This window comes from Eleftheria terrae (assembly GCF_030419005.1).
Taxonomy (GTDB): Bacteria; Pseudomonadota; Gammaproteobacteria; order Burkholderiales; family Burkholderiaceae_C; genus Caldimonas; species Caldimonas terrae.
This window is the reverse complement of sequence record NZ_CP106951.1, coordinates 2,108,650-2,220,972: the sequence shown is the minus strand read 5'-3', so window position 1 is coordinate 2,220,972 and position 112,323 is coordinate 2,108,650. Positions and strand designations below refer to the sequence as shown.

At 70.0% G+C, this 112,323-nt stretch carries 101 protein-coding genes and 1 tRNA gene (2 of these 102 cut by a window edge); 55 read left to right on the top strand and 47 right to left on the bottom strand.

The annotated features are described in order from the left end of the window. The 10 genes from N7L95_RS09685 to N7L95_RS09640 form a co-directional block, all read right to left on the bottom strand. Positions 1 to 476, bottom strand: the start of a protein-coding gene (locus tag N7L95_RS09685; RefSeq protein WP_301259611.1) for a penicillin acylase family protein. 1,990 nt of this gene lie to the left of the window's left edge; the window shows 476 of its 2,466 coding nt (coding positions 1-476); its start codon is at positions 474 to 476; its stop codon lies off the left edge, out of view. 159 nt (positions 477 to 635) lie between these two features. Next, the gene (locus N7L95_RS09680; RefSeq protein ID WP_301259610.1) at positions 636 to 1,388 is read right to left on the bottom strand and encodes a thioesterase II family protein; all 753 of its coding nucleotides are present in this window, start codon (positions 1,386 to 1,388) and stop codon (positions 636 to 638) included. Positions 1,389 to 1,485: 97 nt separating this feature from the next. Then, complete coding sequence (locus N7L95_RS09675; RefSeq protein WP_301259609.1) at positions 1,486 to 2,625, bottom strand: 3'-5' exonuclease family protein; 1,140 nt, start codon at positions 2,623 to 2,625, stop codon at positions 1,486 to 1,488. Positions 2,626 to 2,674: 49 nt separating this feature from the next. Next, positions 2,675 to 3,607, bottom strand: coding sequence for an aldo/keto reductase (locus N7L95_RS09670; RefSeq protein WP_301259608.1), 933 nt, complete (start codon positions 3,605 to 3,607; stop codon positions 2,675 to 2,677). A 138-nt stretch (positions 3,608 to 3,745) separates the two neighbouring features. Then, on the bottom strand, positions 3,746 to 5,287 hold the full coding sequence (locus N7L95_RS09665) for a hypothetical protein (RefSeq protein ID WP_301259607.1): 1,542 nt from the start codon (positions 5,285 to 5,287) through the stop codon (positions 3,746 to 3,748). Positions 5,288 to 5,307: 20 nt separating this feature from the next. Then, positions 5,308 to 6,639: a class I SAM-dependent methyltransferase gene (locus N7L95_RS09660; RefSeq protein ID WP_301259606.1), complete on the bottom strand. Its 1,332-nt coding sequence runs from the start codon at positions 6,637 to 6,639 to the stop codon at positions 5,308 to 5,310. 15 nt (positions 6,640 to 6,654) lie between these two features. Continuing rightward, complete coding sequence (locus tag N7L95_RS09655; protein ID WP_301259605.1) at positions 6,655 to 8,181, bottom strand: polysaccharide deacetylase family protein; 1,527 nt, start codon at positions 8,179 to 8,181, stop codon at positions 6,655 to 6,657. Positions 8,182 to 8,694: 513 nt separating this feature from the next. Further along, positions 8,695 to 9,789: a redox-regulated ATPase YchF gene (ychF, locus tag N7L95_RS09650; RefSeq protein ID WP_301259604.1), complete on the bottom strand. Its 1,095-nt coding sequence runs from the start codon at positions 9,787 to 9,789 to the stop codon at positions 8,695 to 8,697. Between the two features lie 142 nt (positions 9,790 to 9,931). Further along, positions 9,932 to 10,786, bottom strand: a complete 855-nt coding sequence (locus N7L95_RS09645; RefSeq protein WP_301259603.1) for an MOSC domain-containing protein — start codon at positions 10,784 to 10,786, stop codon at positions 9,932 to 9,934. Then, positions 10,783 to 13,230: an AsmA family protein gene (locus tag N7L95_RS09640; RefSeq protein WP_301259602.1), complete on the bottom strand. Its 2,448-nt coding sequence runs from the start codon at positions 13,228 to 13,230 to the stop codon at positions 10,783 to 10,785. The genes N7L95_RS09645 and N7L95_RS09640 overlap by 4 nt, the downstream gene beginning before the upstream one ends. An 83-nt stretch (positions 13,231 to 13,313) precedes the next feature. Between N7L95_RS09640 and N7L95_RS09635 the strand changes: the two genes are divergently transcribed. The 5 genes from N7L95_RS09635 (at position 13,314) to N7L95_RS09615 (ending at position 18,845) form a co-directional block, all read left to right on the top strand. After that, positions 13,314 to 14,423, top strand: a complete 1,110-nt coding sequence (locus N7L95_RS09635) for an FAD-dependent monooxygenase (protein WP_301259601.1) — start codon at positions 13,314 to 13,316, stop codon at positions 14,421 to 14,423. Positions 14,424 to 14,443: 20 nt separating this feature from the next. Continuing rightward, positions 14,444 to 15,160: a DsbC family protein gene (locus N7L95_RS09630; RefSeq protein WP_301259600.1), complete on the top strand. Its 717-nt coding sequence runs from the start codon at positions 14,444 to 14,446 to the stop codon at positions 15,158 to 15,160. A 256-nt stretch (positions 15,161 to 15,416) separates the two neighbouring features. Then, entirely contained in the window at positions 15,417 to 15,872 is a 456-nt protein-coding gene (locus N7L95_RS09625; RefSeq protein ID WP_301259599.1) for a DUF3429 domain-containing protein, read from the top strand. Between the two features lie 31 nt (positions 15,873 to 15,903). After that, a complete protein-coding gene (locus tag N7L95_RS09620) occupies positions 15,904 to 17,643 on the top strand; it encodes a M61 family metallopeptidase (protein WP_301259598.1) in 1,740 nt (579 codons plus the stop codon). Then, the gene (locus tag N7L95_RS09615; protein ID WP_301259597.1) at positions 17,640 to 18,845 is read left to right on the top strand and encodes a DUF3108 domain-containing protein; all 1,206 of its coding nucleotides are present in this window, start codon (positions 17,640 to 17,642) and stop codon (positions 18,843 to 18,845) included. The genes N7L95_RS09620 and N7L95_RS09615 overlap by 4 nt, the downstream gene beginning before the upstream one ends. On the opposite strand, the gene N7L95_RS09610 is transcribed toward N7L95_RS09615, so the two are convergent. After that, complete coding sequence (locus N7L95_RS09610; RefSeq protein WP_301259596.1) at positions 18,814 to 19,320, bottom strand: hypothetical protein; 507 nt, start codon at positions 19,318 to 19,320, stop codon at positions 18,814 to 18,816. The two genes, N7L95_RS09615 and N7L95_RS09610, sit on opposite strands and share 32 nt — an antisense overlap. Positions 19,321 to 19,475: 155 nt before the next feature. Here N7L95_RS09610 and N7L95_RS09605 point away from each other — a divergent pair, with 155 nt between their 5' ends. Then, positions 19,476 to 20,264 (top strand): enoyl-CoA hydratase, encoded by a 789-nt coding sequence (locus tag N7L95_RS09605; protein ID WP_301259595.1) that lies wholly within the window; start codon positions 19,476 to 19,478, stop codon positions 20,262 to 20,264. Positions 20,265 to 20,271: 7 nt separating this feature from the next. Here N7L95_RS09605 and N7L95_RS09600 read toward each other — a convergent pair whose 3' ends face one another. Further along, positions 20,272 to 20,829: a PNPOx family protein gene (locus N7L95_RS09600; protein WP_301259594.1), complete on the bottom strand. Its 558-nt coding sequence runs from the start codon at positions 20,827 to 20,829 to the stop codon at positions 20,272 to 20,274. Beyond that, positions 20,826 to 22,349: a lysine--tRNA ligase gene (lysS, locus tag N7L95_RS09595; RefSeq protein ID WP_301259593.1), complete on the bottom strand. Its 1,524-nt coding sequence runs from the start codon at positions 22,347 to 22,349 to the stop codon at positions 20,826 to 20,828. Before lysS ends, N7L95_RS09600 begins: the two co-directional genes overlap by 4 nt. Positions 22,350 to 22,457: 108 nt before the next feature. Between lysS and N7L95_RS09590 the strand changes: the two genes are divergently transcribed. From N7L95_RS09590 to N7L95_RS09550, 9 genes are all read left to right on the top strand, one after another. Next, positions 22,458 to 23,750, top strand: coding sequence for a lipopolysaccharide biosynthesis protein (locus N7L95_RS09590; RefSeq protein WP_301259592.1), 1,293 nt, complete (start codon positions 22,458 to 22,460; stop codon positions 23,748 to 23,750). Between the two features lie 42 nt (positions 23,751 to 23,792). Beyond that, on the top strand, positions 23,793 to 24,380 hold the full coding sequence (locus tag N7L95_RS09585; RefSeq protein ID WP_301259591.1) for an acyltransferase: 588 nt from the start codon (positions 23,793 to 23,795) through the stop codon (positions 24,378 to 24,380). Then, entirely contained in the window at positions 24,377 to 25,447 is a 1,071-nt protein-coding gene (locus N7L95_RS09580; RefSeq protein WP_301259590.1) for a glycosyltransferase, read from the top strand. The genes N7L95_RS09585 and N7L95_RS09580 overlap by 4 nt, the downstream gene beginning before the upstream one ends. Beyond that, the gene (locus N7L95_RS09575) at positions 25,444 to 26,523 is read left to right on the top strand and encodes a glycosyltransferase family 2 protein (RefSeq protein WP_301259589.1); all 1,080 of its coding nucleotides are present in this window, start codon (positions 25,444 to 25,446) and stop codon (positions 26,521 to 26,523) included. Before N7L95_RS09580 ends, N7L95_RS09575 begins: the two co-directional genes overlap by 4 nt. A 66-nt stretch (positions 26,524 to 26,589) precedes the next feature. Then, positions 26,590 to 27,315: a class I SAM-dependent methyltransferase gene (locus tag N7L95_RS09570; RefSeq protein ID WP_301260113.1), complete on the top strand. Its 726-nt coding sequence runs from the start codon at positions 26,590 to 26,592 to the stop codon at positions 27,313 to 27,315. Further along, a complete protein-coding gene (locus N7L95_RS09565; protein ID WP_301259588.1) occupies positions 27,312 to 28,490 on the top strand; it encodes a DegT/DnrJ/EryC1/StrS family aminotransferase in 1,179 nt (392 codons plus the stop codon). The genes N7L95_RS09570 and N7L95_RS09565 overlap by 4 nt, the downstream gene beginning before the upstream one ends. Before the next feature lie 11 nt (positions 28,491 to 28,501). Next, positions 28,502 to 29,098 carry a sugar transferase gene (locus N7L95_RS09560; RefSeq protein ID WP_301259587.1) on the top strand — a complete coding sequence of 199 codons (597 nt, stop codon included), beginning with the start codon at positions 28,502 to 28,504 and terminating at the stop codon, positions 29,096 to 29,098. Between the two features lie 5 nt (positions 29,099 to 29,103). Continuing rightward, positions 29,104 to 30,984 (top strand): polysaccharide biosynthesis protein, encoded by a 1,881-nt coding sequence (locus N7L95_RS09555; protein ID WP_301259586.1) that lies wholly within the window; start codon positions 29,104 to 29,106, stop codon positions 30,982 to 30,984. Between the two features lie 49 nt (positions 30,985 to 31,033). Beyond that, the gene (locus N7L95_RS09550; protein WP_301259585.1) at positions 31,034 to 32,482 is read left to right on the top strand and encodes a DEAD/DEAH box helicase; all 1,449 of its coding nucleotides are present in this window, start codon (positions 31,034 to 31,036) and stop codon (positions 32,480 to 32,482) included. Positions 32,483 to 32,579: 97 nt separating this feature from the next. On the opposite strand, the gene N7L95_RS09545 is transcribed toward N7L95_RS09550, so the two are convergent. Next, positions 32,580 to 33,365 carry an SAM-dependent methyltransferase gene (locus tag N7L95_RS09545; RefSeq protein WP_301259584.1) on the bottom strand — a complete coding sequence of 262 codons (786 nt, stop codon included), beginning with the start codon at positions 33,363 to 33,365 and terminating at the stop codon, positions 32,580 to 32,582. Beyond that, positions 33,362 to 33,997, bottom strand: a complete 636-nt coding sequence (locus N7L95_RS09540) for a Maf family nucleotide pyrophosphatase (RefSeq protein ID WP_301259583.1) — start codon at positions 33,995 to 33,997, stop codon at positions 33,362 to 33,364. Before N7L95_RS09540 ends, N7L95_RS09545 begins: the two co-directional genes overlap by 4 nt. Positions 33,998 to 34,054: 57 nt before the next feature. Between N7L95_RS09540 and N7L95_RS09535 the strand changes: the two genes are divergently transcribed. The 22 genes from N7L95_RS09535 to nagZ all read left to right on the top strand — a co-directional run bounded on the left by N7L95_RS09535 (position 34,055) and on the right by nagZ (position 53,793). Further along, positions 34,055 to 34,621 (top strand): YceD family protein, encoded by a 567-nt coding sequence (locus N7L95_RS09535; protein ID WP_301259582.1) that lies wholly within the window; start codon positions 34,055 to 34,057, stop codon positions 34,619 to 34,621. Between the two features lie 175 nt (positions 34,622 to 34,796). Then, positions 34,797 to 34,979 (top strand): 50S ribosomal protein L32, encoded by a 183-nt coding sequence (gene rpmF / locus N7L95_RS09530; protein ID WP_301259581.1) that lies wholly within the window; start codon positions 34,797 to 34,799, stop codon positions 34,977 to 34,979. 173 nt (positions 34,980 to 35,152) lie between these two features. Beyond that, a complete protein-coding gene (gene plsX / locus N7L95_RS09525) occupies positions 35,153 to 36,262 on the top strand; it encodes a phosphate acyltransferase PlsX (protein WP_301259580.1) in 1,110 nt (369 codons plus the stop codon). Continuing rightward, on the top strand, positions 36,259 to 37,251 hold the full coding sequence (locus tag N7L95_RS09520) for a beta-ketoacyl-ACP synthase III (RefSeq protein ID WP_301259579.1): 993 nt from the start codon (positions 36,259 to 36,261) through the stop codon (positions 37,249 to 37,251). Before plsX ends, N7L95_RS09520 begins: the two co-directional genes overlap by 4 nt. 53 nt (positions 37,252 to 37,304) lie before the next feature. After that, positions 37,305 to 38,243, top strand: coding sequence for an ACP S-malonyltransferase (gene fabD, locus N7L95_RS09515; protein ID WP_301259578.1), 939 nt, complete (start codon positions 37,305 to 37,307; stop codon positions 38,241 to 38,243). After that, on the top strand, positions 38,240 to 38,989 hold the full coding sequence (gene fabG, locus N7L95_RS09510; RefSeq protein WP_301259577.1) for a 3-oxoacyl-ACP reductase FabG: 750 nt from the start codon (positions 38,240 to 38,242) through the stop codon (positions 38,987 to 38,989). Before fabD ends, fabG begins: the two co-directional genes overlap by 4 nt. A 125-nt stretch (positions 38,990 to 39,114) precedes the next feature. Beyond that, a complete protein-coding gene (acpP, locus tag N7L95_RS09505) occupies positions 39,115 to 39,354 on the top strand; it encodes an acyl carrier protein (protein ID WP_301259576.1) in 240 nt (79 codons plus the stop codon). 40 nt (positions 39,355 to 39,394) lie between these two features. Continuing rightward, on the top strand, positions 39,395 to 40,639 hold the full coding sequence (gene fabF, locus N7L95_RS09500; RefSeq protein ID WP_301259575.1) for a beta-ketoacyl-ACP synthase II: 1,245 nt from the start codon (positions 39,395 to 39,397) through the stop codon (positions 40,637 to 40,639). Between the two features lie 27 nt (positions 40,640 to 40,666). After that, entirely contained in the window at positions 40,667 to 41,167 is a 501-nt protein-coding gene (locus tag N7L95_RS09495) for a hypothetical protein (protein ID WP_301259574.1), read from the top strand. After that, a complete protein-coding gene (rpoE, locus tag N7L95_RS09490; protein WP_301259573.1) occupies positions 41,157 to 41,762 on the top strand; it encodes an RNA polymerase sigma factor RpoE in 606 nt (201 codons plus the stop codon). The genes N7L95_RS09495 and rpoE overlap by 11 nt, the downstream gene beginning before the upstream one ends. A gap of 15 nt (positions 41,763 to 41,777) precedes the next feature. After that, complete coding sequence (locus tag N7L95_RS09485; protein ID WP_301259571.1) at positions 41,778 to 42,479, top strand: sigma-E factor negative regulatory protein; 702 nt, start codon at positions 41,778 to 41,780, stop codon at positions 42,477 to 42,479. A 24-nt stretch (positions 42,480 to 42,503) separates the two neighbouring features. Further along, positions 42,504 to 43,526, top strand: coding sequence for a MucB/RseB C-terminal domain-containing protein (locus N7L95_RS09480; RefSeq protein WP_301259570.1), 1,023 nt, complete (start codon positions 42,504 to 42,506; stop codon positions 43,524 to 43,526). 57 nt (positions 43,527 to 43,583) lie between these two features. Beyond that, the gene (locus N7L95_RS09475; protein WP_301259569.1) at positions 43,584 to 45,077 is read left to right on the top strand and encodes a DegQ family serine endoprotease; all 1,494 of its coding nucleotides are present in this window, start codon (positions 43,584 to 43,586) and stop codon (positions 45,075 to 45,077) included. 581 nt (positions 45,078 to 45,658) lie between these two features. Continuing rightward, complete coding sequence (gene lepA, locus N7L95_RS09470; RefSeq protein ID WP_301259568.1) at positions 45,659 to 47,467, top strand: translation elongation factor 4; 1,809 nt, start codon at positions 45,659 to 45,661, stop codon at positions 47,465 to 47,467. Between the two features lie 140 nt (positions 47,468 to 47,607). Next, positions 47,608 to 48,579 carry a signal peptidase I gene (lepB, locus tag N7L95_RS09465; RefSeq protein ID WP_301259567.1) on the top strand — a complete coding sequence of 324 codons (972 nt, stop codon included), beginning with the start codon at positions 47,608 to 47,610 and terminating at the stop codon, positions 48,577 to 48,579. Positions 48,580 to 48,624: 45 nt separating this feature from the next. Then, positions 48,625 to 48,996, top strand: a complete 372-nt coding sequence (locus N7L95_RS09460) for a DUF4845 domain-containing protein (protein ID WP_301259566.1) — start codon at positions 48,625 to 48,627, stop codon at positions 48,994 to 48,996. A 55-nt stretch (positions 48,997 to 49,051) separates the two neighbouring features. Next, positions 49,052 to 49,738, top strand: coding sequence for a ribonuclease III (gene rnc, locus N7L95_RS09455; RefSeq protein ID WP_301259565.1), 687 nt, complete (start codon positions 49,052 to 49,054; stop codon positions 49,736 to 49,738). Positions 49,739 to 49,857: 119 nt separating this feature from the next. After that, positions 49,858 to 50,721, top strand: coding sequence for a GTPase Era (gene era / locus N7L95_RS09450; protein ID WP_301260112.1), 864 nt, complete (start codon positions 49,858 to 49,860; stop codon positions 50,719 to 50,721). Positions 50,722 to 50,749: 28 nt separating this feature from the next. Beyond that, a complete protein-coding gene (gene recO / locus N7L95_RS09445; protein WP_301259564.1) occupies positions 50,750 to 51,541 on the top strand; it encodes a DNA repair protein RecO in 792 nt (263 codons plus the stop codon). Then, positions 51,538 to 52,335 (top strand): pyridoxine 5'-phosphate synthase, encoded by a 798-nt coding sequence (locus tag N7L95_RS09440; RefSeq protein WP_301259563.1) that lies wholly within the window; start codon positions 51,538 to 51,540, stop codon positions 52,333 to 52,335. The genes recO and N7L95_RS09440 overlap by 4 nt, the downstream gene beginning before the upstream one ends. Further along, on the top strand, positions 52,332 to 52,727 hold the full coding sequence (gene acpS, locus N7L95_RS09435; protein ID WP_301259562.1) for a holo-ACP synthase: 396 nt from the start codon (positions 52,332 to 52,334) through the stop codon (positions 52,725 to 52,727). Before N7L95_RS09440 ends, acpS begins: the two co-directional genes overlap by 4 nt. A 4-nt stretch (positions 52,728 to 52,731) precedes the next feature. Next, positions 52,732 to 53,793: a beta-N-acetylhexosaminidase gene (nagZ, locus tag N7L95_RS09430; protein WP_301259561.1), complete on the top strand. Its 1,062-nt coding sequence runs from the start codon at positions 52,732 to 52,734 to the stop codon at positions 53,791 to 53,793. Between the two features lie 126 nt (positions 53,794 to 53,919). Here nagZ and N7L95_RS09425 read toward each other — a convergent pair whose 3' ends face one another. Then, a complete protein-coding gene (locus N7L95_RS09425) occupies positions 53,920 to 56,976 on the bottom strand; it encodes an Rne/Rng family ribonuclease (RefSeq protein ID WP_301259560.1) in 3,057 nt (1,018 codons plus the stop codon). An 845-nt stretch (positions 56,977 to 57,821) separates the two neighbouring features. On the opposite strand from N7L95_RS09425, the gene N7L95_RS09420 reads away from it, so the two are divergent. The 4 genes from N7L95_RS09420 (at position 57,822) to sppA (ending at position 60,927) form a co-directional block, all read left to right on the top strand. Next, entirely contained in the window at positions 57,822 to 58,781 is a 960-nt protein-coding gene (locus tag N7L95_RS09420; RefSeq protein WP_435870095.1) for an RluA family pseudouridine synthase, read from the top strand. Next, positions 58,778 to 59,446 carry an HAD family hydrolase gene (locus N7L95_RS09415; protein WP_301259559.1) on the top strand — a complete coding sequence of 223 codons (669 nt, stop codon included), beginning with the start codon at positions 58,778 to 58,780 and terminating at the stop codon, positions 59,444 to 59,446. The genes N7L95_RS09420 and N7L95_RS09415 overlap by 4 nt, the downstream gene beginning before the upstream one ends. Beyond that, complete coding sequence (locus N7L95_RS09410) at positions 59,443 to 59,844, top strand: Rieske (2Fe-2S) protein (RefSeq protein ID WP_301259558.1); 402 nt, start codon at positions 59,443 to 59,445, stop codon at positions 59,842 to 59,844. Before N7L95_RS09415 ends, N7L95_RS09410 begins: the two co-directional genes overlap by 4 nt. Before the next feature lie 81 nt (positions 59,845 to 59,925). Then, on the top strand, positions 59,926 to 60,927 hold the full coding sequence (gene sppA, locus N7L95_RS09405) for a signal peptide peptidase SppA (protein ID WP_301259557.1): 1,002 nt from the start codon (positions 59,926 to 59,928) through the stop codon (positions 60,925 to 60,927). A gap of 95 nt (positions 60,928 to 61,022) precedes the next feature. Here sppA and N7L95_RS09400 read toward each other — a convergent pair whose 3' ends face one another. From N7L95_RS09400 to N7L95_RS09315, 18 genes are all read right to left on the bottom strand, one after another. Beyond that, positions 61,023 to 61,313 (bottom strand): hypothetical protein, encoded by a 291-nt coding sequence (locus N7L95_RS09400; protein WP_301259556.1) that lies wholly within the window; start codon positions 61,311 to 61,313, stop codon positions 61,023 to 61,025. A 105-nt stretch (positions 61,314 to 61,418) separates the two neighbouring features. Beyond that, positions 61,419 to 62,066: an urease accessory protein UreG gene (ureG, locus tag N7L95_RS09395; protein WP_301259555.1), complete on the bottom strand. Its 648-nt coding sequence runs from the start codon at positions 62,064 to 62,066 to the stop codon at positions 61,419 to 61,421. Beyond that, positions 62,063 to 62,779: an urease accessory protein UreF gene (locus N7L95_RS09390; RefSeq protein ID WP_301259554.1), complete on the bottom strand. Its 717-nt coding sequence runs from the start codon at positions 62,777 to 62,779 to the stop codon at positions 62,063 to 62,065. The genes ureG and N7L95_RS09390 overlap by 4 nt, the downstream gene beginning before the upstream one ends. Before the next feature lie 9 nt (positions 62,780 to 62,788). Then, entirely contained in the window at positions 62,789 to 63,454 is a 666-nt protein-coding gene (gene ureE, locus N7L95_RS09385; RefSeq protein WP_301259553.1) for an urease accessory protein UreE, read from the bottom strand. A 55-nt stretch (positions 63,455 to 63,509) separates the two neighbouring features. Then, positions 63,510 to 64,163, bottom strand: coding sequence for a LysE family translocator (locus N7L95_RS09380; RefSeq protein ID WP_301259552.1), 654 nt, complete (start codon positions 64,161 to 64,163; stop codon positions 63,510 to 63,512). 17 nt (positions 64,164 to 64,180) lie between these two features. Next, positions 64,181 to 65,908 carry an urease subunit alpha gene (ureC, locus tag N7L95_RS09375; RefSeq protein WP_301259551.1) on the bottom strand — a complete coding sequence of 576 codons (1,728 nt, stop codon included), beginning with the start codon at positions 65,906 to 65,908 and terminating at the stop codon, positions 64,181 to 64,183. Between the two features lie 61 nt (positions 65,909 to 65,969). Next, positions 65,970 to 66,275 (bottom strand): urease subunit beta, encoded by a 306-nt coding sequence (locus N7L95_RS09370; RefSeq protein ID WP_301259550.1) that lies wholly within the window; start codon positions 66,273 to 66,275, stop codon positions 65,970 to 65,972. 12 nt (positions 66,276 to 66,287) lie between these two features. Next, positions 66,288 to 66,905 carry a HupE/UreJ family protein gene (locus N7L95_RS09365; protein WP_301259549.1) on the bottom strand — a complete coding sequence of 206 codons (618 nt, stop codon included), beginning with the start codon at positions 66,903 to 66,905 and terminating at the stop codon, positions 66,288 to 66,290. Positions 66,906 to 66,975: 70 nt separating this feature from the next. Next, positions 66,976 to 67,278, bottom strand: a complete 303-nt coding sequence (locus N7L95_RS09360) for an urease subunit gamma (protein ID WP_301259548.1) — start codon at positions 67,276 to 67,278, stop codon at positions 66,976 to 66,978. A 379-nt stretch (positions 67,279 to 67,657) separates the two neighbouring features. After that, a complete protein-coding gene (locus N7L95_RS09355) occupies positions 67,658 to 69,493 on the bottom strand; it encodes a methyl-accepting chemotaxis protein (RefSeq protein WP_363324866.1) in 1,836 nt (611 codons plus the stop codon). Between the two features lie 232 nt (positions 69,494 to 69,725). Beyond that, complete coding sequence (locus N7L95_RS09350) at positions 69,726 to 70,562, bottom strand: urease accessory protein UreD (RefSeq protein WP_301259547.1); 837 nt, start codon at positions 70,560 to 70,562, stop codon at positions 69,726 to 69,728. A gap of 117 nt (positions 70,563 to 70,679) precedes the next feature. Further along, complete coding sequence (locus N7L95_RS09345) at positions 70,680 to 71,360, bottom strand: Crp/Fnr family transcriptional regulator (protein ID WP_301259546.1); 681 nt, start codon at positions 71,358 to 71,360, stop codon at positions 70,680 to 70,682. A 164-nt stretch (positions 71,361 to 71,524) separates the two neighbouring features. Further along, positions 71,525 to 72,517 (bottom strand): NAD(+) synthase, encoded by a 993-nt coding sequence (nadE, locus tag N7L95_RS09340; protein ID WP_301259545.1) that lies wholly within the window; start codon positions 72,515 to 72,517, stop codon positions 71,525 to 71,527. Positions 72,518 to 72,529: 12 nt separating this feature from the next. After that, positions 72,530 to 72,784, bottom strand: a complete 255-nt coding sequence (locus N7L95_RS09335) for an acyl carrier protein (protein WP_301259544.1) — start codon at positions 72,782 to 72,784, stop codon at positions 72,530 to 72,532. 54 nt (positions 72,785 to 72,838) lie between these two features. Beyond that, positions 72,839 to 74,359 (bottom strand): class I adenylate-forming enzyme family protein, encoded by a 1,521-nt coding sequence (locus N7L95_RS09330; RefSeq protein ID WP_301259543.1) that lies wholly within the window; start codon positions 74,357 to 74,359, stop codon positions 72,839 to 72,841. 5 nt (positions 74,360 to 74,364) lie between these two features. Beyond that, a complete protein-coding gene (asnB, locus tag N7L95_RS09325) occupies positions 74,365 to 76,287 on the bottom strand; it encodes an asparagine synthase (glutamine-hydrolyzing) (RefSeq protein ID WP_301259542.1) in 1,923 nt (640 codons plus the stop codon). Between the two features lie 9 nt (positions 76,288 to 76,296). After that, positions 76,297 to 77,343 carry a hypothetical protein gene (locus N7L95_RS09320; protein WP_301259541.1) on the bottom strand — a complete coding sequence of 349 codons (1,047 nt, stop codon included), beginning with the start codon at positions 77,341 to 77,343 and terminating at the stop codon, positions 76,297 to 76,299. A 246-nt stretch (positions 77,344 to 77,589) separates the two neighbouring features. After that, on the bottom strand, positions 77,590 to 78,156 hold the full coding sequence (locus N7L95_RS09315) for an XRE family transcriptional regulator (protein WP_301259540.1): 567 nt from the start codon (positions 78,154 to 78,156) through the stop codon (positions 77,590 to 77,592). 81 nt (positions 78,157 to 78,237) lie between these two features. Between N7L95_RS09315 and N7L95_RS09310 the strand changes: the two genes are divergently transcribed. After that, on the top strand, positions 78,238 to 79,161 hold the full coding sequence (locus N7L95_RS09310) for a DMT family transporter (protein WP_301259539.1): 924 nt from the start codon (positions 78,238 to 78,240) through the stop codon (positions 79,159 to 79,161). On the opposite strand, the gene N7L95_RS09305 is transcribed toward N7L95_RS09310, so the two are convergent. From N7L95_RS09305 to N7L95_RS09285, 5 genes are all read right to left on the bottom strand, one after another. Then, positions 79,112 to 80,026, bottom strand: a complete 915-nt coding sequence (locus N7L95_RS09305) for a substrate-binding periplasmic protein (RefSeq protein ID WP_301259538.1) — start codon at positions 80,024 to 80,026, stop codon at positions 79,112 to 79,114. The genes N7L95_RS09310 and N7L95_RS09305 overlap by 50 nt on opposite strands. Positions 80,027 to 80,123: 97 nt before the next feature. After that, positions 80,124 to 81,347, bottom strand: coding sequence for a M20 family metallopeptidase (locus N7L95_RS09300; protein WP_301259537.1), 1,224 nt, complete (start codon positions 81,345 to 81,347; stop codon positions 80,124 to 80,126). After that, positions 81,334 to 83,115 (bottom strand): 2-oxo-4-hydroxy-4-carboxy-5-ureidoimidazoline decarboxylase, encoded by a 1,782-nt coding sequence (gene uraD, locus N7L95_RS09295; RefSeq protein WP_301259535.1) that lies wholly within the window; start codon positions 83,113 to 83,115, stop codon positions 81,334 to 81,336. The genes N7L95_RS09300 and uraD overlap by 14 nt, the downstream gene beginning before the upstream one ends. Positions 83,116 to 83,119: 4 nt before the next feature. After that, positions 83,120 to 84,073 carry an allantoinase PuuE gene (gene puuE, locus N7L95_RS09290; RefSeq protein ID WP_301259534.1) on the bottom strand — a complete coding sequence of 318 codons (954 nt, stop codon included), beginning with the start codon at positions 84,071 to 84,073 and terminating at the stop codon, positions 83,120 to 83,122. Between the two features lie 5 nt (positions 84,074 to 84,078). After that, positions 84,079 to 84,855 carry a GntR family transcriptional regulator gene (locus tag N7L95_RS09285; protein WP_301259533.1) on the bottom strand — a complete coding sequence of 259 codons (777 nt, stop codon included), beginning with the start codon at positions 84,853 to 84,855 and terminating at the stop codon, positions 84,079 to 84,081. A 105-nt stretch (positions 84,856 to 84,960) separates the two neighbouring features. On the opposite strand from N7L95_RS09285, the gene uraH reads away from it, so the two are divergent. Beyond that, on the top strand, positions 84,961 to 85,314 hold the full coding sequence (gene uraH, locus N7L95_RS09280) for a hydroxyisourate hydrolase (protein WP_301259532.1): 354 nt from the start codon (positions 84,961 to 84,963) through the stop codon (positions 85,312 to 85,314). A 168-nt stretch (positions 85,315 to 85,482) separates the two neighbouring features. Beyond that, complete coding sequence (locus N7L95_RS09275; RefSeq protein WP_301259531.1) at positions 85,483 to 86,688, top strand: urate hydroxylase PuuD; 1,206 nt, start codon at positions 85,483 to 85,485, stop codon at positions 86,686 to 86,688. A gap of 27 nt (positions 86,689 to 86,715) precedes the next feature. Here N7L95_RS09275 and N7L95_RS09270 read toward each other — a convergent pair whose 3' ends face one another. The 4 genes from N7L95_RS09270 to ppc form a co-directional block, all read right to left on the bottom strand. Next, positions 86,716 to 88,137 (bottom strand): efflux transporter outer membrane subunit, encoded by a 1,422-nt coding sequence (locus tag N7L95_RS09270; protein ID WP_301260109.1) that lies wholly within the window; start codon positions 88,135 to 88,137, stop codon positions 86,716 to 86,718. Positions 88,138 to 88,142: 5 nt separating this feature from the next. Next, entirely contained in the window at positions 88,143 to 90,083 is a 1,941-nt protein-coding gene (locus tag N7L95_RS09265) for a MacB family efflux pump subunit (RefSeq protein ID WP_301259530.1), read from the bottom strand. A gap of 2 nt (positions 90,084 to 90,085) precedes the next feature. Beyond that, positions 90,086 to 91,306: an efflux RND transporter periplasmic adaptor subunit gene (locus tag N7L95_RS09260; protein WP_301259529.1), complete on the bottom strand. Its 1,221-nt coding sequence runs from the start codon at positions 91,304 to 91,306 to the stop codon at positions 90,086 to 90,088. 159 nt (positions 91,307 to 91,465) lie between these two features. Then, on the bottom strand, positions 91,466 to 94,309 hold the full coding sequence (gene ppc, locus N7L95_RS09255) for a phosphoenolpyruvate carboxylase (RefSeq protein WP_435870072.1): 2,844 nt from the start codon (positions 94,307 to 94,309) through the stop codon (positions 91,466 to 91,468). A 114-nt stretch (positions 94,310 to 94,423) separates the two neighbouring features. Here ppc and hemC point away from each other — a divergent pair, with 114 nt between their 5' ends. From hemC to N7L95_RS09230, 5 genes are all read left to right on the top strand, one after another. Next, on the top strand, positions 94,424 to 95,371 hold the full coding sequence (gene hemC, locus N7L95_RS09250; RefSeq protein ID WP_301259528.1) for a hydroxymethylbilane synthase: 948 nt from the start codon (positions 94,424 to 94,426) through the stop codon (positions 95,369 to 95,371). Between the two features lie 14 nt (positions 95,372 to 95,385). Beyond that, positions 95,386 to 96,156 carry a uroporphyrinogen-III synthase gene (locus N7L95_RS09245; protein ID WP_435870071.1) on the top strand — a complete coding sequence of 257 codons (771 nt, stop codon included), beginning with the start codon at positions 95,386 to 95,388 and terminating at the stop codon, positions 96,154 to 96,156. Beyond that, a complete protein-coding gene (locus tag N7L95_RS09240) occupies positions 96,153 to 97,316 on the top strand; it encodes a uroporphyrinogen-III C-methyltransferase (RefSeq protein WP_301259526.1) in 1,164 nt (387 codons plus the stop codon). The genes N7L95_RS09245 and N7L95_RS09240 overlap by 4 nt, the downstream gene beginning before the upstream one ends. A 13-nt stretch (positions 97,317 to 97,329) precedes the next feature. After that, positions 97,330 to 98,577: a heme biosynthesis HemY N-terminal domain-containing protein gene (locus N7L95_RS09235; protein ID WP_301259525.1), complete on the top strand. Its 1,248-nt coding sequence runs from the start codon at positions 97,330 to 97,332 to the stop codon at positions 98,575 to 98,577. Positions 98,578 to 98,613: 36 nt separating this feature from the next. Next, positions 98,614 to 98,690: transfer RNA gene (locus N7L95_RS09230), tRNA-Arg, on the top strand. 571 nt (positions 98,691 to 99,261) lie between these two features. Here N7L95_RS09230 and N7L95_RS09225 read toward each other — a convergent pair. The 3 genes from N7L95_RS09225 to N7L95_RS09215 all read right to left on the bottom strand — a co-directional run bounded on the left by N7L95_RS09225 (position 99,262) and on the right by N7L95_RS09215 (position 103,322). Beyond that, positions 99,262 to 99,531 (bottom strand): PAAR domain-containing protein, encoded by a 270-nt coding sequence (locus N7L95_RS09225; RefSeq protein WP_301259524.1) that lies wholly within the window; start codon positions 99,529 to 99,531, stop codon positions 99,262 to 99,264. A gap of 441 nt (positions 99,532 to 99,972) precedes the next feature. Beyond that, positions 99,973 to 102,105: an acyltransferase family protein gene (locus tag N7L95_RS09220; RefSeq protein WP_301259523.1), complete on the bottom strand. Its 2,133-nt coding sequence runs from the start codon at positions 102,103 to 102,105 to the stop codon at positions 99,973 to 99,975. 782 nt (positions 102,106 to 102,887) lie between these two features. Beyond that, positions 102,888 to 103,322, bottom strand: coding sequence for a hypothetical protein (locus N7L95_RS09215; protein WP_301259522.1), 435 nt, complete (start codon positions 103,320 to 103,322; stop codon positions 102,888 to 102,890). A 176-nt stretch (positions 103,323 to 103,498) separates the two neighbouring features. Here N7L95_RS09215 and N7L95_RS09210 point away from each other — a divergent pair, with 176 nt between their 5' ends. From N7L95_RS09210 to N7L95_RS09185, 6 genes are all read left to right on the top strand, one after another. Next, complete coding sequence (locus tag N7L95_RS09210) at positions 103,499 to 103,957, top strand: GNAT family N-acetyltransferase (RefSeq protein WP_301259521.1); 459 nt, start codon at positions 103,499 to 103,501, stop codon at positions 103,955 to 103,957. After that, entirely contained in the window at positions 103,929 to 104,573 is a 645-nt protein-coding gene (locus N7L95_RS09205; protein WP_301259520.1) for a L,D-transpeptidase family protein, read from the top strand. Before N7L95_RS09210 ends, N7L95_RS09205 begins: the two co-directional genes overlap by 29 nt. A gap of 261 nt (positions 104,574 to 104,834) precedes the next feature. Further along, positions 104,835 to 105,554: a CerR family C-terminal domain-containing protein gene (locus tag N7L95_RS09200; RefSeq protein WP_301259519.1), complete on the top strand. Its 720-nt coding sequence runs from the start codon at positions 104,835 to 104,837 to the stop codon at positions 105,552 to 105,554. Positions 105,555 to 105,562: 8 nt separating this feature from the next. Further along, the gene (locus N7L95_RS09195) at positions 105,563 to 107,026 is read left to right on the top strand and encodes an efflux transporter outer membrane subunit (protein ID WP_301259517.1); all 1,464 of its coding nucleotides are present in this window, start codon (positions 105,563 to 105,565) and stop codon (positions 107,024 to 107,026) included. A 5-nt stretch (positions 107,027 to 107,031) separates the two neighbouring features. Beyond that, positions 107,032 to 108,207 (top strand): efflux RND transporter periplasmic adaptor subunit, encoded by a 1,176-nt coding sequence (locus N7L95_RS09190; protein ID WP_301259516.1) that lies wholly within the window; start codon positions 107,032 to 107,034, stop codon positions 108,205 to 108,207. Between the two features lie 32 nt (positions 108,208 to 108,239). Next, positions 108,240 to 111,368 carry an efflux RND transporter permease subunit gene (locus N7L95_RS09185; RefSeq protein ID WP_301259515.1) on the top strand — a complete coding sequence of 1,043 codons (3,129 nt, stop codon included), beginning with the start codon at positions 108,240 to 108,242 and terminating at the stop codon, positions 111,366 to 111,368. Positions 111,369 to 111,878: 510 nt separating this feature from the next. On the opposite strand, the gene N7L95_RS09180 is transcribed toward N7L95_RS09185, so the two are convergent. Continuing rightward, positions 111,879 to 112,323, bottom strand: partial view of a CaiB/BaiF CoA transferase family protein gene (locus N7L95_RS09180; RefSeq protein WP_301259514.1) — the final stretch only. It continues 842 nt past the right edge of the window; the window shows 445 of its 1,287 coding nt (coding positions 843-1,287); the start codon falls outside the window, past its right edge; it ends in the stop codon at positions 111,879 to 111,881.

Below are 112,323 nucleotides of genomic sequence, written 5' to 3'. Positions count from 1 at the left end.
CCCTGTCGCCAGTCCCGCACCAGCCGGTTGTACCCGGCGGTCCAGCCGTGCACCAGTTGCTGCAGCAGGGGCGAGACCTGGCGGCGGTACTGCTCCACGGTGGGCTCGTCGGCCACATGCCGGAAGAAGAAGTCGAGTTCCAGGTTGGCCGGCTGGCCGAAGGTGGATTCGGTGGCGGGCCGCGCCTGTGCACCGAAGTGCAGGGAACGCTCGCCGCGCAGGGTGAGGAAAAGCTCGGCCAGGGTGCACAGGTTGTCCTGCGCCTGCACATAGCCCTGGCCGTAGCCGAGGCTGGGCGCGTCCTGCGCGCGCAGGTGCGGAATGCCGTCGGCCGTACGCCGCACCAGCACCCGGTAGGTCGGCTGGCCCGTGTTGAAGGCCGCCGGGGGCGCCGCCTTCGGTGGCGTGGCGATGGGCGCGCCGATGGCGGCGCCGGAGAACAGGAGCAACAGCAAGGGGCGTGACAGGGCTGGCATGGGCGTCCTCCCGAATGGAAACGGACGTCGCCGCAGCCCGGCAACAGAGCGGTCCGCCGCGGCGACACCTTGCCGGTGCTTCCCGATGCGGGCCGGGCCCGTCAGGAAGTGCGGCGCTGGGGCCGGGCAAGAAGCGCACCGCCCTGCGGCGGCTGGCGGTCAGGCGGGCACCGCCGCCAGGCCCAGCTGCTGTTGCACCCGGGCGAGCACTGCCTGTTGGTGGGGGAACAGGAAAAAGTGGCCGCCTTCGTAGAGCTCGGTGCTGCAGCCGGCGCTCGTTTCCTGGCTCCAGCCTGCCAGCAGCTCGACGGGCGCGCTGCCATCGTTGGTTCCACCAAAGACGGCAATGGGGCAGGGCAGCGGCGGGCCCGGCTGGTGGCGGTGCTGGTCGACCCAGAAGAAATCAGCCCGGATGATGGGCAGGAAAAACGCGACGGCCTCCTCATGCGCGAGCAACTCGTCGGGGAAGCCGCCCATGGCACGGACATGGGCCAGGAAGCCGTCGTCATCGAGCTGCAGCACCTTGCTCAGGCTGCCTGGCGCGGTGGGGGCGCGGCGGCCCGAGACGAACAGGGCCTCCGGCGCTAGGCCGTGGCGCTGCACCAGGCGGCGTGCCACCTCGAAGGCGGTGAGCGCGCCCATGCTGTGGCCAAACAAGGCAAAGCGGTGCGGCCCCTGGGACGCGATGGCGTCGGCAATCTGGTCGGCAAGTTCGGCAATGCTGGCCGGGCGGGGGTCTTTGTAGCGGTCGCCACGGCCTGGCAACTTTGCCAGGGCCAGTTCCAGTTGATCGGACAGCAGCGGCCGCCAGTGGCGGTAGGCCGTGTGGCCGGCGCCGGCATAAGGCAGGCAGTAGAGGCGGCAGAGCGGCGCCCGCGATCCAGGCAGCACGGAAAACCAGTGTTGGCTCATCGGTGTCGGGCGGGGCCCGGGGGAGGGTCGGAGGTGGCGCCATGCTAGCAGCCCTGCCGGGCCGCCTGGATGCCGGAACCGCCCCGGAACGGTGGCCTCAGGCGGCCGGGGCGTTGAAGTCGAGCTGGCTGCCCAACAGCATGAGGGACCGCTTGGGCAGGCGCGGCAGCCGCTTGAGCAGCAGCAGGTGGATGTCGTGGTCGAACCGGCGGGGCAGCGCCAGCAGCGGCCAGATCTCGGCGTCGCCGCGGGCGGTGCCGAGGTAGCACCAGTCGTCCAGCACGTGCAGGCTGTGCTGGCCCTCGCGCACGCCGATGGGGCCGGGATAGGGCCAGGCTGCCGGCGCCGGCAGATCGCGGTGCTGCGGCAAGCGGTGGTGGCGGGGCTGGCGCGCCTTGACGAGGACGATCTCCTGCAGCTGGGCGCCCAGGGCCCCTTCGGTGGCCAGCCAGTCGATGCGTCGGACCTGCGCCGACAAGCGGGTGCCGGGCGTCAGCCCCTGGTCGGTGCGCAGCAGCGTCATCAGCTGCTGGCGCAGCCGGGTCGCGCGGCCGACCTGCAGCAGCGTGTCGTCTTCACCATGCAGCAGCCAGACGCCGTGGCCGTCGGGCAGGGTGGCATCAAGCTGCAGCGGCGCCACAGCGGGTGGGCGGGGCCGTGGCGCGGGCAGCGCGGCGGCCAGTTGCACCGGGCTGAAGTCCCGACAGACGATCTGCCAGAACTGCCAGATCAACCGCGTGTCGTCCAGCGCACGGTGGCGGCCGGACACCCGCAGGCCATGGCGGGCGATCAGGCTGTCGAGGTTGTGCCGGTCCTGCTCGGGATAGAGGCGGCGCGAGAGCTGGACGGTGCAGGCCGCCGCCGGGCGGAAATCGAAGCCGGCCTCCTGCAGTTGTTGTTGCAGGAAGCCGCGGTCGAAGCCGACGTTGTGGGCGATGAACACCCGGTCCTGCAGCCGGGCATGGATGTCGGCGGCGAGGCGGTCGAAGGTGGGCGCCTCGGCCACCATCTGGTCGTCGATGCCGGTGAGCGACTGGATAAAGGGCGGGATCGGGATGCCCGGCTGCACCAGGCTGCTCCACTCGCGCACGCCGTCTTCATCGACCTGGATGATGGCCACCTCGGTGATGCGGTCGGTGCCGCAGCGGCTGCCGGTGGTCTCCAGGTCGACGAAGGCCAGCCGGGGATAGACCGAGAGGCAGGCGCGCAGCAGCTCGGGGCTCAGCGTCGTGGTCATCTTGCGGTGGTCGGCAGCGCGGGTGGGGGCGGTGGGGGAAGTTGCCGGCTCAGGGCACTTCGTGGCCGGTGCTGGCGGTCCAGATTTCATGCCAGGTGGGCGCGTCCATCGACAGGCCGAGGGCCGCGACGGCTTCGCGCAGCGCCTCGACGCGGCTGGAGCCGACGATGGGCAGCGGCTGGGAGGGATGGCGCAGCAGCCAGGCATAGGCGGCGGTGGCCGCGCTGCACTGCAGGCGCTGGCCGACAGCCTCCAGGCAGGCGCGCACACGGCGGCTGCGCTCGTCGTCGGCGGTGAACAGGCGGCCGCCGGCCAGCGGCGACCAGATCATTGGCTTGAAGCGCAGTTGCTGCGCCTGGTCGAGGGTGCCGTCGTGCAGCACGCCGAGCTGCAGGGGGGAGCATTCCACCTGGTGGGTGACCAGCTCGGTGCGGCTGGCCAGCAGGCTGAACTGCGCGGGCGTGAAGTTGGAGACGCCGAAATGCCGCACCTTGCCGGCCTGGCGCAGGTCGTCGAAGGCGCGGGCCACTTCGTCGGCGTCCATCAGCGGGTCGGGGCGGTGGATGAGCAGCAGGTCGAGGTGGTCGGTGCGCAGTTCCTGCAGCGAGCGTTCGGCCGAGGCGACGATGTGGGCCCGGCTGGTGTCATAGGCCTTGAGCCGGTGCTCGGGCCGCATGGGGGCCACCAGCTGGATGCCGCACTTGCTGACCAGCTGCATCTGCTGGCGCAGCGCGGGGGCCAGGGCCAGGGCTTCGCCGAACAGGCCTTCGACGGTGTAGCCGCCGTAGATGTCGGCATGGTCGAAGCTGGTGACGCCCAGCTCCAGGTTCTGCTCGATCCAGCGCAGCCGCTGCTGCGGCGTCCAGCCCCAGGCATCCATGCGCCAGGCGCCGGCGACGATGCGGGAAAGGTGGCCGCCGGTGGGGGAGAGGGGGGTGAGGGGCGCCTTGGTGGCGGAAGGCGAAGGAGAGAAGGCGCTCATGGTCGGTGATGGAGGGCAAAGCAGCGCCGGCTGTCTCAAAACCGGACTAGATAACAGTCGAGTCTAGCCGGATCCAGCCTGTGCGGCGCCGCGACGCCCGCTCACTGCCCGAGGGCGTGGGCGTTAATGTGGCAGAAGTCAGCCTCCCTGGCCGGCCACGCCGGCCGGTGCAGGCATCGGGCAGCGTTGCGGCTGCGCCTGCACCTCCAGCTCGAACCGCGCATGGCCGGCGGACAGTGTGGCGACATGCGGGAGCGACTGCGGGAACGACACCTCGTACCCCGCTGCGGTCCAGCGTGCGACGCTCTCATAGCGGCTGACCCGGTGCCATTGGATGACCTCCGCGGTTGTGGCCCGCCACACACCACGCCATCGAATCCGCGACAACAGCGTGCACAGCTGGTCGTGATGTACATCGGGATGGTTCATGATGATGGTGTGGTTACCGCGCTCGAGGCTGCGCGGCACCGAAACGAGCAGGGTGTCGAGACGGTGGTCGTCAGGGGCGGTCGAGCCGTCCAGGCTCAGGTGGCCCGGGGTGGCGATCATCCGGGAGCAGTCCGGCACGTCGTCATAGAGCCGGCACACCGGCACCGGAATGGTGTCCCGGATGCCGAACGTCTCGCAGTACCCGAGGCCGTTGTCGTCGAACCACTCGAAGTGCGTCTGGCCACGAAACCCGATACCCTGCGGGCCCCCGTGGATCGTGACGCCGAGCACGGGCCCGCGAGACTCGTTGCGCAGCCGCCGCAGGTCTTCCCGCAGATCGATCCGTGTCGGCGATGCAACGTGCCCCTGGATCTCATGACCGCGGGCCTCGAATGCTGCGATGGTGTCTTGCTCCAGGAAGTAGGGCAGGAAACCGATGCTGGCGCGCACGCCCAGGTCGTCGTAGTGCTGAAGCAGGTGTTGGATGAGCGAAGGATCGGCCTGCCGGTCATAGTCGTGGCGAACAGTCAATGCCGAGGAATGGCCCCGTGGCCAGCGATCAATGACGAGTGCCGGCGTGCCGCCGGTACTGCCCGCATGCTCGAGCACGAGCGATACGAAACGCTCGCTCAAGAGATCGTGGCGCATCATGCGCGAGAAGCCGCCGTAGCGGGCTGCCAGCGGCGGCACCGCGAGCCAGCGAGCCAACAGGTCGAAAGCCGACACGCCGATGACGAGATCCCGGCCGCGCCGCACGGCGATGGCGCCTTCCAGGCCACGGGTCGGCTCGGTCGCGTACAGCACCGGCGTCCAGCCGGCACCGCTCAGGAACTGGACCTGGAAAGGCGAGTTCCGCCACTTTGCGGCGCTGTCGTCGAAATCGAGCGCAGCTGTCGTCTTGTCCGCCCTGCGGACCAGGATCTCGGGCAGGTGGAGGGCAAGCGAGCTGTTGTGGTCGACCATCAAGGTCTGAGCCTCACAGCAGGTCGGCTGCAGCCCCAGGGTGTCCAGCGTGTCTGCCGGCAAGGGGCCTTCGAAGACCCGCGGCTGCTTGCCACTGTCGGACGGCGCTGCCGTGTCACGGCAGATGAGCAGGGTGGATGTGTCGGCAGACGGCCTGCACGTGCGGCGCACCGAGATGACGCCCTCCCTGCGAAACAGCAACTCCGCCGCGCGACTCCAGTAGTAGCGCCCTTGCGTCTCCTGAAGTTGCCGGGTGGCTGGCAGATCGGGGATGATGATTTCGATCAATCTGGAGGACTCCCTGCCAGTCAACCATCCGATGGCGGCTTGGCGACGACGCGAAACACCGAGTTCTCCTTCGCCTCCTCGGCGGAGATGGTGCAAATCTCCGTGGCCCCCACTCTGTGCACTTCACCGAAGCGGCCCAGAACGTCGTCGAGTTCGGCGGCGGTGAATTGCACGCCGTAGTCCTTGTTCTTGGGATTCGCCTTCGGTGCCTCGAAGATCACCATCACTCCGCCTGGCGCCAGATGTTCCCAGCATCGCTCGAGGGTCGGGATGCGTTGATCCCTCGGCACATACAGCAGCGTCGAGAAGGACGAAATGACCGAATAGGATTGGTCGAACCGGAAGTCCTGCATCTTGCTGCCGCTGACGAAAAAGCGGTTGTACAGCTTGTCGCGCAGCCCGCGGTAGATCCGGTAGGCACTCGCGATGTAAAGATTGTTGAAGTCGCAGCAGACACCTTTCTGCAGCCGGGTCCGCGGGTCGAGCAGCAGCTCGATGACCAGCTGGCCGAATGCGCCGCCGAAGTCCACATACGACAGCGGGCCCTTGGCACGGCAATATGTGCGGATGATGTACTCCATCACCGCAGCCTTGTAGCTGAGCCCGGAGATGAGGTAGCTGGCCACCTTCAGGCTGGCCGACAGTTCGGACCCGAGGGTCTTGGACGGATTTTTCTCGTTGGCTTCGGCGCTGTCGAACCAGCGGGTGTCTTTCAGCACCTCGCCCTGCGTCACCCAGCGTCGAGGGGCATCGACCAGTGTGGCCGCACCGTCCAGGGCCAGTTCCAGAAACAGGTCGTCGAAACGCTGCACATGTGCCGCCTGGCCGATGAGGCGATTCACCATGTCGCCGCAGATCAGCTGCGCATAGTTGTCGAAATACCAGTCCAGCAGGGAATCGCTGGGCGCCATGTCCGGGCACTTTGGGAAGGTGATGAAGGCGCCTGACTCGGAGACCTGCCCTTCGTTGCGGAACAGCTCTCGCAGTTCCTCCATCGTCCAGTAGCCCCGCTCGCTCGCCCTTGGCGTCAAAGGCAACACGAGGCGCCCACCGGGGGACAGCATCGTGTTCAACCGGCGGTAGAAGGCATGTCCCCACGGCCCCCGGAATATGCGGTTGTTGGTGCCCAGGGCGAGCAGGTCGAAGCCGGCGGCGCCGTCGGGGTAGTAGAAGGAACCGACGACCGCCTGGTCGGGCGGGTACATCGCGATGCCCATGTTCTGCGCGAAGATGCGTGTCGAGCGTCGGGTCAGCTCGGGAGCCACTTCTTTCAGCTTCTTGATCTCCAGGTCCCGGTGAGAACTGTCGGAAAGCACGAGGCCGATGGGGCCGTGGATCGGGTCTGTGGTCATCGTCTTCACCTCAGGTCAAATCACCTTGATACGGGTAGCGCCCGCTGCGACGGGCACGACCCGCCGACCGGCACCGCTTTCTGATTCGATACTGAAATCGAAACCGACCGGCTCGGCAAACACCGCATGCACTCCATCGGCGGCTACTTGCAGTTCGATGTCGTACTTGCTGCTGCCGGCCCAGCGGGCGACCTCATCGAAAGTCGCCGACCAGGGCTGGGGCAGGCCGGTCAAGTGCAGGGCCTCGACCACTTGGGCTTCATGCAGGTCGGGGTGGTTCATGAACACGAAATGGCCGCCCTCGGCAACGGCGGATTTCCGTGCCCGGATCACTCGGTCAAGGTAATGCTGGTCGGGCTTCGTGCCGGCATCGAGGCTGGAGTGGGTCGGCATCAGCATCAGGCGGCTGGTGCGCGGAATGCCGTCCACGATGTGCACGACCCGGTTCGGCCATCGGCTGACCCGGCCGATGGACTCGCTCCAGCGCATGCCGGCCTGCTCGGCCCACTGGTACTGCATGTCGCCGAGGAAGCCGACATAGTCCCCGCCATGCGATGTGACGCCTGCGAGGGAGAGCCCGGTTTCCAACTCGATGGATGCGATTTCCGCGTCGAAGTCCTGCTGCGTTCTGGCACCGGTGTGCAGGGCCGCTTCATGGCCGGCGCGCGCCAGCAGCTGGGTTTGATGTGCCGGGCAGTTCCACTCGAGAAAGCACCAGCTTGCCCGGATATGGTGGCGTTCATATACGGCCAGTAGCCGCCTCAGTTGAGTGTCGGTGATCGGCCTGTCGTAGTCAGCCCGCACGGTGCATGCCCACTTGCTGCCGCCGGGCCAGGGAGCAACCCGGATCCAGGGCACGCGGTTGTCCGTCGCAAGACGGTGCAGGGCATCGACGAGCCACAGCTCGAGGCTGGTGCTGGGCAATTCGCTGGCCATCCGGAAGTAGCCGTCCGGAAGGGGTGGCCAGGCCATCATCGAGCATAGAAGATCGATCAGCGGAATGCCGAGCGCCAATCGACGGCCGTCGGTGACCGCCACCGCAAGTAGCCGCTCGTCCGCCTCGCCTTGCGAGGCGAACAGCACCGGCTTCCAACCGTTTGCGGGTTCGAATGACTGGAATTGGAACGACACCCGGTGGTGCCGGCGCTCGGCTGGCACATGCAGATATGGCTCACCCCGGGCGCCGGTGACCGGATGCTTGGCGAGCAACATCGCCCGTGGATATTCGAACGGCGAAAGTTTGCGTCCCGCGGCCGCATGCAGTTGCAGCGACGATGCCTCGTGGTTCTGTGCGACCAGCCCCCATTGCCTCAGCGCGGATGCAGACAAGGGTCCTTCGAGCAAGACAGGGTCGGTGCAGTCGCCCGGCTCTCCGCCGCGGGTGAAGATGCGCAAGCTCGCTGTGCCGGGTGATGTGGCAGGCGGCCAGGGAATGACGCCATGCTTGCGCAGCAGGTTGTCGCAGCAGGCGCTCCAGTAGAACCCTTGTTCCTGCGACTGCAGGGACCGAATCTCGTCATCTGCCGGCAAGCAAATTTGCATCTGTCACTCCGGAGCTTCGCGTCAAAGTCCGCTCACGATCGGGCTCATGTCCTGATGGCCGTGCGACGTCGCGCCGTGTGTGCAGCATCCCAGCGGACGCCGAGAGAGCAGGGAGAGGCCTGGCTCCTCATGGCCGACACCGGCGAGAGGCGGCGCTCAACAAGGCGCACGCGGGGAGTGCATGCGGTTGCGCCTGGGGGAGCAGGCACAGAAAGAAAGCGATTCAGATTCCGAAATCGCGGGGGGCAGGCCATTTCCGGCGGGTGCCGGGCGAGCAAGCAGCGGGCAATCGCTCGAAGTCTTGTTGTGGCCTGCCATAAATTCCTGGGCGGATGGTGCAGAACAGAGTAGCAGACGCATCATCGTCGAGCTTCGAAAAGCCCGGCGATGCGTATGGTAGGTCTGCGACACCGCGGTGGCGGAACGGTGCCTTGCGCCGCATGCCCGCTCGCCCGCTTCGGTGGCCCTGGGAGCGGCGGCGCAGGCTGCCACCGCGCTCCAGGTCCATGGTCCTCAGACGTTGAACAAGAAATGCAGCACGTCCCCGTCCTTCACGACGTACTCCTTGCCTTCCGCCCGCATCTTGCCCGCGTCCTTCGCGCCCTGCTCGCCCTTGTAGGCGATGTAGTCGTCGTAGGCGATGGTCTGGGCGCGGATGAAGCCGCGCTCGAAGTCGGTGTGGATGACGCCGGCGGCCTGCGGGGCGGTGGCGCCGATGGGCACCGTCCAGGCGCGCACTTCCTTCACGCCGGCCGTGAAGTAGGTCTGCAGCCCCAGCAGCTTGAAGGCGGCGCGGATCAGGCGGTTCAGGCCCGGCTCGTCCTGACCCATCTCCTGCAGGAACATCAGCCGGTCTTCTTCTTCCATGTCGGCCAGCTCGGCTTCGGTCTTGGCGCAGATGGCCACCACCGGCGCGTTCTGCTGCGCGGCGTACTCGCGCAGCCGGTCGAGGAAGGGGTTGTTCTCGAAGCCGCTTTCATCCACGTTGCCGACGAACATCGCCGGCTTGGCGGTGATCAGGCACAAGGGCTTGAGCACGGCCTGCTCTTCCTTGCTGAAGCTGATGGAGCGCACCGGCTTGCCTTCGTTCAGCGAGACCTCGCACTGCTTCAGCACGTCCACCAGACGCTGCGCTTCCTTGTCGCCACCGGCCCGCGCCACCTTGGTGTAGCGTTGCAGGCTCTTCTCGACGGTGGCCAGGTCGGCCAGGCACAGCTCCGTCTGGATGACTTCGATGTCGGAGATGGGGTCGACCTTGCCGGCCACGTGGATCACGTTCGGGTCGTCGAAGCAGCGCACCACGTTGACGATGGCGTCGGTCTCGCGGATGTGGGCCAGGAACTGGTTGCCCAGGCCCTCGCCCTTGGAGGCGCCGGCCACCAGGCCGGCGATGTCGACAAACTCGACGATGGCCGGCACCACCCGCTCCGGCTTGACGATGGCCGACAGCGCCGCCAGGCGCGGGTCGGGCAGCTCCACCACGCCGACATTGGGCTCGATCGTGCAGAACGGGTAGTTCTCGGCGGCGATGCCGGCTTTGGTAAGGGCGTTGAACAGCGTGGACTTGCCGACGTTGGGCAAGCCGACAATGCCGCATTTGAGGCTCATGGCGGGCGTTCCGGGGTAGGAGGGAAAGCGCCGATTTTACGGGGGCGGGCCGCCGTGGCGGCAGCGCCGCCCTTCTTGACCTCGCCGCCAGCGCGCCCGGACGCTGCCGTGCGGGCCTGGGCGCGCGGCCTCCCGGCGGCTTTCAGAAGTCGAGCGTCGCGCGGCCGCGGGCGCCGATGCCCAGCAGGTGCTCCAGCCCCTGCAGCAGCATCGCGTTCATGCCGAAGGTGATGGCACCGTTGAGGCGCATGTCCTGCCGGTAGAGCGACAGCGTGTCGCCCGGTTCATGGCCGGTGGCGCCGGTTTGAGGATCCACGTTGGGAATGTTGCAGCGCGTGCAGGGCTTGCACATCTGCAGCCGCACCAGGCCCTGCGGCGTCTCGATCTGCAGTTCGTCGAAATAGTCCTCGGCATTGGGGTCGAGGTCGCCGGAGATCACGATGTTGGGCCGGAAGCGCTCCACCGACACCGGCGCCTGCCCGCGAGCCTGCAGCCGGCGGTTGAGTTCGTCCACCGAGGACTGCGACACCACCAGATAGGGAAAGCCATCGCTGAACTGGTTCTCGGCCTCGCGTCCGTCGGTCCAGGCCGCGTCCGACAGGCGCTTGTGCTCCGGGTCGTAGCGCACCAGCCGGAGCGGACGGCCCAGGAAGTCGCTGAACCACTGCGCCGCCAGGTCGCCCATGTCATAGGCACGCACCATCTCGTTCCACAGCCGCACCGTGCAGGCGGCCTCCACGCTGTCGTAGGCAACGTGCAGCGCCAGCATGCCGGGCGCCCGCAGCACCATGTCGGCGTGCCGCAGGGTGGGGCGGATCAGTGCCATGCGGGGCAGCTCGCGCTGGCTGACGAAGTGCCCGCGGTCGTCCACCACCATCCAGGCCCGGTCGAATTCCAGGCCGGTCTCGACGATGAGGGACTCGGGCAGCGACACGCCCGCGCATGACTTGATCGGGTAGACGTACAGGCCCGAGACGACGAAGTTCGGTTCGCTCACTTGAGTAGCCCCTTGAGGAGTTGTTCCTTCAGCTGTTCACGAGCCGCCTTCCTGGCGTCCTGCTTGCCGCCTGGCGACGACGCGGCCGCCGGCGGCGGTGGTGCGGCCTCCAGGCCCAGCTTGTCCCTGAGCTTGTCCTCCAGCTTGTTCTTCACTGCGGCTTCCGCGGCCGCGGCGGCCACCGCCGACCACTGCACCTGCCACGCCGGTGCCTGCAGCGGGCCGCTGAGGGCCACCGGCACGGTCAGGCCGCGCAGCGCCGCCAGATCGTCGCCGCCCTGACCCTTGCTGGTGTTGGCGACGCTGGCGCGCAGCAGGTAGTCGATGCTGCTGCGGCCGATGTCGATCGCGCCCTCGCCGCCCAGGCGCAGGAAGGGGCTCTTGACGTCCAGGTCGCGGTTGCGCGCCACGCCTTCGGCCACCTGGAAGCTGGCGCTCAGTTCGGAGAAGTCGGTCTTCTCGGTCTGGCGGGCCTGCTGTTGGCGGTCCTGGCGGGCGCCAAGGGCCGCCTTGGCCTCGCGCAGCGTGCGGGCCAGGTTGATGCCCTTGATGGCGCCGTCACGCAGCTGCACCGCCGCCTGGCCGGCCAGGCGCGACTTCATCTCGTTGACGCTCTTGCCGGCGGCCTCCAGGTCCAGCGTGATGCGGCCGCGGCCTTCCATCAGGTCCTTGCGGGCGACGTCGCGCAAGGCGGCATCGATGTCGATGTTCTCGCCGCTGCCCTTGAGCATCACCCGCTGCGCCCGTGCATCGGCAAATGCGCTGGCGGCGATGCTGCCGCCCCAGATGCGCCCGGCCAGCGTGCTGACGCGCAACATGCCGCCTTCGAGCGTGGCCTCGATGCGGGCGTCCTTCAACTCGTAGGGCCGCCACACCAGGCTGCCCGCCTTGAGCGACAGGCTGCCCTGCAGCTGGCGCAGCGGCGACAGGTCCACTGGCGTATCGGCCACAGCGGCCGGCGCCTTGGGGGCCGGCTGCGCGGCGGGGGCCGGCGCCGGCTCGGGCAGCAGGGTGTTGAGGTCGAGGCTGGTGAAGTCGCCGCTGGCCTTCAGCGTCGGCACGGTGCCGGCGAAGAGGGCCTGGCCTTCGGTGTGGAAGCGGTTGTCGTTCAAAGCGCCGGCCAGTCGCCATTGCGCCGACTGCGTCGAGCCGGCCAGGCGGCCCTCCAGCGTGACCGCCAGGGGCTTGAGCGACGGGTCCTGCAGCCGTGCCTGCACCTTCAGCGCTTCAAGCGCAAGCGCCGCCTTGGCCGGCTGGATGCCCACTTCGGCGTGCACCGTGCCGGAGAGCTGCCGGCTGCCGCTGCTGGCCAGCGTGGCTTCGAAGCCCGGCAGGCGCAGCTCATCGAAGTTGCCGCTCGGGGCGGCCGAGCGGAAGCTGGCCTTCCAAGGCTGGGCGCCGCCCAGCGCCAGCTCGCCCGACAATGCGCTGCCGCTGAGCGACTGGCCCTGCACCTGCAGCCGCGGCCATTGCAGGCTGGCGTCGATGGGCTGCTTGTCGCGCACCGCCTTGAGCTTGAGGGCCAGCTGCTCGATGGTCAGCACCTTGGCCTGGGGCTCGTAGCCGAAGCGCGCCAGCGTGAGCGTGGCGGGTTCCAGCCGCAGCCCGCCCAGCAGCGCGCGGCTCTCCAGCTGCAGGTTTTCGGCGCGCACGGCGCCTTGCTGGCCCTGGTAGGACAGGGTGCCGCTCAGGCGGGTGTCGAGGTCGCGCACGCCGAACGCATGCCCTTGCCAGTTCAACTCGGTGCCGCGCAGGTCGATGGATCCGGTGGCCAGGTCCAGCCACAGGCGGGTGTCGAGCTTCAGCCGTCCCTCCACCGCGGGCTCCTGCAGGCCCAGCTGGGCGTCGAGCTGCAGCGGCGATTCGGTGCGGTCGGCCAGGCGGCCGAGCGAAAGCGAGTGCAGGCCCACTTCGCCGCGCAGCTTGGCCGGCACGTCGCCGATGCGCAGGCGCACATCGTCGAGCTGGACCGACTTGATGTCGAACTGCGGCGGTGGGCGGTCGCGCGGCTCATCGGGCGAGTCGGGTTGCTCCGGGCGCAACAGGTCGTCGATATTGCGCCGGCCCTCGGCATCGCGGGTGTAGCTCAGGCGCAGGCCGCGTGCCGCGATGCGCTCGACCACCAGCTGCTGGCGCAGCAGCGGCAGCACCTCCACCGCCAGTGCCGCCTCCTCCACCCGCAGGAATTCGTCGGCCCGGCGGTGCTCGCTCAGGGAGACCTGGCGCAGCGTGACTTCCAGGCGCGGAAAGACGCTCAGCGCCACCGGGCCGTCAATGGCCAGCGTGCGCTGCTTGTGTTCGCGCACCCATTCGACGAGGGTGCCCTTGTACCGGTTCGCGTCGAAGGTCGCCACCAGCCAGGCCGCCACCGCCAGCAGCACCAGCAGCAGCGCACCGAGGGCCAGCAGGGCCCGTTTGATCCACGTTCTTTGTTTTCCTTGCATGCGGCTTATTGTGCCGAGAGCCGGGTGCAAGGCGCCACGCGCTCCGTCGGCAGACAGCGACCGCCCGCCTACAATGCCTCGCAATGAACGCATATGACGTTTCGATACAGGGCAGCGGCATCGTCGGCAAGACGCTGGCGCTCAGCCTTGCCCGGCTCGGGCTGCATGTGGCGCTGAGCCGTCCGTCGGCACCGCCGGCCGAGCCGGACGTGCGGGCCTACGCGCTGAGTGCGAAGTCGGTCGCGTTGCTGCGGGCGCTCAAGGTCTGGGACGGGCTGCCGGCCCATGCCGCCACGCCGGTCTACGAGATGCGCGTCGCGGGCGATGCGTCGCCGGGCGGGCTGCTCGAGTTCACCGCCTGGGAGCAGGGTGTCGGTGAGCTGGCCTGGATTGCCGATGCGGCGGCGCTGGAGGCCGCGCTGTCGCAGGCGGTCCGCTTCCAGGCCCATGTCACCGAGGTCGAGGCCGCGCCGCGCGCCGCCTTGACCGCCATCTGCGAAGGCAAGGCCTCGGCCGAGCGCGAGGCGCGCGGCGTGCAGTGGCAGCGCCATGGCTATGGCCAGACCGCGATTGCTGCCCGCCTGGTCTCGGACCAACCGCACCGCGGCGTCGCGAGGCAGTGGTTCCGCTCGCCCGACATCCTCGCCTTGCTGCCCTTCGGCCTGCCGGAGCCGGAGCGCAGCTACGGCCTGGTGTGGTCGCTGCCGGAGCAGCGCGCCGCGGACCTCATGGCCCTCGACGACGATGCCTTCACCGAGGCACTGCAGGCGGCCTGCGGCGACGGCGCCGGCCGGCTGCGCCTGCAGTCGCCGCGGGCGGCCTGGCCCCTGGCGCTGGCACAGGCCGATCGCTGGAGCGGCCCGGGCTGGGTGCTGCTGGGCGATGCGGCGCATGTGGTGCACCCGCTCGCCGGGCAGGGCCTCAACCTGGGTCTGGCCGATGTCGAAGTGCTGACGCGCGTGCTGCGCGAGCGCGAGTCCTGGCGCTCCTGTGGCGACGAGAAGCTGCTGCGGCGCTACGAGCGTGCGCGCACCGTGCCGACCTGGGCGATGGGCCGTGTCACCGACGGCTTGTTGCACCTCTTCGCCGCGGAGGCGGCACCATGGCGGGAACTCCGCAACCGCGGCCTGACTCTAGTCAATCACCTCACCCCCCTGAAGCGCTGGCTGACCGGCCGCGCGCTCGACTCCTGACGAAAGCTCCAGCAATGCCCATGACGCTGCGCCGTGCGGTCGCCACCGCCTCCCTGCTTCTTCTTGCGACCACTGCCATTGCGCAGGAGGCCACCATCCGCAAGAACCTGGCCGAGCGCCTGCCCAACCTGCCGAAGATCGACGAAGTCAGCAAGACCGCGGTCAACGGGCTGTACGAGGTGCGGCTCGGCAACGAGGTGGTCTACACCGACGCCGAGGGCAACTACCTGATCCAGGGCGAGATCGTCGACACCCGCGCGAAGAAGAACCTGACCCAGGAGCGCGTCAACAAGCTCACCGCGATCGACTTCGCCAGCCTGCCGCTGCAGGACGCCATCGTCTGGAAGAACGGCTCCGGCAAGCGCAAGATCGCCGTCTTCGCGGACCCCAACTGCGGCTACTGCAAACGCTTCGAGCGGGACCTGCAGAACGTCAAGGACGTCACCGTCTACACCTTCCTGTTCCCCATCCTCGCGCCCGACTCCACCACCAAGTCCAACGCGATCTGGTGTGCCAAGGACCGCACCAAGGCCTGGCAGGACTGGATGATCCGCGGCGTTGCGCCGGCCGCCGCGCCGGCTGGCTGCAACACGCCGGTGGCGCGCAACACCGAGCTGGGCCGCAAGCACCGTGTCAACGGCACGCCGGCGCTGGTGTTCGAGGACGGCACCCGTGTGCCCGGCGCGATGAGCACCGAGCAGATCGAGGCCCAGCTGGCCCAGGTCGCCAATCCCTGATCCCGAGGTCCTGCCGGCACGACCGCGCCCTGGGGCGCGGTTTTGTTTTGTGCTCCTGCCTGGCTCCCGCAGCCCATCGCCGGCATCGCTGACCCATGGGCTGGCCGGCGGCTTCGGCCCCTCGGCTGCCCGACCGGCGGCCACGGCCAGGCAGCCGGGCGTCGCGCCGGCGCGTCGCCGCCATCGCGGCGTCGGTGGCAGGGCCCAAGCGCAGCGGCGACAATCGGCTCCACCTTGTCATCCATGGAGAAGCGCATTGAGTGGTGCAGCGAACCGGGCGGCCGCCCCGCAGGGGCCCAACCCCGTCGCCCTGAAGCTGGGCTACGCCGGCCTGCTTCCGTTTGTGCTGGGGGCCGCGCTGGTGTGGCTGGTGCACCGGCAGGTGGTGCCACATGTCGCGGGACCGCTGGCGGTCTATGCCGGCATGGTGCTGGCCAGCCTGGGCGGCGTGCACTGGGGCCTGGGCATGCGCCAGGCGGTGCCTTCGCCCGCCTTGTATGCCTGGGGCGTGGTGCCGGCGCTGGTGGGCTGGGTGGCAGTGGTCATGCCGCCCCATGCCGGGCTGGTGGTGCTGGGTGTCATGCTGGTCGCCTGCTACGCGGTGGACCGCCGCGTCTATCCGCGCCATGGCGCGGCTTCCTGGCTTGTGCTGCGTTTTCGCCAGACGGCGGTCGGCAGCCTGAGCTGTTTCCTGGCTGCCGCGGGCACTTGAGCCCGCGGGTCGTGAAGCGAGTGCCAAGACGATGATCGCCTACCGCATCGAACCCCTGGACCTGAACGCGCACCTGTTCCGCGTCAGCCTGCGCATCGAGCAACCGGCTGCCGAGCAGCGCGTGTCGCTGCCGGTGTGGATTCCCGGCAGCTACCTGGTGCGGGAGTTCGGCCGCCACCTGCAGCAGCTGAGCGCCCGCCAGGGCCGCCAGGAGCTGGTGCCCGAGCAGCTCGACAAGACCAGCTGGCTGCTGCGCTGCCAAGGCCGCGCGGCGCTCGACATCAGCTACCAGGTCTACGCCTTCGACACCTCGGTGCGGGCGGCCTTCCTCGACGCGAGCCGCGGCTTCTTCAACGGCACCAGCGTCTTCCTGAGAGTGGAGGGCCGCGAGCAAGAGCCCCAGCGCGTCGAGATCCGCGGCCTGCCGCGTGGCTGGCAAGTGGCCACCGCGCTGCCGGCACTGCAGGTGGACGGCCGCGGCCAGGGCAGCTACGAGGCGGCCGACTACGACGAGCTGGTCGACCACCCGGTGGAACTGGGCAGCTTCTGGCGGGGTGAATTCAAGGCCGGCGGCGTGCCGCACGAGTTCGTGGTCGCGGGGGCGCTGCCCGGTTTTGACGGCAGCCGGCTGCTGCAGGACGCGCGCCGCATCTGCGAAGCGCAGATCGCCTTCTGGCATGGCCGCAAGCGCCCGCCGTTCAAGCGCTACGTCTTCCTGCTCAACGCGGTGGACGACAGCTATGGCGGCCTGGAGCACCGCGCCAGTACCGCGCTGATCTGCGGGCGGCGCGACCTGCCGCGGCTGGGCGACAGCAGCCAGAGCGAAGGCTATGTGACCCTGCTGGGCCTGATCAGCCACGAGTACTTCCACACCTGGAACGTCAAGCGCCTGCGGCCCGCCGAGTTCGCGCGCTACGACTACACGCGCGAGAACTACACCGAGCTGCTGTGGTTCTTCGAAGGCTTCACCTCCTACTACGACGACCTGTTCCTGGTGCGCGCCGGGCTGATCGACGAGGCGCGCTACCTGAAGTTGCTGGCCAAGACGGTGAGCGGCGTGCTCGCCACGCCCGGGCGCGAGGTGCAGAGCGTCGCGCAGGCCAGCTTCGACGCCTGGGTGAAGTACTACCGGCAGGACGAGAACAGCGTCAATGCCACCGTCAGCTACTACACCAAGGGCTCGCTGGTGGCGCTCGCGCTGGACCTGAGCCTGCGCAGCGAAGGCCGCGGCTCGCTCGACCAGGTGATGGCCGAGCTGTGGCAGCGCTCGGCCGGGGGGCCGGTGTCGGAAGCCGACATCGCCGCAGCGCTGAAGCAGGTGGCGGGCCGCTCGTATGCCCGCGAGCTGTCGCGCTGGGTGCATGGCACGCAGGACCTGCCGCTGGAGCCGCTGCTGAAGGCGGTGGCCGTCGGCTGGAGCCTGCAGCCGGCGCCGCTGGCGCAACGCCTGGGCCTGCGGTCGGCCGATACGGCGGGTGGCGTGCAGGTCAAGGCGGTGATGCGGGGCGGTGCGGCCGAGCAGGCCGGACTGGCGGCGGGCGACGAAGTGCTCGGCGTGGGCGACTGGCGCCTGCGCAAGCTCGATGACCTGCCGCTGCTGGCGCGCGAAGGCCAGCCCATGGAGCTGCTGGTGGCCCGCGACCAGCGCCTGTTGCGCCTGCGCCTGCAGCTGCCTGAGGCACGGCAGACCGGTCCGGTGGTGCTGGCGCCGGCATCCTCGGCCGGGGCCGACGCACAGGCCTTGCGAGAGGCATGGCTGAAGGGCCGTTGAGCCCCCCGGCCTCGGCGCCGCTGCGGCGGGCCCGCCGCCGCTGGGGCCTGTTGCCCTTGGTGCTGGTGGTGGCCTTGCTGCACCTGTGGCTCACCCGCGAGCTGGCGCAACGCCTGCCGGCGCCGGGCCAGTCGAACGGGCCGGATCGCTTGCAGGCGATGTACACCCGCCAGTTGACGCCCACTGCCCCGCCACCCCCGCCCGCGGCACCCGCGGCGCTACCGCCGGCCCCGCGGCCACCGGCCGCTGTCAAGACGCCGGCGGCTGCCCCGGCGGCCGTGGCCAGCGCCGCGGACGCTGAACCCGCCGACAGGCCGGAACCGCCGGCCAGCGAAGCCGAACCGGTGCCGACCGAGCCGGCCGCCAGCGACGGCACAGCGGTGGCGCAGGCGCCGCCCGCTGCGTCACAGCCGGAGGCCTCGGCCTCCATGGCCGAGGAGGCTGCCAGCGAGCCGGCCGCCGTGCCCGCGGTCGCCGATGCGGCCAGTGCCAGCGGCCCGGCCTTCGAATGGCCGCCCTCCACCCGCATGAGCTACAAGCTGTTCGGCTATTACCGGGGTGACGTGCATGGCAGCGCCCAGGTCGAATGGGTCAAGCAGGACGAGCACTACCAGGTGCATGTGGAGGTGATGATCGGCCCCAGCTTCGCGCCCTTGATGAGCCGGCGCATGAGCAGCGACGGCCTCATCACACCGGACGGCCTGGCGCCGATGCGCTACGACGAGGTGACCCGCTTCGGCTTCAGCCGGCGGCAGACCCAGGTGCGCTTCGACGGCGACACCGTCACCTTGCACAATGGCCGGCAGTTTCCGGCCTTGCCCGGGGTGCAGGACAGCGCCAGCCAGTTCGTGCAGCTGACCCAGCGCTTCATGCGCCAGCCGGGGCTGCTGCGGCAGGGCCAGGTGCTGGAGGTGCCGCTGGCCCTGCCACGGCGGCAGGACCGCTGGTACTACGATGTGCTCGGCGAGGAGACGCTCGACACGCCCTTTGGCCGGCTGCCGGCCTTCCACCTGAAGCCGCGGCGCGAGCTGCCGCTGCGCAACGAGCTGTCCGCCGAGATCTGGTTTGCCCCCAGCCTGATGTACCTGCCGGTGCGCATCCGCATCCGCCAGGACGCCGAGACCTATGTCGACCTGATGATCTCGCGCCTGCCGGAGCAGGCCGTGCCGCTCACGTCCCGGACTCCAGGAACGCCGCCTTGAAGGCCTCGGCGGTGGCGCCGCCGCGGTTATCGGCCACGATGCGGTGGGCCGTGACGAGCAGGGGCTGCAGCTCCTCCCACGAGCGCGACTTCTCCATGCGCATGGCCAGGCTGTCGCCCAGCGGGCCGAGCTGCTCGCTCATGAAACGCACCGCCTGCACCCTCAGCAGCTCCAGGGAACGCCCACCGGGGGGCTGCGAGACACGGAAGGGCTGCGACGGCGGGCCGCTGTCTTCCTCGCGCGGCCGGTTGGCGGCCGGGCGGTGGGCGGCCAGGCCGATGATCTCGATGTAGCCCTCGGCCAGCAGCGTCTGCAGCACCTCCTCGGGATGGTTGGGGATCAGGCGCATCAGCTCGTGTTCATTGCGCTTGCCGTCCACCACGATCAAGCCCGAGCGGAACTTGGGTGCCAGGCGATTCTGGCGCGTGGCGATCTCGGACTGTCCCTTCTCCGTCTTTCGGTATACCGTACCCATCGCTGCTTCCATTGTTCTGACATGAAGCTTACTGCCCGTGCGGCGACGGCGCCATCGGCAAGACCTGATGAAGACGACAGGGGTGCAGTGACCTGGCGCGGCTTATTTCACACTTGCAAGGTCCGTATAGTGCGGGACTTCTCAAGGAGATCGATGTGAGCTACGAACTGATACTGACCGAGACCCGCGGCGAAGCGGCCTTGAAGGCCGGCCTCATCACCCTGAACCGGCCCAAGCAGCTCAACGCGCTGAACGACCAGCTGATGGACGAGCTCGGGGCGGCGGTGAAGGCCTTCGATGCCGACGAGGGCATCGGCTGCATCATCATCACCGGCAACGAGAAGGCCTTCGCGGCCGGCGCCGACATCTCGGCGATGGCCAGCTGGACCTACATGGAGGTCTACAAGTCCGACTTCATCACCCGCAACTGGGAAGCGCTGAAGAGCGTGCGCAAGCCGGTGATCGCGGCGGTGTCCGGCTATGCCCTGGGCGGCGGCTGCGAGCTGGCGATGATGTGCGACTTCATCATTGCGGCCGACACCGCCAAGTTTGGCCAGCCCGAGATCAAGCTGGGCGTCATCCCCGGCGCCGGCGGCACGCAGCGGCTGCCGCGCGCGGTGTCCAAGGCCAAGGCGATGGACCTGGTGCTGACGGCCCGCATGATGGACGCCGCCGAAGCCGAGCGCGCCGGCCTGGTCTCGCGCGTGGTGCCGGCCGAGCAGTTGCTGAAGGAGGCCTTCGCCGCGGCCGAGGCGATCTGCGCGATGTCGCTGCCGGTGCTGATGGCAGCCAAGGAATGCGTCAACCGCGCCTACGAGGCACCGCTCAACGAGGGCATGCTGTTCGAGCGGCGGGTGTTCCACTCGCTGTTCGCCTCGGAAGACCAGAAGGAAGGCATGGACGCCTTCCTGAACAAGCGCCCCGCCAGCTTCAAGCACCGCTGAAGGCGGCTCAGGGTTGCAGCCAGCGTGCGCCGGCCGCGTCGAAGCGGGCCCGGCGCTGCCGGCCGGTGCCCAGCTCCAGCCAGTCGAGCGAGGTCACCTCGGCCCGGATCACGCCGAAATGCTCGCGGGTGGCGCGTGCAGCCTGCATGCCGAGGTCCAGCGGCGTGCCAGGCGGCAGGGCCGACAGGTAGTCGTGCGCAGCCGGCGACAGCTTGATGCGGGCCCAGCGGGAGGACACGTCGAGCCCGCTGTGCTGCACCTGCAGGCCCAGCTTGCAGCGCAGCTGCCAGCCCAGCCCGGGCGACCAGAACACCAGCATGCCGTGCGGGCAGTGGCCGATCTCGGCCACCTTGGCTGCGCGCGTGTCGGTGTAGACGAGCAGCTGCCGCTGCGGCTGCTGCACCTCGCGCAGCACCACCGTGCGGGCATTGGGCCCGTCGGCGCCAGCGGTGGCCAGCACCGGGGTGCGCCAGGCATGGGCCTTGTCGTGAACCGATAGGGCCAGCTCCTGCCAGATCGCGTGTTCGACCTGCTCCAGCGTGGCCATCGGTTCAGCGTCGCTCATTGCTCTTTGCGCAAGGCCGGGAAGAGGATCACGTCGCGGATGTTGGGCGAATCGGTGAGCAGCATGATCAGCCGGTCGATGCCGATGCCGCAGCCGCCGGTGGGCGGCATGCCGTACTCGAGCGCGCGGATGAAGTCGGCGTCGAAGTACATCGCCTCCTCGTCGCCGGCGTCCTTGTTGGCCACCTGGGCCTGGAAGCGGGCGGCCTGGTCCTCGGCGTCGTTCAGCTCGCTGAAGCCGTTGGCGATCTCGCGGCCGGTCATGTAGAGCTCGAAGCGCTCGGTGATCTCGGGATTGCGGTCGGAGGCGCGGGCCAGGGGCGACACCGCCACCGGATGGTCGACGATGAAGGTCGGCTCCCAGAGCTGCTCTTCCACCAGTTCCTCGAACACCGCGAACTGCAGCTGCGACAGCGCCCAGTGCGCCGGCGCTTCCTTGCCGAGGTGCTTGAGCACGCCACGCAGGTGCTCGGCGTCGTCGATGTGGGCTGCGCCCACGCTGGCCGCGTATTTCACGATGGCGTCGCGGATGCTCAGTCGCGCGAACGGCTGCTCCAGGTCCACCGGGCGGCCCTGGTAGCTCAACGTGGCGGAGCCGGTGGCTTCGCGCGCGGCATGGCGCAGGATGGCCTCGGTGTAGTCCATCAGGTCGTGGTAGTTCCAGTAGGCGGCATAGAACTCCATCATCGTGAACTCGGGGTTGTGGCGCACCGAGATGCCTTCGTTGCGGAAGTTCCGGTTGATCTCGAAGACCCGCTCGAACCCGCCCACCACCAGCCGCTTCAGGTACAGCTCGGGCGCGATGCGCAGGAACATCTCCTGGTCCAGGGCATTGTGGTGCGTCACGAAGGGCTTGGCATTGGCGCCGCCCGGGATGGGGTGCAGCATCGGCGTCTCGACTTCGAGAAAGCCGTTGTCCGCCATGAAGTTGCGGATCGACGACACGGCCTTGCTGCGGGCCACGAAGCGCTTGCGGGCCTCTTCGTCCGTCATCAGGTCGACATAGCGCTGGCGGTACTTCTGCTCCTGGTCGGTCATGCCGTGGAACTTGTCCGGCAGCGGCCGCAGGCTCTTGGTCAGCAGGCGCAGCGAAGTGACGCGCACCGACAGCTCGCCGGTGCGGGTCTTGAAGAGGGTGCCCTCGCAACCAATGATGTCGCCCAGGTCCCAGTGCTTGAAGGCAGCATGCGCGGCTTCGCCGGCACCGTCGTTGGTGACGAACAGCTGGATGCGGCCGGCCGCGTCCTGCAGCGTGCAGAAGCTGGCCTTGCCCATCAGGCGCTTGAGCATCATGCGGCCGGCCACGCTGACCTTGATCTGCTGCGGCTCCAGCTCCTCGTTGCTGAGTGAGCCGTATTCGGCATGCAGCGCGCCGGCCCGGTGGCTGGGTTTGAAGTCGTTCGGGAAGGCGACGCCTTGCTGGCGGATGTGGGCCAGCTTCTCGCGGCGTTCGGCGATCAGCTGGTTCTGGTCGGGGGCAGGCGGCTCCGTGGCGGAGGGCGGCGTCGCGCGATCGGTCATGACGGGCTCAGGGCGTGAAAAGCCTGCGATTTTACCGGCCCGCGCCGCCCGCGCCGTATGATCTGCGGCCCTGCGCCGTGCCCCGGTCGCCGATTCCTGCTGCCTTCCATGTCCACCTCCCCGCTTTCGCGCAGTGCGCTCGGCCACTTTGCCGCCCGGCTCGTCTCGGTGGCGCTGGGCCTGGCCATCGTCGTGGTGGTGGCGCGCCAGGGGCCGCAGCAGCAGGGCGCCTTCTCGCTGCTGGTGGCCACCGAGGCGGTTTTCGTCGCGCTGTTCTCGGGCCTGGGGCTGGTGATCGCCCGGCAGGTCTCGCACCACCGTGAGGCGGCCGCGGCCTGGCTGCCAGGCGCGCTCGCCCTCGCGGTGGCGGGCGGTCTGGCGGGCAGTGCGGCCTTTGCTGCCGCGGCCTGGGGCCTGCGCGGCGACCCGGCCTACCGTTTCCTGCCGCTGCTGGCGCTCGCGGCGCCGCTGCTGCTGCTCACCTCCACCGTGTCCGGCCTGTACCTGGGGCAGGGTCGCATGGGTCCCATCAACGGACTCAGCATCGCGCCACCTGCCCTGGCGCTGCTGTTGCTCGGTGGTCTCGCGCTCGGCGGGCAGGGTCTGGGGCTGCTGGCGGTGGCCGGCGTCTGGCTGGCCGCCCGCGCCGTGGTGGGGGTGGCCGCGGCCCTGCTGGCGTTGCGCGCCGGCGGTCCGGCGCCACAGGGGCGCGCGGCCTGGCGGGCACAGGCCGGCTTCTGCGTGGTGGTGGGCCTGACCAACCTGGTGAGCTGGCTCAACTATCGCGTCGACCTGTTCGTGGTGGAGCGCTTTGCCGGGCTGGGCGAGGCGGGCATCTATTCGGTGGCGGTGACGGCGGCCGAGCTGCTGTGGTTCGTCTCGTCCTCGGTCAGTGCGGCCACCTATGCACGCATCGGCGCGCCGGACGCGGCCCAGGCCGCGCAGCTGACGGTGCGGGTGGTGCACCTCAACCTGGCCATCCTGCTGCTGGCCTCGCCGGTGCTGGTGGCGGTGGCCGCCTGGCTGCTGCCGGCACTGCTCGGGCCGGCCTATGGCCGCTCGGTGCCCTTGCTGCTGCTGTTGCTGCCCGGCACCTGGGCCTATGCGGCGGCGTCCACGCTGTCGGCCTTCTATACCAACTTCCTGGGCCGGCCGCAGTTGTCGGCGGCGGTGGCCGGCGTGTCGCTGCTGATCAACATCGCCGTGTGCGCCTGGCTGGTGCCACGTCTGGGGGCGGCTGGCGGCGCGCTCGCCACCTCGGCGTCCTACCTGCTGGCCATCGTGTGGGGGCTGGTGCTGTTTCGCCGCCATGCGGGCCTGCGCTGGGCCGAGGTGCTGCGGCCCCACCCGGGGCGGCTGCTGGCCGATCTCCTCGCCCCATTGCGACGTGCGGGCCGTTAGACTGCGAGCCGCGGTCGATCCCCCGCTGTCCTGTTGCCCTCGATGCTCAAGTTCCTCGTGTCCCAATTGCTGCGCCGGCTGGTGCGGCCGCGCCTGCTCTACGGCTGGCGGCGGCACGACGGCCGCTGGCTACCGCACACCCGTGTCAGCACCGCGGCGGAAGTGCAGGGCGCCGAGCACCTGCAGATCGAGGACCATGTGTTCATCGGCCACTTCAACCTGATCGATGCCGCCGGCGGCCTGAGCATTGGCGAAGGCACCCAGATCACCAACCATGTCTCGGTGCTGACGCATTCCAGCCACATCGCCACCCGGCTGATGGGCCCTCAGTACTGGGGCCATGCCGAGCCGGTGGGCGTCACCCGCGGCGAGACCCGCATCGGCCCCTACTGCTTCATTGGTGCCAGCAGCGTCATCATGCCGGGCAGCCGGCTCGGCCGCGGCGTGCTGGTGCGGGCCTTCAGCTATGTGGACGGCGACTTTCCCGACTATGCGGTGGTCGGTGGCCAGCCGGCCCGGGTGCTGGGCGACGTGCGCACGCTCGACGCCGCCTGGATCGAGCAGTACCCCGACCTGGCCCGCCACTACTGCGGCAGCGGCTGGATGCCCGCGTCCAAGGGGCCGCGATGAGCGGCCACCTGCTGTTCTTTGCCGACGCGCAGAGCGTGCACACCCAGCGCTGGGTCGGCGCGATGGCCGAGCGTGGCTGGCGCTGCAGCGTGGTGTCGCGGCTGCCGCACGAGATTGCCGGTGCCCAGGTGCATGCGCTCGGCACGCCGGACGGCAAGCTGCCCTGGTTCACTGCGCTGCCGCGGGTGCGCGCGCTGGCCGCCCGCCTGCGACCCGACCTGGTGCACGGCCACTATGTGACGTCCTATGGCCTGTGGGCCGCGGCCTGCGGGCAGGGGCCGTGCGTGCTGACCGGCTGGGGCTCGGACATCCTGCTCTCGCCGCGCCAGAGCCGGCTGGTGCGGGCCATCACCGGCTGGAGCCTGCGCCGGGCCCGGCTGATCACCGCCGACAGCCAGGACATGCTGGACGAGATCCGGCACTACCGCCCACGCGCGCCCCTGCAGCAGATCTACTGGGGGGCAGACACCTCCAAATTCCGCCCGATGCCCCGCCCGGCGCGGCCGTTCCGCATCGTCAGCCTGCGCGCCTGGGACCGCCTCTACAACATCGATGTCGTGCTGCAGGCGGTGGCCCTGCTGCGCCAGCGGCTGCCGGGCGAGGCGCTGGAGTTGCACCTGCTGGGAGGCGGCCCGCTGGAAGCCGAGCTGCGGGCACAGGCCCGCTCGCTGGGGCTGGACGGCGTGGCGCATTTCCACGGCCGGGTCGACGAGGACCGCATGGCCGCGCTGGTGAATCAAGCGCATGTGAGCGTGTCCATCCCCAGCAGCGACGCCACCTCGGTGGCCTTGCTCGAGTCCATGGCCGCCGGCCTGGCGGTGGTGGTGTCGGACCTGCCGGCCAACCGGCAGTGGGTGGATGCCGCCGGGGGGGTGCTGCTGCCGCCGCGCGATGCGGCTGCGCTGGCCGGCGCGCTGGCCAGCCTGATGGCCGACCCCGCGAGCCTGCCGGCGCGCGGCGCCGCGAACCGGGCGCGCGTCGAGCCGGAGGCGTCGCGCCGGCACCAGATGGACCGCATGGATGCGCTGTACCGCGGGCTGCTGCGGCAGGCGGGGGGCGGCCGATGAGCGGTGCCGGGGACCTGGGCACGGCACGCGCGTCCGAGGCCGCCGCGACGGCGGGCGCGTCACGCCGGGTGTCCGTCATCGTGCCCTGCCGCAACGAGCGCGACCACATCGAGGCCTTCTGCGCCAGCGCCGCCGCTCAGCAACTGCCGCCCGGCTGGGAGCTGGAGGTGCTGATCGCCGACGGCCGCAGCGACGACGGCACCCTCGAGCGCCTGCAGGCGCTGGCCGGGCGTGATGCGCGCTTCACCGTCATCGACAACCCGGGCGGCATCGTCTCCACCGGGCTCAACCAGGCGCTGGCCCGGGTGCGTGGGGAGGTGGTGGTGCGCATGGACGTGCACACCCGCTATGCGGCCGACTACATCGCGCAGTGCCTGCTGGCGCTGCAGCACAGCGGTGCCGACAACGTGGGCGGCCCCTGGCGTGCCGAAGGCGAGGGGCCGATGCAGCGGGCCATCGCCGCGGCCTTCCAGTCACGCTGGCTGGCCGGCGGCGCGCGCTCGCGCCAGCTCGACTACAACGGCTGGGTCGACACTGTCTACCTGGGCTGCTGGCCGCGCGCCAGCCTGGAGCGCTTCGGCGGCTTCGACGAGCAGCTGGTGCGCAACCAGGACGACGAGCACAACCTGCGCATCGTCAAGGGCGGCGGGCGGGTCTGGCAGTCGGCCGCCATCCGCTCTTCCTACCGCCCGCGTGGCTCGCTCGGGGCCTTGTTCCGGCAGTACCTGCAGTATGGCTACTGGAAGCCGTTCGTGATGAAGAAGCACGGCCAGGCTGCCTCGCTGCGCCAGCTGGTGCCAGGGCTGTTCGTGCTGGCGCTGGCCGTGGCGGCGCTGCTCGGCGCGCTGGGGGCGGGCTGGCTGCCGGCGCTGGCCCTGCTCGGCCTGTACGGGGCAGCGGCGCTGGGGGCGTCGGTGGCGATCGCTGCGGCGTCCGGCTGGTCGCTGGCGTGGCGGCTGCCGGCCGTCATCGCTGCCTACCACTTCGGCTACGGCATCGGCTCGCTGTGGGGCTGGGCGGATGTCTTGCGCGGGGCCCGTACCGGGCGCCGCCGTTTCGCCCGGCTGACCCGCTAGCAAGGAGGCTGCATCGTGACACGCGAGGCGGAAGGCGCGCAGGGCAAGGCCAAGGTCGCCCACGGCATGGCCGGGGACGGCGCTGCCAACGCGGCCGCCGAGGCCGTCGCCGTACGGGCGCGCTATGCCCGTCGTGCGGTGCAGGACCCGCGCTACAGCCTGCTGAACCCGTCGGCCCTGCTGCCGGCCCAGGAGCGCCTGCGCGCCATCGCGGCGCTGTTCGCCCGGCTGGGCTGGGCCGACCTGGAGCAGCGCCGCTTGCTGGAGGTGGGCTGCGGTGCCGGCGGCAACCTGCTCGACCTGCTGCGGCTCGGCTGGGCGCCCGAGCACCTGCAGGGCATCGAGCTGCTGGAGGCGCGCGCCGCCCAGGCCCGCCGGGTGCTGCCAGCCGCGTTGCAGCTGCATTGCGGTGATGCGCTGGCGCTGCAGGAGGCGATCGCGCCGGGCAGCCAGGACGTGGTGCTGCAGTCCACCGTGTTCTCCTCGCTGCTGGACGATGCCTTCCAGGCTCGCCTGGCCGAGGCCATGTGGCGCTGGGTGCGCCCGGGCGGCGGGGTGCTGTGGTACGACTTCACCTACGACAACCCGCGCAACCCCGATGTGCGCGGCGTGCCGGTGGCGCGGCTGCGCCGCCTGTTTCCCGAGGGCCGGCTGAGCGTGCGGCGCATCACGCTTGCACCGCCGCTGGCGCGTGCGGTGGTGCGGCTGCACCCGGCGCTCTACGCCGTTTTCAATACCATGCCGTGGCTGCGCACCCACGTGCTGGCCTGGATAGAAAAAACCAACCGATGACATCCGACACTGCCTTGCCCTTCCTGCCCTTCGCCCTGCCCGAGATCGGCGAGGAGGAGATCGCCGAAGTGATCGACACGCTGCGCTCCGGCTGGGTCACCACCGGCCCCAAGGCCAAGCGCTTCGAGGCCGACTTCATCGACTTCCTGGGCGGCCCGGCCACCGGGCTGGAGGCCATCGCGGTGAACTCGGCCACGGCCGGCTTGCACCTGGCGCTCGAAGCGTTGGGGATCGGCCCGGGCGACGAGGTCATCACCACCACCCACACCTTCACCGCCACCGCCGAGGTGGTGCGCTACCTGGGCGCCGACGTGGTGCTGGTCGACATCGACCCGGCCACCCTCAACATCGACCCCGCGGCGGTCGAGGCGGCCATCACCCCCCGCACCAAGGCCATCGTCCCGGTGCACTACGCCGGCTTGGCGGCCGACATGCCGGCCCTGCTGGCACTGGCGCGGCGACATGGCCTGAAGGTGGTGGAAGACGCCGCGCATGCCCTGCCCACCACCGTGCAGGGCCAGCTGGTGGGCACCCTCGCGTCGGACGCCACCGTGTTCAGCTTCTATGCCAACAAGACCATCACGACCGGCGAGGGCGGCATGCTGGTGACGCGCGACGCCGAGCTGGCACGCCGCGCCAAGGTGATGCGCCTGCACGGCATGAGCCGCGATGCCTTCGACCGCTTCACCGCCACCGTGCCCAGCTGGTACTACGAGATCGTGGCCCCCGGCTTCAAGTACAACCTGACTGACATCGCGGCCGCACTGGGCCTGCACCAGCTGAAGCGGGTCGAGGCTTTCCAGCAGCGCCGCGTTGCCATCGCCCGGCGCTACAGCGAGGCCTTCGCCGACCTGCCCCTGCTGTTGCCGCCCGAGCCCGCCGCCGGCGACCGGCATGCCTGGCACCTCTATGTGGTGCGGCTGGCCGACGCTGCGCCGCTGTCGCGCGACGTCTTCATCGAGCGGCTCTTCCAGGCCGGCATCGGCTGCAGCGTGCACTACATCCCGCTGCACCTGCACCCCTACTGGCGCGACCGCTACGGCCTCCAGCCGGCGCAGTTCCCGCACAGCCAGCGCGCCTACGAGCGCATGCTCAGCCTGCCGCTCTACACCCGCATGTGCGACGCCGACGTGGAGCGCGTCGTCGCCACCGTGCGCCGCCTGCTGCAGGGCTGAGCCGCCGTCGCATGGCCAAGCGCCTGTTCGATCTGGTGGCCTCGGCCCTCGGTCTGCTGCTGTTGTCGCCGCTGCTGCTGGTGGTGGCCGTGGCGATCAAGCTCGACTCGCCCGGGCCGGTGCTGTTCCGCCAGGAGCGGGTGGGGCGCTTCGGCGTGCCGTTTCGCATTCGCAAATTCCGCACCATGCGCCATCAGCCGCAGGACGGCGGCCCGCTCATCACAGTGGGCGCCGACCCACGCATCACCCGGGTGGGCGCCTTCTTGCGCAGCACCAAGCTCGACGAGCTGCCGCAGCTGCTCGACGTGCTGTGTGGCAGCATGAGCCTGGTGGGGCCGCGCCCCGAGGTGCCCCGCTACCTGCCGCATTACCCACCCGGGGTGCGCGAGAAGGTGCTGTCGGTGCGCCCCGGCATCACCGACCTCGCTTCCATCGAATACCGCCGCGAGAGCGAGCTGCTGGCCGCGGCCCACGATCCCGAGCGCGCCTATGTCGAGGAGGTGCTGCCGGCCAAGCTGCGCTATGCCCAGCAGTATGTGGACGGCGCCACCTTCTGGGGCGACCTGCGCCTGCTGCTGCGCACCCTGCACGTCATCGTGACCCGTTGAAACCCATGTTCTGGCATTCCGTCGACGCTTTCCTCACCCGCGCCCGCCCGCACCGCCAGCCGCTGTCGCTGCTGACCGACGGGGTGGTCATCGCCCTGTGCTGGAACATCACCTATCTGTTCCGCCTGGGCTTCGACCGCTGGTTCAGCGCCCGCCCCGGCTACGACGCCTGGGTGATGGCGGGCCTGGTGCTGCTGTACCTGGTGGTGTTCTGGCTGGCCGGCGTGCCGCGTGGCTTGTGGCGCTTCTCGGGTTTCGGCGAGGTCAAGCGGCTGACGCTGGCCTGCGGCGGCGCCGGCCTGCTCGGCGCGGTGGTGGTGCTGATGGCCCAGCTCGATCAGGTGCCCCGGGCGGTGCTGGCGCTGCATCCGGTGGTCTGCCTGATGGCCTTGTGCGGCGTGCGCATCGGCTACCGCATGCTGTACGAGCACCTGCGTGCCCGCATCGCCGGCAGCAGCGTGGAAACCCGTCGCGCCCTGGTGCTGGGCGCCGGCGAGGCAGCACGGCTGCTGCTGGCGGGCATCCAGCACCACGGGTATGTGATCGTCGGGCTGCTGGACGACGACGTCTCCAAGCACCATGCCCGCATCGGCGGCGTGCCGGTGCTGGGCCCGCTGGAGCAGTTGCCCCGGCATGTCGCGCAGCAGCAGATCACGCACCTCATCGTCGCCATGCCCTCGCTGCCGCCCGCGCGGCGGCGCGGCATCATCGAGACGGCTGCCCGCACCGGCCTGCCGGTGCTCACCGTGCCCTCGGCGCAGGAGCTGCGGGCCGGCTCCCAGGTGAGCCGGGTGCGCGAGATCGAGCCCGACGACCTGCTCGGCCGCGAGCCGGTGAAGCTCGACGAGGCCGGCATCTCCGACTGCCTCAACGGCAAGACCGTGCTGATCACCGGCGCCGGCGGCAGCATCGGCTCCGAGCTGTGCCGCCAGGTCGCCCGCTACGGCCCCAGCCGGCTGGTGCTCTACGAGCTGAGTGAGTTCGCGCTCTACCGCATCGAGCAGGAGCTGAGCGAGCAGTTCCCGCACATCTCGCTCGTGCGCCTGATCGGCGACGTCAAGAATCTCGCGCACCTGCGCCACACCTTCGGCCGCTGGAAGCCGCAAGTGGTGTTTCATGCCGCGGCCTACAAGCATGTGCCGCTGATGGAGGAAGACAACAGCTGGGCGGCCCTGCAGAACAACACCCTCGGCACCTACCTGGCGGCCACCGCGGCCGGCGACGCCGGCGTCGAGCGCTTCGTGCTGATCTCCACCGACAAGGCGGTCAACCCCACCAATGTCATGGGGGCCACCAAGCGGGCGGCCGAGATGGTGATCTCCTACCTGTCGAGGCAGCATGCCGGCACCCGCTACATGGCGGTGCGCTTCGGCAACGTGCTGGGCTCCAGCGGCAGCGTGATCCCGAAGTTCAAGGAGCAGATCGCCCGCGGCGGCCCGGTCACCGTGACCCACCCCGACATCACCCGCTATTTCATGACCATCCCGGAGGCCGCCCGCCTGGTGATCCAGGCGGCCGCGCTGGGCGAGACCGGCCAGGTCTACGTGCTCGACATGGGGGAGCCGGTGCGTATCGCGGAGCTGGCGCGCGACCTGATCCGCCTGTCCGGCCACACGCCGGAGGAAATGCCGGTCGTCTACACCGGGCTGCGCCCCGGCGAAAAGCTGTACGAGGAGCTGCTGGCCGACGCCGACACCACGCTGCCCACCCCCATCGCGCGGCTGCGCGTGGCGCGCCTGCACCGCGACGAGGATGCTGGCTGGCTGCAGCGCGCCCCCGAGGTGCTGGCCGCTCTGGACGCTGCCCAGGGCGACGAGGCCGTCAAGACCTGGCTGGCTGCTTGCGTGCCGGAGTACGCACAAGCCACCGGTCGCCGGCGCCCCTAAGCACCCAGAAAAGCCATGGCACGGCAGCCTGGACGATAATGTGCTACTTATGACAGAAGCATCCGAGGCCCCCGTTCCGGGCGGCCAGTTCTCCTCGCTCCCTCTCGGCCCCACGCTGCAGCGTGCCATTGCCGACCAGGGTTACACCTCCATGACGCCGATCCAGGCGAAGGCCATTCCGATCGTGCTGGAGGGGCGGGACGTGATGGGCGCCGCCCAGACCGGCACCGGCAAGACCGCCGCCTTCTCGCTGCCGCTGCTGCAGAAGATGATGCGGCACGAGAACGCCAGCGCTTCGCCCGCGCGCCACCCGGTGCGCGCCCTGGTGCTGGCGCCGACGCGCGAGCTGGCCGACCAGGTGGCCAACAACGTCAAGGCCTATGCCAAGCACACCCAGCTGCGGGTGGCCTGCGTGTTCGGCGGCATCGACATGGCGCCGCAGACGCAGGAGCTGCGCCGCGGGGTCGAGGTGCTGATCGCCACCCCCGGTCGGCTGCTGGACCACATCCAGGCGAAGAACTGCACGCTGAGCCAGGTGGAGTACGTCGTGCTCGACGAGGCTGACCGCATGCTGGACATCGGCTTCCTGCCCGACCTGGAGCGCATCCTCAGCTTCCTGCCCAAGCAGCGGCAGACGCTGCTGTTCTCCGCCACCTTCTCGCCCGAGATCAAGAAGCTGGCCCAGAGCTACCTGCAGGACCCGGTGCTGGTGGAAGTGGCGCGGCCCAATGCCACCGCCACCACCGTCGAGCAGCGCTTCTTCAGCGTCGAGGACGATGACAAGCGCCGCGCCGTGCGCCACCTGCTGCGCGAGCGCTCGCTGTCGCAGGCCATCGTGTTCGTCAATTCCAAGCTGGGCGCCGCGCGCCTGGCCCGTTCGCTGGAGCGCGACGGGCTGAAGACCGCCGCACTGCACGGCGACAAGTCGCAGGACGAGCGGCTGAAGGCGCTGGAAGCCTTCAAGCGCAACGAAGTCGAGCTGCTGGTGGCCACCGATGTTGCGGCCCGCGGGCTGGACATCGCCGACCTGCCGGCGGTGTTCAACTTCGACATTCCCTTCAATGCCGAAGACTACGTGCACCGCATCGGCCGCACCGGCCGGGCCGGCGCGTCCGGCCTGGCCGTGTCCTTTGTCTCGCGCAGCGACCAGCGGCTGGTGGCCGACATCGAGAAGCTGATCAAAAAGAAGATCGAGATCGAGCCGCTCGAACTCGAAGACGAGCGCCCGCGTCGCGCGCCGCCGCGTCGCCAGTACGACGACGACGCCGACGGCCCGCCGCCGCAGCGCGCCAGCCGCAGCATGGCGAACTACAGCGCCACGCCTCCGGCCTCTAGCGATCCCTTCTTCAGCAAGCCCTACGAGGCCGACCCCAGCGCGGACCCTGGCTGGGAGAAGCAGGCGCCCGCCGCGCCGGCGGTCTCGCGCGTGGCCTCGCCCTACATCAAGCCCAAGCGCAAGGTCGCGGCCCTGCTCGGCGGCGGCCCCAAGAAGCCCTGAGCCGGAGCCCGGTCCGGCAGCCGCCCGAGGTTGCCTGAGGCCGCCTGAATCCAGCGGCTGCCACCGCGGTCGCAGAGCCCAGGCCAGCCCGGCGCGGTCAGGCGCCGTGGATCGCAAAGACGGCCGGTACGTCGGCCGGCAGGGCAGGTGCCCCCGGCTGCTTCCACCCCTGCACCGTCATCGAACGGTTCCAGCCTGAGGCAAGCGTCAGCCCGCAGGCCACCGACAGCCGGGTGGCCGCTTGCAGGTTCGCCAGCAGCGCGGCCAGCAGCGCCGGGTTGCGGTAGGGGGTCTCGATCATCATCTGCGTCTGCCCGCTGCGCCGCGCCAGTGCCTCCAGCTCGCGGATGCGCGCAGCGCGTGCCGCCTCTTCCACCGGCAGGTAGCCGACGAAGGCAAAGCTCTGCCCGTTCATGCCGCTGGCCGCCAGCGCCAGCAGCAAGGCCGAGGGGCCCACCAGCGGCAGCACTTGCAGTCCCAGCTCGTGGGCCCGCCGCACCAGCTCCGCGCCCGGGTCGGCGATGGCCGGCATGCCGGCCTCCGACACCAGCCCGACATCATGGCCCTGCAGGGCTGCGGCGAGCAGGCCGTCGAGCACGTCGGCGGCCGGCGCCGCCTGGCGGCTGGCCGCGCCTCCCTTCGGCGGACGCGGCAGCTCCTGGATGCGGATGTCCTGCAGCGCCTGCGCCAGCGGCACCACCGCATGCACCCGCTTCAAGAAGGCACGGGTTGTCTTCGCGTTCTCGGCCACCCAGTGGCCCAGCCTCGCTGCGACTTGCAGCGTCTGCAGGGGCAGGACGTCCCGCAGGTCGGGCGCGGCGGTGTCGCTGCCCAGGGTGCCGAAATCGAGCGGCGTCGGCACGAGGTAGAGCTTGCCTGTCATTCGCTCGCTCCCGATCCCGCGGCGGCCAGGGGGTCGAGGCCCGCGGTGCGCAGCAGGGCGCAGGTCTGGATCAGCGGCAGGCCGATCAGGGCCGTCGGGTCGTCGGACTCGATCGCGTCGAGCAGGGCAATGCCCAGGCCTTCTGCCTTGGCGCTGCCGGCGCAGTCATAGGGTTGCTCCGCGCGCAGGTAGCGTTCGATCTCGGCATGCCCCAGCGCGCGAAAGCGCACCGTCACCGGCACCCGCCGCACCGCTTGCAGGCCGCTGGCTGCGCACACCACCGCCACGCCGGTGTGGAACACCACCGCCTGGCCGCTCATGCGGCGCAATTGCTCGGCGGCGCGGGCATGGTCGCCCGGCTTGCCGATGGGCTCACCGGCCAGGTCCGCCACCTGGTCGGAGCCGATGACCACCGCCTGGGGATGCAGCGCAGCGACGGCGGCTGCCTTTGCCAGGGCCAGGCGTTCGGCCAGCGCCGCGGGGGCTTCGCCGGCGCCCGGCGTCTCGTCCACCTGCGGCGCTTGCACGTCGAACGGCAGGCCCAGCCGCTGCAGGAGTTCTCGCCGATAACGGGAAGTGGAGGCCAGGATGAGGGCGCGCACGGGCGCCGTGGGGAAGTCGGAAGCAGACATGGGCGGCATTGTCCTTCACGTCGCGGCGGCCAAGGGCGGCAAGGCTACACTGCCCGGATGAAGGCAAGAGAGTTCAATCCGTTGCGCCTGGACGTCCAGGCATTCATCCAGGACGAGGCCGCCTTGCAGGGCCAGTGGCCGCTGGCCTCGCTGTCCCGGCTGGCAGAAGAGGCCCATTCCGATGCGCCTGCCGGCGACCAACCGGTGGATTGGTCGGCGGCCGGCAAGCAGGTGCCACGGCGCGGCGGCGAGCCGGAGCTGTGGATGCACCTGCGGGCCCACACTCGCATCTCGCTGGAATGCCAGCGCTGCCTGAAGCCGGTGGAGGCGGAGCTCGAGGTCGAGCGCGACTTCCGCTTCGTGGCCGACGAGCGGCTGGCAGCCGAGGTGGATGCCGACAGCGAGGAAGACGTGCTGGCCATCTCGCGCAGCCTCAATCTGCAAGAACTGGTCGAGGACGAGTTGATCCTGGCGCTGCCTCTGGTGCCTCGCCATGAAGTCTGTCCCGCGCCACTGCAGGCCAGCACCGACCCCGAGTCCCTGGCGCCGGAAGCCGACGCCCCGGGCGAGAAAAAGAATCCCTTTGCGGTGCTGGCGCAACTGAAGAACAAGAAGCCGTCGTGAGCCGCGCGCCGCGGCCACGGGCGGCGGCATGGGGCCGGTTGGCATGCAAGCGTGCGCCCGCGTCCGGGGCCGGTGTTGTGCACTCCTGCCCCGCGTCTCGCGTTTCGGCGCGATTTGCCACTGGCGTTGTTTGCTTCACAGCTGCTACAATCTCGGGTTTTCCAAGGAGCGAGCCATGGCCGTTCAACAGAACAAAAAATCGCCGTCTAAGCGTGGTATGCACCGCGCCCACCAACACCTGGAGACCCCGGGGACCGCGATCGAGCCGACCACCGGCGAAACCCATCTCCGTCACCACATCAGCCCGAACGGTTTCTACCGCGGTCGCAAGGTCCTCAAGACCAAGGCTGACGCCTGATCCGTGCGATCGGGGCGGCGGGTCGGCCTGCCGGAGCATGCGGCCTTTGAGGCGATGTTTCAGCGGGTCGCTGCCTGTTGCAGTCCTTGCTTTGGTGGGCCCGGCGAGCGCTGCTCGGGGCGCGGCGGGGTGGGCCTGAGGGCCGACCTTTTCCGGTATCTCCGGTTCCAGCGATGAATTCCTCTGCTGATGTTTCTCCGCGGGCAATGCGTTCCGTGCGCATTGCCGTGGACTGCATGGGTGGCGACTTTGGTCCGTCGGTGACCCTGCCTGCCTGCGAAGCCTTCCTGCGCGCGCATCCCGGTGTCGAGCTGATCCTGGTCGGCCGCCCCGAGGCGTTGGCGCTTGCGCGGGGCTGGGCGCGTTGCACTGTGGTCGCGGCCAGTGAAGTGGTCGAGATGGACGATCCCGTCGAGGTGGCCCTGCGCCGCAAGAAGGATTCGTCCATGCGTGTCGCCATCACCCAGGTCAAGCCGGGTGAGGGCGGTGCCACGGCGGCCGACGCTTGCGTCTCTGCCGGCAACACTGGCGCCCTGATGGCGGTGTCCCGCTATCTATTGAAGACGCTGGACGGCATCGACCGACCCGCCATTGCCACCGTGATGCCGAACCAAAAGGACGGCTACACCACGGTGCTGGACCTGGGCGCCAATGTCGATTGCGAGCCGCACCACCTGCTGCAGTTTGCCCTGATGGGCAGTGCGCTGGTGGCCGCCGTCGAAGGCAAGGCCAGTCCGACGGTCGGCCTGCTGAACATCGGCGAAGAGGCGATCAAGGGCAGCGACACGATCAAGCGTGCCGGGGAGTTGCTGCGTTCGGTGGCCGAGGCCGGTCATGTGAACTTCTACGGCAACGTCGAGGGCAACGACATCTTCAAGGGCACCACCGACATCGTCGTTTGCGACGGCTTCGTCGGCAATGTGGTGCTGAAGGCCTCCGAGGGCCTGGCGTCGATGCTGTCGAGCTTCATCAAGCAGGAATTCACCCGCAACGTCTTCACCAAGCTGGCTGCCATCGTCGCGCTGCCGGTGTTGAAGCACTTCAAGAATCGCGTCGATTACCGACGCTACAACGGCGCGGCGCTGCTGGGTCTGCGTGGGCTGGTCTTCAAGAGCCATGGCTCGGCAGACGCCTTCGCTTTCGAGCAAGCCTTGAATCGGGCGTATGATGCGGCCCGAAACCGGTTGCTCGACCGGGTGCATGACCAGATCCTGGAGACTCTGCAGGCCTTGCCGTCATCGGCGGCTGCAGAGGATCCGGTACGGGTCGCCTCTACTGCATGACCGTTTCTTCATCTTCCATATATTCCCGCATCGCCGGCACCGGCAGCTATCTGCCGCCCAAGCGTGTCAGCAATGCGGACTTCGCGGCCGACCTCGCCAAGCGGGGCATCGAGACGTCCGACGAGTGGATCGTCGAGCGCACCGGCATCCGTGCCCGCTACTTCGCCGAGCCGAGCGTCGCCTCCAGTGACCTGGCCACGCAGGCGGCCCGTCATGCGCTGGAAGCCGCAGGCGTCAGCGCCGCGGACATCGACCTGATCATCGTCGCGACTTCCACGCCGGACATGATCTTTCCGTCCACCGCCTGTCTGGTGCAGCAGAAGCTCGGGGTGCACGGTTGTGCCGCCTTCGACGTGCAGGCGGTCTGCTCGGGCTTCGTCTACGCACTGACGGTGGCCGACTCGATGATCAAGTCGGGCGCGGCACGCAAGGCGCTTGTGATCGGTGCCGAGGTCTTCTCGCGCATCCTGGACTTCAACGACCGCACCACCTGCGTGCTGTTCGGCGATGGTGCGGGGGCGGTGGTGCTGGAAGCCAGCACTGCACCTGGCCTGTTGGCCAGCGAGTTGCACGCGGACGGCCGCCATGTCGGCATCCTGTGCACGCCCGGCACGGTGGCCGGGGGCGCGGTGCTCGGTGATCCCCTGCTCAAGATGGACGGGCAGGCCGTGTTCAAGCTGGCCGTTGGCGTGCTGGAGCAGGTGGCGCGTTCCGTGCTCGAGAAGGCGGGCCGCACCGAAGCGGACATCGACTGGCTGATTCCGCACCAGGCGAACATCCGCATCATGCAAGGCACCGCCAAGAAGCTCAAGCTGCCGATGGACAAGCTCGTGGCCACGGTGGACGAACATGGCAACACCTCGGCTGCCTCGATTCCGTTGGCCCTCGACCATGCCGTGCGCGGCGGCCGCATCCGGCGCGGCGACACCGTGATGCTGGAAGGTGTCGGCGGTGGCTTCACCTGGGGAGCGGTGCTGCTCGATTTCTGAGCCGGACCCCGCCTCCATCTTTCATCCCGCTCCGATTCAACGACTGAACCGAGATGAGTCCATTCGCCTTCGTGTTTCCCGGCCAGGGATCGCAATCCGTCGGCATGCTCGATGCCTGGGGCGACCACCCGGCCGTGCGTGAGACCCTGCAGGAAGCCTCCGACGCCCTGGGGCAAGACATCGCGCAGCTGATCGCGCAAGGCCCCAAGGAATCGCTCGACCTCACCACCAACACGCAGCCGGTCATGCTGACCGCGGGCATCGCCTGCTACCGCGCCTGGCTGGCGGAAACCGGCTTGCGCCCGGCCATCATGGCCGGCCACTCGCTCGGCGAGTACACCGCACTGGTGGCCGCCGGCACGCTGGCGCTGGCCGATGCGCTGCCGCTCGTGCGCTTCCGCGCCCAGGCGATGCAGGAAGCAGTGCCGGTGGGCACAGGCGGCATGGCAGCCATCCTCGGCCTTGACGCCGCGCTGGTGCGTGAGGGGTGTGCCGAGGCGGCCGCTGCCGTCGGCGAAGCCGTCGAGGCGGTCAATTTCAACGATCCCAAGCAGACGGTGATCGCCGGTACCAAGGCAGCGGTCGAGAAGGCGTGCGAGGTGCTGAAGGCCAAGGGAGCCAAGCGTGCGTTGCCGCTGCCGGTGTCCGCGCCTTTCCATTCCAGCCTGATGGAGCCGGCCGCCGTGCGGCTGCGCGAACGGCTGGCAAGCACCAACTTCAATGCGGGCGGCATCGACGTCCTCAACAATGTGGACGTGCGGATCGAGACCGAGCCGGCCGCCATCCGCGATGCACTGTATCGTCAGGCCTATGGCGCGGTGCGCTGGGTGGAGACCATCCAGGCGCTCAAGGCCCGTGGCCTTCGACAGGTGTACGAATGCGGTCCGGGCAAGGTCCTGGCCGGCATGGTGAAACGCATCGATGCCGAGCTGACCACCGGCACGGTCTATGACCCGGCGTCGCTCGCCGAGGTGAAGGGGGGGCTGCAATGAACGAAATCGACAGCACCGGCCAGGTGGCGCTGGTCACCGGCGCAACACGCGGCATCGGCCGCGCCATTGCGCTGGAGCTCGCGCGCAAGGGCATGAAGGTGGTGGGCACGGCGACGTCCGAGGCCGGCGCAGCGACCATTGGCGACACGCTCGGCGCCTTTGCCGGCTGCCGGGGCCTGTGCCTGAACGTCAACGACGCCGCGGGCGTCGAGGCGGCCGTCGATGGCATCGTCAAGGAATTCGGCGCGCTGCATGTGCTGGTGAACAATGCCGGCATCACGCGCGACACCCTGTCGATGCGCATGAAGGACGATGACTGGGACGCGGTCCTCGACACCAACCTGAAGGCGGTGTTCCGCCTGAGCCGTGCAGTGATCCGGCCGATGATGAAGCAACGCTACGGGCGCATCGTCAACATCACGTCGGTGGTGGGCGCAAGCGGCAACCCCGGCCAGGCCAACTACGCAGCGGCCAAGGCCGGCGTGGCAGGCATGACGCGCTCGCTGGCGCGTGAGCTGGGCAGCCGAGGCATCACCGTGAACTGTGTCGCGCCCGGCTTCATCGAGACCGACATGACCAAGGCCCTGTCGCAGCAGCAGACTGAAGCGCTGATGGGGCAGATTCCGCTGGGCCGGCTCGGCCGTGCCGAGGACATCGCACATGCGGTGGCCTTCCTCGCGTCGCCGCAGGCCGGTTACGTGACGGGCACCGAGTTGCACGTCAACGGCGGGATGTACATGAACTGAGCGCCGCAACGCGGCGCCGAACCGGCTAGAGCCCGTCCGGGTTCACGGCTTGACGGAGCACTTCGAGCTGCCTCCGCATCGGCCGTAAAATCACGGGCTGTTTTTGAAAACCTCCTGGAGGAGTCATGAGCGATATCGAAGCACGCGTCAAAAAGATCATTGCCGAGCAACTCGGCGTGGCTGAGGGCGAAGTCACCAACGAGAAGGCATTCGTGGCCGACCTGGGCGCCGATTCGCTGGACACCGTCGAGCTCGTGATGGCTCTCGAAGACGAATTCGGCATCGAGATCCCCGACGAAGAGGCAGAGAAGATCACCACGGTGCAACTCGCCATCGACTACGCCCTGAAGCACCAGAAGGCCTGATCGGCCCCCTGGTTCCCGACCGAACAGAGTATTCCAGCGCATGAGCCGTCGTCGTGTCGTCGTGACCGGCCTGGGCCTTGTCACCCCCGTGGGCAACACGGTGGCCGAGTCCTGGTCCAATCTCCTTGCTGGCAAGTCCGGCATCGACAGCATTTCCAAGTTCGATGCCAGCAGCCTCTCCTGCCGTTTCGCGGGTGAGGTGAGGGGCTTCAACATCGAGGACTACATCCCGGGCAAGGACGCCCGCCACATGGACACCTTCATCCATTACGGATTGGCGGCTTCCATACAGGCGGTGCGGGACAGCGGCCTGCCCACCGGCGATGCACTGAGCGAGGAACTGGCTGAGCGCATCGGCTGCCTGGTCGGGTCGGGCATCGGCGGCCTGCCGATGATCGAGGAAACCCACGCCGAGATGACCAACCGCGGCCCGCGGCGCATCTCGCCGTTTTTCGTGCCGGCGTCCATCATCAACATGATCTCCGGGCATGTGTCGATCCAGTACGGCTTCAAGGGGCCGAATCTGGCGATCGTGACCGCCTGCACGACCGGCCTGCATTGCATTGGCGAGGCAGGCCGCCTGATTGAATACGGTGACGCCGACGTGATGATCGCCGGCGGCGCCGAATCCACCGTTTCGCCCCTGGGCGTGGGTGGCTTCGCGGCTGCACGGGCCCTGTCGACCCGCAATGACGATCCCAAGACGGCTTCGCGCCCCTGGGACAAGGACCGCGACGGCTTCGTGCTAGGCGAGGGTGCCGGCGTGCTGGTGCTCGAAGAATACGAGCACGCAAAGAAGCGCGGCGCCAAGATCTACGCCGAGCTGTCCGGCTTTGGCATGAGCGCCGATGCCTTCCACATGACGGCGCCCGACGTGGAGGGCCCGCGCCGGGCCATGCAGGCGGCACTGCGCAACTCCGGCATCAATGCCGACCAGGTGCAGTACCTGAATGCGCACGGCACGTCCACACCGCTGGGCGACGTCAACGAGACCAATGCCATCAAGGCGGCGTTTGGCGATGCTGCCCGCAGCCTGGTGGTGAACTCGACCAAGTCCATGACCGGCCACCTGCTCGGTGGCGCGGGGGGCATCGAGTCGGCCTTCACGGTGCTGGCCCTGCATCACCAGGTGTCGCCGCCGACCATCAACATCTTCAACCAGGATCCCGAGTGCGACCTGGACTACTGCGCAAACACCGCGCGGGAGATGAAGATCGACGTGGCGCTGAAGAACAACTTTGGTTTCGGTGGCACCAACGGCTCGCTGGTTTTCAAGCGAGTCTGAGGTCGTTTGCCAACAGCGTGCCGCCGCATGCGCACGGCACCTGCACTCGAGCTGACGGTCCAGCCGGGCATCCGTTGCCGGGTGATGGTGTCGGTGCTGGCGCTTGCGGCACTGGCATCTGGCATGGCCTGGCTGTCCGGCGTGTGGCCCCGGATGCCGGCAGGCCTCGGCATGGTGGCGGCTGCGGCGGCGGTCCTGCTGGTGTGCTGGCCGGTGCTCGCCGAGTGGCGCCGGCCCGGCCTGCGCCTCCGCTGGGACGGCGCCTGCTGGCATTGGCAGTCCCTGGCGGAGCCCGATGCTCCGCTGTATCGCGGCCGGGCAGAGGTGGTGGCCGACCTGCAAGGGTGGATGCTGCTGCGGTTGCGGCCCCAGGCCGAACCGGGCCGGGCTCGCGGGCGCGACGCCTGGCTGCCGTTGCAGGCCGCCCAGGCGGGGCTCGCCTGGCATGCCCTGCGCCGTGCGTTATATTCGCCCACTCACGTGGCCGACCCCCTGGCCGCAATGAAGCCCGCAACGGATGAGCGCTGACGCCGATGTCTTGTTGATTGAGCGCGTCAAGCGCGGTGACCAGAAAGCTTTCGAGCTGCTGGTGATCAAGTACCAGCGCAAGATCGAGCGCCTGATCGCCCGCATGGTGCGCGATGCCGACCTGATCCAGGACATTGCCCAGGAAACCTTCATCCGGGCCTACCGGGCTTTGCCGCAGTTCCGTGGTGAGAGCGCGTTCTACACCTGGCTCTACCGCATCGCGGTCAACACCGCGAAGAAGTCGCTGGTCGAACTCAAGCGCGATCCGCTGGTGACCGAGACGGCGTTGTCGTCGGCTGACGACGAAGACGAAACTTCCCGCGTCGAGAACGAACTAAGCGATGGTGAAACACCGGAGGCCGTGCTTGCGAGCAAGGAAATCGCCTCGACGGTGAACGCAGCGATCGAGGCGCTATCCGAGGATCTGCGCCAGGCCATCACCCTGCGCGAGATCGAAGGCCTGAGCTATGACGAGATCGCCGAAGTGATGAATTGCCCGATCGGAACAGTCCGTTCGCGTATCTTTCGTGCCCGCGAGGCCATTGCCGAGCGCTTGCGGCCGCTGTTGGACACGCCGGACGGCAGGCGTTGGTGAGTGAGGAGTGCAGTGATGTCTATGGATCGATTGCGAGTAGGCGGCCTGAGCGCCGAAGCCCGTGAACGCCTTTCGGCGCTGAGCGACGGCGAGGCTTCGGCCGACGAACTGCACCTGGCCTTGTCGGCCTGGCGGGACGATGCGCGTGCGCGCGCCGGAACCTGTGAAACCTGGCATGCCTATCACCTGATCGGCGACGTGATGCGCTCGGAAGACCTCTGCGGCAGCGGCCGGGACGACGTCTTCCTCAGCCGCCTGCGCGAGCGGCTGGCCGCAGAACCGGTGGTGGTCGCCCCCATGGCGGCCCCGGTGGCGGCGCAGCCCCAGCTGCTTCAGCCGTCGGTGCAGGTCGCCAACGGCACCCCGGTGCCGGCGCGGCGCCGATCCTGGGTGGCGCCGATGGCCACCGTGGCAGGTGTGATGGCGGTGGCTGGTGTGCTGGTCGTGACCCGGCTGTCGGTGCCCCCGGGGGCCGGCGAGGGTGCGCAACTGGCGCAAGCTTCGTCGGCCGCGTCGGCGCTCCAGCCGGTGGCGCTGTCGGCCTCGGCATCGGCCGATGCCGCCGAGCCTGCCCTCATCGTTGGCAATGGCGCGCTGCTGCGCGATGCCCGGCTCGACCAATACCTGAACGCGCACAAGGAATTCGCCGGCAGTTCCGCACTCGGTGTGCCGTCCGGGTTCCTGCGCAGCTCCACCTATGAAGGTCCGAAGCGCTGAATGATCCCTATGCAAGCGAGCCCGATGCAAGCGCGACGCTGGTTCGCTCCCTGGCTCTGCCTGGGGATGGCCGCCTTCATGAGCTTCCAGGCCCTGGCGCAGACCCAGGACGTTCCCGTGCAGCGGGCGGAAGTGCGCAGCTGGCTGCTGCGCATCCATGAAGCGGCCCAGCAGCGCAACTTCCGTGGCACCTTCGTCGTCAGCGCCGGTGGCCAGGTGGCCAGTTCGCGCATTGCCCACTACTGTGACGGCGTGAACCAGTACGAGCGCATCGAGTCGCTCGACGGCCAGATGCGCCGCGTGTTCCGGCACAACGACCTGGTGGCCACCGTCTGGCCCGCCTCCAAGGTGGCGGTGCTGGAACATCGGGAGACGCTCCGCAGCTTCCCGGCCCTGCTGCATACCGACGGCGACCGCCTCTGGGACCACTACGAGATGCGCCAGCAGGGCGGCGAGCGGGTGGCGGGGCATGAGGCCGACGTGCTGCTGGTGCGCCCGCGTGACGGCTATCGTTATGGCTACCGGCTGTGGGCCGAGAAGGTCAGCGGCCTGTTGCTGCGGGCCGAGGTGCTCAACGGCGAGGAGGAAGTGCTGGAGTCGTCCGCGTTCTCGGATGTGGACATCGGCGTGAAGCCGCAGCCCGAGGCGGTGATCCAGCCGATGAAGCGGCTCGAGGGCTATCGGGTCGATCGGCCGGCCCTCAGCAAGACCACCTACGAACAGGAAGGCTGGGTCTACAAGCACAAGGTGCCGGGCTTCCGGCACGTCAACTGCGTGAAGCGGGAGCTCGGCAACGAGCCGGCCGGCCGCCCGGCCGGTGCGCCGCCGCACCAGCTGCTGCAGAGCATCTTCTCGGACGGACTGGCGCATGTCTCGATCTTTGTGGAGCCCTACGACGCCGGGCGGCATCGCGCCGAGATGCTGATGAACATGGGGGCCACGCAAACCCTGTCGCGGCGCTACCAGGATTGGTGGATCACCGCGGTGGGCGAAGTGCCCCCGACCACCCTGCGACTGTTCGTGCAGGGCCTGGAGCGCAAGAAGTAAGGCGCTCGCCGTGATCTGCTGCGGCGCTCCGCAGCCTGTTTCTCCTTGAGGTGACTGATGACTGCTAGAACCCGTACTCGTGGACGGTGGCCCTCGCTTCGCCCTGCCTTGGCCGCCCTCATCGCGACCGCCAGCCTGGTGCTGGCCCTGCCGGCGCCCAGCCTGGCCCAGCCGGGACGCGAGCTGCCCGACTTCACCGAGCTGGTGGAGCGGGTCGGCCCGTCCGTCGTCAATATCCGCACCACCGAGCGAGCCCGCGCATCCCAGGGTGCCGGCCCACAGATGGATGAAGACATGCAGGAGTTCTTCCGGCGGTTCTTCGGTGTGCCGATGCCGGGCCAGCCGATGCCGCGGCAGGACCCGCGGCGCGGCTCGAAGCCGGCGCCCGAGGAAGAGCAGCCGCGTGGCGTCGGCTCCGGCTTCATCCTGACCGCCGACGGTTTCGTGATGACCAACGCCCATGTGGTCGAAGGCGCCGACGAGGTCTATGTCACCCTCACCGACAAGCGCGAGTTCAAGGCCAAGATCGTCGGTGCCGACAAGCGCACCGACGTCGCCGTGGTGAAGATCGATGCGGCCGGCTTGCCGGCCGTGCGCATTGCCGATGTGGGCAAGCTCAAGGTCGGTGAATGGGTGATGGCCATCGGCTCGCCCTTCGGCCTCGACAACACGGTGACCGCCGGCATCGTGAGCGCCAAGCAGCGCGACACCGGCGACTACCTGCCGTTCATCCAGACCGACGTGGCCATCAACCCGGGCAATTCAGGCGGTCCGCTGCTGAACCTGCGAGGCGAGGTGGTGGGCATCAATTCTCAGATCTACAGCCGCTCTGGCGGCTTCATGGGCATTTCGTTCGCGATCCCGATTGACGAGGCGATGCGGGTGGCCGACCAGCTGCGCGCCACCGGCCGGGTCATTCGCGGCCGCATCGGGGTGCAGATCGACCAGGTGACGAAGGAAGTCGCCGAGTCCATCGGCCTGGGCAAGCCCATCGGCGCCGTGGTGCGCAGCGTGGAGCCCGGCGGCCCGGCGGAGAAGGCCGGCGTGGAAGCGGGCGACATCATCACCCGCTTCGATGGCAAACCGATCGAACGTGCGGCCGACCTGCCGCGCATCGTCGGCAACAGCAAGCCGGGCAGCAAGCTGGGCCTGCAGGTCTTCCGGCGCGGCAGCTACCGCGACCTGACCGTGCTGGTGGCGGAGTTCGAGCAGGACCGCCCCCGCCGGGCATCTGCCGGCGAGCCGCGTTCCAGCAGCCCGGGCGCCGGTGCCGCGACCCAAAGCATCGGCCTGGTGGTCAGCGAGCTCACCGAAGCCCAGCAGCGCGAACTCAACCTGCGCGGTGGCGTGCGTGTCGATGCCGCCGAGGGCGTCGCCGCGCGGGCGGGCTTGCGGGAGGGCGACGTGATCCTGGCAGTGGCAAATACCGAAATCAAGGACGCCCGGCAGTTCGAGGCGGTGCTGGCCCGCATGGATCGCAGCAAGCCGTTCAACATCTTGTTCCGCCGCGGCGAGTGGGCCCAGTACGCCGTGATTCGTCCAGCCCGCTGACCAGGAGGCGGCCTGCGCCGCCTCTCGTCAATGCGTCACTTTGGCAACACCCGGCAACCGACCCAGTTGTCGGGTTTTTTCATGTTGTGCAATAAGCAGCCGCTTCGGTCCTCGGTGTGCCGCAGCGCCGATGTTGATAAGTTCGACTTTAGATGTTTGTGTGCGCCCACAAACATTTTTTGAGAAGCGGCGATTCCCGGCCGCTTTCGATAAAATCGTCGGGAAGCGCAGCGGCTTTACACCGCCGCTTCGGCAGTAGTGGCGCCGCTTTGCAACTATCCCCAGACAGTCCACAACGCGCTGTGGACAAGCTGTTTATAAACTGTGCTGTTGGCGAGGTGCAACGTGCTACCCGGGTGTCCGACTGCGGTTCTCTGTCGGGGGCTTTTGGCTACAATGAAGGTCCAACAAAGCAGTTGCCATACCTTTTTGTTGGAAGGCGCGTCGCCGATTCGACGCGCCTTTTTTTTAGGTCTCGGCGGGCCGGTCCCGCCGCAGGCATCCTGCTGCGCGCGCAGTGCCGCGCGCCCACCGGTGGTGGGCACCACCACGACGCTCGCATGAGCCTCTAGCTCGCTCTCATGAACCACATTCGCAACTTCTCCATCATCGCCCACATCGACCACGGCAAGTCGACGCTTGCCGACCGCCTCATCCAGCGATGCGGTGGTCTGAGCGATCGCGAGATGGAAGCCCAGGTGCTTGACTCGATGGACATCGAGCGCGAGCGCGGCATCACCATCAAGGCCCAGACCGCAGCGCTGCAGTACACCGCGCGCGACGGCAAGGTCTACAACCTGAACCTGATCGACACGCCCGGTCACGTCGACTTCAGCTACGAAGTGAGCCGCTCCCTGTCGGCGTGTGAAGGCGCGCTGCTGGTGGTCGATGCCAGCCAGGGCGTGGAAGCGCAGACGGTGGCCAACTGCTATACCGCGCTGGATCTTGGTGTGGAAGTGGTGCCGGTGCTCAACAAGATGGACCTGCCGCAGGCCGACCCGGACCGCGCCAAGTCCGAGATCGAGGACGTCATCGGCATCGACGCGACCGACGCCATCCCGTGCTCCGCCAAGACGGGCGAGGGCATCGACGACATCCTGGAAGCGGTCATCCAGCGCATGCCGGCACCGCGCGGCAAGACCGACGCGCCGCTGCGGGCGGTGATCATCGACTCCTGGTTCGACAACTATGTCGGTGTCGTGATGCTGGTGCGGGTGGTGGACGGCGAGCTGAAGAAGGGCGAGCGCATCAAGATGATGGCGACCAATGCCGTCTACAACGCCGAGCAGCTGGGCGTGTTCACGCCGAAGTCGCTGCCGCGCGACGTGCTGAAGGCCGGCGAGGTGGGCTTTGTCATTGCCGGCATCAAGGAGCTGCAGGCAGCCAAGGTCGGCGACACGATCACGCTCGAGAAGAAGCTGCCCAACAACCTGGGCAGCGCCGCCGAGCCGCTGCCGGGCTTCAAGGAAATCCAGCCCCAGGTGTTCGCGGGGCTCTACCCGACCGAGGCGAGCGAATACGACCAGCTGCGCGACGCGCTCGAGAAGCTGAAGCTCAACGACTCCTCGCTGCGCTTCGAGCCGGAGGTGTCGCAGGCGCTGGGCTTCGGTTTCCGCTGCGGCTTCCTGGGCCTGCTGCACATGGAGATCGTGCAGGAGCGGCTGGAGCGCGAGTTCGACCAGGACCTGATCACCACCGCGCCCAGCGTGATCTATGAAGTCGAGCTCAACAGCGGCGAGGTGATCCAGGTGGAGAACCCCTCGAAGATGCCGGACCTGGGCCGCATCCGCGAGATCCGCGAGCCGATCGTCACGGTGCACCTGTACATGCCGCAGGACTACGTCGGCCCGGTGATGACGCTGGCCAACCAGAAGCGGGGCGTGCAGATCAACATGGCCTACCACGGTCGCCAGGTCATGCTGACCTATGAGCTGCCGCTGGCCGAGATCGTGCTCGACTTCTTCGACAAGCTGAAGTCGGTCTCGCGCGGGTATGCCTCGATGGACTACGAGTTCAAGGAATACCGTGCGGCCGATGTCGTGAAGGTCGACATCCTGATCAATGGCGATCGCGTCGACGCGCTGTCCATCATCGTGCACCGCAGCCAGAGCCAGTTCCGCGGCCGCGCGGTGGCAGCCAAGATGCGCGAGCAAATCCCCCGCCAGATGTACGACGTGGCGATCCAAGCGGCCATCGGCGCGAACATCATCGCGCGCGAGACCATCAAGGCGCTGCGCAAGAACGTGCTGGCAAAATGCTACGGCGGCGACATCTCCCGCAAGCGCAAGCTGCTGGAGAAACAGAAGGCCGGCAAGAAGCGGATGAAGCAGATCGGCAGTGTCGAGGTGCCGCAGGAAGCCTTCCTTGCCATCCTTCAGGTCGACGACTGAGCGATGCGCTGCCTGCATGCCGTGGCCTGCCGCCGGCCAGTGGCGCCGGCCGTTGGACGGCCGGTCGGCGGCGCACCGGTGACGGCGCCTTGCCGTGCCGGTCGTTGCCACTTCTGATTCCCACTCTTACTGGAGCTTGGATGGGACTGCTCACTGGAGCTTTGTACGCCTGCCTGGCCGTTTACCTCGGTGGCTGGTATCTCGGCGAATGGCACGGCAATTTCTCGCTGCTGCTGTTCATTCTGACCCTCGTGACGCTGGGCTTCTGGCTGGCCGAGCGCTATCGCTTCCGGCCGGCCCGCGAGCGTGCAGCCGCGGCGCTGCAGGCGCAGCAGGCTGAGCGCCAGGGTGAACTGGCCCGCCAGGGCATCACGCAAGTCGACAACCCGGCCCATGTCGAGGAGGCGCGCAGTCGCCTGCTGATGCAGCCATGGTGGCTGGACTGGACGGCGGGGCTGTTTCCGGTCATCTGCGCGGTCTTCCTGCTGCGCTCCTTCCTGTTCGAGCCGTTCAAGATCCCGTCGGGTTCCATGGTGCCGACCCTGCTGGTGGGCGACCTGATCCTGGTGAACAAGTACCACTACGGCATCCGGTTGCCCGTGATCAACAAGAAGATCATCGCCAACAACGACCCGCAGCGTGGCGACGTGATGGTGTTCCGCTACCCCGAGGACCCGCGCATCGACTACATCAAGCGGGTGGTCGGCGTGCCGGGCGACGAGGTGGCCTACCTGAACAAGCGCCTCTTCATCAACGGGCAGCCGGTGCCGACCACGGCACAGGGCGAGTACTACGACGAGGACGATGCGCGCTACCGCCAGCGGTTCACCGAGAAGCTGGGCCAGGTCGAGCACAGCATCCTGACGACCCGGGAAGCCCCGCCCTTCGTGGCCGGGGCGACCGATTTCCGATTCAAGGAAAACTGCCGCTATACCGGCGAGGGCGTGACCTGCAAGGTGCCCCCCGGCCATTACTTCATGATGGGCGACAACCGTGACAATTCTCAGGATTCCCGCTACTGGGGCTTTGTGCCGGACGAAAACATCGTCGGGAAGGCCTTTGTGGTCTGGATGAATTTGGGTAATCTCGGCCGCATCGGGTCATTCCACTGAAGCCCGCCTGAGGGGCAAGAACAACATGCTCAAGGAGCACCACACATGACGCCTGCATCCCGTATCCGTCGACGCCAGCAACGTGGCGTGACCATGATGGGCCTGCTGTTCTGGGCCATCCTGGTCGGCATCGTCGCACTCGTCGCGATGAAGGTTTTCCCGACGCTGACGGAGTATTGGGCCATCAAGCGGGCCGTTCACAAGGTCGCCCAGGAAGGCGGTACCTCGGTGCCCGAGATCCGCATGGCCTTCGAGAAGCAGAAGGCGGTCGAAAGCAATATGGACGCCGTCTCCAGCGGCGACCTCGAAATCACCAAGGTGAACGACAAGGTGGTGGTGAGGTTCGCTTACGACAAGGAAGTCGTGCTGGTCGAGCCGGTGTACCTGCTCATCAAGTACTCGGGCAGCTCTGAATGACATCGCTGCCTAGCCCGGTGCCGGCCACCCTGGCGGCCGCGGAGGCGGCCCGGCCGTGACCGAGGCTGCCAAGGCGCTCGAGCGCCGGCTGGACTACCGGTTTCGCCACCCGGCGCTGCTGTCGCGCGCCCTGACGCACCGCAGCTTCGGCGCCGACCACAACGAGCGGCTCGAATTCCTCGGCGACTCGGTGTTGGGCCTGGCCATCTCCGGCTTGCTCTACGAACGCTTCGGCGGCTCGGACGAGGGCGACCTCTCCCGCGTGCGTGCCAATCTGGTCAAGCAGGACTCCTTGCACCGCATCGCGTTGCTCCTTGAGTTGCCAGGCTGCCTGCGGCTGGGCGAGGGCGAGGCCCGCAGCGGCGGCGCCCAGCGCCCCTCCATCCTGGCCGATGCGGTGGAGGCCGTGTTCGGCGCCATCTACCTGGACGGCGGCTTCGAGGCGGCCCGCACCGTGGTGCAGCGCTTGTTTGCCCCGGTGCTGACCGAACCCGACCTGCGCAGCGGTGCCAAGGATGCCAAGACCGAACTGCAGGAATGGCTGCAGGCGCGCAAGCTGGCAGTGCCGACCTATGCCATCGTCGCGACACGCGGCCATGCGCACCAGCAGCAGTTCGTGGTCAGCTGCACGGTGCCGGCGCTGGCCGTCGCAGGCCAAGGCGAAGGTGCCTCGCGCCGCGCCGCCGAACAAGTGGCAGCACAGGCCGTGCTCGCTACACTGAAGGCATCAGCAGGCCGCTGAACGCCCCGAATCTCGCAATGCAGCATCCGCTGCGATGGATTGCCAACGTGAACGTCGATCTTCCCCCCGTGCCGCCGGCCGGTGACCCCGCCACCCCTTCCCCCGAGCAGCGCTGCGGCATGGTGGCCATCGTCGGACGGCCGAATGTCGGCAAGTCGACCCTGCTGAACGCGCTGGTCGGCCAGAAGGTGAGCATCACCTCCCGCAAGGCGCAGACCACCCGCCACCGCATCACCGGCATCCGCACGGTGGGCGACTCGCAGTTCATCTTCGTCGACACGCCGGGCTTCCAGACCAAGCGCGGCAACGCGCTGCACCGCACCCTCAACCGCGCGGTGCTGTCCTCGCTGAGCGACGTGGACGTGGTGCTGTTCGTGGTGGAGGCGGGCCGCTTCGGGCTCGACGATGCCAAGGTGCTGTCGCTGGTGCCTGAGGGCAAGCCGGTCTTCCTGGTGGCCAACAAGCTCGACAAGGTGTTGCGCCGGGCCGAGCTGGCGCCCTGGCTGAAGGACATGCAGGAACGCCACCCGTTTGCCGAGTTCGTCCCGCTGACCGCCAAGCGCAGCGAGGACGTGCAGCGCCTGCTGGAGATCGTGCGCCCCTACCTGCCGCATCAGCCGTGGTGGCATGACGAGGATGCGCTGACGGACCGCAGTGAGCGCTTCCTGGCGAGTGAGATCGTGCGTGAAAAGCTGTTCCGCCTCACCGGTGACGAGCTGCCCTACACCTCGACCGTGGTGATCGACAAGTTCGAGGAAGAAGGCGCGCTGCGCCGCATTTCGGCCACCATCGTGGTGGAGCGCGACGCCCACAAGGGCATGGTCATCGGGGAGGGCGGCGAGCGGCTCAAGCGCATCGGCTCCGAAGCCCGCCAGGAACTCGAGACCCTGATGGACGGCAAGGTCTTCCTCGAACTGTGGGTCAAGGTCCGCTCCGGCTGGGCCGATGACGAGCAGCGCCTGCGCAGCTATGGCTACGAGTGACGCTGCCGCAAGGGCAGGCTGACCGGCCATGGCCGCCTCGCGGGGTCGCAGTGCCTCGGCACGTCCGGGCTTCCGGGTCACGGCCGAGCCAGCCTATGTGCTGCATCGCTACGACTGGAGCGAGACCAGCCTGATCCTCGACCTTTTCACCCGGGAGCATGGCCGGGTCGCGGTGGTGGCCAAGGGCGCCAAGCGGCCGTACTCGCAACTGCGGGCGGTGCTGCTGCCGTTCCAGCGCATCTCGGCGAGCTTCGGCAGTCGCGACGAGCACAGCGCCGAGGTGCACACCCTGAAAGCGGCCGAGTGGGCCGGCGGCGGCGCCATGCTGACCGGCGCGGCGCTGCTGACCGGCTTCTACCTCAACGAACTGCTGATGAAGCTGCTCGCGCGGGGCGATGCGCATCCGCAGCTGTTCGACGCCTACGCGCAGACCCTGCCGCACCTGCCGAGCGGTGACGAACAGCTGGTGCAGGCGGCGCTGCGGGCCTTCGAGCTCACTTTGCTGCGCCAGCTGGGCGTGCTGCCGGAGCTGGGCGTGGTGACGATGACGCTGGAGCCGGTGCGGCCCGAGAAAGGCTACCTGTTGCATGGCGAATTCGGCGTGCGGCCCGCCCGCCTGGGTGAACCGGCTGCGGTCGACGGCGCCACGCTGGCGGCGCTGCAGGAAGCCCTGGACGCCGGCTCGCTGCTGGCCACCCAGCAGGCCTGTACCGGCGCCTTGCCGGGACTCAAGAGCGCGTTGCGTCTGCTGCTTCACTATCATCTCGGGACGCCCGTGCTTCGCACGCGGCAACTGATGATGGAGTTGCAGCAGAAATGATCTTCGCCGGAGCCTCGAACGCGCCCTTGCTGGGCGTCAACATCGACCATGTCGCCACCTTGCGCAACGCGCGGGGCGGTCGGTTTCCCGACCCGGTGGCCGCGGCGGAACTGGCCGTGGAGGCGGGCGCCGACATCATCACCTTCCACCTGCGCGAGGATCGCCGCCACATCCGGGACGAGGACGTGGCCCGCCTGAAGGCGGCGCTGCGGGTGCCGCTGAACTTCGAGGCGGCGGTGACCGACGAGATGCTGGCGCTGATCGAGCAGGTGCGTCCCGAGCACGTCTGCCTGGTGCCCGAACGCCGCCAGGAAGTGACGACCGAAGGCGGCCTCGACGTGGTCGGCCAGTTCGCCCGCGTGAAGGAGGCCTGCGGCCGGCTCGCGGCGGCCGGCTGCCGGGTCTCGCTCTTCATTGGCGCCGACGCCGCCCAAATCGAGGCCAGCGCCCGCGCCGGTGCGCCCTGCGTCGAGCTGCACACCGGCGCCTATGCCAATGCCTGGTGGGCGCAGGACCAGGGCGGGATGGCCAGCGAGCTGCAGCGCCTGAAGGACGGCCTGCGCCGCGGCCGTGCACTGGGCCTGCAGACCAACGCCGGCCACGGCCTGGCCGTGTGGGACCGGCCCGCGCCGCATCCGTTTCCGAGCAGTACGGCGGCCGTGGCCGCGCTGCCCGAGGTGAGCGAGCTGCACATCGGCCACGCGCTGATCGGGCATGCGGTGTTCGTCGGCCTGCGCCAGGCCATTGCCGACTTCAAGGCCGAGGCGGTGCGCGCCCGCGACCCGCGCGCATGATCTACGGCATCGGTACCGACATCTGCGACATCCGCCGCATCGAGGCGGCGCTGCAGCGCCATGGCGAGCGGTTTGCGCTGAAGGTGCTGGGGCCGCACGAGATCGAGGTGTTCCACCAGCGGCTGGCCAAGGTGCCGGCGCGCGGCGTGCGCTACCTGGCGACCCGCTTCTCGGCCAAGGAGGCGTTCTCCAAGGCCATCGGCCTGGGCATGCGCATGCCGATGACTTGGCGCGACTGCGAGGTCGTCAAGGCACCGAGCGGCAAGCCCGAGATCCGGCTGCACCGGGGACTGGCCGAGTGGTTCGCGGCACGCGGCCTGCAGGCCCACCTCAGCGTCACCGACGAATCCGACTATGCCGCCAGCTTCGTGGTGGTTGAAACGAAAGAATGAACCGATGAACGAACCCCAGGGACCCGACCACGCCGCCGTCGTGATCGACATTGCCGGCACCACGCTGGACGACAACGACCGGCGCCGGCTGCAGCATCCGCTCACCGGCGGGCTGATTTTGTTCTCGCGCAATTGGCAGAGCCGCCAGCAGCTCACCGAGCTGTGCGCCGAGATCAAGCGCCTGCGGCCCGACGTGCTGATCTGCGTGGACCATGAAGGCGGGCGCGTGCAGCGCTTTCGCACCGACGGCTTCACCCACCTGCCGCCGATGCGGGTGCTGGGCGAGTTGTGGATGCAGGACGCCATGGTGGCCACCGACGCGGCGACGGCCTGTGGCTACGTGCTGGCGTCGGAGCTGCGCGCCTGCGGCGTCGATTTCAGCTTCACGCCGGTGCTCGACCTCGACCACGGCCCGAGCGGCGTGATCGGCGACCGGGCCTTCCATCGCGATGCGCGGGTGGCCACGCTGCTGGCCAAGAGCGTGATGCACGGGCTGCTGCGCGCGGGCATGCAGTCCTGCGGCAAGCACTTTCCCGGCCATGGCTTCGTGGCGGCCGACTCGCACGTGGACGTGCCGGTCGACAAGCGCTCGCTGAAGGCCATCCTGGCCGACGACGCCAAGCCCTACGAATGGCTGAGCACCTCGCTCGGCTCGGTGATGCCGGCCCATGTGATCTATCCCAAGGTGGACGCGCAGCCGGCCGGCTTCTCCAGCCGCTGGCTGCAGGACATCCTGCGCACCCGGCTGGGCTTCACCGGCGCCATCTTCAGCGACGACCTCAGCATGCAGGGCGCCAAGGTGGCCGGCAGCACGCTGGACGGCGCGCTGGCCGCGCTCAATGCCGGCTGCGACCTGGTGCTGCTGTGCAACCAGTCGCTGGACGGCGGCGCTGCGGTGGACGAACTGCTGGACGGCCTGCAGCAGGCCCTGGCCGAGGGCCGCTGGCAGGCCAGCGCCGACAGCGAGGCGCGCCGGCTCGACCTGCTGCCGCAAACCGCGCCGCTGGTGTGGGACGACCTGATGCTGCAGCCGGCCTACCAGCAGGCCCTGGCCCGCCTGCCCTGAGCTCCGTCGCGCGGCGCGGCCCGGCCGCGCCGAGTGCATGAAAAAAACGCCGCCCGGGCAATGCCCGAGGCGGCGTTTGTCTTGGCGACTCTGGATTGGCCGGCCCGCCGGGGCCGGCCAGGCCGGTCACTGCGGGCCGGCCTTGGTCTCGAAGGGCAGGGCCAGCTCGGCGAGGTCGGTGCGGGTCTCGACGAGCACCAGCGGGCCGTCGTCGATCGCCACCACCGGCTTGCGCTCGCGCGGGACGCGCACCGGCTGCGGTTGCCGTGCCAGGCTGTCCTGGACGGCACGCACCTTGTCGGCGTCGGAATGCACCCATTCCAGGCCTGCCTGGGCGGCCACCTGCTGCAACTCGTCCAGGGCCAGCACGAAGGGCTGGACCGGGGCGGCGACAGGCGCCGGCGCGGGTGCGGGCTGGGCAGCCACGGGCGCCGCGGCGGGCGGCAGGCCGGTCGGCTCGGCGGCGACGGCCAGCGCCGCGTCCTGCACGGTGGCGGGTTCGCCTTCGACCACCTGGGCTTCGGTGACGACCACGGCGGCGTCTTCCGCGCCGTCTTGCTCACGGCGCTCACGACGATAGCGGTCACGGCCCCGGCCACGGCGGCGGCCTTCGCCATCACGGGCGGTGCCTTCCTCGGGCTGGCCCTCGGGGGCGGCCGTGCTGTCGCTGCCGGTGTCCTCGGTGGCGCTGGCCAGGGCCGCGTCGGCCTCCGGCCCGGCGACCGGGTCCAGACCCGCTTCGCCGGCGTTCACGGCGTCGACGCCCTCGGCGCCTTCGCGCTCCCGGCGCCCGCGGCCGCCACGGCGGCGGCGACGGCCTTCGCGTTGTTGCTCGTCCGCGCCCTCGAGGGTGCCTTCCTGCGGGACGGTGTCGGCAAAGCCGTGCGGTTCCATGGCTTCGGGCGCTTCCGCCGGCAGGCCGGCTTCACGCTCGGGACGCGGGCCCCGGCGACCTTCACCGCGGGCGGGACGGCCGTCCTGGGCGGCGCCGGCTTCGCGCGGCTCGCCGCTGCGGCCGCCGTCGCGCGGAGCGCGTTCCTTGCGCGGTGCCTCGGCACCGGCGTCCGCACCGGCCAGGGCCTCGACGCGCTGCTCGCCGGCGCGGCCGCGTTGCTGGCCGTCCCGGTTGCGATCGCGGCCTTCGCCGCGACCCTCGCCACGGCCTTCGCCGCGACCTTCACCCCGGCCTTCCGTGCGGCCTTCACCGCGCGGCTCACCGCGGCGTGCCTCGCGGCCCGCTTCGTCGCGGCCACCCTCTCGGCCAGCCCGGTCGCGGCCGCCGCGGCGGTCGCCGTCCTTGCGCTCGCCGCGTTCGCCGCCGCGATCACCGCGGCGACGGTTGTCCTGGCCTTCCTTGGCCACGGCCGGTGCCGGTGCGGCGACCGTCGGCGCGGGGGCTGGCGCAGGGACCGGCGCCGGTGCCTCGGGAGCGCCGAACAGCTTCTTGAGCCAGCCAAAGAAGCCACCCGACGCCGGCGCGGGCGCGGGCACCGGCGCGGGCACCGGGGCCGGCGGCGTGGCGGCGGCCACCGGGGTGGGCGCGGGCGCCGGCTCGGCGCGGGCGGGCGCCGTGGACTGCAGCGGCGGCTCGGGCAGCAGGCCCTTGATGACCGGCTCCTGCTTGGGCTTGCTCTTCTCGCGGCGCGTGATGCCGACCTCGTCGTCGGGCTCCTCGATCATCGAGTAGCTGGCCTGCAGGTTCTCCACCCGTGGGTCGTCGTGGCGCAGGCGTTCGAGCTTGTAGTTGGGCGTCTCCAGGTGCTTGTTGGGCACCAGCAGCACCTTCACGCTCTGCTTGAATTCGATCTTGTTGATCTCCATCCGCTTTTCGTTCAGCAGGAAGGAGGTCACCTCCACCGGCACCTGCACGTGGACGGCGAAGGTGTTTTCCTTCATCGCCTCCTCTTGCACCATGCGCAGGATCTGCAGCGCGCTGGACTCGGTGTCGCGGATGTGGCCGGTGCCGTTGCAACGCGGGCAGGTGATGTGCGAGCCTTCGCTCAGCGCCGGGCGCAGGCGCTGGCGCGACAGCTCCAGCAGGCCGAACTTGGAGATGGAGCTGAACTGCACCCGGGCGCGGTCCTGGCGCAGCGCGTCGCGCAGCCGGGTTTCCACTTCACGGCGGTTCTTCGACTCTTCCATGTCGATGAAGTCCACCACGATCAGGCCGCCCAGGTCGCGCAGGCGCATCTGGCGCGCAATCTCGTCGGCGGCTTCGAGGTTGGTGCGGGTGGCGGTTTCCTCGATGTCGCCGCCGCGGGTGGCGCGGGCGGAGTTGACGTCGATGGACACCAGCGCCTCGGTGTGGTCGATCACGATCGCGCCGCCGGACGGCAGGTTCACCGTGCGGGCGAAGGCGGTCTCGATCTGGTGCTCGATCTGGAAGCGGCTGAACAGCGGCGCGTCATCGCGGTAGCGCTTCACGCGGCCGGCGTTGTCCGGCATCACGTGGTTCATGAACTGCTGCGCCTGATCGTAGATGTCGTCGGTGTCGATCAGGATTTCGCCGATGTCGGCGGTGAAGTAGTCGCGGATCGCGCGGATCACCAGCGACGATTCCTGGTAGATCAGGAAGGCGCCCTTGCGTGCCGAAGCGGCGCCGTCGATGGCGGTCCACAGCTTCAGCATGTAGTTGAGGTCGGACTGCAGCTCGTCGACGCTGCGGCCGATGCCGGCGGTGCGCGCGATCAGGCTCATGCCCTTGGGGTAGTTGAGCTGGTCCAGCGCGTCCTTCAGTTCCTCGCGGTCCTCGCCCTCGATGCGGCGCGAGACGCCGCCGCCACGCGGGTTGTTGGGCATCAGCACCAGGTAGCGGCCGGCCAGCGAGATGAAGGTGGTGAGGGCCGCGCCCTTGTTGCCGCGCTCTTCCTTCTCGACCTGCACCAGCAGTTCCTGGCCCTCGCGGATGGCGTCGGAGATCTTGGCGTTGCGGACGTCGACGCCTTCCTTGAAGAACTGGCGCGAGATTTCCTTGAAGGGCAGGAAGCCGTGGCGGTCCTCGCCGTAGTCGACGAAGCAGGCTTCCAGGGACGGCTCGACGCGGGTGACCACCGCCTTGTAGATGTTGCCTTTGCGCTGCTCGCGGCCTTCGATTTCGGTCTCGAAGTCGAGCAGTTTCTGGCCATCGACGATGGCCAGGCGACGCTCTTCAGGCTGCGTCGCATTGATCAGCATGCGTTTCATGTGCACTCCTCCTGCCGGCGACCGCGCACGGCCTCCGGCATATCAACATGCCGCCGCCCGGAGGGTTCAGGTCCAGGGGCGGCTCATCGATGCACGAGTGACGTGGAGGAACCGGAAGGAATCGCCCTGGACTGTCATGACCGCAAGGATCACGAAGACAGCGTTGGCGCGTGCATCCGCAAGACAACGCCCTTTTTGTAAAGGACGGCCCGGTCGCCCCCCGACTCCTTCCCGGTGCGGCGCACATCAGTGCACGGCACGCCAGGCCGAGCAGGCGCCGCATCCGGGGTCACGTCCGGAAGGGCGCCTGGCAGGGGGGAAAGCTCGGAGAAGGGGGACAGCATCCGTGGGGGAGTCTCTGGAGCGGGCGACAGGCGGGCGCTCGGGGGACCGCGCGGGCGCAGGGCCTGCGGGCGCCAAGCGTGACCGGCCTGCTGCCGGAAACCTTGTTCTTGGGTTCTTTCGACGTTCGCTCTGCCGCAGGTTGCTCTCGGCCGCCGCTTCACCTTGGGAAACGGCCCGCTTGACTGGCCTGCGTTGCATCACCGTTTGTACAAGTCCTTCGTCCTGCAACTTCTTGACGAAAAAGACCTGTTAAACCACCTTGGCTGCCCGTGTTGCCCCCACCTTTCCGATCAGATTCGGGAAAGCGGCAGGTAAACTCTTGAAAATCAAACACTTACAACGCAAACGTGGTGCAACGGATTATAGGGGTGAAACGGTCGCGCCAGTGGAACCGTGCTGAAACCGCGCCGCCAGCGGTGCCGGCGGCGGCAGGCGGCCGCCCGGCGGCGCGCAGCCAGCGGTCGGTGGCGGCCGCGCCGGCCCCGGCGGCCGCACCCGCGGTGCAGCGCTTGGTGATCGACGAAGGCTCGGCGGGCCAGCGGCTGGACAATTTCCTGCTCAAGACCCTCAAGGGTGTGCCCAAGACCCATGTCTACCGCATCGTGCGCAGCGGCGAGGTGAGGGTCAACAAGGGGCGCGCGTCGGCCGACACCCGCCTGGCGTTGGGCGACGAGGTGCGTGTACCGCCGGTGCGCGTGGCCGAGAAGCCGCCCGCGGCGCCCGTGCCGGCGCGCGAATTCCCGGTGCTGTTCGAGGACGATCACCTGATCGCGGTCAACAAGCCGGCCGGCGTCGCGGTGCACGGCGGCAGCGGCGTCAGCCATGGCGTGATCGAGCAGCTGCGCCGGGCGCGACCCGAGGCACGGTTCCTCGAGCTGGTGCACCGGCTCGACAAGGAAACCTCGGGCATCCTGCTGGTGGCCAAGAAGCGCCGTGCGCTGACGGCGCTGCAGGACCAGTTCCGCCAGCGCGAGACCGGCAAGACCTATGCGGCGCTGGTCATCGGCCGCTGGCCGGCCAGCCGCCGCGTCATCGACGTGCCGCTGCACAAATACCTCACCGGCGACGGCGAACGCCGCGTGCGCGCGGTGGCCGACGGTGAGGAAGAGGCCGGTCGCCGCTCGATCACGCTGGTGAAGGTGGCGCGCGAACTGAACGGCTATTCGCTGCTCGACGTGACCATCAAGACCGGCCGCACGCACCAGATCCGGGTGCACCTGCTGCATGAAGGCCATCCGATCGCCGGTGACGAGAAATACGGCGACTTCGCGCTGAACAAGGCGCTGGCGCGCGGCGAGGCGGTGCCCGGCTGCCGCTTCGACCGCATGTTCCTGCACGCCCGGCTGCTGCGCTTCGAGCATCCGGCCAGTGGCGAGACGGTGCAGCTGGAAGCGCCGCTGCCTCCCGAATGCCAAGACCTGCTGGCGGCGTTGGACGCCGCCGGCCACGAGACACCATGATGGACCACCGACCGCGCCAGTTCGACCTGATCGTCTTCGATTGGGACGGCACCTTGTTCGATTCCACCGCCCTGATCGTCAAGAGCCTGCAGGCCGCCTGCCTCGACCTGCAGGTGCCGCTGCCCGCCGACCGGGACGCCGCCTATGTCATTGGCATGGGCCTGTACGAGGCGCTGGCCCACCTGATCCCGGGCCTGCCGCCGCGGCAGTACGAGGCGCTGATCCAGCGCTACCGTCACCATTACTTCGCCCGCCAGCACGAACTGACGCTGTTCGAGGGCGTGCTGCCGATGCTGGATGCCATCAAGGCCCGCCACCACTGGGTGGCGATCGCCACCGGCAAGTCGCGGCGCGGCCTCAACGAGGCGCTCGACACGGTGCAGCTGCGCGGCGTGTTCGACAGCACCCGCACCGCCGACGACACCCTGCCCAAGCCGCATCCGCGCATGCTGCAGGAGCTGATGGGCGAGTTCGGCGTGGACCCGGAGCGCACGCTGATGATCGGCGACACCACGCACGACCTGCAGATGGCGCTCAATGCCGACGCGGCGAGCTTGGCGGTGAGCTACGGCGCCCATGAGCCGGCGTTTTTCAAGGACTACCAGCCGCGCTTCGTCGCGCACTCGGTGGCAGAGCTGCACCAGTGGCTGCAGGAGCACGCATGAACCATCCTCCCCTGGCGGGGCACCCCGCCGACACCGGCCTGGAGCTGTGCGAAGGCAGCGCACTGCAGGAGCGCGGCCTGGCCGTGTCCTTCGACATCCAGCTGTGGGACCACCCGGCCCGTGCCTTCGCGCTGCGCTTCGACGGCCGGCCGGTGGCTTATGTGAACCGTTGCGCCCATGTGCCGGCCGAGATGGACTGGCAGCCGGACCATTTCCTGGACGATAGCGGCGAGTGGATCATGTGCGCCATCCACGGCGCCATCTACGACCCGCGTGACGGCCGCTGCGCCGGCGGGCCGTGCCCCGGCGGGAAGCTGATCGAGGTGAAGGTTGATGAGCGGGACGGCAAGGTCTATTGGTATCCTTCTGCCGACGTCCAGCCTGCCTTCCCCGACTGACTGCCCCTGGCGGCCGTCGCGCGGTGGCGGGCTTCGCCGGCCGACGTCCGGCCGCTTTCCACCTTCTTCCCCAGGGACACCATGAGCTCCATCGATCCTGGCCATGAGCCCGGCTTGCGTGACCACACTCCGGCGACCCCGCCCGCGGCGCCGGCTTCTTCGGGCGACAGCGCACTGATCGCGCAGCTGGCGCGCGCCTACCTGGACGACCGCCGCCGCGAGCGCCGCTGGCGCATTGCCTTCCGGCTCGCCTGGCTGCTGCTGGGCCTGGCGATGGTCTTGCTGGCCTACTCGCAGCGGGTGGCCACCAACACCCAGACCGGTCCGCACACGGCGCTGATCGATGTGCGCGGCGAGATCGCCGTGGACAGCGAGGCGAGTGCCGAGAACCTGCTGTCGGCGCTGCGCAGCGCCTTCGAGGACGCCGGGTCGCAGGCGGTGGTGCTGCGCATCAACTCGCCGGGCGGCAGCCCGGTGCAGGCCGGCATCATCAACGAGGAGATCCGCCGCCTGAAGGCCTTGCACAAGAAGAAGGTGTATGCGGTGGTCGAAGAGGTCTGTGCCTCGGGCGCCTACTACATCGCGGTGGCGGCCGACGAGATCTATGTCGACAAGGCCTCCATCGTCGGCTCCATCGGCGTGCTGATGGACGGCTTCGGCTTCACCGGCCTGATGGACAAGCTCGGCGTGGAGCGCCGCCTGCTCACCGCCGGCGAGCACAAGGGCTTCCTCGATCCCTTCTCGCCGCAGTCGGACGCGGAGAAGGCCTTTGCCAAGGCCATGCTCGACCAGATTCATCAGCAGTTCATCGGCGTGGTGAAGGAAGGCCGCGGCAAGAAGCTGAAGGAGACGCCGGAGATGTTCTCGGGCCTGTTCTGGAACGGCCAGCAGGCGGTCGAGCTGGGCCTGGTGGACAAGCTCGGCTCGCTGGACTACGTGGCCCGCGAGGTGGTGCAGGCCGAAGAAGTCATCGACTACACCCCGCGCGAGAACGTGGCGGAGCGGCTGGTCAAGCGCTTCGGCGCGGCGATCGGCCACGGCGCGGTGCAGACGCTGCGCAGCCAGGCGGGCGCGCTGCGCTGAGGCGCGCCGCGGCTGGTGCCGCAGCGGCATGAGGCAAGAGGCCCTGCGGGGCCTCTTGTCGTTGGTGTACCGGCCCGGCGGGTGTGCCTGCCGGCTCAGGACCGTTCGGCAGGCGGCGGCGACCGGCGGGCGGGCCACCATCCGCCCAATATCAGAAATGCGAGGGGCCGCAGCAGCACCTCCACGGCCGACAGGTCCCTGGCGGCATCGAGGCCGGCTTGCCCTTGAAGCTGGCCGCCTCGCTCGATGTGCCGGGCACGGGCGGTGTCGATCTGGCGCGAGGTGGCCGCGGCCGGGCAGCCGCAGGTCGAGCAGGCTTCCGACAGGCTGCCATGGCTTTTTCCGCAGGCGTGGCAGGACCAGGCGTAGGTGGGCATGGCGTTCATGATGCCGCAAACCGGCGAGGGCCGCCGGCCACCCGCTCGTGAGGGGCGGCCCTCGACGGTCGGCCCCGGGCGGCTCGCCCCGGCCGGCCTGCATGGGGCATCGGCTCAACCGGCTCGCAGCAAGCCCTTCGTCTCGATGAACTCGATCACCTCTGCCAGCCCGCTGAGCTGCTTCAGGTTGGTCATCACGAAGGGCCGGTTGGGCCGCATGCGGCGGGTGTCGGCTTCCATCACCGACAGGTCGGCGCCGACGTGGGGCGCCAGGTCGGTCTTGTTGATCACGAAGAGGTCGCTCTTGGTGATGCCGGGGCCGCCCTTGCGCGGGATCTTCTCGCCGGCGGCGACGTCGATGACGTAAATGGTCAGGTCCGACAGCTCGGGGCTGAAGGTGGCGGCCAGGTTGTCGCCGCCGCTTTCGATGAAGACGATGTCGGCGTCGGGGAAGCGGGCCAGCATGCGGTCCACCGCCTCCAGGTTGATGGAGGCGTCCTCGCGGATGGCGGTGTGCGGGCAGCCGCCGGTCTCCACGCCCATGATGCGCTCGGGCTCGAGTGCGCCAGCCACCGTCAGCAGGCGCTGGTCTTCCTTGGTGTAGATGTCGTTGGTGACCACCACCAGGTCGTAGCGTTCGCGCAGGGCCTTGCACAGCATCTCGAGCAGGGTGGTCTTGCCCGAGCCCACCGGCCCGCCGACGCCGACGCGCAGCGGCGGCAGGGGTTTGCTTCGTCCCGGAATGGCATGCAGTGCGGTCATGAGCGGAACAGTCGCGAGTACTGGGTTTCGTGTTGCGAGGACAGGATGGCGAGCATCGGCACATGGGCCTGGCGCCCGGCCTCGGGCAGCGCGAGCGCGGCATCGACCACCTGCGGCAGCGCGTCGGCCAGCCGGCCGAGGATGCGCTGGCCGGCCGACTGCCCGAGCGGCACTGCCTTGATGGCGGCCTGCACCATGTTCTCGGCCCAGCCAAAGGCGAAGGCCAGCAAGGCGTCGCGGGGGGTGGCGCCGGCTTGGCTGGCTGCCAGCGCGAAGGCCACCGGCCAGCTGGGTGCCGGCGCGAGCCCGAGCAGCCTGGCCAGCCGCGCCGGCTCGGTGCCCCGGTGGCGCAGCCACTCGCCGAGCGAGCGGCCCATCTGCTCGGTCTGCTGGCGCAACTCCGACGATTCGCGCGTCATCGCCACCCAGCGGTTCAGCGCCGCCAGGCGTTCGCCGTCATCGGCCTGCCAGGCGGGCAGGGCGGCGGCCACCACGGGCAGGTCGCAAGGTGCGAGGGCCAGGTGCAGCTGGTCGAGCAACCAGTCGCCGGCCTGCGCCTCGCTGGCGACGCGGCCACTGTCCACAGCCGTTTCCAACCCTTCCGAGTAGCTGAAGCCGCCCACCGGCAGGGCCGGCGAGGCCAGCCACATCAGCTGCAGCAGCGTGGCCGGGGACGCGGGGCCGGCCGTCGCGGCCGTCGGCGGGTGGCTCATGCGCTCCTGTCAGTGGTCGTGGCCGTGTCGGCAGTGCGGGCCGTGCACATGGGGGGCCGCGGCCGGCTGGGCCGGATGGCCGTGGCCGGCATGCTGGACGTGAGCCGACGGATGCGCGTGGTCGTGGCGGCACTGGGGGCCGTGCACATGGATCTTCACCGGCTGCGGCTCGGCGGCCGGTGCGTGGGCATGGCCGTGCTCATGGGAATGGCCGTGGCCACCGCCGGCATAGGCGCCGGCCTCGGGCTCGAACGCGGCTTGCGCGGGCGCGACCTCCAGGTGCATCTGCCGCAGCAGGTCGGCCAGCACATGGTCGGGCTCGAGCTTCAGGTGGTCGGGCTGCAGCTCCAGCTGCACATGGCGGTTGCCCAGGTGGTAGGCCGCGCGCAGCAGGTCGAAGGGCGAGCCGTGCTCGCGGCAGGGGCTGACCAGCAGCACCGGCTGCGGCGCGGCCAGCACGCGGATCAGCGAGCCGTCCTCGGCCACCAGCACGTCGCCGCCGCGCACCACGGTACCGCGCGGCAGGAAGACGCCCAGCGTGCGGCCGGCGGAGTCGGTGGCGTCGAAGCGGCTTTTCTGGCGCACGTCCCAGTCGAGTTCGACCTGGGTGGCGCGCTTGAGCAGCACGGGGGCCAGGCCCTGGCCTTGGGGCAGGAGTTTGTTGACGGTCAGCATGGAGGGCAAGCCTTGGAGGGGCGCATTGACAGGCGGGCAAGCATAGCCGAGCGCCTCATTTGGTGGGCGAGCGGCCGCTCAAGGCGGTCAGCAGGCCCAGGCCGATGTAGGTGCCGCCGGCCAGCCAGCGGCCCCAGGGCCGCCGCCCGCCGTGCTGGCGCAGCAGCGGTGCGAGCGTGGCAGCCAGCGCCACGTAGCAGGCATCGGTGCAGGCCGCCAGCAGCACGAACAGGCTGCCGAGCAGCACTGCCTGCGGCATCGCCGGCGCGCTGGCGGACATGAACTGCGGCAGGAAGGCGGCGAAGAACAGGGTGGTCTTGGGATTGAGCAGGGCCACCAGGCAGCCGTCGCGGAACAAGCGGGCGCGCGAGGCGGGCGGCGGCGGTGTGGGGTTGCCGTCCCGCACGGCCGCCGGGGCGCGCAGCGCCTGCACCCCCAGGTAGACCAGATAGGCCGCGCCGGCCCACTTGACCGCGGTGAAGGCCGCCGAGGACACCGCGAACAGGGCCGCCAGGCCCAGCGACGCGCCCAGCGCATTGCCGAGGTTGCCCACCGCGACGCCCAGCACCGAGGCCAGGCCCGACGCCCGGCCCTGGGCCAGCGTGCGGGTGACGATGTAGACCACCGCGGGCCCGGGAGTGACGGCCAGCAGCAGGCTGGCGGCAGCGAAGGCGGCCAGCAGCTGGGACGGGGGAAGCAGGAGGTCCATGCGGGCTTGCCTTGTCATCAGAACAGGAAGTAGCGCTGCGCCATTGGCAGCACCCGGGCCGGCTCGCAGCTCAGCAGCAGGCCGTCGGCGCGCACCTCGTAGGTCTGCGCATCGACCTGCATCTGCGGGGTGTAGCCATTGTGGATCATCTGTGCCTTGCGCAGCCCGCGGCAGCCCCGCACGGCCGCCACCGCCTTGCGCAGCCGGTAGCGTTCGGCCACGCCGGCCGCCAGCGCGGGCTGGCTCAGGAAGGTCAGGGAGGTGGCGTGGCGGGCGCCGCCGTGGCTGCCGAACATCGGCCGGTAGTGGACCGGCTGCGGCGTGGGAATGGAGGCATTGGGATCGCCCATCGCTGCCATGGCGATCAGCCCGCCCTTGAGGACCAGCGAGGGCTTGACGCCGAAGAAGGCCGGCCGCCACAGCACCAGGTCGGCCCACTTGCCGCATTCGATGCTGCCCACCTCGTGGGCGATGCCATGGGTCAAGGCCGGGTTGATCGCCAGCTTGGCCACGTACCGCTTGACGCGGGCGTTGTCGTGGCGTTCGCCGTCGCCGGGCAGCGGGCCGCGCTGCTGCTTCATCTTGTGGGCGGTCTGCCAGCAGCGCAGGATCACTTCGCCGACCCGGCCCATGGCCTGCGAGTCGCTGGAGAACATGCTGATGGCGCCGAGGTCGTGCAGGATGTCCTCGGCGGCGATGGTCTCGCGGCGGATGCGGCTCTCGGCGAAGGCCAGGTCCTCGGCAATGGTGGCGTCGAGGTGGTGGCACACCATGAGCATGTCGAGGTGCTCGTCGATGGTGTTGACGGTGTAGGGCCGGGTCGGGTTGGTGGAGCTGGGCAGCACGTGCGCCTCGCCCACCACCTTCAGGATGTCGGGCGCATGGCCGCCGCCGGCCCCCTCGGTGTGGAAGGTGTGGATGGTGCGGCCCCGGAAGGCCGCCACGGTGTCTTCGACGAATCCGCTTTCGTTGAGCGTGTCGGTGTGGATGGCGACCTGGATGTCGCAGTCCTCGGCCACTGTGAGGCAGGTGTCGATGGCCGACGGGGTGGTGCCCCAGTCCTCGTGCAGCTTCAGTGCGATCGCGCCGGCATCGACCTGCTGGCGCAGCGCCTCGGGCCGGCTGGCGTTGCCCTTGCCGAAGAAGCCGAGGTTCATCGGGAATGCATCGGCCGCCTGCAGCATGCGCTCGAGGTTGGCGGGGCCGGGCGTGCAGGTGGTGGCGAAGGTGCCGGTGGCCGGGCCGGTGCCGCCGCCCAGCATGGTGGTGATGCCGGAACTCAGCGCCTCCTCGATCTGCTGCGGGCAGATCCAGTGAATGTGGCTGTCGATGCCGCCGGCCGTGACGATCATGCCTTCGGCCGCGATCACCTCGGTGCCGGGTCCGATGACGATGTCCACGCCGGGCTGCACATCCGGGTTGCCTGCCTTGCCGATCGCGGCGATGCGCGAGCCGCGGATGCCGATGTCGGCCTTCACGATGCCCCAGTGGTCCAGGATCACCGCATTGGTGAGCACGCAGTCCACCGCATCGTGCGGGCCGGGCCCGTTGGGCCGCTGGCCCTGGCCCATGCCGTCGCGGATGGTCTTGCCGCCGCCGAACTTCACCTCTTCGCCATAGCCGCCGGCGGCCAGCGTGAAGTCGCGTTCGACCTCGATGATGAGGTCGGTGTCGGCCAGGCGCAGGCGGTCGCCCACGGTCGGTCCGAACATCTCGGCATACGCGCGGCGCGGGAGGCTGCTCATCGGATGAAGCTCCGGCAGGAAGGCGCGGCGCGCTGGCCGCGGACGGGGGCGGGCAGGGCGCTCACAAGGGGCCCTGCACCGCGCCGTGAAAACCGTACACGACCCGGGCGCCGGCGTAGTCGACCAGCTCCACGGTGCGTTGCTGCCCCGGCTCGAAGCGCACCGCGGTGCCCGAGGCGATGTTGAGCCGCATGCCGCGCGCCGCCTCGCGGTCGAAGCGCAGTGCGGCATTGGTTTCGGCGAAGTGGTAGTGCGAGCCGACCTGGATGGGCCGGTCGCCGCTGTTCTCCACCACCAGGGTCATGGTGCGGCGGCCGGGGTTCAGAGGCAGCTCGCCGTCGTCGGTGAACAGTTCTCCGGGAATCATCGTGCGCCTCCCTCAGCTCAGGGCCATCGGCAGCAGCAATGCCGTGCCGAAGGCCGCCACGGCAGCGCCGGCCAGCGGAGCCGCCCAGGCCGCACCGTGACGAGCCCAGCGGCCGAGCGCCATGCCGGCCAGGTGCAGCAGCAGCGTGGCCAGCAGCATCCCGCCCAGGGCGGACCAGGCGCCCGGGCCGGCCAGCTCTGTGCCGTGGGCCGCTCCGTGGAACAGCGCGAAGCCGCCAGCCACGGCCGCCGCTGCTGCGCCGGGCAGGGCCGCGCGGGTGGCCACCAGCAGGCCCAGGACCAGCAGCGACGCGGCGATCATCGGCTCCACCGCCGGCATCGTTCTGGCTTGCAGCAGCGTGTAGGCAGCGCCGGCCAGCAGGAGGGCCGCAAAGGCGAGCGGGGCGAGCCAGGGACGGCGCATGCGGTCGGCACTCCAGAAGCCGACGGCCAGCATCGCCGCCAGGTGGTCGCCGCCGGTGCAGGGGTGCGTCAATCCGGCGACGAAGGCATCGGCCGCCATGCGGTGGTGCAGGCCGGCGTCTGCGCCGCCGTGGGCGAGGGCGGCGCTGCACAGCAGGCCGAAGCCGGTGGCAGCCAGGCAGGCGGTCAGGCGCGGGGTGGGTTTCATCAGGGCTGTCCTCGAAGTGAATCGCTTGCCTGCACCGTGAACGTGATAGGTCGCATGGGGAGCGGGCGGCTCACGCAATGGGCTGGTGCACGGTCACCAACTTGGTGCCGTCCGGGAAGGTGGCTTCCACCTGGATGTCGGGAATCATCTCGGGCACGCCCTCCATCACTTCCGAGCGGCTGAGCACCGTCTTGCCTTCGCTCATCAACTGCGCCACCGACTTGCCGTCGCGGGCGCCTTCGAGGATGGCCGCGGTGATGAAGGCCACCGCTTCTGGATGGTTGAGCTTCAGGCCGCGCGCCTTGCGGCGCTCGGCCAGCAGCGCGGCGGTGAAGATGAGGAGCTTGTCTTTCTCGCGCGGGGTGAGGTCCATGGCGGCAGGCGGTCGGCAAGGCGTTTGCAATTGCGGCTCGCGCCGCGTTCGACCGACTCCGAGGCAAGATGCGGACCCGCGACCGTGCGCTGCACCCGCGCCCGGGACGGTCAGCCGGTGGAAGGCTACCTTGTGCCCAAGGCCGAGGCCTGCCGCGGCAGCAGCGACATCCGGGGTGTCGGCCCGGTCACCGTGCAGAAGCAAGCAGCGCCGTGTTGGACGAGCCGGCGCTGCCGACCCGCAGCACAGGGGTGGGCATGCAGGTTGGCCGGTGACGCGGTCCGCCCGGGCGTGATGCCGGCCGGCTCGCCAACGCCGGAATGCGCAGCGGCGGGCCGCAGCCCGCCGCTGTATGCCAAGGGCTGCGCCCCGGCCTGGCTCAGAAGGTGGACCAGTCGTCGTCGTCCGTCACCGGCGTGCTGGCCGCCACGGGCGCAGGGGCCGGCGGCTTGGCGGTGGCGAGCGCCGGCCGGCTGCGCGGGACCGAAGGCGCCGCGGCGGGGGCGGCCTTGCCGTGGCGGGGGGCCGCCGCGGTGGCCATGCCGCTCGCCGACGACGAGGGGGTCGGCTGGCTGGCGGGCCGGGCCGTCCCGGCGGCGGCCCGGAGTTGCGCCTGGGGCGCGGCCACGGCCGGCAACTGGGCGGGATCGAGCTTGAAGCGCGCCACCGCGTCCACCAGCCGGCCGGCCTGCTGCCGCAGGCTGTCGGCGGCGGCGGCCGATTGCTCCACCAGCGCGGCGTTCTGCTGCGTCACCTGGTCGAGCTGGCTCACCGCGGTGCCCACCTGGCCGATGCCGGAGCTTTGCTCCCGGGTGGCGGTGCCGATCTCGGTGATCAGTTCGTTGACATGCTGCACCTGGCGCACCAGGTCCTCCATGGTGCGGCCGGCGTCGCCCACCTGCTGGCTGCCCAGCTCGACCTTCTCGACGCTGTCGTTGATCAGCGTCTTGATTTCCTTGGCCGCCTGCGCGCTGCGCTGTGCCAGCGTGCGCACCTCGCCGGCCACCACCGCGAAGCCGCGGCCCTGCTCGCCGGCACGCGCCGCTTCCACCGCTGCGTTCAGCGCCAGGATGTTGGTCTGGAAGGCAATGCCGTCGATCACGCCAATGATGTCGCCGATCTTGCGGCTGGCCGTGGTGATGGTCTCCATCGTGCCCACCACCTGGTCCACCACCTGGCCGCCGCGCGCGGCGGCGTCGCTGGCGGCGCCGGCCAGCTCGGCAGCCTTGCGGGTGGTTTCGGCGTTGGCGTGCACGGTGCCGGTGAGCTGCTCCATCGAAGCCGCTGTCTGCTGCAGGCTGGAGGCCTGCTCCTCGGTGCGTTGCGACAGGTCCTGGTTGCCGGTGGCGATCTCGGAGGAGCCGGTGGCGATCGAATCCGCGCTGGTGCGGATGCCGCTCACCACGGCGACCAGCGACTGCTGCATGCGCTTCATGGCGGCCAGCACGCTGGTGGTGTCGCCTTCGCGGGTGGCGATCGGCATGCTGAGGTCGCCCTCGGCGATGCGCTGCACCACGGCGGTGGTGTAGGCCGGCTCGCCACCCAGCTGCTGCACCAGGCTGCGGGTGATCAGGAAGGCGGCGCCGGCGCCGATCAGCAGGGCCAGCGCGCAGAAGCCGAGCATCACCGCGCGGGCGCGGTGGTAATCCTCGCGGGCGGCCGTGGCGGCCTCGTCGTTCAGCTTGTCCTCCAGGTCCACCAGCTCGGCCAGGGCTCTCAGCCACGTGACCTGCGCCGGCTGCGTCTGCTGCAGCAGCAGCCGGATCGCTTCCTCATTGCGTTGGGCCAGGCCGAGCTCGATCACCTGGTTGGTCAGCGGGCGCGCGATGGTCTTCAGCTCCTTGATGCGGGCCACCAGGGTGCGTTCGGCTTCCACGCCGTTCTCGGAGGCGGCGATCAGTGCGTCGAGCTTCTGCTCGGCCGCGTCGTATTCGGCGCGCAGCGTCGCCACCAGGGCGGCTTCGGCTTTCATGCCGGCGTCGTCGGTGACCAGGATCAGGGTGCGCGTGCCGGTGGCCACGCGGTTGATGACGGTGCGCATGCTGCCCGCGAGGCGCGCCTTCTGGCTGTTGAAGGCGACGATCTCGTCGAGTCGGCCGTTCATGGCAGCCATGCTGCTGACACCCAGGGCGGCGATGGCGGCCAGCAGGATCAGCACGAGGCCGAAGGCGAGGTGCAGGCGGGTGCCGATGCGGAGGCTGTCGAAGGCTTTCAAGGAGGCTCCTGAAGGAAGCTGTGAAGTCGCGCCTGCCATGCAGCGCTGGCCCGGCTGCCATGGTTTCGGCTGCGGCATGACGAACTTGACGGGCACGGCCGCGGCGAGACACAGGAAATTCCTGACAGCAGGCCCGCCGCGCGTGCGAGCACTGACGCTCAGTGGCGCATTCCACGGCCCCAGCCGGCCACCCGGGGCGCGGGCGACGTGCGCCGGCCGGTGCCGGTCCGGCTCAGGTGCGCCAGACGCGCGGGCGCAGCTCCCCGCCATGCCAGAGCTGCCGGCGCCAGCGCGCCCGCACGCCTTGCAGCGCCAGCCACAGCGGCTCGACGCGCGAGGCCAGCGCACGCAGCACCACCACCTGCGCGTCGGGCGAGGTGGCGCCGAAGCGGGGCAGGCGGTCGTGCGGCCAGCCCTCGCGGGCAGCCGCGAGCAGGGCCTCGCGTTCGGTAGCGCTCCACGGCGTGCCGCTGGCGCACCACAGGGTGGCCAGCGCGGTCTGGCCGTCCCAGCCCAGCGGGCTGTGCAGCAGCCGTCGCGACCCGGGCTCGCCCGCGTCGATGCGGGCGCGCTCCAGCCACAGGCCGGGCAGCTCCAGGTGTTGCTCGATGCTGCCGTGGTCGAAGGCCTGGCCGGCGGCGGGCAGGCCCAGGGCCAGCAGGTCCCAGCCGATCATCTGGGCGCCGGGCGCCAGCTCGAAGCACTGCCGGTTGAGCGCCACGGTGCCGGCATGCGCGATGGTTTCCAGCGGCAGCCATTCGAGCCGGCCGCCGGCCGCCACCCGGGCCTGCACGTGCTGCTCGGCCCGGTGGCCGGCGCTGCGGTAGAAGCGGGTGGCGCCCGGCGTGGTGAGCAGGGCATGCGCGCCTTCATCCACTTGCAGCTCGACCCGGAGCACATCGCCACCGACCAGGCCGCCCGGCGGGTGCACCAGCACGTGGTGGCACACGGCCGGCCCTTCCGGGTAGAGCGCGGCCAGCACCCGCAAAGGCCCGTCGTGGCAGTCATGGGCCACCGTGCGCGGGGCATCGTGGCGGTAATGGAGCTTCAGGTGGCCGTGCCAGCCCATGGCGTTGCGGCTCGCGGCCGTGCGGTCAGGAGGAAGCGGCAGTGTAGGGGCGGTGCGGGCGTCCCGGGCCGGGTCGGGTCGGTGGACAGGCTGTCTCGTAGATGAACAGTACGGAGATCAGCCACCGCCGGCAAAGCGGCGCAGGCCGTCGAGGTCGAGCACCGTGAGGCCGCGGTGCTCGATGCGGATCAGCCCGGCCTGTTGCAGCCGCTGCAGCGCCACGTTGGCGCGCTGGCGGGAGACGCCCGACAGCAGGCCCACTTCCACCTGCAGCAGGTCGACATACGGTCCGGGCTCCGGATACAGGTCAGGATTGAAGAGGCTGGCCAGGCAGCGCGCCAGCCGGGCGTCGGGGCCCAGCAGGCGGTCGTATTCGAGCAGGCCGATGAACAGGCCCAGGCGGGCGTTCAGCAGGTTGAGCAGGAAATGGTTGAAGGGCAGGCTGGTGCCGCGCAGCCATTCGAAGCTGTGGCGTGGCAGCAGGGCCACCCGCGTGTCGCGGATGGCGATGATGTCGTAGCGGCGCCGCTCCTGCTTCAGCAGCGAGCCCTCGCCGAACCAGCCGCCGGCGACCACGCCGGCCAGGGTCGCGGTGCGGCCCTCCGGCGAGGTGACCGACATCTTGGCCAGCCCCTCGACGATGCCGATCCAGTGCTCGGCCGGCTCGCCGGTGCGGCCGATGTAGCCGCCCGCCGGCACCTTCACCTCCCGCACGTCACTCGCCACCCGAGCGAACTCGGCCGCGCTGAGGTTGCGGCCCCAGCTGGAGGTGCGCAGCATGTCGATCAGGCGGGTCATGGAGGGACAGGAGCAGCGGATGCGCCATTGTAGGAAGGGCGGGCCGGCATGGGGCCGTGCCGCACGGCCGCCGGCCTGCCCATCCGCCACGGATCGCGCGGCTCGCCGCAGCCCGGCCCCTTGCGGTGGGCCGACCGGTCGCAGCGCCCCCGGCCAGGCGGATGCTATCCGCCCGTCACCTCGGCCACCGGTTCCACCAGGTGCGCGCGTGCATGCAGGTAGGCGGTGGCGCGGCGCTTGGCCTCGATGTCGCGCAGCACATGGCCGGCCGCCTCCAGCGGCAGATGCAGCGCCGTGGCCAGCTCGGCGGCTGGCAGGCCGTGGTTGTGCGCCCACAGGGCCAGGTCCATCTGCGGGTAGGGCAAGGCGAAGTAGAACTCGTCCTGGCCCTGCGGCAGGCTGTAGGTGTCGGTGGTGGGCTGCGCGCTGCACACCGCCTCGGGCAGGCCCAGGTGGCGGGCCATGGCATAGACCTGGCTCTTGTACAGGTGGGCGATGGGCTTGAGGTCGGCCGCGCCATCGCCGTTCTTGACGAAAAAGCCCTGGTCGTATTCCAGCCGGTTGGGCGTGCCGACGACCGCATAGTGCAGCCGGTCGGCATGGCCGTATTCCACCGTCTTGCGCACCCGTTGCTTGTAGTTGGTGGCCGCCACGATCTGCAGGTACTCGCGCACCGGCAGGCGGGCCTGCTGCCGTTCGCCGGCCGGCGATTCGACGATGAGCGTGAAGCAGTTGATGCGCCCGGCGCTGCCGCCGCTGATGGCGATCTTGTTCCGCCAGCCCGGGCCGTAGGCCGGGAAGACGGCACGGATGGCGGCGTCGCGAAGGCGGTAGCAGCCCAGCGCTTCCAGGGCCGGGCCGATGTCCTGCAGCGCGAAGCTCACGCCCAGGTGCTCGGCCACCGCGCGGCCGCGGGCGGTGCTGTCGCTGCTGGAGTCCTGCTCAGGCAGCAGCAGGCCGAACACCCGCGAGGCGCCGAGCGCCCGCACCGCGAGCGCGGCGCAGACCGAGCTGTCGATGCCGCCGGAGAGCGCCACCACCACGCCACGCCGGTGCAGGCGCTGCGCGAGGGTCTCCACCATCCAGCCGGCAATGCGGCTGGCCTCTGCCTCGCAGTCCAGGGCCAGTACGTCGGGGGTCAGGGTCGCGGTGCTCATGGCTGGGGCGGCTCAGTGCAGCGTGAGCTTGTGGCTCACGAAGGCCTCGATGTTGTCCAGGCTGTCGAGGTTCTCGGGCACCATCTCTTCGTCGGCGATGCGGATGCCGAAGGACTGCTCCAGGTGCGTGATGAGTTCCAGGAAGCCGGTGGAGTCGAGCACATGGTGCTCGATGAAGGAGTCGGCGTCGCCCAAGACGGCGCCGGTGTGGCCCATCAGGAGGTTGTCGAGGATGTAGGCGCGAACCTGCTGCTTGATGCTGGACATGATGTCGTGGGTCGGTGGGTGGAAAGGGCGGCGGGCGTCGGCGGGCCGGGTGGCTCAGGCCAGTCCTGCGCGAGTGATCTTGCCGGTGTCGGTGTGGGGCAGGGCGTCCACGAAGCAGACCGAGCGGGGCACCATGAAGGACTCGAGATGGTCCATGCAGTGGCGCAGCACCGCGCGCTCGTCGAGCCGATGGCCGGGGCTCGGCACCACGAAGGCCTTCACGGCCTGGCCCAGGGTGGCGTCCGGCACGCCGACCACGGCGGCCTGGAACACGCCGTCGAGCGCGTACAGCACGTCCTCCACCTCGCGCGGGCTGACCTTCTCGCCACGGCTCTTGATGATGTCGTCGCTGCGCGCGACGAAATACAGGTAGCCCTGCTCATCGGTGCGGAAGAGGTCGCCCGTGTGCAGCACCCGCTCGCCCGGCAGGGGGCCGTGGCGCAGGCGCAGCTCGGTCTGCTCCGGGTCGCGCCAGTAGCCGCGCATCACGTGGCTGCCACGCACCACCAGTTCGCCGGTGTGGCCGTGCGGCAGGCGCCGGCCGGCCTCGTCCACCAGCCACATTTCCTGGTTGGGCATGCCGCGGCCCACGCTGCCCGGGCGCAGCGCCAGCTGCTCGGGTGGCAGGTAGCTGACCCGCTTGCATTCGGTCAGGCCGTACATGGAGTACAGGCGCGCCTGCGGCAGCCGCTGCTGCAGCGCCTGCACATGGGCCAGCGGCAGTGCCGCAGCGGCATTCGTGATGAGGCGCAGCGCGCCGAGGTCGTGGCGCTCCAGGCCCGACTGCGCGAGCAGCAGCGCATGCATCGTCGGCACGCCGGGGAACACGGTGACCCGCTCGCGTGCCAGCGTCTGTAGCACCCGCTGCGGGAAGGCGAAGGAGCGCTCCAGCACCACGGTGGCGCCCAGCGCGAAGGCCATCAGCACCTGGTAGAGCCCATAGCCGAAGCTCAGCGGCAGGGCGTTGAAGATGACATCCTCGCCCTGCAGGCCCAGGTAGTCGCTCACCGAGCGCGCGGCCGACAGCATGTTGAGGTGGGTCAGCATCACGCCCTTGGGCCGCCCGGTGGAGCCAGAGGTGTACAGCAGCGCCGCCAGGTCCTGGTCGATCACTCCCTCGGCATCGGCCGGCGCCAGCGTGGGCGCCTCGCCGCGCGGGAAGGGCCGCTCGGCACCCTGCACCGCGCCGCCCGCCACGCTGCACAGCCGCAGGCCGGGGCTGCGCAAAAGCGCGGGCCGGAAGGCGCTGTGCAGGCTGGCCTGCGTGAGGAGGGCCACCGCCTCGGTGTGCTGCAGCAGCCACGCCAGCTTGTCGGCCCGGGTCAGCGCGTGCACCGGGACCATGACCGCGCCGGCCTTCAGCACGCCGTAGATCGCAGCCACCAGCTCGACGCTGTTGTCCATCATCAGCAGCACGCGGTCGCCGCGGGCGACGCCGGCCTGGCGCAATTGCGTGGCGACGCCAGCGGCCAGCCGCTCCACCTCGGCATAGCTGTGGCGCCGCTCGCCGCAGACCAGCGCGCAGCGGTCCGGCACGCGTTGCGCGGTGGCCTGGAAGGGGTGGTGCAGCAGCATGTCGCTCACCCGGCCCCGCCCAGCATCTGCTCATGCAGCAGCATGGTGGACAGCACGCCGACGAAGGCCATGTTGTCGGCAAAGCCGCTGGCCCGCCCGGCCCGGCATTTCTCCACCAGCTTGCCGACGGCCGTGGCATCGAAGTAGCCGGCTTCGGCCAGGCGCCCGGGCGACAGCAGTTCAGCCACATAGTCCAGCGGCCGGCCCTGCGTGAAGAAGCAGGCGCTGTCGGGCGCCCGGTAGGGTTGCTTGCTGCGCTGGCGCAACGCCTCGGGCAGCAGGCCGCGCACCGATTGCTTGAGCAGGTGTTTCTCGGCCAGCCCGCGCAGCTTCCATTGCGCCGGCAGCCCGGCGGCGAATTCGATCAGGCGGTGGTCCAGGAAGGGAAAGCGGCTCTCGATCGACTCGGCCATCGCCACCCGGTCGCCCTGTGCACTCAGCAGGTAGCCCGACAGCAGCGTGTGCGCCTCGATGTACTGGTCCTGCGCGAGCGCTTCCCAGCGGCCGAAGTCCGCCGGCAGGCTGGCGGCCACCGTGGCCGGCGGGTCGCAATCGGCCAGAGCGTGGCGCAGGTCCTGCGAGAAGAACTGCCAGCTGCGCCGGGTGCTGGTCCAGCGCGGCTGATGGGCAAAGCAGCGCGGGTTGGAGCCGCTGGCGCCGGCGGCGAAGAAGCCACCGGCCAGCGCAGCGCGCCCGGTCGGCGAATGGGCCAGCCAGGGGTAGAGCCGCTCCAGCAGGCGGGGCCGCCAGCGCGAGCCGGGCGCGCGTGCCATGAAGCGGCGCACCCTGGCTTCCTTGAACAGGTCGTAGCCGCCGAACACCTCGTCGGCGCCTTCGCCGGTGAGCACCACCTTGTAGCCCGCCTGCCGCACCTGCGCTGCCAGCAGCATCATCGGCACCGGCGCGGTCCGCAGCACCGGCGACTCGATGTGCCGGATGGCGCGCGGGAAGGCGGCTGCAATGTCGGCCGGGCGGCAGCGCAGCGCATGGTGCTCGCTGCCAAGGTGGTCGGCCAGCAGCCGCTGGTGGGCGCTCTCGTCGAACTCGGGATCGTCGAAGGTCAGCGAGAAGGTGCTCAGCGGCGCATCGCTGCAGCGGCGCACCAGGGTGGCGATGATCGAAGAGTCGAGCCCGCCACTGAGATAGGCGCCCACCGGGACGTCCGCGCGCAGCTGCAGGCGCACCGCCTCCTCCAGCCGCTCGCGCAGCGCCTCGGCAGCCTCGGCTTCGCTGGTGGTGGTGCGCACCGGCGCAGCGGGGAAGCGCCAGTCCCAGTACCGACGCGCCTGCAGCGTGGCGCCGCTGGCCACCAGCAGGTGCCCGGGCGCCAGCGACTGCACGCCTTCGAACAGGGAGCGCGGCGCCAGCGGCGCCCAGCAGGTGAACAGCTCGCCCAGCGCGCGCCGGTCCAGCCGGCGGGGCAGGCGGTGGTCGGCGAACAAGGCCTTGACCTCGGACGCGAAGCTCAACCTGCCGGCCTGCCAGCTGTAGAACAACGGCCGGATGCCGGTGCGGTCGCGTGCCAGCAGCAGCCGCTGTCGCGGCCGGTCCCACAGGGCAAACGCAAACTGCCCGTTGAGCCGTTCGACGAAGGCGTCGCCGTGCTCCTCGTAGAGGTGCACCAGCACCTCGGTGTCGCTGCGGGTGGCGAAGCGGTGGCCCCGGGCCTGCAGTTCACGCCGCAGCTCCGGGTGGTTGAAGATCTCGCCGTTGAAGACCACCGAGATGCTGCCGTCCTCGTTGTGCAGCGGCTGGGCGCCACCCTCCGGGTCGACGATGCTGAGCCGGGCGTGTGCCAGGCCCACCGGGCCGTCGGTCATCACGCCGCTGCCGTCCGGCCCGCGGTGGCGCAGCCGGCCGATCATGGCCTGCAACAGTTCTCGCGCGGGGGGCTGCCCCGGCGAGTGAATGCCTGCGATGCCGCACATGGCCGGCGCTCAGTCGTCGTCGCGGTCGAAGGCGGTGATGTACCAGCTGGCCGCATCGGCCTGCGCGGCGTCGCCATGCCGGCTGAGGAACAGCGGCGCGCGTGACTCGCGCTGCAGGAAGCCGGCCGCCAGCAGGGCCGCGGCCACCTGCGGCCGCCCGTAGAACTCCACCTGCACCACGCTGGCGCCGGCGGCAGCCGCTTCGCGGCAAAAACCGCTCATCAGTGCCACGGTGTCGCGGTCGGGGTCGGCGCAGAAGAAGTCGCTGATCAGCGCGCTGCCATCCTGCAGGCGCCAGGCCACATAGCCCACCGGGCGGCCGCCCGCATCACTGGCCAAAGAAAGGCGCCACTGCGGCCGCGGATAGCGCCAGCCCAGCACTGCTGGCGAGCGCTCGGACAGCAGCAGGTCGGTGCGGCGCCCCATCCACAGCGTGGCCAGCGCCGGGTCCTCGGCGTCGACCTCGCGCCATTGGAGGTGGGCCGCCTCGCGGCGCCAGCGCCGTGCATCCCATGCCGACAAGAGCGCGTCGGCCGGCCTGGCCAGCCAGGGCAGCAACCACCCCGGTACACGCGACCCCAGCACGGGCGCGCTGCGCAGCAGCTTGGCATAGCGCATGGCGCCGCCGAGCTTGACCATGCCGACGCGGGTGCAGACCGCTTCGGACTTGCTGTTCGGAAAGCCGTAGACGAAATCGAAGCGAGCCTGGCCGATGTCGATGCAGCGGCGCATCAAGGTCAGTGCCGGCCCGAGCGAGCGGTGCGCCTGGGCCACCACGTAGTCGGCCAGGCCGGCCGCCTTGACGCAGCGCTCGCCCAGCCAGAACACCCGCTCGTGCAGGCACTGCACGCCGACCGCCTCGGTACTGGCTTCCTCCCGCAACAGCACGCAGGTGCCATGGCCGGCCGGGTTGCGCAGGTAGCCGCGCTGCAGCTTGTCCTCGGCCCAGGGCCGGCTCGCGCCAGGCAGGTTCTGAGACCACAGGAAGGCCAGCGTGGCCTCATTGCCGACGATGGCCGATTCCTGGGCGATGTATCTCGTGGGGCTGGACCGCATGCTTGACCACACCACCGCGGCTGTGTCCCTGGGGTCGCCGGCGGCGCCTGCCTGCTGGTCCGACCCTCTCCGCCCCGTGCCGACAGCACCGGGGCGGATTCCTCCGCGGTTCTTGTTCTCCTTGGCCGCATCGTAACTTCGTGTACCCCGTCACGGTGTTGGCACCCCCGCAGCCGGGGGGCCGCCACCACCCCCCTGAACCAGAGGGAGGAGAAGTGCCGATGACAGCGCGTTCGAAGCCGCGTCTCAGCCCCGCGGGGCAATGACATTTCTCACAAATGTGGTGGGTGCGTCGCTTGAATTTTCGTAGACGTAGGCTTGGTCGGAGGCGAACAGCCAGGACTGCCCGGCACCCAGCGCGCGGGAGCCGGACGAAGTGAGAACACACACCGAGCCGTCCACCACGTAGAGCATTTCGTGGAAGCCGGGCGAGTCGGGCTGGGCGTCGTAGCGGTCGCCGGCGGCCAGGCGGAACTCCCACAACTCCACGATGCCGAGCGGCTGGCGCAGGCTCTCGAGCAGCAGGGCATGGCTGCCGGCTTGCCGGCCACGCCAGGCGAGCACCGGCTCGCCCCGGACGGCGCTGTTGCCGGGCGGGCGCAGCAGTTCGGCGAAGGCCAGCCCGAGGGCGGTCGCAATGCGGTCCAGCGTCACCAGGCTGACGTTGGTGTCGCCATTTTCCAGGCTGACCAGCATGCGGCGGCTGACGTCCGAGGCAGTGGCGAGCGCTTCCTGGCTCAGCCCGCGAGCCAGCCGCGCGGCGCGCAGGTTGGTCGCCACGTGCTGCAGCACCAGGGTGGGCTTGCTTTTCATTTGCGCACTATACTGCGCTCAAGTGTGCAGTATGTTGCACACGCCTCGCCAGAGGCGACCTGCCCACCTTGTCTGCCGCCCATGAGTTCCGTCCTTGCCTCTGCCGAACTGACGGCTTCGCCGCCCCCCACCTCCAACCGCCGCCGCGAAGCGGTGCTGCTGTTCATCACGATGATCTGGGGCGCCACCTTCCTGGTGGTGCAGATCGGCCTGAGCTGGGCCGGCCCCTACACCTTCGTCGGGCTGCGCTTTGCCACGGCCGCCTTGCTGCTGGCGCTGGCGCTGCGCGGGCAGCTCGCTGGACTGAGCCGCCGGGAACTGCAGGCCGGTGCGCTGGTGGGCATTTCGGCGTTCTTCGGCTACACGCTGCAGACGGTCGGCCTGCAGGGCATCTCGAGCAGCAAGTCGGCCTTCCTGACCGCGCTGTACGTGCCCATGGTGCCGCTGCTGCAATGGGCCTTGTACCGCCGGCCGCCCCGCGTGATGGCGCTGCTGGCGGTGGTGCTGGCCTTCGTCGGCACGGTGCTGCTGTCCAACCCGGCGGGGCTGGACTGGCAGTTCGGCCTGCACGATGCGTTGACGGTGGGTTGCGCCGCGGCGGTTGCCTTCGAAATCATCCTCATCAGCCGCTATGCCAAGGGGCTGGACCCGGCCCGGCTGGCGTTCGTGCAACTGGTGGTCGTCGCGCTGCTGTGCGCGCCGGTGGCAGTGCTCAACGCAGAGGCGGCGCCGCAGTGGACGCCCGGGCTGCTCGCCTGCCTCGGCAGCATGGCCTGCGCGACCGCCTTCATCCAGTTCGCGATGAACTGGGCGCAGCAGACCGTGCCGGCCACGCGGGCCACCGTGATCTATGCGATGGAGCCGGTCTGGGCCGGCATTGTCGGCCGGCTGGCAGGCGAGCGGCTCGGGGTGCTGGGCGTCCTCGGCGGGGCCTTGATCGTGCTGAGCGTGATGGTCAGCGAGCTGCGCTGGCCGCGTCGGAAAGCACCGCCCGCGGCCTCCTGACATCACCGGCCTGCGGGGCTGCAGACGCAGCCGCATGCCGGATCCTCGGCGTGTCGCGCGCCGCGGGGGGCGCGGCCGTGTCCGCAGCCGGGCCCGCCGCGCGGCCCAGGCGGCGGCTCTCGGCCAGCGCGTCGTCGACCATGCGGCGGTAGTCGCCTGAGGCTTTCAGCTCCTGCAGCGCCAGGTTGAAGCGCCGCAGCAAGGCCTGCCTGCCGGTGTTCTTCAGGAACACCAGGTGGGCCGGCAGGGCCAGCAGGGGCGCCGCGGTCGGCGCCACCCCGGGGAAGGCGCCGGAGCGCAGCTGCGCGGAGCCCGACTGTTCCACCGCCAGCACCGCATCCAGCCGACCGGCGCTGAGCTTGCGGAAGTTGTAGACGTCGCTGGCGGCCGGCTCCGCATGCAGCTCGCCGGCACGCAGCGCGGTGTCGAAGGCATCGCCATAGTTCCAGCCGCGCAGCACGCCGATGCGCAGGCCCTTGAGGTCGCTCACCGAGCGGATGCCGGCCGCCCGCGCCGCCGGGGCATATACGTAGAGCTGCTCGACAAACAGCGGCTCGCTGAAATCGAAGCGGCGCAGCCGCTCGGTGGTCTTGTACATGCCGGCGGCACCGGCCCGGCCGGTCTCCAGCGCGGCCACCACCCGCCCCCAGGGCAGCGCCTGCAGGGTCAGCGGCTGGCCCATCCTGGCGAAGGCGGCGCGCAGCAGTGCCGGGTAGAGGCCGGCCGCTTCGCCGTCACGCTGGTACATGAAAGGGGCGTTGGCGATGTCGATGCCCACCGATTCCTGCGCCCGCGCCGCGGGGGCGGGCCAGGCGAGGGCTGCCAGCACAAGGGCCGGCAACAGGGTGCGAGGGGACCGTGCCATCACGGGCGCCTTTCATCCGGCTTCATGACAAGCCAGCATACCCCCGGGCCAGCGACCGTCGGGGGCGGGCGATCCCGGGGGTGGCAGCCCCCGCAGCTCAGCTCAACAGGTCGAGCAGCGCCCGCGCCACCACCCGGGTGGCGCGCTTCAGGTCGGCCAGCACCAGGTGCTCGTCGGCCCGCTTGGCCTGCGACTCCAGCACCGTGCGCGGGCCGGCGCCATAGATGACGGCCGGGATGCCGCGCTCGCAGTAGAGCCGCACGTCGGTGTAGAGCGGGCTGCCCATGGTGGGAATGGGCTCGCCGATCACCGCTTCGCCGTGGCGCTGCAGTGCCTCTACCAGGGGTGCGTTGCCCGGCAGCGGTTGCAGCGCGCGTGCCAGCAGCAGCCGGCGTATCTCCACCGTGATGCCTGGCACGCCGGCCGCCGCCTCGGTGATGACGTGGCGCAGCTCGGCCTCGACCGCCACCGGGTCTTCCTCGGGGATCATGCGGCGGTCGAGCTTGAAGACGACCTTGCCCGGCACGACGTTGGTGTTGGTGCCGCCTTCGATGCGGCCGACATTGAGGTAGGGGTGGCGGATGCCGGGCACGGCCGAGCAGGTCCGGGCATAGCGCTCGTTGCAGGCATACAGCGCCTGCAGCAGCGTGACGGCGCCCTGCAGCGCATCGATGCCGGTGTGCGGGATGGCCGCATGCGCCATCCTGCCGTGCACCGCCACCTCCATCTGCAGGCAGCCGTTGTGGGCCGTCACCACCTCGTAGCTGAAGCCGGCGGCGATCAGCAGGTCCGGCCGTGTCAGCCCCTGGGCCAGCAGCCAGCCCGGGCCCAGCTCGCCGCCGAACTCCTCGTCATAGGTGAAATGCAGCTCCACGCTGCCCTTCAACGGGCGGCCGAGCGACTCCAGCGCACGCACCGCGAACGTGTAGGTGGCGAAGTCGCTCTTGCTGACGGCGGCGGCCCGGCCGTAGAGCCGGCCGTCGACGATCTCGCCGCCATAGGGATCGTGCGTCCAGCCCTCGCCGGGGGGCACCACGTCGCCATGCGCGTTGAGCGCGATGGTGCGGCCTTCGCTGTAGCGGCGCCGCACGATGAGGTTGGTGATGGAGGCCAGCCCAGCAGCTTCCACCTCGGCCTGCGGCACCGCGTGGCGCTCGGCCTCGAAGCCGAAGCGGCCCAGCAGCTCGGCCGTGCGCTCGGCATGCGGTGCATTGTTGCCCGGCGGGGTGTCGGTGGGCACGCGCACCACTTCCTGCAGGAAGCGCACCTGTTCGTCGAAGTGCGCATCGATCCAGGCATCGATGCGTTCATGGTCGCTCATGGAACTCCTGCTCCAGTTGCTCCAGCAGCTGCTGGAAGGCCGACACGCAGAGCTGCGCGTCGTCGCTGGTGATGGTCTCCAGCGGGTTGTGGCTGATGCCGCCGTTGCCGCCGCGCACAAACAGCATGGCCTGCGGCATCACCTCGTGCAGCACCATCGCGTCGTGCCCGGCCCCGCTCGGCAGCGGGTGCACCGGCAGGCCCAGCGCAGTGACGGCGCGCGACCAGCGCGCCTGCCAGGCCGCATCGCTGGGCGCCGCGGCGGCGCGCATGGTTTCCTCGGCCTGCCAGGAAAGGCCACGGCGGTGGCAGATGGCGGCCAGCTCGGCCAGCACGTCCGCCGCCAGGCGGTCGCGCTGGGGGTCGTTCGGTGCGCGCAGGTCGAGGCTGAACCGGCAGCGCCCCGGCACCACGTTCATCGAGCCGGCCGGCACCTCCAGCATGCCGATGGTGCCCACCGAATCGCCGTCGGCCGCGGCGCGGCGCTCCACATACAGCGCCAGCTCGGCCACCGCCACGGCCGCATCGCGACGCCGGCCCATCGGTGTGGTGCCGGCATGGCTGGCGACGCCGGTGACCTCGCACAGCAGGCGCACGCTGCCGTTGATGGAGCTGACCACACCCAGCGGCAGGTCCAGCTCCTCGAGCACCGGACCCTGCTCGATGTGCACTTCGACAAAGCCGAGGTAGTCGTGCGGCCGGCGTGCCAGCGCCGGAATGCCGGCCGGGTCGAGCCCCGCCTGGCGCATCGCCTCGCGCATCGTCACGCCGTCGGCATCGGCCTGTTCCAGCCAGGCGGCGTCGAAGCGGCCGATCAGCGCCGAAGACGCCAGGAAGGCCGCCTTGTAGCGCTGGCCCTCTTCTTCGGCAAAGCCCACCACCTCGATGCCGAACGGCAGGCGCCGCCCACTGCGGTGCAGTGCGGCAACACAAGCCATCGGCACCAGGATGCCCAGGCGGCCGTCGTACTTGCCGGCCCGCCGCACCGTGTCGTAGTGCGAGCCGGTCAGCAGGGCGCGGGCGCCCGGCTGGCGGCCGTGATAGCGGCCGACCACGTTGCCGACCGCGTCGATCGCCACGTCATCGAAGCCGCAGTCCCGCATCCAAGCCTGCAGCTGTGCGGCGCACGCGCGATGGGCCTTGGTCAGGTAGGTCACGGTGAGCTGCCGAGCATCGGCAGCTCCTGCATCGCTGTGCACCGCGAGCTGCTCGGCCCAGTCCCACACCTGCTCGCCGAGGCCCGGCAGCTGGCCAAAGCGCTCGTTCAGGCGCAGCTCCGCAATGCGGTGGATGTTGCGCAGGCATTCGGCGAACTCGAAGTCCGGCTGGCCGGCCAGACGGCGAGCGAAGGTCTCGATGATCTGCTGCCGCGTCAGCCCGCTGCCGCGCGGGCCCCGCACCGCCAGGATGAAGGGCCAGCCGAAGCGCCGGTTGTAGTCGGCGTTGAGACGCTGCAGCGTCTCGAACTCCTCGCGGGTGCAATGGGTCAGCCCGGCCTTGGCCTGCTCCTGGCTCGACTCGGCGGTCAGCTCGCCGGCGACGGCGGCCTTGCCGGCCAGCTCGGGGTGGGCGCGGATCAGCGCGAGCTGCGGCTCCCGGCCGGCCTCGCGCACGGCTTCCACCAGTGCCCGCTTCAGCTGGGGCAGCGTGCGGAAGGGCCGGCGCGCCCAGGCCGCCTCGGCCACCCAGGGCGAATGTTCGTAGATGCCCTCCAGCAGCGTGGTGAACTCGGCCGCGCCGGCGGTGTTGAGTCGGTCCAGGGTCAGCATGGCTTCATTCCCAGACGAAGGCGGTGGCCGCATCGAAGGGATGCACCTGCTGCCAGTGGCGGGCGATGTCGATGCGCCGCGTGATCCAGACCCGGTCGTGCGACTCGATGTGGTCGAGGAACTTCAGCAAGGCCTTGAAGCGTCCGGGCCGCCCCAGCAGCCGGCAGTGCATGCCGACCGACATCATCTTGGGCGCTTCGTCGCCTTCGGCATACAGCACGTCGAAGGTGTCGCGCAAGTAGGTGTAGAAGTCCTCGCCATGGGCGTAGCCCTGTGGCAGCGCGAAGCGCATGTCGTTGACGTCCAGCGTGTAGGGCACCACCAGGTGGGGCGCCAGGCTGCCGTCGCTCTTGCGCACCTGCATCCACAGCGGCAGGTCGTCACCGTAGTAGTCGCTGTCGTAGGCGAAGCCGCCGTGGTCGGCCACCAGGCGGCGGGTGTTGGGGCTGTCGCGGCCGGTGTACCAGCCCAGCGGCCGCTCGCCGGTGAGCTGCTCGATGATCTCCATGCCGCGGCGCAGGTGCTCGCGCTCGAGCGCCTCGTCGGCAGTCTGGTAGTGGATCCAGCGCCAGCCGTGGCAGGCGATCTCGTGGCGCAGCTCGACGATGGCCTGGGTCAGCTCGGGATGGCGTTGCAGCGCCATCGAGACGCCGAACACCGTCATCGGCAGCGCGCGCTTCTCGAACTCGCGCAGGATGCGCCAGACGCCCGCCCGGGAGCCGTACTCGTAGATCGACTCCATGCTCAGGTGGCGCGCCGGGAAGGCCGGCGGGTTGAACATCTCGGAGAGGAACTGCTCGCTGCCGGCGTCGCCGTGCAGCACCGAGTTCTCGCCGCCTTCCTCGTAGTTGAGCACGAACTGCACCGCGATGCGGGCCTGGCCGGGCCATTGCGCATGCGGAGGGTGCTCGCCGTAGCCGATCAGGTCGCGCGGGTAGCGGGGGGTGGGTGAGGTCATCGTCTTCAGTCCTGGGGCATCAAGGCGGCTTCGAGGTCGGGCACGCGCGGGTCCAGCCGCAGGTTGCGCTCGACGTTGTGCAGGTGGTCTTCGAGCACGCGCACGGCGGCGCGCGCATCGCGGCGCTCCAGTGCGTCGACGATGGCCACATGCTCCTCGAAGGAGTGCTCGGCCGAATGGGACGACTGGTACATCAGCGAAATCAGCGAGCTGCGCGACACCAGGTCCTGCAGCATCTCGGCCAGCACCTCGTTGCCCAGCTGCCGGGCCAGCACCACGTGGAAGTCGGCCAGCAGCCGGGTGCGGCCGGACACGTCGGTGCGCTGCACCGCCGCCTGCTCGCGCCGCAGGTGCTCGCGCAGCTCGGCCACCTGGGCCGGGGTGATCTCGGCCACCAGGCGCCGCACCATGCCGGCCTCCAGCAGCTTGCGCACCTCGAACACCTGGCGCGCCTCGGCCACGCTCGGCTGGGCGACGAAGGCGCCGCGGGCCGGCTCCAGCGTCACCAACCGGTCGCGGCTGAGCTGGTTCAGCGCCTGCCGCACCAGCGTACGCGAGACCTTGAAGATGTCGGCGATCTTCTGCTCGGCCAGCTTGGTGCCGGGCATCAGGCGCCGCTCGACGATGGCGGCGGTGATGGATTCGACGATGCGCTGGGTGGTGTTCTGTGCCTGACCGGCGCCACCGGGCTCCAGGCGTGCGTTTGCCGCACTGCCGGCTTGTGGGGCGGTGCGCTTCTTGCCGGCGGCGGGTCGGGGGGATTTGGATGGGGCAGGGGGCATGCAAAGAGGCCGGCAGCAGCCGGTCAGGCGAACGACGGCGCTGCTCCGGCAGCGCATCCATGGGTAAACTGTATACACTTTCTGTACGAAGGGAAAGCCATCGACATGGGCCAACTCACCACACATGTGCTTGACACGATGAACGGCCGGCCAGCCGCCGGCATGGCGGTGACCCTGCTGAGGGTGGAGGGCGACACCGCGGTGGAACTGCGCCGGTTGCAGCTCGACGCCGACGGCCGCGCCGGCGGACCCCTGCTGCAGGGACCCGACTTCACCGCGGGCCGCTATCGCCTGGTGTTCGAAGTGGCGGCCTACTTCCAGGGGCAGGGCGTGACGCTGCCGGAGCCGCCCTTCTTCGACCGGGTGCCGCTGGACTTCGGCATTGCCGACGCCACCCAGCACTACCACGTGCCGCTGCTGACCACGCCCTGGGCGTATTCCACCTATCGCGGCAGCTGAAGCCGGGCGCAGGGTCGAGGTGTATACACTTTGACCACTGGTCGCCGCGGTGCCTGCCGGCCGCCTCGCAGCCTGGCGCTGCGGCCGCCGGCGGCTTGCGACCCCTGCATCTCACAGAGCCCGCCGTGGTGAGGTGCACCTGCCCTCTGGGCCACCGGGACCTTCGGCATGGACACCACCTACCTGCTCGACTGGGCCAACCTGCTGCTGCGCTGGGTCCATGTGATCACGGCCATCGCGTGGGTGGGCTCGTCCTTCTACTTTGTCTTCCTCGACAGCAGCCTGACACGGCCGACCGACCCCGACCTGCTGGCCAAGGGCGTGGACGGCGAGCTGTGGGCCGTGCATGGCGGCGGCTTCTACCACCCGCAGAAGTACCTGGTCGCGCCGCCCCAGTTGCCCGAACGCCTGCACTGGTTCTACTGGGAGAGCTATTCCACCTGGCTGACCGGCTTCGGCCTCTTCACGGTGCTCTACCTCTTCAACGCCGGCACCTTCCTGGTCGACAAGAGCGTGCACGACTGGCCGCCGGCGGCTGCGGTGGCCACGGCACTGGCCTTCCTCGGGGTGTTCTGGCTGGTGTACGACGCCCTTTGCCGGTCGTTCGGCCAGCGGCGCCGTGGCGACCTGGTGGTGGGCGTGCTGGTGTGTGCGGCCGTGGTGCTGGCCGCCTGGCTGGCCTGCCGCCTGTTCGCGGGCCGCGCCGCCTTCCTGCTGGTGGGCGCCATGATGGCCACCGCGATGAGCGCCAACGTGTTCTTCTGGATCATCCCGGGCCAGCGCAAGGTGATCGCGCAGATGAAGGCCGGACAGCCGGTCGACCCCCTCCACGGCAAGCGCGGCAAGCAGCGCAGCGTGCACAACACCTATTTCACCCTGCCGGTGCTGTTTGCGATGCTCAGCAACCACTACGGCTTCACCTACGGCCACCCGCACAACTGGCTGGTGCTGGTGTTGCTGATGCTGGCCGGCGCGCTGATCCGGCATGCCTTCGTGGCCCGGCACCGGGCGGGTGTCGAGGGCCGGCGTGCGCCCTGGGAATACGCGGTGGCCGGCGTGCTGCTGCTGGCCGGGGTGGCGGCATGGATCGCGCCGCCGGCATCGCGCCAGCCGGTGGCGGCCGATGCGCCGCCGGTGCGCTTCGAGCAGGTGCGGGCCGTCATCGAGCAGCGCTGCCTGCCCTGCCACAACGCCCAGCTGCAAAGCAAGAACATCGGCCTGCACACGCCCGAGCTGATCGGCCGGCATGCGCCGGCGCTCTACCAGCAGGCGGTGGTGGCCCGCACCATGCCGCTGAACAATGCCACCGGCATCACCGAGGACGAGCGGGCCCTGCTGGGCCGCTGGTTCGAGGCCGGTGCGCCGCTGCGCTAGCGGGCGCCCCGGCAGCCGCCGGCCGCCTCAGTGGGCGGGCGCCGCCGCGGCCCGCGGCTCGCCGCCCAGGGCCTGCACCAGGGCCACATGCGTGCTGAGCCGGTCCAGCCGGTTCTGCGCCAGCGCCAGCTCGGCCTGGCGGCGTTTCTCCTGCGCGTCGAGCCAGGCGCGCAGCGGCTCGGCACCGGCACGCCAGCGGCTTTCGTAGAGGCGCTCGGCCTGGCGCGAGGCGTCCAGTGCCTGCTGGAGCTTTGCTCCCTGGGCTTCCAGCTGGCTGCGCGCCGACAGCGCGTTCTCCACATCGGCCAGCGCCTGGTACAGCGACTGGCGAAAGCCGAGCACCGCTTCGTCGAAGGTGTTGCGCGAGACCTTCAGCTGCAGCTGCAGTTCGTTCCAGTGCAGGAAGGGCAGGCTCAGGTCCAGCCCCAGGCTGCCCACCGGGTGGCTCAGCAGCTGGCCCAGCGAGCGGCTGCTGCCACCCAGCGCGCCGGTCAGGCTCAGCTCGGGATAGAAGCTGGCACGGGCCACGTCCACCTGGGCGAGGGTGCTGCGCAAGCGCAGCTCGGCGGCGCGCAGGTCGGGACGGCGGGCCAGCAGCTCGGCCGGCAGGCCGGCGTCCACGGGGGGCAGGGGCTGCTCCGGCAATCGGTCGCGCTCATGGTCCGGCGAGGCGGCTTGCGGCGGGCCGTCGAGCAGCAGGGCCAGTGCATGGCGTGTCTCGGTGCGCTGCTGCAGCAGGGCGGTGTGGGCCGCCTCCTGGCTGGCCAGCGACTGTTCCGCCTGCAGCGTTTCCAGCCCCGACACGGCGCCCGCGGCCTTCTGCCGGCGCACCAGCTCCAGGGTGCGGCTCGCATAGGCCATGCTGTCCTGGCTGAGGGCGATGCGCTGGTTCAGCCAGGCCAGCTGCCAGTACAGCGTGGCGGTGGTGGCGGCCAGAGAGAGCGAGGTGCTGTGCCGGTCCTGCTCGGTGGCATGCGCCTCCCACTCGGCGGCGTCGCGCTGGCGCGCCAGGCGGCCCCACAGGTCGGCCTCGTAGCTCGCGCTCAGCGTCACGGCATGGTTGCGGGTGGTGCTGCCGCCCTCCAGGGGCCGGTTGGCCGAGGCGGAGGCGCCGGCGCCGAACGCGGGCCGCTGCGCCTCGGCTGCCAGGCCGGCCTGCAGTCGGGCCCGCTGCAGGCGCAGGCTGGCGGCGGCCAGCTGGGTGTTGCGGGCCAGCACCTGCTGCACCAGCGCGTCGAGCCGGGGGTCGCCGAAGGCTTGCCACCAGGCCTCGGGCGATATCGCGGCCGGCGCCTCGCGCGGCGCCTGCCACTGGGCAGGCAGCTGGGCCGCCGGTGGGGTGTAGGGCGTGCGCAGGCCGGCGCAGCCGGCCAGCAGCAGGGCCAGCGCCAACGCGCACAGTCGTGGCAGCGGGGCAGGGCCGCCTGCGCGGCGGTAGAGGCACGTCATCGTTGTCATTCCCGAACCAGCGCTTCCACCGGGTCCAGCCGCGCGGCATTGCGGGCCGGCAGGAAGCCGAAGAGCACGCCGATCAGCGTTGAGCAGCCGAAGGCCGCAACGATGGAGGCGCCCGAGTACACCATCTGGAAATTGCCGCCGGCCCGGCCGAACAGCGCTCCCACGCCAAGGGCGGCCGCCACGCCCAGCGTGCCGCCCAGCAGGCAGACCAGCACCGCCTCGATCAGGAACTGCATGCGGATGTCGCCCTGCCGTGCACCGACGGCCATGCGCACGCCGATCTCCTTGGTGCGCTCGGTGACCGACACCAGCATGATGTTCATCACGCCGATGCCGCCCACCACCAGCGAGATCAGCGCGATCATCGAGATCAGCAGCGTCATGGTCGCGGTGGTGCTTTCCACCGTCTGGCGGATGCTGTCGGTGTTGAGCACGTAGAAGTCCTTGCGGCCGTGGCGCTGCTCCAGCAGCCGGCCGATGGCCTGCTCGGCGGCGGCGGTGGAGGCGTCGTCGGCAATGCGGGCGGTGATGCTGCGCAGGTGGTCCTGGCCGGTGATGCGGCTCATCGCGGTGGTATAGGGCAGCCAGACATTGAGCTGCTCGCTGTTGCCGAAGGGGCTCTGGCTGGCCTGCATCACGCCGACCACCCGGGCTGGTACCTTGCCCAGCAGCAGCACCTGGCCGAGCGCCTCGGTGCGCTCGCCGAACAGCTGGCGGCGGGTGTTCTGGTCGATCACCACCTCCTGGCTGCGGCGCTGCACGCCCTCGGCATCGAAGGTGCGGCCTTCGGCCACCTGCATGCCACGTACCCGGAAGTACTGCTCGCCGACGCCGTTGACAGTGGCATTGGCCGTCACGTTGCCAAAGCGCAGCAGCGCGCTGCTGCTCAGCATGGGTGTGACGCTGTCGACATAGCTCTGTGCCGCCAGCGCCTCGGCGTCACTCGGCCGCAGGGTGCGCACGCTGTCGGCACGCCGGTCGCCGAAGTCCTCGCCCGGGTAGATGTTGATGGTGTTGGTGCCGATCGCGCTGATGTCGGCGAGGATGCGCTGGCGCGAACCCTCGCCCAGCGCCACCACCGACACCACCGAGGCGATGCCGATGATGATGCCCAGCATGGTCAGGAAGGTGCGCAGCCGGTGGGCGGCCATGGCGCGCAGGGCCATCTTGCCGGCTTCGGCCAGGCGGTCGAGGCTGCCGTGGCGGGCCTCGGCGCCTGTCGCGGGCGCCGGCGTGGCGGTCGCGGCCGGGCCGCTGCGGCGGTCGGCAACGATCTCGCCGTCGCGGATCTCGATGATGCGCTGGGCCTGCTCGGCCACCGCCGGCTCATGGGTCACGATGATGACGGTGTGGCCTTCGGCATGCAGCTCCTTCAGGATCTTCATCACCTCGGCGCCGCTGTGCGTGTCAAGCGCGCCGGTCGGCTCGTCGGCCAGGATCACTTCGCCGCCGTTCATCAGCGCGCGGGCGATGCTGACGCGCTGCTGCTGGCCCCCCGAGAGCTGCCCGGGCCGGTGCGACAGCCGCTCGCCCAGCCCCAGCCGGGTCAGCAGCTGGGCGGCGCGCTCGCGCCGCTGGCCGCGGTCGTGGCCGGCATAGATGGCCGGGATCTCGACATTGCCCACCGCGCTGAGGGCGGGCAGCAGGTGGTAGCGCTGGAAGATGAAGCCAAAGCGCTCGCGCCGCAGGCGGGCCAGCGCGTCGGGATCCATCTCGCGGGTTTCCTCGCCCGCCACGCGGTAGCTGCCGCGGGTGGGCCGGTCGAGGCAGCCGAGGATGTTCATCAACGTGGACTTGCCGGAGCCCGAGGCGCCGACGATGGCCACCATCTCGCCCGCCTCGATGCGCAGGCTGATGTCCTTGAGCACCGGAATCACGCCTTCGCCGGCCGGGAACTCCCGCACCAGGCCGTCCAGCTCCAACAAGGGGCCGGCCATGCTCACAGCCTCAGCCGCGGCGGGCGGCGCGAGCCCGCGTCGGCCGCCGGGCGGGCGCCGGCTTCGCCGACCACCACGCGCTCGCCCTCGCGCAGGCCGTCGAGCACGACGGCGCGGATGTTGTCGTTCAGGCCGATGCGCACCGGCCGCGGCTGCGCGCGGCCCTCGGCGTCGAGCACCCGCACCTCGTGGCGGCCGTCGCGGCCCCGGGGGCCGAGCGCGGCCGATGGCACGGTGAGGACGCCGCGCGCCTCGCCGAGCACGATGTGCACCTGCGCCGTCATCGAGATGCGCAGCTTGCCGTCCGGGTTGGGCACGTCGAACAGGCCGCGGTAGTAGACGGCGCTGGTGGTGGAGCTGCTGCTGGTGCTGTTGCTGCTGCCCGAGCCGCTGTCGCTGCTGATGGACTCCGGCGCCGGCTCGATGGCGCGCAGCGTGGCCCGGTAGCGACGCTCGGGCTCGCCGAGGATGGTGAACCACAGCTTCTGCCCGGGCGCCACGCGGGTGACGTCGGCCTCCGAGATCTCGGCCTTGACCGTCACCGTCTCCAGCTTGGCCAGCTTGATCAGCGTGGGCGCCTGCTGGGCGGCGTTGACGGTCTGCCCCTCGCGCGCCAACACCGCCACCACCTTGCCGTCGATGGGCGCGACGATGCGGGTGTAGCCCAGGTTGAGCCGGGCAGTGTCCACCGCGATGCTCGACTGCTCGATCTGCGCGTCCAGTGCCGCCACTTCGGCGCGGCTGGTCTCCAGCTGCGCCTGGGCGGCCTCGAAGTTCTCGCGCGAGCCGGCGTCGGCCGCCAGCAGCTGGCGCTGGCGCTCGAAGGCAAGGGTGGCCTGGGCGAGCGCCGCCTGCTTGGCGCGCTTCTGTGCCCGCACGTTGTTCAGCGAGGCTTGTGCCTGGCGCAGCGCATTCTGCTGCGGCAGCGAGTCGATCTCGGCGATGGGCTGGCCCTGCTTGACGTCCTGCCCCAGCTCCACATGCAGCGTCTTGATCTGCCCCGACACCTGCGCGCCGACGCTGACCTGCTCGACGGCTTCCAGCGTGCCGCTGGCCAGCACGGTCTGCTCGACGTCACCGCGCTCGACGGGGGCGCTCAGGTAGCGCGGGGTGTCGGCGGCGCCGGCGCGCCAGTGCCAGAAGGCCGCGCCGCCCAGCACCAGGGCGGCAGCCAGCCCGGCGTACAGGCGCCGGGACCGCAGGAAGGAGGAAGGAATGGGCATGGCCCGCATGCTGCGGCCGGCGCGTCACGGCCTTGCGTCGCTCATGTAAAGCGGAGGTAAAGATGGGGGCTTCAGGGCCGGCCTGGCAGCGCGCAACGCACAGGCCAGCGAGGGGATGACGGCGCCCCTCGCTCCCTTCGGTGGGCGAAGCCCGCCTGCTCAGCCGGTGTTGCGCAGGCCCGCTGCCACACCGTTGATGGAGATGTGGATGCCGCGCTGCACGCGCTCACTCACATCGCCGCTTTCCTTCTGCTGCCGGTAGCGCCGCATCAGCTCCACCTGCAGGTGATTGAGCGGGTCGAGGTAGGGGAAGCGGTGCTCGATCGAGCGGGCCAGCGCCGGGTTGGACGCCAGGCGCTGCTTTTCGCCGGTGATCTGCTCCAGCGCGTCGTGGGTGCGCTGCCACTCGGCCTGGATGGCGGCGAAGATCTTCTTGCCCAGCCGCTTGTCTTCCACCAATTCCACATAGCGGGTGGCCACTGCCAGGTCGCTCTTGGCCAGCACCATGTCCATGTTCGACAGCAGCGTGCGGAAGAAGGGCCACTGCTTGTGCATCTTCTGCAGCAAGGCCAGGCGTTCCTTCTGCTCGGCAGGCGCCGCGTTCAGGAAGGCGTCCACCGCCGAGCCGAAGCCGAACCAGCCCGGCAGCGCCACGCGGCACTGGCCCCACGAGAAGCCCCAGGGAATGGCCCGCAGGTCCTCGATCGCGCGGGTGGCCTTGCGCGAGGCCGGGCGCGAGCCGATGTTCAGCTCGGCGATCTCGCGGATCGGCGTGGCGGCGAAGAAGTAGTCGGTGAAGCCCGGGGTCTCGTACACCAGCCGGCGGTAGGCCGACATGCTGGCGTTGGACAGCTCCTGGGCCGCCTGCAGGAAGGCCTTGGGCGCGCTCTTGGTGGGGTGCAGCAGCGTCGCCTCCAGCGTGGCGGCCACCAGGGTCTCGAGGTTGCGCCGGCCGATCTCGGGGTTGGCGTACTTCGAGGCAATCACCTCGCCCTGCTCGGTCAGCCGGATCTGGCCGTTCACCGTGCCGGGCGGCTGGGCCAGGATGGCCTGGTAGCTCGGGCCGCCGCCGCGGCCCACCGTGCCGCCGCGGCCGTGGAACAGGCGCAGCGTGATGCCGTGCTCGGCGCGCAGCGCGCCGAACAGCTCCACCAGTGCGATCTCGGCGCGGTACAGCTCCCAATTGCTGGTGAAGAAGCCACCGTCCTTGTTGCTGTCGCTGTAGCCCAGCATGATGTCCTGCTCGGCTGCCGAGCGCTTGACGAGCTCGACGATGCCCGGCAGCGCATAGAAGTCGCGCATGATGGGCGCCGCATTGCGCAGGTCGCCGATGGTCTCGAACAGCGGCACCACGATCAGGTCGGCCACCGCCCGGTCGTCCAGCGTGCCGCGCATCATGCCGGCTTCCTTCTGCAGCAGCAGCACTTCCAGCAGGTCGCTCACCGTCTCGGTGTGGCTGATGATGTAGTGCTTGATCGAGGCCGGGCCGAAGCGCTCGCGCATCTGGCGGGCCTGCTCGAAGATGGCCAGCTCGCCTTCGGCCAGTTCGGAGTACTGGGCGCCGCGCACGCGCAGCGGGCGGGCGTCGTTCAGCAGGCGCAGCAGCAGCGCCTGCTTGTCGGCTTCACCAAGGGCGGCATAGCCTGGCTCCACCTTGGCCAGCGCCAGCAACTCGGCGATCACCGCCTCGTGCTTGTCCGAGCTCTGGCGCAGGTCCACCGTCGCCAGGTGGAAGCCAAACACTTGCACCGCGCGGATCAGCGGGCGCAGCCGGGTCGCCGCCAAGGCGGCGCCGTGGTGCGAGGCCAGCGAGGCATCGATGGTGCGCAGGTCGGCCAGCAGTTCGTCGGCCGAGGCATAGGGGGTGGAGGGGGCCACGGCATGGCGCAGCGCCTCGGTGCCGGTGAGTGCCTCCAGCGTGCCGGCCAGCCGTGAGTAGATGCCGATCAGTGCGCGGCGATAGGGCTCGTCGCGCCGGTGCTCGCTGGTATCGGGCGAGCGTTCGGCCAGTGCCTGCATCTCGGGCGTCACCTGCACCAGCAGCGCCGACAGCGACAGCTCGGCGCCCAGCTCGTGCACCTCGGTCAGGTAGAAGCGCAGCGCGGTCTCGCTCTGCGCGCGCACCGCCAGCTGCAGCGTGTCGGCGGTGACGTTGGGGTTGCCGTCGCGGTCGCCGCCAATCCAGTTGCCCATGCGGAAGAAGGGCGCGATGTCGAAGCCGGGCAGCGCATGTTCCAGGTCGCGATAGAGGCGCGGAATCTGGCGCAGGAAGGTCGCGTGGTAGTAGCTGAGCGCGTTCTCGATCTCGTTGGCCACCGTCAGCTTGGAGTTGCGCAGCATGCGGGTCTGCCACAGCTGGGTGACCCGGGCGCGCAGCAGCGCCTCGTTCTCGGCCCGCTCGCGCTGCGTGTGCAGCTCGTCGCGCTGGTGGATCAGCTCGGCCACCGCCCGCTCGGCATCGAGGATGGACTTGCGCTGCACCTCGGTCGGGTGGGCCGTCAGCACCGGCGAGATGTAGGCGTGCTCCAGTGTCTTGGCGATGTCGGCGGCGCGCACGTCTTTCTGCGCCAGGCGCTCCAGCGTCATTGCCAGCGAGCCTTCCTGCAAGTGGCCCTGCGCCTCGTGGTGCTCGCGGCGGCGCACATGGTGGCGGTCCTCGGCGATGTTGGCCAGGTGCGAGAAGTAGCTGAAGGCCCGGATCACCGAGACGGTCTGGTCGCCGCTCAGGTTCTTCAGCAGCCGGTCCAGTGCCTTGCCGGCCTGTGCGTCCTGCTTCAGGCGGAAGGCCACCGACAGCTGGCGGATGCGCTCGATCAGCTCGAAGGCCTCGGTGCCCTCCTGCTCGCGAATCACGTCGCCGAGGATGCGGCCCAGCAGGCGGATGTCCTCCATCAGCGGGCGGTTCTTCTCGGCCGCTTCCTCGCGCGAGCGCGCCGCGGCAGAGGTTGCGCGGCGGGCAGGAGCGGGGGCGGGCGGGGCGGCAGGGCGGGCAGCGCGCGGCATCGGGGTTACCTCGGTTAGGGGTCGGGTTGGTAACTAAATTACAAAGCCGCGATGGTAGCACCCGGATTCCCTGCCGCCCGGCGCGTCTTGCCGCTCGGGTAGCATCGCGCCATCATGATGACGAGCAACACGACAACCGCTGCCTGGGTGATTGCCACCCGCGAAAGCCGCCTGGCCCTGTGGCAGGCCCACCATGTGCAGGACCTGCTGCGCCAGCGCTTCGGCCGCACGGTGGAGCTGCTGGGCATGACCACCCGGGGCGACCAGATCCTCGACCGTTCGCTGTCCAAGGTGGGCGGCAAGGGCCTGTTCGTCAAGGAGCTGGAGGTGGCCCTCGAGGAAGGCCGTGCCCATCTGGCAGTCCATTCGCTCAAGGACGTGCCGATGGAGCTGCCCGCCGGCTTCGAGCTGGCGGCCGTGCTGGAGCGCGAGGATCCGCGCGATGCCTTCGTCTCGCCCCGCTTCGAATCGCTCGATGCCTTGCCGCACGGCGCGGTGGTGGGCACCTCCAGCCTGCGCCGCGTGGTACAGCTGCAGTCGCTGCGGCCGGACCTGCGCATCGAGCCGCTGCGGGGCAACCTGGACACGCGGCTGCGCAAGCTGGATGACGGCCAGTACGACGCCATCGTGCTGGCGGCGGCCGGCCTCAAGCGCCTCGGGCTGGAGGCCCGCATCCGGCAGGTCTTCGATGCCGACGCGATGATCCCGGCCGCAGGGCAGGGCGCGCTGGGCATCGAGGTGCGCACCGAGCAGGCCGAGCTGCGCGAGCGGCTGGCCGAGCTGATCCATCGTCCGACCTGGCTGGCCACGCTGGCGGAACGCGCCGTCTCGCGGGCCCTCGGCGGCAGTTGCAGCGTGCCGCTTGCGGCGCACGGGCAGTGGCAGGGTGACCGGCTGGTGCTGACCGCAGCCATCGGCGATCCCGGCCAGCCGCAGCAGCCGCTGCTGCGTGCGCAGGTGGGCGAGGCAGTGGACTCCAGCCAGGCTGCCGAAGCGCTCGGCACCGCGGCCGCCGCGCGGTTGCGCGAGCAGGGGGCCGACGCCATCCTGTCGCGCCTGTGACGATGAAGGTGCTGGTGACCCGCCCCGCCGCGCAAGCCGTCGAATGGGTGGAGCGCCTGCGCGGCCGCGGCTGGCAGGCCGAGGCCCTGCCCCTGATCGGCATCGCTGGCGCTCCCGATCCTCAGGCCGTGCAGGCGGCCTGGGCGCGGCTGCACGGGTGCCGGGCGGTGGTGTTCGTCAGCCCCAATGCCGCCGATCGTTTTTTCGCAGCCCGGCCGCCGGACCAGGCCTGGCCGGCCGGTGTGCTGGCGGCCACGCCGGGTCCGGGCACCGATGCGGCCCTGCATGCCGCGGGCGTGCCGCCCGAGCTGCGGGTGCAGCCGGCGCCTGACGCGGCGCAGTTCGATTCCGAGTCGCTCTGGCAACAGCTGCGGGGCCGTGACTGGACCGGTGGGCGCGTCCTGATCGTGCGCGGCGACGGCGGCCGCGAATGGCTGGCCGAGCGCTTGCGCGAGGCCGGTGCCGAGGTGGATTTCGTCTGCGCCTACCGGCGCGAGGCACCGCGGCTCGATGCGGCCCAGGACCGCCTGCTGCGCGCCGCCATTGCCGAGCCGCACCGGCACCTGTGGTTCTTCAGCAGTTCCGAAGCGGTGGACCACCTCCAGGCCTGCTGCCAGGAGCGTGGCCTGCAGCCGGCCTGGCATGACAGCCATGCGCTGGCCACCCATCCCCGCATTGCAGCGCGCGCCGCCGCCCTGGGCTGTGGCCAGGTCGTCGAGGTCCAGCCATCGCTGGAGGCGGTCTCGGCCGGCATCGAGCGCTCTATACAATCCCTCGCACCGTGAGTGACACCTCTGCCACCCTCCCCTCCGATGCGGGCGCCGCTGCGGCCCCCGCCCCGCTGCCTCCCGTGGCCGCGCCGCCGCGCCCGGGCCATGAGCCACCCGCATCGCCAGGTCGTGGCCTGGTCTGGGTGGCCGGCGCCGGCCTGCTGGTGATTTGCGCGGCCAGCCTGGTGCTGGCCTATCAGGGCCACCAGCGGGTGCAGAGCCTGTCGCAGCAACTGGTGCAGCGCCAGGAGACGAGCCAGGACCAGGCCAACGAGGCCCGTACCCTGGCCCGCGAAGCGCAGGACATCGCACGCGACGCCGGTGCCAAGGTGGCCCTGCTCGACGCCAAGCTCGCCGAAGTGGCGCTGCAGCGCGGCCAGCTGGACGAACTGATGAACTCGCTGTCGCGCTCGCGCGACGAGAACCTGGTGGTGGACATCGATTCCAGCCTGCGGCTGGCGGTGCAGCAGGCCCTGGTCACTGGCAATGCCGAGCCGCTGGTGGCGGCGTTGCGCGCGGCCGACGAGCGGCTGCAGCGCGTCAACCAGCCGCGGCTGGAAGGCGTGCGCCGCGCCATCGCGCGCGACCTGGAGCGGGTGCGCTCGGTCGGCATGGCCGATGTGTCGGCCCTGGTGATCCGGCTTGACGAGGCGGCCCGCATCATCGACGAGCTGCCGCTGGTGTCCTCGGCCGGGGCTGGCCGCGAGCCGGTCCCCCGTGCGGCGGTGCCGGCCGCGTCGGCGTCGGCGGTCGGCGGCAAGCGGCCGGTGGCATCCGCGCCGCAGCCGCTGGTGTCGCAGCCGCCCGAGGAATCGTGGTGGCGACACACCGGCCGCATCGTCTGGGAAGAGATGCGTTCGCTGGTGCGCGTCACCCGCATCGACCGGCCTGAAGCCATGCTGATCGCGCCACAGGAAACCTTCTTCCTGCGCGAGAACCTCAAGCTGCGCCTGCTCAACGCCCGCCTGGCGCTGCTGAGCCGGCAGTTCGAGACGGTGCAGTCCGACCTGCAGGACGCGCAGCAGGCCCTGGACCGCTACTTCGACCACGGCTCGCGCCGCTGGGCGCATGTCAATGAGCTGGTGCGCCAGGTGATGTCGCAGGCCCACCAGTCCAGCGTGCCGCGGCCGGACGAGAGTTTCACCGCGCTGGCAGCTGCCGCGGCCGGTCGTTGAGCGGGCGGCACCGATGCGAACCATCATCTGGCTGGTCCTGCTGTTCGCCGCTGCGGTCGTGGCGGCCACCTTCCTCGGCGCCAACGATGCGCTGGTCACCGTCTTCTGGGCGCCGTGGCGCATCGACGTATCGTTCAACCTCTTCATCATCGTGCTGGTGCTGACGGTGGGTGTGGTGTACGTGTCGCTGCAGGGCATCAACGTGCTGGTCGGGCTGCCGCGCCGGGCGCGTGAATGGCGGCTCTCCAAGCGCGACCGCTCGGCACAGCAGGCCTTGCGGGAGTCGCTGGCGCTGTTCTTCGGCGCCCGCTATACCCGGGCGCACAAGGCGGCGCAACGGGCCATGACCATCCATGACGAGACGCCCGAGCTGGGGCGCGATCCCGAGTTCACGATGCTGGCCCACCTGCTGGCTGCCGGTAGCATGCACCGGCTGCAGGACCGGGTGCGCCGCGACGAGCACCTGGCCCATGCGCTGGCCGCCTCGCGCTCCACCGTGGCGACCCGGCCGGCGGAGGAGGGCGCCCGCCTGCTCGCCGCCGAATGGGCGCTTGAAGACCGTGATGCCGACCGTGCGCTGGAGCTCATCGGCGAGTTGTCCCCGGGCGTTGCACGCCGCACCCAGGCGCTGCGCCTGAAGTTGCAGGCGGCGCGCCTGGCGCAGCAGCCGCTGGACGCCTTGCGTACCGCCCGGCTGCTGGCCAAGCACCAGGGCTTCTCGCAATCCGCAGCGGCCGGCCTGCTGCGTTCGCTGGCCATCGAAGCGCTCGAATCGGCCCGCGACGCCGACCAGTTGCGCCGCGTCTGGCTGCAGCTTGATGCCGCGGACCGGCGTGACGCTTTCGTGGCTGCACGTGCCGCCACGCTGATGGCGGGGCTGGGCCATGCCGAGGATGCCCGTGGCTGGCTCAAGCCCTTCTGGGAGCAGGCCGCCAGCCTCGGCAGCGAAGAGCGCGCCGAGATCAGCCGAGCGCTGGTGAAGGCGCTGCCGGGCCTGGGCGTCGACTGGCTGCCCCGGCTGGAAGCCGCAGCCACTGCCGACGCGCGCGATCCGCACCTGGCCTATGCACTCGGCTGCGCGTTGGCGCAGCTGCAACTGTGGGGCAAGGCCCGCCAGCAGCTGGAGCGCTGCGCCGGCGACGAGGCCCTGAGTGGCCGCGAGCGCCGTGCGGCGTGGCGACAGCTGGCCGCTCTTGCCGAGCGCGAGGGCGATCTGGCGCGGTCACAAAGATGTTTGAAAGAAGCTGCAGAAATTGAGTGACAACTCAAAATTGATGGTGCTATACTAGCGTTCTTGGCGGCTGTAGCTCAGTTGGATAGAGTACTTGGCTACGAACCAAGGGGTCGTGGGTTCGAATCCTGCCAGCCGCGCCAGAATTTCGGTTCTAGACAACGCCTCAGAGGTGCAAGCCTCTGGGGCGTTTGTCTTTTCGCGCTTGATGTTCAGGCAGGCAATGGCAGATGCCGTTGCCCGACCGAGCGCGCCGGCATGATGCGCTTGCTGGACATCGCGGAAAGGGGCGCTTGGTGGTGGGTGCCTGACGATGCTTGATGCCGGTGCAGGCACGGCATACACGCCTTCGGCAGTTCACCTCGGGGCACGTCGCCGGCAGGGCCCGTGATGGCCCAGGTCGGTGCTCTTCGTTCGTGGAAGTTGCCGGCCGCGAGCACGGTGCCCCGCCGCGGCATGCGCTCGACAGAGCGGGCCGCTGGCGGTGTCGCACGGCGCGGTGGCATGTCATCGTCGCAGCGCTCAAGCAGCGCGAAAGCCGCGCAGGTGCCCGGGTGCATTTCGGCCGGCCTGTGCCGATGCCCGATTCCGCGCAAGGCCGGGTCGGCCCTTGGCGACCGGTCGCTCCTGGCCCGCCCTGTCTTCAGGGGGCGCAGCAGGCAAGGAGGCGTTGCCGTCACCGGCCGCGCGGTTCCTCGCAGTGCAAGGCGCCGCTCAACCCTTGCTGAAGTTGGGCACGGTGGAGAGGAGCGAGGCGCCGCAGGTGGTGAGGCAGCCTTCATAAGCCACCGGCACACCATCGATGGTGTGCTCCGGGTCGCCGGTGGCAATGCTGCAGGGGCCGTGGCCCTTCTTTGGGCAGCTGCAGGGGTCGCCGACCAGTGCCACGGCGATGCCGTCCACCGTGAAATGCGAGGCGCCGCTCGAGAGCACCGTGCCGCCGTGGCTGGTCGGATCACCGACACGAATGACCCGCTTGCTCATGGCGTGCGCCTGTCATCAAGAGGATGAAGGGCCGAGGCGCCCGGGCGCGGGCCGCTCACGGCCCGGCAAGCGGCAGATGCCGCACCGCGCGGGGCCGGTGGCGTCGACCCGGCATTGCATGTTGTCATCAAAGAGACCCCCTGAGTTCTTGTGGCCCGGGCGCGGCGGCTCGGTGACCTGCGGACGCGTCCACTGAATCACGAAGTTTAGAAGCAGCTCCGTGCGTCGCTGGCACCCGTTCGGGGGAGGCGCTGTGCCGCCTGGCCGGCTGCCTGTGTGGCGACCGGCCGACGCAATGCGAGCGGCTGCCTGTCCGCTGATCACGGCGCTGCTTGCCATTGCTTGAAGAAGCCCGCCGGCATGACGGCCAATGCGGGGGCAGGGCGACATGCCGCCCAGGGCTGCCTCGCCCGGCATGCCGCGAAGCCGGCCGCCGGCCGCTCAGACCGGCCAATCGCCGAAGCCCGGGTTCGATGCGGCCGGGTCGGCCATGTCGCCAGCGTCGTGATCCGCCGTGGGCGGTGCCGCCTGCTTCGGCGGGCGTCCCAGCATCGCCACGAAGTCGTCGTAGAGGTGCAGGTTGCCGTAGCCGCTCAGGTGGTCGCCGTCGAAGTACAAGGGCCGACCCTGATGGTGCACCTGGCAGACAGCGTCCGGGCACAGCCGGTCGAAGGGGTCCCACACGCTGATGCCGGGCACCAGACGGCTCAGGCGCTGCATGGTCTGTAGCACCGGCTCGCGCATCGCCTGCAGCTGCTCGCGCTGCATCTGCAGGCCCGGCCGGCAGATCGGATTCGACTGATTGAACCAGTCCGAGCAGCGGAAGGGCGGTGCCTTGAAGATCGGTGTCGGTGCGACGAAGACGATGCGGGCACCGCGCTGCGACACCGGTCGCACCCAGTCGGCGGCTTCCCGCGCGCCTTCCAGGTGGCGCCGGGTGGCGTCGTCGCCCACCGTCGCGGCCTTGATCTGGCTTTCCGAGAAGTGGGCCCACTGGTCACCGAACCGCTGCAGCCGCAAGGACGGCAGCAGCACGGTATCGCCCGGCTGCAGCTGCTGCAGCAGGTGGGTGGTGGCGGCCTGGAAGAAGGGCTTGCACCGTTCCGAGACCGCGGCCGACAACCTCAGGAAGGGACAGCCTGAACGGGTGTAGATGTGGACCGTGTAGTTCTGGTCGATCGACAGCTGCGAGAGCAGGGTGGTTAGCGAGATCGAGTGCGAGTCGCCCAGCACGAACAGCCGCTTGCTGCCTTCGCAATCGGTGCGGTCGAAGCGGATGATGACGCCGTCGGCCAGCGTCGTCTTCTGTTGCGCCGTCCTGCAGCCCGCGCTCGCCGGTGCAGCGGTGCGCAGGGCCCATTCATAGGCATACCACTCGCGTTGCTGGCTGGTCGTGCTCAGCGACAGCCGCGGTTGCGCCTTCAGGATGCCGAGCACCGCGCCGGCCGACAGCAGCACCATCGCCACCGCGCCGAGCACCAGCTGGCCCGGTGGCCGGTGCTGCAGCAGGCGGCTTTGCCGCAGCGGCTGCTCCAGCAAGCGATAGGACAGGATCGCCAGCAGCACCACCAGCCCGGCTGCCACCGCCTGCCATTGCGGCTCGTCCAGCCCGACCGTCCAGCGCAGCAGCACATAAACAGGCCAGTGCCAGAGGTAGAGCGAGTACGAGATCTTGCCGATGAACACGACGGGCGCCCAGCTCAAGGCCCGCGACAGTCCGCTGTCGCGGCTGGCCGGCGCCACCACCGCGTCGATGAACAGCATCGCGCCCAGCGTGGCGGGCAGTGCCCAGGGCATCGGGAAGGCATGGCGGTCGGCGGCCACCAGGGCGAGGGCCAGCAGTGCGAGCGACAGCAGCAGCACGGCCGGCTGCGGCAGCCTGCCGGTCAAGTGGTGCCCGCGGTGGTGGGCCTGCAGCAGCAGCGCGCCCAGGCCCAGCTCCCAGAACCGGCTGGCCAGGCTGTAGTAGGCCGCCAGCCCGTTGCTGTGCGAGACCACGCTGCAGTAGGCCAGCGACGCCGCCACGAAGCCCAGCAGCAGCCAGCTGCCGTGCCGCTGGCGGCGTGCATCGCCGCCCTGCGAGCGCAGCCAGACGTAGTAGATGACCGGGAAGAGAACGTAGAACTGCTCCTCGACGCCGAGTGACCAGGTGTGTGTGGCCGGGTTGAACTCGGTGCGTGGCGAGAAGTAGGTGTCGCCGGTGAACATCAGCGACAGGTTGCTCAGGCCGGCGAAAGCGAGCAGCAAGGTCTTGGTGTTCGACTGGCTGAGCCACGACGCCGGCACGAACAGCGCCACCGCCAAGGCCGTACAGACCAGGCAGGCCACCAGCGCCGGCAGGATGCGCAGCACCCGCTTGTCGTAGAAGTGCAGCAGGAAGGCCTTGAACCGGAGATGGCGGTGGCGCAGCAGGGCGGCGCTGACCACGTAGCCGGAGATGACGAAGAAGATGTCCACCCCGGCAAAGCCGCCCGGCAGCCAGGCGGCGCTGAGGTGGTAGACCAGCACGGCGATCACCGCCACGGCGCGCAGCGAATCGATTTGCGGGATGTAGGCGTGACGATCGCGCGTCATGGTCCGGGGACTCGCAGAGTTTTTGGGCCAAGGAGCTTCGCACGCAGCCCGCGGGCCTCGGCATTGTTAACAGTCCCTGTTTTGAGGGAGTTGTCAGTGTGCGAGCGCTTGCTCTAGACGGGCATTTCCAGCATGGGCTGCCCTTCAGGCGCGTGCCGTGGTCGAGCCCTGGAATCCGCACCGGTGCTCGGTGCTGCGCTGACAGGTAGCGCCCGACACAGGCTCACGGGCAGGGGAGGACAAGCGGCCGTCCCTGCCTCTGCAGGCCTCTCATGACCGGTCCGCAGCCGCCGAAACTCCAACAGCAGCGGGCGACGGCTGTGGGGCCGGCACATCACATGGTCACTGGCTGTTCCTCAACGGGCGGCATTCGCAACTTCGGTGACAAGGTACCGCTCATGGCGCCTCGGGCCGCGCTCCTGCCTGTCGCCTGTACGGCGGGCGGCCAGCATGGAAGGGGGATGTGCGCCCGTCGCGGGCGAGGAAGCAGCTGGCTGCATGCAGCAGCGCAGCAGCCGCAGTGCCATGGTTGACGTGAGAGGACCGGGGCCTCGGCAGAGCATCGCCCCGGGTCCAATGCAACGGACGGGATCGAAGCAAGACGCCGGACCGTGGCGTTGCGCGGCAGTGGGGCGCAGCGGCGACCCGGCACCGGACGCACTGCCGCTGCCTCGCCATTGCCTGGCGCCGTCGTGCCGCGCGCCCTGCGGGGGGCATGCGGCGGTGATGCGGCCGTTATGCGACGCGGCGCCAGCATCGCCGGGGCGCCGGCGCGTGGTGGGTCAACGTGCCTGGTCTGCACCGCGCAAGCTGCAGCGGCCCGCGGTGCATTGCGCACCCGGGTCGACCACCAGGGAGCAGGTGGAGGCCATGCCGCTCTCGGTCTTGCGAATGCGGCTGGCCTCGGCATGTTCACGCGCCAGTTGCGCGAGCCGATCGGCATTGCCGCGTTGCGTGGACCAGGGCAGGTAGGCCTCGGGACCGCCGCAGGCCTTGGCGCCGACCGGCAGGGTGCGGCACTGGGCGTCGCTGCTGCAGGCAGCATCGCCGATCTCGGCGTCGATGGCCTTCATCAAGGCCTGAGGCGACTTGTCGGCCGGCGCTGGTGCCGGGGCTGACGGCGTGGCGGTGCTGCAGGCAGCCAGCCAGGCCGTCGCCAGTCCGCAAATCAGCCGGCGTGGCGCCAGGGCGTGCAAGGGCAGGCGGTGGAGTGTCATGGTCGGGTCCTCATCGGCAGTCGCAGGGATGGTGTGCACTATACGGTCGGCCTTGCCCGCTGGCCGCTGTCACGGTCCGCAAGGCATGACTGACGGCACCCCCACGGCGGGACGCATCGGTGCGACACTCGCGCCTCCTCCGTCAACCCGGCGTCAGCGCCGCTTCAAGCAAGACCATGCCTTCCTTCTCGATCCGTGTCGCCGGTCCGGCCGACCTGCCTGTGCTCGCTCCGTTGTTCGACAGCTATCGGCAGTTCTATGAACAACCCGCCGACCTGGCACTGGCCCGCCGGTTCCTGGCCGAGCGCCTTGACCGGGGCGAGTCGGTGATCCTGCTGGCGGAAGACGCCGAGGGCCAAGGCCTGGGCTTCTGCCAGCTCTATCCCACCTTCTGCTCGGTGGAGGCGGCGCCCATCTATTCGCTGTACGACCTCTTCGTGACTCCGCCGGCGCGAGGCACCGGCGCCGGCCGCGAGTTGCTGAGGGCCGCCGAGAGGCAAGCGCGGGCCGATGGCAAGGTGCGCATGGACCTGACCACCGCCCGCACCAACCTGAGGGCGCAGGGCCTCTACGAGTCGCTGGGCTGGGTGCGCGACGAGATCTTCTATGCCTACAACCGACGCGTCGAAGGCTGAGCGGGCGCTGCCCGGCGGCAGCCTGCCCCAGGTGCATGACATGAGCCAGTGGCAGCATGCGCTGGCGCAGCGGCCGGCTGCGCGGGGCCGCCGGTCGGCGGTTGGTGCCGCTGTGCGGGTGGCGCCCTGGCTGTCAGCCGCAGCCTTGCTGTGGCTGCCCGGGGCCGAGGTGGCCGCCAAGCCGCCGCCTGATCCTTGCGCCGGCCTGGGCACGGTGCTGCTGGTCGAGACGGCCCGCCACGAACTCCGTCAGTGCGAGGCGGGTGCGACTCGTCGCACCTGGCCGGTGGCCCTCGGCTCGGGCGGGCTCGACAAGCGCAGGGAAGGCGATGCCCGTACACCGCTGGGCCGCTATCCGCTCGGCGTGCCGCGGGGCTCGGCCAGCTTCGGCACCTTCATCCCGGTGGGCTATCCGACGCCGGAGCAGGCCCGCAAGGGCTATACCGGCAGCGCCATCGGCATCCACGGGCCGGCCCGTGCCTGGCGCCACCTGGGCGCCGCCAATGTCGCCACCGACTGGACGCTGGGCTGCATCGCCCTGGCATCCGACCCCGCCATCGAGGCCGTGGCCGCCTGGGTGCGCGGCCAGTCCGTGCGCCAAGTCGTCCTGCGCTGAGCCAGCGGTCGCGGGCCGGCAGCGACCGCCACCGCCCTGTTCGATCGTGCAGGTGTGAAAGGCTTTGTTGCAAAGACATAATTCAAGCGCTTGCTTGAAATTGCTAGACTGGAGTGCGACCCAGCCTGCCCCACCCCGGGTGGCGGGCAGTTGATCGCACTGCAGTCCACGACTTCCCTCCCTCTCGCCATGCCCAGCATTCGCCGCCGTTCCGAGCTGTCGCCCCCCGCCCCGCCCAGGGGTGGCAGGCGCTCGCGTGCCATGGCGCCGCCGGACGCGATGGCAGCCGGCCCGGCATCGGTGCATGGCACCAACGCCCGCGAGCGGCTGATGGCCGAGGCGACGCGCATCTTTGCAGAGAAAGGTTACGCACGGGCATCCACCCGTGAAATCTGCCAGGCTGCGGCGGTCAACGTGGCGTCCATCCACTACTACTTCGGCGACAAGGAAGCGCTCTACCGCGCGGTGCTGAGGGAGCCGATTCAGCAGGTGGTCGCCCTGCTGCCGCCTTTTGACGACGAGCGTCTGACGCTGGAGGAGGCCATGCGGCGCATGCTGCGCGCCTTCCTGATGCCGCTGGTGGAAGACAGTGCAATGCAGCACGTGATGCGGATCCACCTGCGTGAGATGGTGGAGCCCACGTCGATGCTGCACGACGTCATCGAGCAATACGTGGTGCCCCATCACCAGGCCATGCTGCGCCTGCTGGCGCGCCACTGTGGCGCAGCCGAGCCCGACGACGGGCTGCACCAGCTGGCCTTCGCCGTCACCGCCATCGTGCAGGACTACTGGCTCTCGCGCGACTGGATGGACATCCTGGCGCCTGGCATGCTGTCGCGCAACGGCGCCTTCGACCGGGTGCTGGACCGCCTGGTCGGCCTGGCCTGCGCCATGGTCCGTCATGAAGCCGCTGCGCGTGCCCCGGCTGCCCCTTCCACTCCCGTGAAGCCCGGACGTCGGCGTCCGGCCCACCGCCCATGAAGCGCCCCTTGCCCCGCTCCCCCCATCGCCCGCTGCTGCGCACCCTGTGCGCGTGCGCCGTCACCGCCTTGCTCGCCGCCTGCGTGTCCGCCCCACCAGCCACGCCGCCGACCCAGGACGTCGCATCGCAATGGACGGCGCCACTGCCGCACGGTGGACAGGGCGCGGGCCTGTCGGCCTGGTGGCGACAGTTCGACGACCCGCTGCTGGCCGAGCTGATCGACGCAGCGCAGGCTGCCAACCCCAGCCTGGCCCAGGCCGCCGCCCGCATCCGGCAGTCGCGTGCGCAGGCCCGGGCGGCCGGAGCGGCCCAGTGGCCTTCGCTGGACGCCCGCGCCGGCATCACCCGCAGCAGCACCCAGCTGCCGCCTGACCCGGGCGCTCATACCACGGGCAGCGCCAGCCTGGATGCCTTGTGGGAGCTCGACCTGTTTGGCGTCGCCCGCCAGACGGCGGCAGCGGCACGCGCCCGGGCGGAGGGCAGCGAGGCCGCGTGGCACGACGCGCGCGTCAGCCTGGCCGCCGAGGTGGCCAATGCTTATGTGGGACTGCGGGCCTGCGAGGCGACAGTGGCGGTGTTCGAACAGGACACCCAGTCGCTGAAGAACGCCGCCGGGCTCACCCAGCAGAAGGTGGACGCCGGTTTCGAGGCACCCGCGAACGGCGCGCTGGCGTCGGCCAGCGCGGCCGAGGCGGCCAGCCGCCTGGTGGCCCAGCAGGCCGACTGCGAGGTGCTGGTGAAGCAGCTGGTGGCCCTCACCGTGCTGCCGGAGCCCGCCTTGCGCGAGCGGCTGGCGGCCGGCCGCTCGCGGCTGCCGGTGCCGGCACAGTTCGCCGTCGAGGCAGTGCCGGCGCGGCTGCTGTCGCAGCGGCCCGACTTGGCGGCCGCCGATCGCGAGCTGGCCGCCGCCGCGGCCGAGGTCGGTGCAGCGCAGGCGGACCGCTATCCGCGCCTGAGCCTGAGTGGCTCCATCGGCCGTTCGGCGGTGCGCATCGGTGGCGACAACATCGACGGGCGCACCTGGTCCATTGCGCCTTCGCTGGTGCTGCCCCTGTTCGATGCCGGCCGGCGCAGCGCCAATGTGGAAGCCGCCCGCGCCCGCTATGACGAGTCGGTCGCGGCCTGGCGCGAGCGCGCGCTCTCGGCGGTGCGCGAGGTCGAGGAAGCGCTGGTGCGGCTGCAGGCAGCCGAACGGCGCGAGGACGATGCCGCCAGCGCCGCGCGCGGCTATGGCGAATTCCTGCGCGCGGCGCAGACGCAGTACCGCGTCGGCACCGGCAGCCTGCTCGACCTGGAGCAGGCCCGCCGGCAGTCGCTGGCGGCCGACGCCACCCTGATCGAGGTGCGGCGCCAGCGCGTCGCTGCCTGGCTTGCGCTCTACAAGGCCGTCGGCGGCGGCTGGCAGCGCAGTGATTCCGAGGCCGCCCCTGCCACCGTTTCGGCCGTTGCCGAAACGCCTGCTACCCGGTAACACCGATGAAGCTCAACAAGCAGATCCTGAAGCCCGCCCTGATCGTGGGCGCCCTCGTGCTCGGCGCCGCCGTCTGGCTGATCGCCTCGCAGCGCGAACCCGCCGAGGCCGCCACCGCCGCCAAGCCGAGTGCGGCCGCCGCGTCGGCCGCCCAAGGCAAGGCGGCCCTCACCGTCACCACCACCACGCCGCGCTCGGCCGCCTGGGCGCAGACCCTGGCCGCCAACGGCAACGTGGCGCCCTGGGAAGAGGCGGCCGTCGGCCCCGAAACTGGCGGCCTGCGGCTCGTCGAGGTCAACGTGAACGTTGGCGACAAGGTCAAGCGCGGCCAGGTGCTGGCGCGCCTGTCCAGCGACACCGTGGAGGCCACGCTGGCCCAGACGCGGGCGGCCCTGGCCGAGGCCGACGCGAACCTGGCCGAGGCACAGGCGAATGCCGAACGCGCCCGCCAGCTGCAGACCACCGGTGCCATCAGCGCCCAGCAGATCAACCAGTACCTGACCGCCGAGCAGACCGCCCGGGCGCGGGTGCAGGCCCAGCGTGCCGCCCTCAAGTCGGAGGAGCTGCGGCTCAGCCAGACCCGCATCCTGGCGCCTGACGACGGCGTGATCTCCAAGCGCGAAGCGGCGGTCGGCTCCATCGCCCAGCCCGGCCAGGAGTTGTTCCGGCTGATCCGCCGCGGCCGGCTGGAATGGCGGGCCGAAGTCACCGACGCCGAACTGGCCCGGCTGGCCCCCGGCTTGCCGGCCGCCTTGCTGATGCCCGATGGCAGCCGGCTGGAGGGCAAGGTCCGGATGGTGGCGCCCACCATCGATCCACAGAGCCGCAATGCGATCGTCTATGTCGACCTGCCGCCCGATCCGCGGGTGCGCGCCGGCATGTTCGCCCGCGGAGAATTCGAACTGGGCCACTCCACGGCCATGAGCCTGCCGCAGTCGGCCGTGTTGCTGCGCGACGGCTTCCAGTACGTGCTGCAGGTCGGCCCGGATTCGCGCGTGGTACAGACCAAGGTGGCGACCGGCCGCCGGCAGGGCGACCGCATCGAGGTGCTGGGCGGCCTGCCGGCCCAGGCGCGGGTGGTGGCCACCGGCGGCGGCTTCCTGTCTGACGGAGACCTGGTCAAGGTGGTGCCCGAAGGCACCGCGCTGGCGGCCTCCTCCGCGTCCTCGCCGGCACGCTGAGCAGCGGCGCCAGCCCCGAAAGGAAACAGCTCATGGCCAGCTTCAACGTTTCTTCCTGGTCGATCCGCAACCCCATCCCGTCCATCCTGCTGTTCGTCCTGCTGACCGTGGTCGGCCTGATGTCCTTCAGCGCGATGAAGATCCAGAACTTCCCCGACATCGACCTTGCGACGGTGACGGTGGCGGCCGAGCTGCCCGGGGCCAGCCCGGCGCAGATGGAAACCGAGGTGGCGCGCAAGATCGAGAACTCGGTGGCTGCGCTGCAGGGCGTCAAGCACATCTACACGAAGGTGCAGGACAGCCTGACCACGGTCACTGTCGAATTTCGCCTGGAGAAGTCGACCCAGGAAGCGCTCGACGATGTGCGCGACGCGGTGGCCCGCATCCGTGCCGACCTGCCGCGCGACCTGCGCGATCCGTCCATCACCAAGATGGACCTCTCGGGCCTGCCCATCCTGACCTACACCGTGTCGTCCAAGCGCATGGACGACGAGGCGCTGTCATGGTTCGTCGACAACCAGGTGTCCAAGGCCATGCTCGCCGTGAAGGGCGTCGGCGCGGTCGGCCGGGTGGGCGGCGTCACGCGCCAGGTGTGGGTCGAGCTCGATCCTGCGCGGCTGCAGGCGCTCAACGCCACCGCGGCCGACGTCTCCCGCCAGCTGCACGACATCCAGCAGGAAGCCTCCGGCGGCCGCGCCGACGTGGGCGGCGCGGAGCAATCGGTGCGCACGATCGCCACCGTGCGCACGGCCGAAGAGCTGGGCCGCATGGAGATCGCCCTGAGCGACGGCCGCCGGATCCGCTTGGACCAGGTGGCGCGGGTCGAGGACACGGTGGCCGAACAGCGCTCGGCGGCCCTGCTCAACGGGCAGCCGGTGGTGGGCTTCGAAATCACCCGCAGCCGGGGCGCCGGCGAGGTCGACGTGGCCGACGGCGTGAAGCAGGCGCTCGAGAAGCTGAAGGCCGACCATCCCGACGTGACGATCACCGAGGCCTTCAACTTCGTCGACCCGGTGGTGGAGAACTACGACGGCTCGATGAAGCTGCTCTATGAGGGCGCGGCGCTGGCGGTGGTGGTGGTGTGGCTGTTCCTGCGCAATGGGCGCGCCACCTTCGTGGCCGCCACCGCGCTGCCCCTGTCGATCATCCCGACCTTCCTCGGCATGCACCTGCTGGGCTTCACCGTCAACGTCATCACGCTGCTGAGCCTGTCGTTGGTGGTGGGGATCCTGGTGGATGACGCCATCGTCGAGATCGAGAACATCATGCGCCACCTGCGCATGGGCAAGACGCCGTACCAGGCGGCGATGGAAGCGGCGGACGAGATCGGCCTGGCCGTGATCGCCACCACCTTCACGCTGATCGCGGTGTTCCTGCCCACCGCCTTCATGAGCGGGGTGCCGGGGCGGTTCTTCGTGCAGTTCGGCTGGACCGCGGCGATCTCTGTGTTCGCTTCACTGGTGGTCGCGCGGATGCTCACGCCGATGATGGCGGCCTACCTGCTCAAGACCGACCACCATGAAGAGCGCGACGGCCGCGTGATGCGGCTCTACATGCGCTGGGCCGCGTGGTGCCTGAGGCACCGGGTGCTGACCACCCTGGCGGCGGCCTTCTTTTTCTTCGGCTCACTGGCCCTGGTGCCGCTGCTGCCCACCGGCTTCATTCCGCCCGACGACCTGGCCCAGACCCAGGTGACGCTGACGCTGCCGCCGGGCAGCACCTTCAAGCAGACCCTCGCCGCGGCCGAGCAGGCTCGCCAGCTGGTGCAGGGCAATCCGCATGTGAAGATGGTCTACACCGCGGTGGGTGGCGGCAGCGCCGGCGACGATCCCTTTGCGCAGGGTGGCGGGGCCGACCCCCGCAAGGCCACGCTCACCATCAACCTCAGCCACCGCGACGACCGGCCCGACCTGAGCAAGCAGGCCATCGAAGCGCAGCTGCGGCAGGCGCTGCAGGTGGTGCCTGGTGCACGGGTGAAGGTGGGCCTGGGTGGTTCCAATGAAAAGTACGTGCTGGTGCTGGCCGGTGAGGATGGCGATGCGCTGGCCGCGCATGCACGGACGGTGGAGCGCGAGCTGCGCACCATCCCCGGCATCGGCAACGTCACGTCCACCTCGAGCCTGGTGCGCCCGGAGCTCATCGTGCGGCCCGACTTCGCCAAGGCGGCCGACCTCGGCGTGACCTCCGCCGCCATTGCCGACACCTTGCGGGTGGCGACCTCCGGCGACTATGACCAGAGCCTGGCCAAGCTCAACCTGTCGCAGCGGCAGATCCCGGTGGTCGTCAAGCTGCAGTCCGACGCCCGCCAGGACCTGGAACTGCTGTCGCGACTGGCCGTGCCGGGCGCCCACGGGCCAGTGATGCTGGGCAACGTGGCCAGCCTGGCCATCGAGAGCGGCCCGGCCGAGATCGACCGCTATGACCGGCTGCGCAACATCAACTTCGAGATCGAGCTGAACGAGCAGCCGCTGGGCGAGGTGGAGAAAGCCGCGCTGGCACTGCCCAGCCTGCGCAACCTGCCGCCGGGCGTCATCCAGACCTCGGTGGGCGATGCCGAGGCGATGGCCGAGCTGTTCAACAGCTTCATGCTGGCCATGGGCGCCGGTGTGCTCTGCATCTACATCGTGCTGGTGTTGCTGTTCAAGGACTTCGTGCAGCCGGTCACCATCCTGGCTGCGCTGGTGCTGTCGGTCCCGGGCGCCTTCCTGGCGCTGTTCCTGACGCAGACGGCGGTGTCGATGCCGTCGATGATCGGCTTGATCATGCTGATGGGCATCGCGACGAAAAACTCCATCCTGCTGGTGGAGTACGCCATCGTCGCCCGGCGCGACCGCGGCATGACCCGGGCCGAGGCCCTGCTCGACGCCTGCCACAAGCGCGCCCGCCCCATCGTGATGACCACCGTGGCGATGGGCGCCGGCATGCTGCCGATTGCGCTGGGCATCGGGGTCGACCCGAGCTTCCGCGCACCGATGGCGGTGGTGGTGATCGGTGGCCTCATCACCTCGACCTTCCTGAGCCTGCTGGTGATCCCGGTCTTCTTCACCTATGTCGACGACGCGGTGCTGTGGATCAAGCGCCACCTGCTGCGCCAGCACCACGGCCCGGAGCGCTCGAGCACCGGCCGGCGCCAGCGCAGCATCGACGCCGCTCGGGTGTAGGAGGATTCCGACAGGCGACTGCCGATTGGCTGACAGGGCCCGCCCAGCACCTGCATTAACCTACAGGTGCATCGCGTCGAGTTGGTGCGAGTGATCTGAAAAGCAGCCACAGCGGGTGGCTGGCCGGTGGTTGAAGTTCGTTCGAGGTGCCGCTCTTTCGTCGATCTTTCGGCCCTCTGATCCAGAGAACGAGCAGACACCGGTCCGTGAAACCCTCGCTTGCCGCGCCTTTCGGGCTCGCCGCATGGACTTGGATGGTTTCCGCTGGCCGTTGCAGGGTCCCGCGATCGAGACGAGCAGATGCAGCGCTCTCGTCCATCGCCACCCAAGGCACACCACGGAGCCGCGGCCGTACGAAACGGCACCGCCGGCGCGATGTCTGTCCACCGCCCCCGCAGCCTTCGAGGCTGCGGGGGCTTTTCTTTGTGCTCTGCGCCGGCGGCTGACGGCGGGCCGACGCCGCCGCGCTGCCGTCGGATGCCAGGAATGCGCCCGCTGCCTCGCGTGCCCCTAGATCACGCCTTGTTCGCGCAGCGCTGCAATGCGGGCGGGGTCATAGCCCAGCACTTCCTGCAGCACCTGGTCGGTGTGCTCGCCCAATATCGGCGGGGCATGGCGCATCTGCGGCGGCGTATCTGACAGGCGCAGCGGGCTGGCGACGGTGCCAACCGTGCCGAAGCGGGGATGTGGCAGGTCCACGCGCAGACCGCGCGCCTGCACCTGCGCATCCGCAAAGGCTTCGCCGATGTCGTTGATGGGGCCGCAGGGCACCGCGCGATCTTCCAGCAAGGCCACCCACTCGGCGGTGCTGCGGGTGCGGGTGATCTCGGCCACCATGGCCACCAGCTCCTCGCGGTGCGCGACTCGCTGGGTGTTGGTGGCGAAGCGGGCATCGGCGGCCCACTGCGGCACGCCGGCGGCGGCGCAGAAGCGGGCGAACTGGCCGTCGTTGCCC

What these genes read in the sequence shown, in the direction of transcription:
- N7L95_RS09680 (WP_301259610.1), bottom strand. Translation starts at nt 1,388, where the DNA reads ATGAGCCAACACTGGTTTTCCGTGCTGCCTGGATCGCGGGCGCCGCTC.
- N7L95_RS09675 (WP_301259609.1), bottom strand. Translation starts at nt 2,625, where the DNA reads ATGACCACGACGCTGAGCCCCGAGCTGCTGCGCGCCTGCCTCTCGGTC.
- N7L95_RS09670 (WP_301259608.1), bottom strand. Translation starts at nt 3,607, where the DNA reads ATGAGCGCCTTCTCTCCTTCGCCTTCCGCCACCAAGGCGCCCCTCACC.
- N7L95_RS09660 (WP_301259606.1), bottom strand. Translation starts at nt 6,639, where the DNA reads ATGACCACAGACCCGATCCACGGCCCCATCGGCCTCGTGCTTTCCGAC.
- N7L95_RS09655 (WP_301259605.1), bottom strand. Translation starts at nt 8,181, where the DNA reads ATGCAAATTTGCTTGCCGGCAGATGACGAGATTCGGTCCCTGCAGTCG.
- ychF (WP_301259604.1), bottom strand. Translation starts at nt 9,789, where the DNA reads ATGAGCCTCAAATGCGGCATTGTCGGCTTGCCCAACGTCGGCAAGTCC.
- N7L95_RS09640 (WP_301259602.1), bottom strand. Translation starts at nt 13,230, where the DNA reads ATGCAAGGAAAACAAAGAACGTGGATCAAACGGGCCCTGCTGGCCCTC.
- N7L95_RS09635 (WP_301259601.1), top strand. Translation starts at nt 13,314, where the DNA reads ATGAACGCATATGACGTTTCGATACAGGGCAGCGGCATCGTCGGCAAG.
- N7L95_RS09630 (WP_301259600.1), top strand. Translation starts at nt 14,444, where the DNA reads ATGACGCTGCGCCGTGCGGTCGCCACCGCCTCCCTGCTTCTTCTTGCG.
- N7L95_RS09620 (WP_301259598.1), top strand. Translation starts at nt 15,904, where the DNA reads ATGATCGCCTACCGCATCGAACCCCTGGACCTGAACGCGCACCTGTTC.
- N7L95_RS09610 (WP_301259596.1), bottom strand. Translation starts at nt 19,320, where the DNA reads ATGGGTACGGTATACCGAAAGACGGAGAAGGGACAGTCCGAGATCGCC.
- N7L95_RS09600 (WP_301259594.1), bottom strand. Translation starts at nt 20,829, where the DNA reads ATGAGCGACGCTGAACCGATGGCCACGCTGGAGCAGGTCGAACACGCG.
- lysS (WP_301259593.1), bottom strand. Translation starts at nt 22,349, where the DNA reads ATGACCGATCGCGCGACGCCGCCCTCCGCCACGGAGCCGCCTGCCCCC.
- N7L95_RS09590 (WP_301259592.1), top strand. Translation starts at nt 22,458, where the DNA reads ATGTCCACCTCCCCGCTTTCGCGCAGTGCGCTCGGCCACTTTGCCGCC.
- N7L95_RS09585 (WP_301259591.1), top strand. Translation starts at nt 23,793, where the DNA reads ATGCTCAAGTTCCTCGTGTCCCAATTGCTGCGCCGGCTGGTGCGGCCG.
- N7L95_RS09580 (WP_301259590.1), top strand. Translation starts at nt 24,377, where the DNA reads ATGAGCGGCCACCTGCTGTTCTTTGCCGACGCGCAGAGCGTGCACACC.
- N7L95_RS09575 (WP_301259589.1), top strand. Translation starts at nt 25,444, where the DNA reads ATGAGCGGTGCCGGGGACCTGGGCACGGCACGCGCGTCCGAGGCCGCC.
- N7L95_RS09570 (WP_301260113.1), top strand. Translation starts at nt 26,590, where the DNA reads ATGGCCGGGGACGGCGCTGCCAACGCGGCCGCCGAGGCCGTCGCCGTA.
- N7L95_RS09565 (WP_301259588.1), top strand. Translation starts at nt 27,312, where the DNA reads ATGACATCCGACACTGCCTTGCCCTTCCTGCCCTTCGCCCTGCCCGAG.
- N7L95_RS09560 (WP_301259587.1), top strand. Translation starts at nt 28,502, where the DNA reads ATGGCCAAGCGCCTGTTCGATCTGGTGGCCTCGGCCCTCGGTCTGCTG.
- N7L95_RS09555 (WP_301259586.1), top strand. Translation starts at nt 29,104, where the DNA reads ATGTTCTGGCATTCCGTCGACGCTTTCCTCACCCGCGCCCGCCCGCAC.
- N7L95_RS09550 (WP_301259585.1), top strand. Translation starts at nt 31,034, where the DNA reads ATGACAGAAGCATCCGAGGCCCCCGTTCCGGGCGGCCAGTTCTCCTCG.
- N7L95_RS09545 (WP_301259584.1), bottom strand. Translation starts at nt 33,365, where the DNA reads ATGACAGGCAAGCTCTACCTCGTGCCGACGCCGCTCGATTTCGGCACC.
- N7L95_RS09540 (WP_301259583.1), bottom strand. Translation starts at nt 33,997, where the DNA reads ATGTCTGCTTCCGACTTCCCCACGGCGCCCGTGCGCGCCCTCATCCTG.
- N7L95_RS09535 (WP_301259582.1), top strand. Translation starts at nt 34,055, where the DNA reads ATGAAGGCAAGAGAGTTCAATCCGTTGCGCCTGGACGTCCAGGCATTC.
- rpmF (WP_301259581.1), top strand. Translation starts at nt 34,797, where the DNA reads ATGGCCGTTCAACAGAACAAAAAATCGCCGTCTAAGCGTGGTATGCAC.
- plsX (WP_301259580.1), top strand. Translation starts at nt 35,153, where the DNA reads ATGAATTCCTCTGCTGATGTTTCTCCGCGGGCAATGCGTTCCGTGCGC.
- N7L95_RS09520 (WP_301259579.1), top strand. Translation starts at nt 36,259, where the DNA reads ATGACCGTTTCTTCATCTTCCATATATTCCCGCATCGCCGGCACCGGC.
- fabD (WP_301259578.1), top strand. Translation starts at nt 37,305, where the DNA reads ATGAGTCCATTCGCCTTCGTGTTTCCCGGCCAGGGATCGCAATCCGTC.
- fabG (WP_301259577.1), top strand. Translation starts at nt 38,240, where the DNA reads ATGAACGAAATCGACAGCACCGGCCAGGTGGCGCTGGTCACCGGCGCA.
- acpP (WP_301259576.1), top strand. Translation starts at nt 39,115, where the DNA reads ATGAGCGATATCGAAGCACGCGTCAAAAAGATCATTGCCGAGCAACTC.
- fabF (WP_301259575.1), top strand. Translation starts at nt 39,395, where the DNA reads ATGAGCCGTCGTCGTGTCGTCGTGACCGGCCTGGGCCTTGTCACCCCC.
- N7L95_RS09495 (WP_301259574.1), top strand. Translation starts at nt 40,667, where the DNA reads ATGCGCACGGCACCTGCACTCGAGCTGACGGTCCAGCCGGGCATCCGT.
- rpoE (WP_301259573.1), top strand. Translation starts at nt 41,157, where the DNA reads ATGAGCGCTGACGCCGATGTCTTGTTGATTGAGCGCGTCAAGCGCGGT.
- N7L95_RS09485 (WP_301259571.1), top strand. Translation starts at nt 41,778, where the DNA reads ATGTCTATGGATCGATTGCGAGTAGGCGGCCTGAGCGCCGAAGCCCGT.
- N7L95_RS09480 (WP_301259570.1), top strand. Translation starts at nt 42,504, where the DNA reads ATGCAAGCGCGACGCTGGTTCGCTCCCTGGCTCTGCCTGGGGATGGCC.
- N7L95_RS09475 (WP_301259569.1), top strand. Translation starts at nt 43,584, where the DNA reads ATGACTGCTAGAACCCGTACTCGTGGACGGTGGCCCTCGCTTCGCCCT.
- lepA (WP_301259568.1), top strand. Translation starts at nt 45,659, where the DNA reads ATGAACCACATTCGCAACTTCTCCATCATCGCCCACATCGACCACGGC.
- lepB (WP_301259567.1), top strand. Translation starts at nt 47,608, where the DNA reads ATGGGACTGCTCACTGGAGCTTTGTACGCCTGCCTGGCCGTTTACCTC.
- N7L95_RS09460 (WP_301259566.1), top strand. Translation starts at nt 48,625, where the DNA reads ATGACGCCTGCATCCCGTATCCGTCGACGCCAGCAACGTGGCGTGACC.
- era (WP_301260112.1), top strand. Translation starts at nt 49,858, where the DNA reads ATGGTGGCCATCGTCGGACGGCCGAATGTCGGCAAGTCGACCCTGCTG.
- recO (WP_301259564.1), top strand. Translation starts at nt 50,750, where the DNA reads ATGGCCGCCTCGCGGGGTCGCAGTGCCTCGGCACGTCCGGGCTTCCGG.
- N7L95_RS09440 (WP_301259563.1), top strand. Translation starts at nt 51,538, where the DNA reads ATGATCTTCGCCGGAGCCTCGAACGCGCCCTTGCTGGGCGTCAACATC.
- acpS (WP_301259562.1), top strand. Translation starts at nt 52,332, where the DNA reads ATGATCTACGGCATCGGTACCGACATCTGCGACATCCGCCGCATCGAG.
- nagZ (WP_301259561.1), top strand. Translation starts at nt 52,732, where the DNA reads ATGAACGAACCCCAGGGACCCGACCACGCCGCCGTCGTGATCGACATT.
- N7L95_RS09425 (WP_301259560.1), bottom strand. Translation starts at nt 56,976, where the DNA reads ATGAAACGCATGCTGATCAATGCGACGCAGCCTGAAGAGCGTCGCCTG.
- N7L95_RS09415 (WP_301259559.1), top strand. Translation starts at nt 58,778, where the DNA reads ATGATGGACCACCGACCGCGCCAGTTCGACCTGATCGTCTTCGATTGG.
- N7L95_RS09410 (WP_301259558.1), top strand. Translation starts at nt 59,443, where the DNA reads ATGAACCATCCTCCCCTGGCGGGGCACCCCGCCGACACCGGCCTGGAG.
- sppA (WP_301259557.1), top strand. Translation starts at nt 59,926, where the DNA reads ATGAGCTCCATCGATCCTGGCCATGAGCCCGGCTTGCGTGACCACACT.
- N7L95_RS09400 (WP_301259556.1), bottom strand. Translation starts at nt 61,313, where the DNA reads ATGAACGCCATGCCCACCTACGCCTGGTCCTGCCACGCCTGCGGAAAA.
- ureG (WP_301259555.1), bottom strand. Translation starts at nt 62,066, where the DNA reads ATGACCGCACTGCATGCCATTCCGGGACGAAGCAAACCCCTGCCGCCG.
- N7L95_RS09390 (WP_301259554.1), bottom strand. Translation starts at nt 62,779, where the DNA reads ATGAGCCACCCGCCGACGGCCGCGACGGCCGGCCCCGCGTCCCCGGCC.
- ureE (WP_301259553.1), bottom strand. Translation starts at nt 63,454, where the DNA reads ATGCTGACCGTCAACAAACTCCTGCCCCAAGGCCAGGGCCTGGCCCCC.
- N7L95_RS09380 (WP_301259552.1), bottom strand. Translation starts at nt 64,163, where the DNA reads ATGGACCTCCTGCTTCCCCCGTCCCAGCTGCTGGCCGCCTTCGCTGCC.
- ureC (WP_301259551.1), bottom strand. Translation starts at nt 65,908, where the DNA reads ATGAGCAGCCTCCCGCGCCGCGCGTATGCCGAGATGTTCGGACCGACC.
- N7L95_RS09370 (WP_301259550.1), bottom strand. Translation starts at nt 66,275, where the DNA reads ATGATTCCCGGAGAACTGTTCACCGACGACGGCGAGCTGCCTCTGAAC.
- N7L95_RS09365 (WP_301259549.1), bottom strand. Translation starts at nt 66,905, where the DNA reads ATGAAACCCACCCCGCGCCTGACCGCCTGCCTGGCTGCCACCGGCTTC.
- N7L95_RS09360 (WP_301259548.1), bottom strand. Translation starts at nt 67,278, where the DNA reads ATGGACCTCACCCCGCGCGAGAAAGACAAGCTCCTCATCTTCACCGCC.
- N7L95_RS09350 (WP_301259547.1), bottom strand. Translation starts at nt 70,562, where the DNA reads ATGGGCTGGCACGGCCACCTGAAGCTCCATTACCGCCACGATGCCCCG.
- N7L95_RS09345 (WP_301259546.1), bottom strand. Translation starts at nt 71,360, where the DNA reads ATGACCCGCCTGATCGACATGCTGCGCACCTCCAGCTGGGGCCGCAAC.
- nadE (WP_301259545.1), bottom strand. Translation starts at nt 72,517, where the DNA reads ATGAGCACCGCGACCCTGACCCCCGACGTACTGGCCCTGGACTGCGAG.
- N7L95_RS09335 (WP_301259544.1), bottom strand. Translation starts at nt 72,784, where the DNA reads ATGTCCAGCATCAAGCAGCAGGTTCGCGCCTACATCCTCGACAACCTC.
- N7L95_RS09330 (WP_301259543.1), bottom strand. Translation starts at nt 74,359, where the DNA reads ATGCTGCTGCACCACCCCTTCCAGGCCACCGCGCAACGCGTGCCGGAC.
- asnB (WP_301259542.1), bottom strand. Translation starts at nt 76,287, where the DNA reads ATGTGCGGCATCGCAGGCATTCACTCGCCGGGGCAGCCCCCCGCGCGA.
- N7L95_RS09320 (WP_301259541.1), bottom strand. Translation starts at nt 77,343, where the DNA reads ATGCGGTCCAGCCCCACGAGATACATCGCCCAGGAATCGGCCATCGTC.
- N7L95_RS09315 (WP_301259540.1), bottom strand. Translation starts at nt 78,156, where the DNA reads ATGAAAAGCAAGCCCACCCTGGTGCTGCAGCACGTGGCGACCAACCTG.
- N7L95_RS09310 (WP_301259539.1), top strand. Translation starts at nt 78,238, where the DNA reads ATGAGTTCCGTCCTTGCCTCTGCCGAACTGACGGCTTCGCCGCCCCCC.
- N7L95_RS09305 (WP_301259538.1), bottom strand. Translation starts at nt 80,026, where the DNA reads ATGGCACGGTCCCCTCGCACCCTGTTGCCGGCCCTTGTGCTGGCAGCC.
- N7L95_RS09300 (WP_301259537.1), bottom strand. Translation starts at nt 81,347, where the DNA reads ATGAGCGACCATGAACGCATCGATGCCTGGATCGATGCGCACTTCGAC.
- uraD (WP_301259535.1), bottom strand. Translation starts at nt 83,115, where the DNA reads ATGCTGACCCTGGACCGACTCAACACCGCCGGCGCGGCCGAGTTCACC.
- puuE (WP_301259534.1), bottom strand. Translation starts at nt 84,073, where the DNA reads ATGACCTCACCCACCCCCCGCTACCCGCGCGACCTGATCGGCTACGGC.
- N7L95_RS09285 (WP_301259533.1), bottom strand. Translation starts at nt 84,855, where the DNA reads ATGCCCCCTGCCCCATCCAAATCCCCCCGACCCGCCGCCGGCAAGAAG.
- uraH (WP_301259532.1), top strand. Translation starts at nt 84,961, where the DNA reads ATGGGCCAACTCACCACACATGTGCTTGACACGATGAACGGCCGGCCA.
- N7L95_RS09275 (WP_301259531.1), top strand. Translation starts at nt 85,483, where the DNA reads ATGGACACCACCTACCTGCTCGACTGGGCCAACCTGCTGCTGCGCTGG.
- N7L95_RS09270 (WP_301260109.1), bottom strand. Translation starts at nt 88,137, where the DNA reads ATGACGTGCCTCTACCGCCGCGCAGGCGGCCCTGCCCCGCTGCCACGA.
- N7L95_RS09265 (WP_301259530.1), bottom strand. Translation starts at nt 90,083, where the DNA reads ATGGCCGGCCCCTTGTTGGAGCTGGACGGCCTGGTGCGGGAGTTCCCG.
- N7L95_RS09260 (WP_301259529.1), bottom strand. Translation starts at nt 91,306, where the DNA reads ATGCCCATTCCTTCCTCCTTCCTGCGGTCCCGGCGCCTGTACGCCGGG.
- ppc (WP_435870072.1), bottom strand. Translation starts at nt 94,309, where the DNA reads ATGCCGCGCGCTGCCCGCCCTGCCGCCCCGCCCGCCCCCGCTCCTGCC.
- hemC (WP_301259528.1), top strand. Translation starts at nt 94,424, where the DNA reads ATGATGACGAGCAACACGACAACCGCTGCCTGGGTGATTGCCACCCGC.
- N7L95_RS09235 (WP_301259525.1), top strand. Translation starts at nt 97,330, where the DNA reads ATGCGAACCATCATCTGGCTGGTCCTGCTGTTCGCCGCTGCGGTCGTG.
- N7L95_RS09225 (WP_301259524.1), bottom strand. Translation starts at nt 99,531, where the DNA reads ATGAGCAAGCGGGTCATTCGTGTCGGTGATCCGACCAGCCACGGCGGC.
- N7L95_RS09220 (WP_301259523.1), bottom strand. Translation starts at nt 102,105, where the DNA reads ATGACGCGCGATCGTCACGCCTACATCCCGCAAATCGATTCGCTGCGC.
- N7L95_RS09215 (WP_301259522.1), bottom strand. Translation starts at nt 103,322, where the DNA reads ATGACACTCCACCGCCTGCCCTTGCACGCCCTGGCGCCACGCCGGCTG.
- N7L95_RS09210 (WP_301259521.1), top strand. Translation starts at nt 103,499, where the DNA reads ATGCCTTCCTTCTCGATCCGTGTCGCCGGTCCGGCCGACCTGCCTGTG.
- N7L95_RS09205 (WP_301259520.1), top strand. Translation starts at nt 103,929, where the DNA reads ATGCCTACAACCGACGCGTCGAAGGCTGAGCGGGCGCTGCCCGGCGGC.
- N7L95_RS09200 (WP_301259519.1), top strand. Translation starts at nt 104,835, where the DNA reads ATGGCGCCGCCGGACGCGATGGCAGCCGGCCCGGCATCGGTGCATGGC.
- N7L95_RS09190 (WP_301259516.1), top strand. Translation starts at nt 107,032, where the DNA reads ATGAAGCTCAACAAGCAGATCCTGAAGCCCGCCCTGATCGTGGGCGCC.
- N7L95_RS09185 (WP_301259515.1), top strand. Translation starts at nt 108,240, where the DNA reads ATGGCCAGCTTCAACGTTTCTTCCTGGTCGATCCGCAACCCCATCCCG.